Genomic DNA, 115343 nt, shown 5'->3' on the forward strand with positions numbered 1-115343 from the left:
TTCAAGCAAACGAATTTTTGCCACATTCTCGCTCATTGCAACCCTCCGAGGAAATCCGTAAAGGGGCTGGTGGCTTGTGCCTGAATACGCTTTTCACCTAAACCGGATTCGTACGCCAAACGTCCCGCCTCAATCGCCAGTCGAAACGCCTCTCCCATTTGAGCGGGCTGTTTCGCGACCGCTAACGCCGTATTCACTAGCACCGCATCCGCGCCTATTTCCATGGCTAATGCTGCATCAGACGGCGCCCCTATGCCGGCATCAATGATCACCGGCACCTGGCTTTGCTCAATAATAATATCTAAAAATGGCCGACTCACGAGCCCTCTATTTGAGCCTATTGGGGAACCTAATGGCATGACACATTGACACCCCACCTCTTCAAGTCGCTTACACAGCACCGGATCGGCGTGCACATAGGGCATCACCACAAAGCCCTTTTTTACCAGTGCTTCTGCCGCTAATAAGGTTTCCATTCCGTCCGGCATCAAGTAACGCGGATCAGGATGAATCTCTAATTTTACCCAATGTGTTTCCAGTGCTTCCCGTGCCAATTCTGCCGCAAAGACCGCTTCTTTCGCCGTTCTTGCTCCAGAGGTATTAGGCAGCAACTTGATACCTTGTTGCATCAAAGGCCTTACAATATTATCCGTGTGATGTTTCATATCCATGCGACGCAGTGACAAGGTGGCCATCTCACTTTTACTCGCCACCAGAGACAGCATCATGGCTTCAGAACTGGCGTATTTACCAGTGCCGGTAAACAGTCTCGAATGAAATTCATGACCTGCAATAAAAAACGACGACATATTAGCCTCCTGCGATCGATTCAAAAATAAACACCTGACTGCGCTCTGCCAGCTTAGTACTTTGCCACACACTTTTGGGCACCACTTGCTGATCAATCGCGATCGCAATACCAGCCCCTTCTTTGCCCAGGTGCGCGAGTAAGTCTTGCAAAGTGGTTCCTGTAAATTCATAAGGCGCATCGTTCAGAACAATCTTCATGACTTATTTCCCGCATTCTGCACGGTAAATCGCTTAGCGGCCTGCTCAAACAACCCCATCAATGCTCGAGTCGTTTGTTCTGGCTTATTGGCTTTTGTAATCGCCGTCACAACCGCCACGCTGCTTACGCCTGTTTGCGCTACCGCCGACAGTCGTTCCGCACTGATGCCGCCAATCGCTACCGTTGGAAAAACACCCTCAAGCAAAGCGGCGTAATGAGCCAGCCGAGTTAACCCCTGCGGCTGAGATGGCATATTTTTGGTTTGCGTAGGGAAAATATGACCCAGCGCGATGTAACTGGGTTGAATCGCTTGAGCACGGGCAATTTCATAATAGCCATGCGTACTGATGCCAAGCCGCAAGCCTGCGGCTTGGATTTGCTTCAAATCGGCGACATCTAAATCCTCCTGCCCAAGATGCACACCATAAGCACCCAGCTGGATGGCAAGTTGCCAGTAATCATTAATGAAGACTTGAGCGTCAAATTGCTGGCCTAAACGAATCGCTTGCTCGATTTTGTGAATCAAGTCTTTATCTTGCGGGTCCTTAATACGTAACTGCGCGATCTTGACACCCTGACTGAGAACGAGGGACAGCCACTCAACCGAATCCACCACCGGATAAAGCCCCATTTTTTGACAGTCCACAGCAGCAAAAGGCCCATTGATGGCAAGACTTTCCCCTTTCGCTGACACTACCGTCGGCAAATGTTCATTTTGCCGCGGCCAACCTGGTCGCCCTAAGGGACCCGCACCTTCCCCAATTTGTACACCGCACTTGAGTGCCCCCGTGACATAAGCTTTGGCCATCGTCAGCGCATCGACAAGGTCATAGCCATGAGCCAAAAAACTCGCCAATGCGGTCGATAAAGTACAGCCTGTGCCACGTGTATTGTGTACTTGCAATTTAGGCGTCGAAAAACCCAAGGCCATTTTTTGCGTCATCAACCAATCTGTCGCTTGATCACTGCTTGAATGTCCGCCTTTTAACAGCCAAGCGGCATGTAAACACTCATTCAACGGAACATTCTCTAGCAATTTACGGTGTATCGTTGCAATAGCTTGGTCTGACGACAACCCCGTTAAAGCAGTAAATTCCATAGCATTGGGGGTTATCACATCCACCCACGGCAGTATATTCTCCAATAATGCGGCACCGACCGTTTGCGGCTGTAAACGATTACCCGACGCGCTACTGGCGGCCATGACAGGATCAAAAACGACAGACACCAAAGGGTATTCAGCTCGTATCCGTTGCAACCACATCGAGCAAGCTTGCACTATTTCTAAAGAAGGCAATAGGCTCACCTTAATCGCATCGGGCGACACATCGTCCAGCAAGGTTTGCCATTGAGCATGAAACATCGCTAACGAAACAGGCTCAACCGATTGGACGATTTTTGAGTTCTGCGCGGTCATGCAGGTAACAATGGTTTGCACGTGACAACCCACATCTTGTCCCGTGCGTAAATCCGCTTGAAGGCCAGCGTGGGCGGACGAATCCGACCCGCCCACGCACCAAACAACAGGAGGTCTTTTGGTCATCATTCTTCCTCTCACTTAATGCACTTTTTCGTTTGCTTGATCTTTGGTTGAATCGTCAGTGATCAATGTGTCATTGCTCAACTTGTCAGTAGTCAAATAGACATCGCCGCCTAACTCTCGAAACTGTGCCGACATTTTCTGCATACCGCTTTGAGCGTCCATTTCTTCAACCGCGCTCATGTTGATTTTTTCAGCGTCTTCTAAGCCCTTAGCATAATCACGAACTTCTTGAGTGATTTTCATCGAACAGAATTTTGGGCCACACATAGAACAAAAATGCGCGACTTTGCCAGAGGCTTGAGGCAAGGTTTCATCGTGATAGGCGCGTGCTGTGTGCGGGTCGAGGGACAAATTGAACTGATCCTCCCAACGGAATTCAAAACGCGCTTTTGAAAGAGCATTGTCGCGAATCTGTGCGCCAGGGTGCCCTTTAGCCAAATCCGCTGCATGGGCGGCGATTTTGTAGGTAATCAAGCCTTCTTTTACATCGTCTTTGTTGGGTAAGCCTAGATGCTCTTTTGGCGTGACGTAGCACAACATGGCACAACCGTACCAACCAATCTGAGCAGCACCAATGCCAGACGTAATGTGATCATAGCCAGGTGCAATGTCCTGCGTTAAAGGCCCTAGGGTATAAAACGGTGCTTCGTGACACAGCTCGAGCTGCTCTGTCATGTTCTCTTTAATTAACTGCATCGGCACATGCCCTGGACCTTCAATCATGACTTGCACATCGTATTCCCAAGCCACCTTCGTCAGTTCACCCAAGGTACGAAGCTCTGACATTTGCGCTTCGTCATTGGCATCCATAATGGAACCAGGGCGCAACCCATCCCCCAAAGATAAAGCCACGTCGTACTCGGCACACAATTCGCAAATCTCACGAAATCGCTCGTATAAGAAGCTCTCGGTGTGGTGAGCCAAACACCATTTCGCCATGATGGAACCACCGCGTGACACAATGCCGGTCAGACGTTTTGCTGTCATAGGGACGTAACGTAATAAAACACCGGCATGGATGGTGAAGTAATCCACGCCCTGCTCTGCCTGCTCAATTAAGGTGTCGCGAAAGACATCCCAGTTTAGGTCTTCAGCCACACCGTCTACTTTTTCCAGTGCTTGATAAATCGGTACGGTACCAATCGGTACAGGGGAATTGCGCAAAATCCACTCACGCGTTTCGTGAATATTTTTTCCCGTCGACAAATCCATTACGGTGTCCGCGCCCCAGCGTGTTGACCAAACCAGTTTTTCCACTTCTTCTTCGATCGAAGACGTGACAGCAGAATTACCGATATTTGCGTTCACTTTTACCAAAAAGTTTCGCCCGATGATCATCGGCTCAGATTCTGGGTGGTTAATGTTATTCGGAATAATCGCACGGCCGCGAGCCACTTCGTCGCGAACAAATTCTGGCGTAATGCGGGTTTGTAAATTCGCGCCAAAACTTTGTCCTGGGTGTTGTCTAAGTAACAATTCACTTTTGATCGCATCCATGTTTTGATTTTCACGCAGGGCAATGTATTCCATTTCGGGCGTGATAATGCCCTGCTTCGCATAGTGCATTTGAGTCACGCACTTACCTTTGCGGGCTTTTCTAACCTTAGGCAGTTCTTGGAATCGCAGCGCGTCAAGAGCTGAGTCGGTTAAACGAGATTGCGCAAAATCGGATGAAACAGAAGCAAGCCACTCAGTATCTTGACGCTGCTCAATCCAAGGCGCACGCATGGGCGACAAGCCTTTATGAACGTCAATGGTCTCTTCTGGATCGGCGTATGGGCCGGAGCAATCGTAAACGTAAATCGCTTCGTTAGACTCAAAGGTGAGATTATGAGGATCCGACCCGATAGGCGTATCAGTGAGGTTGATTTTACGCATGGGCACTCGGATGGAATCATCAGAACCGGCAAGATAAATACGCTCCGACGCTGGAAAAGGCGAGCCTTGTAGCGATTCGATGAAGGACTTCGCCGCTAGGCGTGATTCTTCACGAGTTTGCTTAGTGATTTTTTGAGTGTTCGTGTTTGTTGTCGACATGAGCATTTCTCTTTTTTATCGTAAAAAGTGGGAGAATTGCTTGTCTGGGGTGCTGTTTTTAATCAACGCAAAAAACGATGAAAAAAAGCAATCAATGAATCTTGGCAAATAACGCTGAGAGAAGATGGGTAGCATGTTGCTAACATCGAATCACAAGCCGTTAAAAGACAAGAGTTCATTCGATGCAGAAAAGAAAAAATAGAGACTTTCTTGTTTCCTACGCGGGTGTTAACCCGATCAGGTTCTGCGGATCCCGCATTAAATAATGCGATCTCAGCCAAATGGCACTCCGACAAGTGGTTCTGAGTATACTCAGTCTTATTGGAATGTAAATACCCGCTTTTATAGTGAGTATTTAGTCTCCATTTGGTGTGTGCTGCTAGCCGGCTTGCATCTCTAACGCCATTTTATAGAGGGAGTTTTTCTTTTCGCCGGTAAGTTTTGCGGCCATCGCGGCGGCTTGCTTGACGGGCAAATCTTCTAACAAAATACTCAAAATACGCTTCGCTTCGATGTCTGCTTCATCACCGCTTTCTTCGGTAAAACTCAACATCACAACAAATTCACCCCGCATTTGATTGGCATCTTCGTCAAACATGCGAAGAATTTCTTGGGCGGTGCCAGACAAAAATGTCTCAAAAGTCTTAGTCACTTCTCGCGCCAACACCAGCTGAGCGTCGTCGCCGTAAACTTTTTGCACATCGGCAATAGAGTCATACACTCGATGGGTGGACTCGTAAAACACCACGGTTCCGGCTTGCTTTTTCCATGATTCAAAAAGATCACAACGGCCTTTCGATTTAGCCGGAACAAAGCCCGCAAAGAAAAACTGATCCGTTGGCAAACCGGATGCACACAAGGCAGCAATCACGGCACAAGCCCCTGGAATTGGCATAACTTTATGCCCTTTTGTACGCAATGCGTTCACGACATGATAACCTGGGTCTGAAATCAACGGCGTCCCCGCATCGGACACTAAGGCCACGTTTTTGCCCTCATCTAACAGGCTCGCCACATAGTCCGCTTTGTCTTTTTCATTGTGGTCATGGATCGAAAATAATGTTGCCTCGATACCAAAATGATTGAGTAAACGTCGAGTGTGGCGTGTGTCTTCTGCGGCGATGTAATCCACGTCCCGGAGGGTCTGCTCAGCTCTCTTGCTAAAATCACTAAGATTACCAATTGGCGTTGCAACTATGTACAACGCCCCTCTCACATCATCTGAACTATGTGGTACCATGTTGCCTCTTTTATTTGTCATTTATACACTTATGAGCCGAATTCATTACCGCATCATATCATTAACCCTTGGCGCTTTTCTGCTGAGCGCGTGTCATTCCGTGAATTTAAACATGGAAAAGCCACGAGTCGTAACTCAAGCGGAAAATAAAAATCCAGCACAAGATGAAAGAACAGATTTACCCAGTATTTATCATCCATTAAAAGCATCAAGTGCGTCACAGCGAGTTATCAACGCCTACAAAGATGCACAGGTTTTTTATGGACAAGCTGAATACCAACAAGCCTTAACAACATTAACCGCTAATGTGTTGCCTAAGACGTCTAGCGTTCAATTTGAGGCTTATTTATTGGCCGCCGCCTCGGCGTCTGAATTAAACTATCTTGCAGACGCGTTGCATTATGTGCAATCTGCAGAAAAACTAGCGGTAGCGAGACGCTCAGACAACCAAAATCGCTTAAAGCTCACACAAGCTTCTATTTTTGAACACGTTGATGACTGGTTAACTGTTATCAATTTGCGCATGGATTTGTCCTTCAGCCTGCCGCTCAGTGAAAAGCAAAAAAACGATGCTAAACTTTGGCTTGCTATACAAAGTCTCACCCAAAACGAACTTGAAGCGCTATTTCAACAGCAAAAACCCTTACTTAACGGCTGGCTTTCGATCAGTGAGATATTAAGAGACCCTTCTCTTTCCATTGAACAACAACTCACAATGTTTAGCCTGTGGCAAACGGGTAATCCCAATCACCCTGCGGCGATATCACCACCACATGACTTTCAAGTATTGTCCTCCGTTAAAGACATGGCCCCGCAGAAAATGGTTTTGCTTTTACCCATGAGCGGAAAATTAGAGCGCGCATCACAGGCTATTGTAGATGGCTTTTTTGCAGCTTATTACCGCCAGACTTCTGCAAGGCCTCAGGTTACGGTTATTAATACTGAAAACTACCCAAATATTATTGAAGCATTAGCCGCTGCCAATAATAGACAGCCAGACATCATTATTGGCCCATTACAGAAAAATAACGTGGCACAAATTAGCCGAGTAGTCTTGCCTTATCCTGTTATTGCACTTAATCAGCTGGATGTTAATCAGCACCCAAAAAACCTTTACCATTTCTCTTTAACCGCAGAAGATGAAATTCATGAGCTGATTAGTTTTGCGAAGCAGGAAGGTGCCAACAGCGCTGCTATTTTAAGCACCCAAGATACGTGGGCACTAAAACAAAGCGATGAGTTTCGTGTGGCTGCTGAAACAGAAAACGTCATCATTACGTCCAACCAATCCTACGCAAATACACCTAAGGGAAGACAAGACGCCATTCAGAAACTCTTGTTAGTCAATGAAAGCTATGGGCGCAAAAGCTTGGTTGAAACATGGACAGACACAAAGGTAGACAGCGTATCCCGGTCTCGTCGAGACTTAGACTATGTCTATTTTGTCGGTAAGTTAAACGATGCAAAGCAGATTAGACCCCTCTTGGACTTTTATTTCGCAGACACAATCCCCATGCTAGCAAGCAGCACTTTAAACGACAGTGCGCCTGACAATTCGATTAACCCTAGCGATATTGAACGCATTTTGTTTACTGAAGCCCCAGCACTCCTCCCGACAAATACGTCTCTTAATGAACTACCAAGCAATCAAAATTCTAATATATTGCGTCGTTTACAAGCATTGGGAGCCGACGCGTATTTGCTGGCAAATAAACACACCCTGTTTACTTTATTGCCAAGCACTAAAATATCGGCAAATACTGGCATTATCACCATGGACAAAACCGGTGTTTTTCATAAGAGGCCGGAAATCATGACATACCGAAAAGGAAATTTGGTGTATGCAAACAATCAGCTATTTTTTAAACAAAAAGAAGACACCCAAAAATAATGGCGAAAAAGCCGAGCAAGCCGCTGAACTATTCTTGCGAGAACAAGGCCTTCGTTTTGTTGAACGAAACTTCTTTTGCCGAATCGGTGAAATCGATCTGATTTTCGCAGATAAAGACACCTATGTATTTATTGAGGTACGCTATCGCGCAACCAACACCCACGGGAATGCAGCAGAAAGCCTTGGTAGATCAAAACTAAAAAAGGTTCGCAACAGTGCCGCATTATGGCTGCAAAAAAACAATCAAGTGAACAGTGCCTGTCGCTTTGACACGGTGTTGTTTGATAAAAAAATTGACCGACACCATTTAACATGGCTTAAAGCAGTATTTTAAACACTATGGATTTTCAAGAAGCAATTTATACCCAATTCGCCCAGAGCTTTGAGGCCCAGCAGCAAGCTCTCGAGAGCTTACCACCTTATATAGAGCATGCAGCCAAGGTGATTTTTTCAAGCCTAGCCTCCGGCGGAAAAATTATTTGCATCGGCAACAGCACCGGGTCACATTTATCGCAATATTTCAGCACCTTAATGCTGGACAGAATGGACAGAGAACGCCCAGGCTTACCCGCCATCAATCTCAGTGGTGATGGCTCTGCATTATTGGCTATTACTCATAATGACAGTTATCACGATGTTTTTTCAAAGCAAATTACCGCCTTAGGCAACCCTGGAGACATTTTGTTTGTCATTGCAAATCGTGGCAACACTTCGCCCATTATACAGGCCATACAAGCCGCCCATGAGCGTAAAATGAGCATAGTCGCCATGACCAGCCCAGAAGCCAAAAACGTATCTTCACTCACTTCACAAGACGATACTGAAATTAAAATAAATCTGTTAGGCACGGCTCGCGTTCATGAGTGTCAAATTTCAGTCATTCATATTTTAGTCGATTTAATTGAGCGCCAACTATTTGGTTACGATGAGTAGCAAGCTATCGTGCTAGCACGCCTAGGCATCGCTCAATAACGTAAAAAGTCGCCCACAAGGCGACTTTGAATGAGATAAACAGCGCTAAAAGCCGTCGCTCATTTTACTATTTTAAGCTGAAAACCTTTTTTTGGTTCGGGCGGTGTCGGAGTCGGCGCCTTTGTGAAAGCTTCTTCTGGGAAAACGAAGCCATCACCATTCTCTTTGGCATATAAAGCCAACGCCGCTTGAATAGGCACATATACCTGCATAGGTTTACCACTAAACCGAGCCTCAAATGACACCGCTTCTTTATCCATGATCAAATGGCGCACAGCAGACATACTAATATTCAATACGATTTGCCCGTCTTTGACGAACTCCGTAGGAATCACGACATCTTCGTACTCTGCATTCACCAAAAGATAAGGTGTCATATTATTATCGGCCACCCATGAGTAGGCCGCATTTAACAAATAAGATCGTTTGGGTAACATGTTGTCTCCTAGCGAACCAAAGAATAAGATAAAAAATCATGAAAAAAGGAGCACTAAGCTCCTCTTTTGACAGTAGATAAAACCAAGATCATCACCTTGACTTAATCTAGACGCATTTCCTGCTCTGCCTCAGACAAGCTTTCTTGGAAAGACTCGCGAGCAAAAACAAGATCCATATACTTGTATAACGCCCTAGCTTGCTCTTTTGGAATCTCTACACCAAGCGCAGGCAGACGCCATAAGATAGGCGCTAAACAACAGTCTACTATCGTAAACTCATCACTCATGAAGTAGGGCTTTTCTTCAAAGATTGGCGTAACGTTCAATAAACCTTCACGAAGTTCTTTTTGAGCCTGAGCCACAGCGTCTTTGTCTTTGCTTGAAAGAATCAAATCGACCAGTTTTGCCCAGTCACGCTGAATACGATACATAAACAATCGACTTTCAGCACGAGCAACGGGGTATACCGGCAATAATGGCGGATGCGGAAAACGCTCATCCAAATATTCCATCATCACATTTGGCTCATACAGAACCAAGTCGCGGTCGACTAAGGCAGGCAGCTCATTGTATGGATTAACGTCTGCCAGTTCATCTGGCTTGTTAAATGGGTCTACATCTATGATGTCTACTGTGACGGCTTTTTCAGCCAATACAATACGAACTCGATGGCTATAATGATCTTCTCCATCAGAGAAGAACGTCATTGAGGAGCGCTTTGCAATAACACCCATGTCTAACCCCTATTTTGAAAATATCAACATCCCCTTCAAAAGAGGGGATACAGTAGAATACGACAACGAAGTAAGTGAAGTGCGACCAACTTCGTCAGCAAAAAAAACGTTCACGAAACCTTTACTACGATTGCGCTTAACGTACCTTGAAAGATGCGATAAAAACCAATCGCCCAAAGACAATGAAATTCAGAGAGGGTTATTCTAACACCATTTAAGATATTTTTTCTTAGAAAAACCCATTCGTTGAAAAGATTACGATTGCTTTCTTTTGGACAAAAAAAACGCTTGACGAGAGCGCCAAGCGTTTTAAGCATTCTAAAGCGAAAATTAACGCTTAGAGAACTGAGGACGACGACGTGCTTTGCGTAGACCCACTTTCTTACGTTCAACTTCACGAGAGTCGCGTGTTACGAATCCTGCAGAACGTAGAGTACGACGTAGAGTCTCATCGTATTGCATCAATGCACGTGTGATACCATGACGGATCGCACCAGCTTGACCAGAGATACCACCACCTTTAACAGTGATGTAAACGTCAAATTTTTCAGTAGCGCCAACAAGTTCAAGAGGCTGACGAACAACCATTTGAGCCGTTTCGCGACCGAAGTACTGAGAAAGAGTACGGTTATTGATAACTAGGTTACCAGAACCCGCTTTAAGGAACACACGAGCGGTAGACGTTTTACGACGACCTGTACCGTAGTATTGAGTAGCTGACATAATGATCTTCCGTATTAAATGTTAAGGGCTTGAGGCTGTTGAGCAGCATGTGGATGCTCAGTACCAGCGTACACTTTCATTTTCTTGTGCATTGCACGGCCCAATGGACCTTTTGGCAACATACCTTTTACGGCGATTTCAAGAACACGCTGTGGAGCATGATCAATCAACTTCTCGAAATTCATAGAACGCAAGCCGCCTGGATAACCAGTATGGCGGTAGTATTGTTTAGCCGCTGCTTTATTACCAGTAACGTGAATTTTCTCAGCGTTAACAACAACGATGTAATCGCCTGTATCAACGTGTGGAGTGTATTCCGCTTTATGCTTACCACGTAGACGGCGAGCAATTTCAGTAGCCAAGCGGCCTAATGTTTTGCCTTCAGCATCAACCACGAACCAGTCGCGGCGAACTTCAGCAGGTTTAGCTGTAAAAGTTTTCATCAAAAAACCCTTTCAATACACGTGCTCAATGACACGCTATACCTATTATTATTGGTTGGCCAAATATACATATTTGATCAACGTACACTTACCTCTAAAAAGGCGAGCGAAGTATATACCACAGAGGCGTAAGAAGAAAGCCAAAAGAACCTTAAGGACGATGCTCCAAAGACAAATATTCTTCAGATTGCATCTCTAATAATCGGCTGACCGTACGGTCGTACTCGAAACTCAATCGGCTGCCGGTATAAATGTCTGGGATAGCCACTTCAGCTGAGAAAATCACCTTTACATGGCGATCATAAAACTCATCAACCAAGTTAATAAATCGCCTTGCTAAGTCGTCTCGTGAAGCGTCCATCTGAGGTAAGTTAGAAATAATTACCGTGTTATACAATCGTGCTATTTCTATATAGTCAACCTGACTCCGTGGGCCGTCGCAGAGGGCTTTGATGTCAAACCAAGCCATGCCCTCACAACTTCTCAATAACGGAATTTCCCGACCTTCTATTTCCGCCGAGCCCCCTTCTGAAATATGAGATGCATCAGAGATTAGGCTCGTAAATCGATCATGCAGCTCTTTATCCGCCGAATCGCTTAATGGGAAATGATACAATTTCGCCTGCTTCAAAGTGCGTAAACGGTAATCTATCCCCCCATCTATGTTCATCACCTTGGTGTGTTTTTTCACAAGCTCAATGGCAGGCAAAAAGCGCGCACGCTGCAAACCATTTTTATACAAACCATCTGGGGCAATATTAGAGGTCGCCACCAAGGTCGTACCATTTTCAAACAATACCTCTAACAAACCAGCTAATATCATTGCATCGGTTATATCCGTCACAAAAAACTCATCAAAGCAAAGCACGTGAGCTTTGTCTGCAATTTGTTTCCCGACAATTTCCAAGGGATTTTTGACATCATGAAGCTTTCGAAGCTCTTGATGGACCATTTGCATAAATCGATGAAAATGCAACCGCATTTTTCTGTCCGTCGGTAAACAGTCGAAAAACGTATCCATTAGATAGGTTTTCCCACGACCTACCCCACCCCAAAAATACAATCCTTGCTCAACAACGGGCGGCTTCTTTTTGAGAAAGCGCCCTAATAGACCACTTGATGGCTTTTCTGCCTGACGGGCAACAATACGGTCAAATAAATTTTGGAGCGCCTCGACAGCCTCTTCTTGCGCTGGGTCGTAGCTGAAGTCTTCTCTTGTTAGATCTTGCTTATAACGCGTTATTGGTGTCATCGCCGCTCTTTCGTTCGATTAATAAATTTAAGTGTATCCTAACAAATTGCAACGATAACAACACCTATCACGCTGTTATCGTTGGGTAGGTTTCGCTATAATGATTTATCTGTTTTTTGGAGAAAGTCATGAACTTAGAAGAATTCAACATCATTATCTTTATTACCGGCATCATTGCCGGCTGCATCGTTACACTCGCCTTTAAAAGCATTACCAATAAAAGCAACAAGCAAACCAACACAAACTCTAACACCATCACCATGAAGTCTTTACAACAAGAGTTGGACAATAAACAGGTGATGATTGACAATTTTTTCACTGACAGCAGTGAACATCTAAGCTCGATTGAAAAACGCATCGCAGACCTTAGAAGCAGCCTATCTGATAACGCCAGCCAATTAAGCCACGTTAAAATCAGCAAAAGCCTTATCGTAAGTAATGAGGAAGTATCAGAACTCCCCTCTATGATGGAACCACCAAGAGATTACGCGCTAAAAAATGCGCAAGAACCTGGCATGCTCAGTGATACGTTTGGCTTAGACGATAAAGACGCGGATCTTGAACCAAGACGTAACATGTAATTAAACATCACAACGTGATTAAAAGGGCCCATTATAAAAGCCCTTTTTTATTCCCTATAATTCCGAGTTGTAATGCCACACTCAACCGTTAAGCCGGATTGTCTACGTCGATAAATACCGCGTCTAAACCATGCTGTTCAGATAAAAATTTTGCTATAGATTTTACACCAAAACGCTCGGTAGCGTGGTGCCCCGCCGCAACAAAATGAATGCCTAACTCCCTTGCAATATGAATAGTCTGTTCAGACACTTCGCCGGTAATAAATACATCCGCCCCAGCGGATACAGCTTGCTCAATATAGCCCTGCGCACCGCCCGTACAAAGCGCCACTCGCTGGATATCGGCCTCGTTCACGCACTCAAATAACACTTCCCTATTTACAGCCGCTGTAACTAAACGGTAAAAATCCGCTTTAGCAATCGGCGCAAGCAAAGACCCAACAATACCAATACCCTCTTCAATTGGCACACCCGTCTGCAGCGCCTCTCGATCAACAAGCCCCAGCGCATCCCCCAGCCCCGCATTGTTGCCCAATGTAGGGTGCGCATCTAATGGCAGGTGATAACCATACAAGTTAATGTCATTTTTAATCAAAGCAGCAAGGCGACGATACTTCATCCCTACGACACGAGGGTCTTCGTTTTTCCAAAAATAGCCATGATGGACAACAATCGCATCCGCTCGGTACTCAATAGCAGCATCGATAAGCGCTTGACAGGCCGTCACCCCCGTAACAACTCGGTTAATGTCTTTTTTTCCTTCCACCTGTAAGCCATTGGGCGCATAATCTTTAAAACGATTTGGACTCAATGTCTTATCAAGCAATAACTCAAATTCACTGCGCAGCAAAACAACCCCTTAGTCTTTATGAATCAAAAAACAACCTTCACACCTATCATTATTTCCGTACTTTTTGGCACTTGCATCGGCCTTACAGCATTGCTTTTTCAAGAAAAGCATAGGTCTGAAAACCTTGGGTATTCCACTCCCGTTCGCATTGCAGCACCCAGCGTCGTGAATATTTACACCCAAGTTGCTCAGAGTGAAAACATCAACACAACAAGCTCAATAAAGCACAGCATTAATCTGGGTTCTGGTGTGATCGCCAGCGATGACGGATTCATTCTAACCAACCACCATGTCATTCAGAACGCCCAAAGCATAGTTGTTGCACTGTATGATGATCGCCGAGTCGAAGCAACACTGATTGGCTCAGACCCTTCAACCGACCTCGCGGTATTAAAAATCAATCTTTCTGACCTTCCGAAGATAAAAATGGGCAACAGCCGAAAAGTCTCCGTCGGTGATCGTATTCTCGCCATAGGCAACCCATTTGGCATTGGTCAAACGGTCACATCGGGCATCATCAGTGCAAAAGGCCGCAACAGCATTGGCCTAAACACTTATGAAAATTTCTTACAAACCGATGCTGCGATTAACCCTGGCAACTCGGGAGGCGCCCTCGTTAATCTCAAGGGAGAATTGATTGGCATCAGCTCCGCTATTTATTCAAGTTCCGGTGGCTCACAAGGCATTGGCTTTGCCACCCCCGTTGATGATGCATTGGACGTCATGGAGGATATTATTAAACATGGCGAAGTAGTGAGAGGCTATTTGGGCATGGACGCGCAAAAAATAACACCTTTGTTGGCCAATAACTTATCCCTGCCAACCAATCACGGACTCCTAGTCAGCGACATCACCAAGGAAAGCCCTGCTGAAAAAGCAGGCATAGAAGTAGGCGACATCATTCTAAAAATAGACAACTATCCCAGTGAGGATCCCTTTCAAATACGAAGACTGATTGCCTCACTCAAACCAGGCACCAATATATCTTTGGTTGGCATCCGCGGACAACAGTCTTACCAAACGAATATATTGCTAGAAAAGCAACCCACAATGCAACGCATTAATTATTGAACAAGAACCTCTATTTTATCTTTCAATTGCTGCAAGCTTTTTTCAAAATTAGCCCCGGCAATATCATTGGCAAAAAATGCTAAATAGGGACTCAACAAACCCGCGCTCAAATTACCTTCTATTGTCCAAGCAACAAGTGTACCGCTGTCAGTTGACTGCAATGCGATAAGGTTGTGGACAATATCGACTTTGGGCTTAGGCTGAACGTCAAAACGAATAACATTAGAAGACAACTCAACGACTGAAATGAAACCATGAACGTTAACCGCGTTATAAGACAAAACAGCAGAATCACCTTCTTTTAGTACACCTTCAAAAGGCAAAACGGTTCCGTTCTTAATGTACATCCATTCAGGTAAATAATCACCTCGCAACAAATTGTCAGATATCAGGTCACGAGGCGCTTCAATCATTATATTTCGCTCAACACGATAATCGGATGGCAATAAAAAGCCAACCGCCACTAACAAAAGAATGATAATGGCCAATATGCGGGTGACTTTCCTTAAGGTATACAATGCAGCAGGATGAGAATCCGTTTTCATTGTTAAGCGTCCTTAATAATGCGGTATTCTGCTGACATGGCATGAGCTTCTAAGGATTCTCCACGAGCCAAAGGTGACGCAATTTTTGCCAATTCACTTGCCCCTTCAGGAGAACAATAGATTAACGAGCTGCGCTTTTGAAAGTCATAAACCCCAAGTGGCGATGAAAACCTTGCCGTACCAGACGTTGGCAACACATGATTTGGTCCCGCACAGTAATCGCCTAATGCTTCAGGCGTATGGCGCCCCATAAAAATAGCCCCAGCATGCCGTATTTTTTCGACCCATTTTTCCGGCTCATCAATCGACAGCTCTAAATGCTCAGCTGCGACAATATTCGCAATATCCATGGCGTCATTTAGGTCTTTAACATGAATAAACGCACCACGACCTTCAAGAGAGGCCTTGATAATATCTTTTCGACTTTGAGTATCGATCAGACGCTCCATGGCGCTTTTAACTGCAGCAATAAAATCAAGATCAGGCGAAATCAAAATAGACTGCGCATCTTCATCGTGTTCAGCTTGAGAAAACAAATCCATGGCGATCCAATCCGGATCGGTCTTACCGTCGCAAACCACTAATATTTCAGAAGGACCTGCGATCATATCAATGCCGACCACACCGAAAACCATCTTCTTAGCGGTCGCCACATAAATATTGCCTGGCCCCACTATTTTGTCGACCTTTGGTATGGTTTCAGTACCGTAAGCTAACGCGGCAACCGCCTGCGCGCCACCAATAGTGAAAACACGATCAACACCCGCTATGTATGCTGCCGCCAAGACAATATCACTCACAAATCCATCGGGCGTTGGCACAACCATGATTATTTCACCAACCCCCGCCACTTTGGCCGGCATGACATTCATGAGTACCGATGAAGGATACGCGGCTTTACCACCGGGCACATAAACACCGACACGATCCAAAGGCGTAACCTTCTGGCCTAGCACGGTTCCATTCGTTTCTTGATACTGCCAAGAGGGCTGCTTTTGACGTTCATGATATTGATGAACGCGCTTTGCCGCCGCCTCTAAACTAACAACAAGCTCTTCACTTACTCGACCTTTAGCCAAGGCCAGTTCTTCGCGGGAAATTTCAAGTTCAGACGAATGCTCAACATGACGACGATCAAAACGATTAGTAAATTCAATAACCGCACGATCACCGTGCAAGCGAACTTGCTCAACGATATGCGACACAGTTTTTTGAACACCTGCATCGGAAACAGAGTCCCATGCAAGCAAAGCGTCTAGCTCATCACGAAAGCCGTCTGAACTAGATGAAAATTCCCGAATAGAAAGGTTCAATTATTTGTCCTCGTTATCTTCAACCGCTCGTCTTATCATGGTTAATATCGGTTCAATTTGAGCGTACTTTGTTTTATAAGCCGCTTTATTAACCACCAACCGAGTACTGATTGGCGCAATCAATTCGCGTGCCTCTAGGCCATTGGCTTTTAAAGTGTTGCCGGTATCAACAATATCAACAATCAAATCGGCCAACCCCATAATAGGAGCCAATTCCATCGCACCATAAAGCTTAATAACATCCGCCTGTATACCTTGTTCGGCAAAATACGCTTTTGCCGTTTTGGTAAACTTAGAAGCCACCTTAAGTCGACGACTTGGCAGGGCTTGGTTAACAACGCCCGCCGTCATTAAACGGCACTTAGCAATTTTTAGATCTAATAATTCATAAAGATTTTTGGTGGATGCTTCCATCAAAACATCTTTACCTGCCACACCAAAGTCGGCGACACCATGATCCACATAGGTAGGAACATCAGTCGCCCTTAAAATCACCAGTTTAATGTGTTCATGATTGGTATCAAAAATTAACTTGCGACTTTTACTAATGTCTTCAACAGGAACAATGTTCGCTTTTTCTAGCAGTGGTAAAGTTTCACCCAGAATGCGCCCTTTCGACAGCGCAATCGTTAATGTTTTGCTCATATTAATTTAAAACCCGTGAAATTTTCGCACCCAGTGAACCGAATTTTTCTTCGATACACTCATAACCACGATCTATGTGATAAATACGATCTATTTTTGTATCTCCTTCCGCGACCAAAGCAGACAATACCAAGCTAGCCGACGCGCGCAAATCAGTAGCCATAACAGGCGCACCTTTCAAACGCTCACAGCCACGCACAATCGCAGTATTTCCTGTTACTTCAATATCCGCGCCCATACGTAACATTTCGTCTACATGCATGAAGCGGTTTTCAAAAATATTCTCAATGACTCGACCAACGCCATTTGCCACGGAATTTAGAGCAACAAACTGCGCTTGCATGTCCGTAGGGAAAGCTGGGTACGGAGCGGTACTGATGTTCACCGCGTTGGGGCGACGACCTTCCATATCGACTTCAATCCAATCATCACCGCAGGTAACTTTTGCTCCAGCCTCTTCCAGCTTTGACAATACCGCCTCAAGCGATTTCACATTCGTATCGATCACTCGAACTTTACCGCCTGTAATGGCCGCTGCAACTAAAAAAGTCCCTGTTTCAATTCTGTCTGGCATTACTGGATAACTGGTCCCATGAAGTGCTTCAACACCATCAATGATAATAGTATCTGTGCCGTGACCGGTAATTTTCGCTCCCATAGCAATTAGGCATTCTGCTAAATCGACAACTTCAGGTTCACGAGCCGCATTTTCAAGTACCGTTTGCCCATCCGCCAGAGTGGCCGCCATGAGTAAATTTTCAGTCCCTGTCACGGTCACTTTATCAAAGAAAATTCGAGCTCCTTTCAAGCGACCATCCACTGTCGCAACAATATCGCCACCCTCTACATCAATGGTTGCGCCCATCGCCTCTAGGCCACGTAGATGCAAGTCAACGGGGCGACTGCCGATAGCACAACCGCCCGGTAGAGACACGATCGCTTTACCAAAATGACTGACCAGAGGCCCAAGCACAAGAATGGACGCGCGCATCGTTTTAACCAAGTCGTATGGGGCTTCACAATTGTTCAAGGTTGACACATCGAGCTGCACGCTCATTTTCTCATCGACAACCACACCACAACCCATCGAACCTAACAGCTCCAGCATGGTAGTAATATCGTGAAGATGAGGAAGGTTTTTAATGGTGATCAGTTCTTTGGTTAACAAGGTTGCGGCCAGAATGGGCAAGGCTGCATTTTTTGCACCAGAAGCACGAACCACACCGTTAAGCCGAGTACCACCGGTAATCAAAAGCTTATCCATATTTTTAATCTCTTATAGTCGCTATTACAGCTTGCTTATTTGGTCTGGCGTGTAGGTTTTCATGGTGACCGCGTGGATAACACCACTGGCAATGGCCTCTTGTAAATGCGAGTAAACCAACTGCTGTCTTTTAACGGTTGATAAGCCTTCAAATTCGCTAGACACCACCCTAATTTGAAAATTACAACCTTCGCCTTCAGCAAGGACTTCACAATTGGCAATCGAGGTTTCTAATAGTGCTTTCACTTCACCTGCGTTCACAGTCGCTCCAATAGATATAATGAACTTAATGTGCATTATTCTACATGAGTAAAGCCAACTACTTAACACTTCAAACGCTATCAGAGTCTAAAAAAACACTTGTTTCCGTAATTTTAATCACGGCACGGCGTTTCCACTCGCATAAAGCAAAAATCCGGCAGCAAGAGAATGGCGCCGGACTTTCAAAGATAACGAAACAGCACGTGAGGCCTCTAGGATTTCTTGGCGAGCGAATCCCTCCAAGCACTGATGGCCAACTCAATGTCGTTTTTATTCTGCTCCATCATCACGCCAAATTGCTTGCGAAAGGTAAGCCCAAAATTGATATTATTGATGACTACATTACTCAGCAACCAATGTCCTTCTTCTGCTTGCTCCATAAAAAATGAAATATTAAGCAGCCCACCGGCCGCCATCTCGAAATCGACATCCACTTTTGTTTCTTTACCTCGACCCTGCGGGCCCAATGGCAAGATATTAATACGATCAGCATCAAGCTCCAACAAGGAGGAACCATAGGTATTTAACAAAGTATCTTTGGTGACACTCGCAAAACGAATGCGCTGCTCAGGCGAAGCTCGACGATAATACTTACCCATGACTTTTTTGGCAAAATCATCAAAATCAACAACACCCTCTAATATATTACTCACTCTTTCTTCTAACAGAACAGGGTTTGTCGACAACATCACCTTATCCATTACAATATCGTTGCGAAAAGCATCCACCACCTTGATCACGGTGTCTCGGGCATCTTCGCCATCATCCGACCAGGCAAAGCTGACCCCGAACAATGCAAACACAAACACAACAGCATATATAATGTTTGACATACACTATTTCTCCGCATCGCTAGACTTGAATAAAAACTGGCTAATCAAGGTTTCCAAGACCAATGCTGACTGCGTATCATACAGCTCATCCCCATTACCCATCATATCTTCATCAGCCCCGATGGAGATCCCCAAATACTTTTCGCCCAGCAACCCGCTCGTTAAAATAGCGATCGAGCTGTCGGTTGGAATATTATCTGAGCCAGCGTCTATGTTCATTGTCACCAGCCCCATATAAAGCTCTTTATCCAGCACAATCGACTCAACACTGCCAATGGTTACGCCAGCGATGGTAACCTTAGCTCGATTGGTTAACCCTCCAATATCATCAAATCTGGCAACGATTTGGTAGGTGTCTTTTTTTCCAGCAAAGGCAAGACCACTTACCTGAACCGCCAGATATACAAAGGCTAAAAAACCCAAAACAATAAAAGCCCCAACAAACAGCTCAATACGTTTACTTCTCATTCTAAAAATCTCCAAACATAGCGGCAGTTAATACAAAATCCAGCGCCAAAATAGCCAATGAGCCCAAAACAACAGTACGAGTAGTGGCTTTACCAATACCCTCAGAAGTCGGCACACATTCATACCCTTGATAAACCGCGATCCACGTCACCACAATTGAGAAGCACACCGCTTTTATAAAACCATTTACAATGTCCGTATCTAAATAGACAGATTGCTGCATCAATGACCAAAACGCGCCATCATGTACCCCTAGCCAACTCACTGAAACAACTAGCCCACCAATAATACCCGTTGCAGAAAAAATTAAGCTCAGCAATGGTAAGCAAATGACACCGGCAATAAATCTAGGGGCAATAACACGGCGCAGAGGGTCCACTCCCATCATCTCAAAGCTAGACAACTGCTCTGTTGCTTTCATTAAGCCTATTTCAGCGGTTAACGAAGACCCCGCCCGACCTGCAAACAACAAAGCCGTCACCACCGGACCGAGCTCTCGCAATAAAGCCAAGGCCAATAACTGACCAACCGCTTCTTCAGAACCAAATTTCGCCAAAATGCTGTACCCTTGAAGAGCCAGTACCATGCCGATAAAAGCCCCTGATACCACAACAATCACCAACGACAAAACACCAACAGAATACAGCTGCTTAACCAACAAATTGATCGCTTCGTTGAGCCTAACTGGAGCGCGAAAAATACTCTGTGCCAGAAAAACCCCCGCACGACCCACTGCTTCAAGCCAGTCGAGAAACGCACTGCCTAACCATTGAATGAATCTCATTGTGCCGCCTTAAGACATTCAGCGTCTTCTGGGTAATGGAAAGGGACAGGGCCATCAGGATCGCCATTCAAAAACTGCTTCACTTCTGCGTTATCGGAAGCAAGAATCGCCTCTGGCGTTCCTTCGGCAATGACACGACCTCCAGCTAAAATACAAACGTGGTCAGCAATAGATAATGACTCTTGTACATCGTGCGACACCAGCACAGAAGTAATGTTTGATTGTGCATTAAGTTGACGAATTAATTTAACTAAAACGCCTTTAGAAATGGGGTCTTGACCCGTGAATGGCTCATCATAGAGCACCAGCTCAGGATCCAGGGCAATGGCTCTTGCCAAGGCAACACGACGCGCCATCCCCCCCGATAACTCAGAAGGCATCAGCTTTGATGCGCCACGTAAGCCCACACTGTGCAGTTTTCTCGCCACGATCTCAGCGATGGTTTTTTTATCTAAAGTGGTATGTTCTTCCATAGGAAAGGCGATATTTTCTGCCACAGACATATCACTGAACAAGGCCCCGCTTTGAAAAAGCATACCCATTTTTTTTCTAACCTTATAAAGCTCCGTTCTCGATAAGGTATGCACATCTTGGCCGTCAACAAAAACCGTACCCGAATCAGGCGCGAGTTGAGCCGCTATCAATCGTAACAGCGTGGTTTTACCGGTCCCGCTTGGCCCCATGACCGCAGTAATTTTACCCCGCGGAATAGTAAGTGAAACATCGTTATAGATGACACGACCTCCACGGTAAAAACTCAAATTCCGAACTTTTATGTAAGCATCTATCACTGACACACCTTTTATCCCTTAAAAATATTCGTTGATACTACCATTGCACTTGGGTAAAGAAAATCACGGCACGGGGATATCCATTTTGTTTATGAGATCAAACCTTGAATTTCAGCGTCAAACCTCTTTAAATAGTACCTCCTATTTTTATGAGTCTTATCAATACCATGCTGCTGTTTTCAATTGCCCTGATTGTTGGGCTAATTTTATTGGTTATGAGTTCCGACAAATTCATTGAACATTCCGCCCTTGTTGCTGAAAAACTCCATGTGAACCCCATGATCATTGGCATCACACTGGTAGCATTCGGCACCTCCGCCCCTGAAATGGTAGTCTCGGCCATCGCCGCCCTCGACGGTGCACCAGAAATTGCCGTAGGAAACGTATTAGGCTCTAACATTGCTAATATCGCGCTGGTTTTTGGTATTACCTTGCTATTTTCATCGATTCCCATTGCAAAAGGTCTCTCCACCAAAGAGGTACCACTCGTACTGGCCATTACCTTTCTGACCGGCGTTTTACTGTTTGATCAAGTGCTCAGTGTTTGGGATGGCATTATGCTTATTGCCGCATTCGTGATCATATTGACCATTCTTTTAAGGGGTAGCAAAGACTTAGAAAGCGAACTCAAAGAAGACTTACCCGAAAACGATGGCACAACGGTCAGTAAATCGCTTGCTATTGCCGTCGTTGGCTTAGTCGTTTTGATTGGAAGCTCCAAACTGTTAGTGTGGGGTGCCGTGGGTATAGCAACCGCTTTAGGGGTCAGTGAGCTGGTGATTGGCTTAACCATTGTTGCCGTTGGCACCAGCCTGCCTGAATTGGCGGCGTCCGTTAGCAGCGTAAGAAAAGGCCACCATGACATTGCCATTGGCAACATTTTGGGCTCTAATATTTTCAATTTAGCGACGGTCCTGCCGTTGCCGGCTATTATTGCCCCTGGTTTAATCAATCAAAGCGTAGTTATTCGAGACTTCCCATGGGTACTGGGTCTTACCGTGGCACTTGCCTTGGCTATTTATTGGTTTAAGAAAACCAAAGAAAATTGCATACCACGCTGGGTGGGGGTGCCGCTAATAGCATCCTATGCGGTTTATCTTTTCATTGTCAGCACAAGTGGCTCAGCGTAATGCCAATACACACAAAATTCTTTACCATTAAAGCGCTGCTTGTATCAGGTACAACGGCGCTCGTACTAAGCGCTGTTTTTTGGCTTGGCACATCGCCAAAACAGAACTTGGTGGCAACTGATTCACTCAGCACTTCTCCAGATTACTTCATCACACAAGTAAAAATCACCGCGTACAATACAAACGGAGAGCTAGTTGAAACACTGAATGCAAAACAGACTTTACATTACGTAGCTCAATCAAAAACTCTGTTAGAATCCCCCAATATTGAACGTTTTTCTGAAACAGGTTATTGGAATGCAAAAGCCGACAAAGGCATTATCGACGATGGCAGCAGTGATATTTTGCTCACTGAAAATGCCCAAGCGATTAAAAAATACCGACTATCAGAAAACATTCAGCTGGTGGCCGATAATGTGCACTATTTAGAGCAAGACCAATCACTCATCAGTTATGGCAATGCCATGCTGATATCAACTCAAGGTGAGACTTCTGCAGGCAAAATAACCACTTACATTCACTCAGAAGACGTCTTGATGACAGGATCTGTACGAGGAAAATATGAAACCATTCGTTAATATTAGTGCCTTAGTCGCCGTGGCACTGTTAGGCTCTCAAGCTTACGCACTGCCAGAAGACATGAGTCAACCGCTCGAAATTCAGGCCGATGAAGCTGCTTTTGATCAAACCTCTGGTGAAGCTATTTACAAAGGCAATGTCTTCGTAAAACAAGGTACGATTGAAATACAAGCCCAGTACCTAAAAGTATCAACAGATCCGCTGACACGGGCGTTCAATCGCCTAGAAGCGACAGGAAAACCCGCCAAGTTCAGCCAGCAAGTGGACTGGAGTGGTAACATGGTTATCAGTCAGGGGAATGAAATACGTTACTCAACCCATGACTCTACACTTGAAATTCTCGGCGAGAGTTATTTGAGCCGCATGCAAAACTCCATTACTGCGGACTACATTCTCTACATGATCGCAGACGGCACTTTCAGTGCCGAGAAAAAAACCACAGGCCGCGTCTTTATGACATTACAACCCCAAGCACCTGAGGCAAAAAAATAGATGGCACGCTTAGAAGCAAAAAATCTCGCCAAAAGTTATAAAAAACGCCAAGTCGTAAAAGACGTCTCTATAGCCGTTGAGTCTGGCGAAGCGGTAGGCTTACTTGGCCCTAATGGTGCCGGAAAAACCACCTGCTTTTATATGATTGTAGGCATGGTCGCCAATGACGCTGGCGGTATTTTCATTGATGGGCAAGACATCACCCATAACGCCATGCACACACGCGCCCAAAAAGGCATTGGCTACTTACCACAAGAAGCGTCTATTTTTCGCAAAATGTCAGTTGAAAATAACATCTTAGCCATTTTAGAAACCCGTAAAGAACTGAACAAAACGCAACAAAAAGATCGCCTAGAAAGCTTACTTGAGGAGTTTCACATTACCCACATTCGTCATAATTTGGGTATGGCCTTATCCGGTGGTGAAAGGCGTCGTGTTGAAATAGCAAGAGCCGTCGCTATGAACCCAAAGTTCATATTGTTAGACGAACCATTTGCAGGGGTTGACCCCATTTCAGTTGGTGATATTAAGCTCATTATTAAACATCTTCAACAAAGTGGCATTGGTGTGTTGATCACCGATCACAACGTTCGTGAGACACTGGACATTTGCGATAAAGCCTACATTGTGGGTAATGGCTACATTATTGCCTCGGGCGACGCTGAGACGGTGATCAATAACGAACAAGTAAAAAAGGTCTATTTAGGCGACGACTTCCGTCTGTAACCCCTTATCATTGCTGGAGAAAGGGAGTAGTATGCACAACTCGTTCCAATTCACTCAAACAAAAAGAGTTGCTCTATGAAGCAGTCTTTGCAATTAAAACTCGGTCAACAGCTGACCATGACGCCGCAACTGCAACAAGCCATCCGTTTGCTGCAGCTTTCCACGTTAGACCTTAAACAAGAAATACACGAATTCTTAGAGTCAAACCCATTGCTTGAACTGGATGACGACGAACATCATCATGATGCGCCCGCCAGTATCGAATCTAAAAGCGCAGCCGATACCCCCCTTGATGCACCAAGCGAAGAGCCTCGCATCGAATCAGAGTGGACCGAAAGCATTCCGGAAGAGTTGTCCATAGACAGCAGCTGGGATGACACCTACCAAGGATCGTCCGCCGCAATCAGTGACAACAACAGTTACGAAGGAGACGGTGATTTCGAAAGTCGCAACGCCCCTGCTGAGAGCATTCAAGATCACCTGATATGGCAATTAAACCTGACCCATATGTCAGATCGGGACATTGAAATCGCTTACGCTATCATCGAATGCGTTCAGCCGGATGGGTATCTTAGCATCACTCCTGAGGACATTTGGGAATCTTTGGGAGCTGAGCTTGATGATTTAGATATTGAAGAAGTCATCGCAGTACAGCATCGCTTGCAACGTTTCGACCCCGTAGGGGTTTGCTCTATTGATCTACGTGACTGTTTACTGGTGCAATTAGAGGCCTTTAATACGCACCCCTTATACAAAAGCACACATAACCTAATCGATCATTATCTGCCATTATTAGGCAATCGAGATTTTGCACAACTTAGCCGAAAAACCAAACTCAAAGACGAAGCACTTAAAGAGGTTATCAACCTCATTCAGCAACTAAATCCACGACCGGGTTCCGTGATTGACGCTGACGATACTGACTATGTCATTCCAGATGTGTCTGTTAAAAAACGCAATAATACCTGGCAAGTTGAACTTAACAACGACGCCTTACCGCCTGTAAAGATCAATGAAACTTATTCAGCGATGGCCAGCACAGCAGCCACACCAGAAGACGCGAGTTACATTAAAACTTCGCTTCAAGAAGCCAAGTGGTTTATGAAAAGCTTACAAAGCCGCAACGAAACCCTACTAAAAGTCGCCAGCTGCATTGTCAGTCGTCAAATTGATTTTTTTGAACTGGGCGAAGAAGCGATGAAGCCCATGGTTCTACACGATGTTGCCGAAGAAGTAGGCATGCACGAGTCGACCATTTCTCGAGTCACAACACAAAAATACATGCACACGCCCAAAGGTATCTTTGAGCTCAAGTACTTCTTCTCAAGCCACGTTAACACGGCTTCAGGCGGAGAGTGTTCATCCACCGCGATACGAGCTATGATCAAAAAATTAGTCGCTGATGAACCTGCAAAAAAACCGTTAAGCGACAACAAACTGGCCGCAATACTGGCCGGTCAAGGCATACAGGTTGCTAGACGAACTGTGGCAAAATACCGCGAGGCGATGAACATCCCTCCGTCCAACGAACGAAAACGACTGATCTAAACGGAAACCATTTTATCATGTCCTTGAAAGCCTTATTAAAAGCAGATCTTGTTTTAGCGCAACAAGATATTGTGAGCAAAAAACGTGTTCTTGAAACGCTTGCCGACATCGCCTCAAACCGACTTCACTGCAACAACGAAGCCATTTATGACGCGTTGCTTGGACGAGAAAAACTCGGAAGCACAGGGATCGGCAATGGCATTGCCATCCCACACTGTCGACTCGAATCAGCGAACCATACCGCCATTGTCATCATGTCACTGCAAACGGCAATCGATTTTGATTCGATTGATAGAAAACCCGTTGACCTTATTTTTGCGCTGATTGTGCCGCCCAATGAATGCGACCAGCACCTTGCGACCTTAGCACAAATTGCTGAATTAGCTCAGTCTCCCGAATCACTAAAAAAACTGCGTTTGGCTCAGTCAAACGAAGATCTATTTACTGTATTTAGCGCACTACTATAGGAAAAGAGCATGCAGGAAAAGTCCACTACTATTATTAACAAGCTTGGTTTACACGCTCGGGCGGCTGGCAAACTTGTAGAAACAACATCTCGCTTTTCTTGTGACATTACCATCGAGAAAGAAGGGCGAAATGTAGACGGTAAAAGCATCATGGCTATGATGATGCTAGCGGCAGGCAAAGGCACAGACATAATTATTAAGACGAACGGTGACGATGAAGAAGACGCCCTTAATGCTGTTATTGAATTGATTCACAATCGCTTTGGGGAAGACGAGTAGCACCACTATGTCAGAGCAAAGCACGCTTAATCACCTTCAGACCGTCACCGAATCGCTTGAATCCGGTGCCACGATGCAGATCCGTTATTTGCTTAACGGCGCTTTGCCTGCGCAAGATGTTGCTCGGTTATTAGAATCTTCCCCGCCCAAAGAGCGCAAACTGCTCTGGGAATTGATAGAAGCCAAAAACGAAGGCGAAGTACTGCAATATCTGAGTGAAGATATTGGTGTCCAGTTCATGAAGAACATGGACACAGAACGACTTATTGCCGTTTCTGAACACTTCGAAAGCGATGATCTCGCCGATTTACTTCAACATTTGCCAGAGACGATCGTAAAAGAAGTACTTGCTTCAATGACGACTCAGGACAGAGCCCGAGTAGAAGCGCTATTAAGCTACTCAGAAGATTCTGCCGGCGGCTTGATGAATACGGACACTATTACCATACGTCCGAACATCACTATTGACATAGTATTTCGCTATTTACGCAGGCACAACACACTACCAGATATGACCGACAGCCTGCTTGTTGTCAGCCGCTCAGATCGTTTACTCGGCATACTGCCACTGACCAAACTTCTGGTATCCGATGTCAACGCCACCGTGCGAGACATCATGGAAACCGAATACACCGTTATCCAAGCCGAAACCCCAGCCAATGAAGTGGCACAACTGTTTGAGAAAATGGATCTGGTTTCGGCCCCTGTCATCGACGGGGTAACAAAAAAATTACTAGGCCGAATCACGATTGATGACGTGGTTGATGTCATTCGAGATGAAGCGGAACACTCTATGCTAAGCATGGCGGGCCTAGATGATGATGAAGATACTTTCTCGCCCATCATGAAAACCACGCGGCGCCGAGCCGTTTGGCTTGGCATTAATTTGATTACGGCTTTTATTGCTTCCTATGTGATTGGCCTGTTTCAAGACACCTTAGATCAAGTGGTGGCTCTGGCCATACTCATGCCTATTGTGGCCAGCATGGGCGGTATTGCTGGGTCTCAAGTGCTGACTTTGGTGATACGCGGAATCGCCTTGAACCAAATTGGCTCAACCAACACTCGATGGCTCTTAAACAGAGAGCTCATCGTAGGGTTAATCAACGGCATATTATGGGCAACCGTCATTGCAGCACTCACCGCACTTTGGTTTGACAACATCAAAATTGCCTATATCATTGCGGGCGCGATCATAATAAATCTGCTATTTGCCGCCACCACTGGTACACTCCTGCCCATTTTATTAAAAAAACTGGGTATTGATCCTGCTCTTGCAGGCAGCGTAATTTTGACCACCGTGACCGATGTGGTGGGGTTTCTCTCCTTCCTTGGTCTCGCTACTATCTTTCTAATATAGGTTCCCATGACAAACTTTGATCAATTTGAACACGAAGAAGACATCCCAAAAAGTAAAACTCAGATCAAGCGTGAAATGGAGGCTTTGCAGGATCTAGGCAAAAAACTACTTGGGCTGAGCAAAAACCAACTTAAAAAAGTCGATATGTCAGACACATTAAGAGAAGCCTTTGTTGAAGCGGGTCGCATCAAACAAAATGAAGCCATGCGAAGACACCTTCAATACATCGGCAAAGTCATGCGCACAGAAGACCATGAAGCCATTGCACATCGCGTTGCACTGTTTGATAGCACGTCTGCCGCCTATAACAAACTGTTTCACCAGCTAGAAATTAAACGCGACGCCTTGATCGGTGAAAACGCCAAAGAAGAGCTGTCGCAGTACTTAGAAGAAAACCCTAATATCGAAGAAATTCAGTTATTAAGACAGCTTATTAGGCTCTCTCAGAAAGAAGCATCACAACAAGCCAACACGACAAATCGTAAAAAATTATTCCGATTCTTACGAGAAATAGAAGAAAAAAGACTGGGGCTAAAAGAATAACGTTTTAATTCGTTTTGCATCGTCAAACCGCCGTTTTGTAAGCTTTTACAAAACGGCGGTTTTTTATCTGTATCAAGGCTAAAATAAAAAGACCAAAACAACACCAAAACCCTGCTGCTTTTGCCGTGTTATTTTGACTTCTCGAGGGGGCGATAGCGGATCACTGTCATTGAAGGATCGCTAAATGAACCTTCGACTTTATATTGAACACTGGTCACCTTTGACAACTGCTCACCAATAAGTTTATCGGTAATATACAACAAACCTGCCAGCTGAGGGGTACCCCATAACAAACCGGCTAATGGCAAGGTGCCTGTTAATGGGAATGTGGCCGTAAGGGTCTCATCTAAGGTTTCATTGACAATATTAGCTTGACCTGACACAGACAACTCCGCCGTCGGGGAAACAATCGTAATAGGTGAACGTGTTTGGAGAATGCCCTGCTTTAGAAATAACGCGCCAGCAAATTCATCGTAAGTTAACCCCGGTTCATACACATCTGAAAAATCCAATAATAAACGACGGCTGAGCGCCCCAATATTAAAAATACCCAACGCTTTTAAAAACACAGGTAACTCATCCACTTTTCTAAAATTACCGTTCTCAGCAAAAAACTCAATGCTCCCAGAGGCAGTTGAACGGTCGAAAGAGAAAGGATGGCCTTTCCATCCTAACCCAACGTTAATACTGTATTCCTTCGACGATACGAATGCTTCCGATGAAAACTTACCGGTTAACTCCGCCAAATCTGCGCCATTCGCAACGAGCGTTAAATCAACATTGGAGTCGACACCCACGTCTTGCCAAATCATGCGACCAGTAAATCGCCCTGTTTTTAGTTGCGTTGAAAGAGGCTCCACTGTGATGACATTACCTTCACGAGTAATGGCCATTTGCCAATCCCCATAAGGATTTTCATTAAGGTAGAATTGATCTAACGATAGTGTCATGGTTGGAATTTGACTCGCCTTAATAGGCGCTTCTTTATTTGATGATAACTCGTCTGAAGGCAAAGTATTCCAACTTAAAAAACCAAAATGCAGATCCGGCACTCCCATTTTTTCCGACAGTGACACATTCATTTCATCCGCACTGAGCTGCAACACACTCTTACCCTCAGACCGGTAACTCACTTTAGCGTTATGCCACGTATTAATGTCATTAACAACAACACTATCAACGATCAGATCGATCTGACTCAACCAATCCGGCATGGCCAGCAAACGTGCGTTTGCATCAGAGCGATCAGACTGACGAGAAAAATCATTAAAAACAGACAACCAATCTTCTACATAGAGGCGATTTAGGTCTCCTTTAACCACTAAATTCCTCGGTATTTTCGCACTCAGGCTGGCTTCTTGCGCGCCCCCAAAAACCAACTCCCCCCCCACAAAGCGGGCATCTTGCAATAACACCCGTGCTTTGGAAAAAGCCGCATAATCCACATCAATAACCATGTCGCTTTCGTGCTTCATCACTTTTACGCGCAGTGGATTTGGTTCCGTTGCACCTTTACCAATGGGCTCTGGAAGGCGTATTTGGGTACCGAATAAATTACTGTCTACCACCAAATCGATTTGACCTTCCTGCGATTTATTAATGGCTAACTGACCTGAGTAGGACATTTCGCCAGACAGTTTTTCAATGGCCGCTGACGGTAATTTGTGCCATTTTGCGAGGTTTTTAACCGCCACATTACCCGTAAGATCACCCAAAACAGCGAGTCTACCCTCTGCTGTATATTCAGAGGTCAACACAAGATGTGACAAACCGCCAAGCGCCTCTATATCAAATTCCGAGTCGGTTACACCCACTTCAGAGCCATAACGAAACTGCCCGCGTTGAAGATGCACCATTAACTGAATATCATCAAGGCGTAACAGATTATCTTGAAAATTCAACATCAGCTGCGCCGTAGGCTGCCTTTCTTTCGAAAAAGGAATCGCGACACTAAATTCTCCTTTTACGTCGCCACCTAAGTGCCATTGCTCAAAAGGCTTCAATATAGAGTCTGCTAACGGGGTCAGTCTTAATGTGGTCAAAATCCTCTCTGCCTCCTCGTTAACAGACCCCTTTAGGTTTAGCCAGTCTGCCACGCCATCAATAACAGGGACCGTTAACATAAGGTTATTCAAAGGCAAATCAAGTAAACGCCCCGACTCAATAGCCACAGACACACCAGTGCCATCAAAATCGAATACACCGCTTACCTTGCTTGCTAAAGGCCAATTTTTGTCAAACTCGATATCAGCCTCGCTCACCGCCAACTTTACCCTGACATGGGGTTTACGCCCTTCTGACAACTCACCATTAAGCAGGATATCCGCCGCCGTCACCGTACCACGCCCTACAAAAGCATCGTCGATCCAACGGGTTAACTCACCGCTTAGGGCGTTTTTAGGAAGGTATTCTAATCGGTCCTCTACCGATAAGTTTTTACCATGAAGGTCAAGCGCTAACCAGTTTGGTTGATTGTCACGCACCTCCAACCGAAAACCACCAGATACGTCGGCGCCATGGCGTGCTATCAGTAAATCTCGACCATTGACTAAAAACGCATCATCGAGTTTCTGCCATGTAACGTAGCCCGCTAGGTCATCCGTTATCCAGGACGTGTCATAAACAGTATCGATTTTAAGCTCACTGCCTTTACCACGGAAATCCACGTAACCACCGTCATTAGACAAACTCAGCACCGCATTCACATCACTCGCCTGAGGAATCCCCTTATAAGACTGAATAGCCGCCGCATGTACATTGCTTAAAAATTCAAATGACACCTTATCCTTGACAGACCACCATCGAACTAGGGCATTTTTAGCGACCCCTTCAGGTGATAGCCCTTTTAGCAGCTGGGCAGCCGTCGTCTTTTGCGGAATAAAATACTGAGCAAAACGATGAGATAAAGCCACATCTGCTCGGTCAAAACGTAAGTTGGAGCGACCCGTAACAGAAGACCAATCAAACACGGCGTTCGAGGCAGGGTAGGTTAAGCCCTGATCATCTTTCATTTGAAGTGCTCGTATATCAATACGAACACTGGGATTATTGTACGTGTATTTAAAGCGAATAGACGAACGCAGCTCGAATGCTTTGCCGTCATCAAACACCATGTTGAGTTGGGTCGCCTCAGATCTAACTTCTATTTCTTTTCCTATTCGAGCATCCAGCCAAATACTCCCTCCTAACTCAACCGTCGAAAGTGCATTGTCCGTAAAAAGCGCTGACGGCAACTTCGTAGCAGGGGCACTAATGGCGGCTTTAATCCGATAGTCTCTCACCAGACTGCGTGTCTTATCAAGGCGAGCATTGACCACAAAAGGAGCGGCTGAATCATCAAGATAAAATGTCGCATTTAACAACGACTCAAACGATTTTTGAAATAAATACACATGAGGAATACGAATATCGTGACCGCCATATTGATCACTGGTAACGTGAAGATTGGCGTCAAGAATCGAAAAATTACGCTGAGCATAGAGGTAATCTAAAATACGCTCAATGGCCACAGTATTATTTGCATTGTTAGAAGAAACAGCCCCGCTAAGTCGCCATTCGCCATCTATTTCACGTAAATTCACCGCCGGTTTCACGAAACGAATATACGTAAAATGCGGACTCAAATTAAGCAATGACTTAACCGTATCCAAACGAATCCGCATCTCATCAATCTTAATCGCAGACTGACCATTTACATTCAACACAAACTCACTGACCGACACTGTCGGATCAATCCCTTCTAATTGGCCATCAATGCGCTGTAACGACACAGGATGACCAATGATTTGCTGAAGATTACGCTCAATCTGTGGGCGATAATAATCTAAATATGGCAATAACTTCCCAACACTCAGAGTGAATATCGCCAATAACACCGAGAAAGTGACAAGCAACCAAAAGATCAATATCATCGACTTGCGAAATAGCCAACCCATTTTATGACCTTTTATAACTAACGAAGAACAACATCATATTGATCCTGCGTGTAAACAGAATCCACTTGAAAGCGAATCGTCTTACCAATAAAGGCTTCCAGCTCGGCTACTGCTGCACTCTCTTCATCTAAAAAACGCTCTACCACCGTGCTGGCTGCAAGCACGGTATAGGTCTGAGAATCGTACGCCCTGTCTGCCCTAAGGATCTCACGAAAAACCTCATAACATACTGTTTCCGGTGTTTTCACCAAGCCGCTGCCACGGCAAGAACGACAAGGTTCACACAAGGTTTGACCCAAACTTTCACGCGTTCTTTTGCGTGTCATTTCAACCAAGCCCAGTTCAGAAACCCCAGTTATTTTGGTTTTGGCATGATCAACATCGAGTATTTTTTCCAGCATCCTAAGCACTTGTCGCTTATGTTCTTCAGCCACCATATCGATAAAATCGATAATAATAATGCCGCCCAAGTTTCTCAACCTAAGCTGACGCCCTATGGCTGTAGCGGCTTCAAGATTGGTTTTATAAATCGTCTCTTCAAGATTGCGACTACCGACAAACGCGCCGGTGTTCACATCAATTGTCGTCATGGACTCGGTTTGTTCAACCAGCAAGTAGCCGCCAGATTTAAGCTGAACCTTTCGATCTAACGCCTTATGAATTTCGTCTTCAACGCTGTATAAATCGAATATTGGGCGTTCACCGGGATAATATTCAATACGATCGCGTAATTCTGGGATAAAATCCTCCGCAAAAAAACGTAATTTAGCGTAATTTTCTTTTGAATCTATACGAATTTTCTCTGTAGACAAACCGACGAGATCACGCATTGTACGCAAATGCAGAGGAAGGTCTTCATAAATAATAGACGGCGCTTTCGCATTTTGCATACGACGCTTAACCGATTGCCACAAACGCGTTAAAAACTTAATATCGGCCAGTATTTCTTCTTCACCGGCTCTTTCCGCGGCGGTGCGAAGAATGTAACCGCTCGTTTCATCGGCATCAGTCAATGCTTCTGACACCAAGGACTTTAAACGTTCCCGCTCGGCTTCATCTTCTATACGCTGACTAACTCCCACGTGCGCCTGATCTGGCATGTACACCAGGTACCGTGACGGAATAGAAAGATGCGTCGTTAAACGCGCTCCTTTTGAACTTATTGGGTCTTTAGTCACCTGAACAACCAACGCTTGACCTTCGCGTAAGTAGTCGCCAATCTGATCGCTAGGATTGACCGCATCGCGCCCTACTACTTCAGATACATGAATAAAAGCCGCCCTTTCCAAACCGATATCAACAAAAGCGGCTTGCATACCGGGCAGCACTCGGACCACCTTGCCTTGATAAATATTGCCAACAATGCCTTTGCGGCTTGAACGCTCAATATATACTTCTTGCAACATGCCGTTTTCAACCAGTGCAACGCGAATCTCCATAGGCGTCACATTAATCAGTACATCTTCACTCATGCGACATATCCTCCAAAGGATGAATTCCAAATTGAGCCAGCAACTGAGCCGCCTCAAAAAGGGGTAAACCTACAACAGCCGAATAAGAGCCAGACATAGAGCGCACAAAAGCGGCCCCCAACCCTTGAATTGCATAGGAGCCCGCCTTATCTTGCGGCTCATTCGAATACCAATATTGTTCCATTTCAAGGTCTGAAATATCTCGAAAAAACACCTCACTGCTCACGCAAATAACAGCAAGATGATCTTGCGCTACCGTCGTTAAACACAATGAGGTAAGCACCTGATGAGAGCGACCAGACAGCCGCCTTAGCATAAATTTTGAGTCCTCAAGCGACTCAGGCTTACCCAAAATACAACCATCAATAACAACACTCGTATCGGATGCCATAAAAAGAGCTGAATCATCAACACAACCTTGCTGATGATACTTTTGTATCGACGCTACGGCTTTCTCAACCGCCATACGCTTTACGTAATCCATGGCCAGTTCTTGAGCAAAAGGGGTTTCATCAATGTCGGCCGGCAACACATCAAACTCTTTTACTAACACCCCCAACAGCTCTTTTCTTCTAGGCGATGCTGACGCCAAAATAAGCATAAAGGTTCCTCATAAAAGCAGCTTAACGTATCGCGTAAATTCGGCGCACACTGCGTAAAATAATAAATGACCAAGGCCACAGCATACCGGTTATTACCGCGGGCATAAAAATCATCAGAGTAGGCTCTGCATGCCCTAGATAGTGATCTATCCAGAAACTGAGTAATTGATTGATACTGACCAGCATCATGATAAAAAAACCTTGTTGCCAGCGATGATACATTCTCAAGCGCTTATAAAAAACAGCACAAGTATAAGCAATAATCACATACGTCAAAGAGTGCTGACCAATAATACCACCTTGCAAAAGGTCCACCATTAACCCCAAAAACCACGCCATACCGACCCCAACCCTAAAGGGTAGCGCAATAACCCAATAAAGAATCACGAGCAGCGCCCATTCTGGTCGGTACCAAACCAGCTCTTCTGGAAAAGGCATTGCCTCCAACATCAACGCCGTTAAAAGCGTCAAACCAAAGACTAATACCGCCTTCATGATCGACCCGCCTTTGGCTTATCAATTAACATGATGTGCCTACTTCTTCCCAATTGAGCCAAGGGCACCACGTCTACATCCGCGTAGGCTTTCCCCTGAACGTAAGTCACACTTCTGACCACACCAACCGGGTAACCACTCGGAAAGCGCTTATCCAGACCCGACGTCGTCAAAATGTCACCTTTCTTAATATCCACAGAACGAGGAACACTCATTAATTCTAATCGTTTAAGACTGCCGGTGCCTCTTAAAATCCCTCTAAAACCGGTACGAGCAAGCTGCACAGGCACAAAGTGGCTGGCATCAGCGATTAACAAAACACGGCTGCTGTAAGCCGACACTTCAACCACTTGACCCAAAACACCCGTCGCATCTAAAACCGGTTGCCCCACATACGCACCTGAGGAAAAACCTTTGTCTATCAGCAATTTATGACTGTAGGCGTTTTGATCAAAACCGATCACCTCAGCCATCACAATTTTCTCATCCACTCTTTGCGACGCCTCCAGCAGTTCACGTAGGCGGACGTTTTCAGCGTGTAGGGAGTCTAGGCGCTGCTGACGACTTCGCAACAAAAGAATCTCAGCTTGAAGCGATTGATTCTCCAATACCAAGCCCTCTCGGCTGGCAAGATGTTCGCCAGCCCAATTCAACATTTTTTTCGGTGTGTTCACCACCAACTGAATCGGCGTAACCAACAAGGTAAGATAAGGTCGCATAGGCGAAAATACAGAATAGCGAACATCGGCAACGATCATTGATAAGGACAAAATAACAAGCACAACAAAACGCGCACCGGATACCTTGCCATTAAAACGAAGCGAATTATTAATGATCCACTCCTAAATCTTACTCATTATCGGCGGTAAAAAGTTCAGACGTGTGTTTATCCATCATTTCCAACGCCATACCGCCGCCACGCGCTACACACGTAAGAGGGTCATCCGCGATAATAACCGGCAAGCCCGTTTCTTCACTGATTAAACGGTCTATTTCGCGCAACAAAGCGCCGCCGCCGGTCAACACCAACCCCGTTTCACCAATGTCAGCCGCCAATTCTGGAGGTGACTGCTCAAGCACTGCTTTGATCGCTTGAACGATTTGCGCCAAAGGCTCCTGTAATGCTTCTAGAATTTCCGTGCTGTGAAGTGTAAACAGACGTGGAATGCCTTCTGCAAGATTACGACCACGCACGTCAATTTGAAGTTCTTCACCGGTGTGATAAGCCATACCAATTTCGGTCTTGATTCGCTCTGCGGTTGCATCCCCAATCAAACTGCCATACTGGCGACGAACGTAAGTCGTAATGGCTTCATCAAAACGATCACCGCCTACACGAATGGATTCAGACGTCACGATACCATTTAAAGAAATGATGGCGATTTCAGTTGTACCACCACCAATATCAATCACCATAGAGCCTGATGCTTCGGCGACAGGGAGTCCTGCACCAATCGCGGCCGCCATAGGCTCTTCGATAATGTAGACTTCGCGTGCGCCGGCGCCCAAAGCTGACTCTTTAATCGCTCGACGCTCAACCTGTGTTGATTTACAAGGAACACACACCAACACTCTAGGGCTGGGCTTTAAAAAACTGTTCTCATGCACTTTTGAAATAAAGTACTGCAACATTTTTTCGGTTACATGAAAATCAGCAATAACACCGTCTTTCATTGGGCGAATAGCGGTAATATTACCCGGCGTTCTACCTAACATACGCTTTGCATCGGTACCGACTGACGCGACTGTTTTCTGGTTCCCATTATGACGAATCGCAACAACAGACGGCTCATCAAGCACGATCCCACGACCACGAACGTAAATGAGGGTGTTTGCTGTTCCTAAGTCGATTGATAAATCACTTGAAAACATTCCCCTGATTTTCTTAAACATGAATTCTTACACCCTGATAATACGATACGAACAGTGTCAAAATGTAACAATCGTGGGCAAATTGGGCAAGTTGAATCATCGTAAAACCGCAAAAAGTTCCCACCTATTTCATTGTTTATTCAAATATTTTTAATAAAGCTAAAATATGCTCTGTTTTTAACTCTGCTGACTTTATAGCCTCAGCGCTTAGAGATACAATGACCGACATTTACGATAAACAAAGGAATCAGGTGAAACATGTCCATTGACAAACAAGACGTGCAAAAAATAGCGCACTTGGCTCGCCTTGCACTAACTGAAGACGACGCCGAACAGTACCAACATTCGCTATCAAGCGTTTTATCATTGGTTGAACAAATGCAATCTGTCAATACGGATGGCGTAGAGCCACTGTCTAATCCATTGGAAATGACGCAACGTTTGCGCGACGATGTGGTAACCGAAGACAATCAGCGCGACGCCTTTTTGGCAAACGCCCCCCAGACCGAAGCCGGCCTTTTTCTGGTCCCACAAGTGATTGAATAACGAGAGCTGACCATGTTTGAACAAAGTATCAGCGCACTGGCGCAACACCTTCGCAACAAAGACATTTCCAGTATCGAGTTGACTCGCTTGTTCCTCGATCGTATCCAAGAAATTGACCCGCAACTCAATAGCTTTATCACCGTCAGTGATGAGCTAGCATTGCAACAAGCAAAAGCCGCCGACACTCAGATTGCCGCAGGCAATGGTGGCCCACTTACAGGCATCCCTATCGCTCACAAAGACCTGTTCTGCACCCAAGGAACATTAACGACTTGTGGCTCAAAAATGCTCTACAACTTTATTCCGCCTTATGAGTCAACGGTCACAAAACAACTCCAAGCCGCTGGTGCCGTCATGTTGGGTAAAACCAACATGGATGAATTCGCCATGGGCTCGTCAAATGAAAACAGCTTTTACGGTGCCGTTAAGAACCCTTGGGACTGTAATACAGTACCAGGCGGGTCTTCAGGTGGATCAGCCGCCGCCGTAGCGGCTGGCTTAGCCGTGGCCGCCACAGGTACGGACACTGGCGGCTCCATTCGTCAGCCCGCGTCTTTTTGTGGCATCACGGGGTTAAAGCCAACCTACGGGCGCGTATCACGCTTTGGCATGATTGCGTATGCTTCCAGCCTTGATCAAGGCGGCCCAATGGCAAAAAGTGCCGAAGATTGTGCACACCTAATGCAAGCCATGGCGGGATTCGATGAAAAAGATTCCACCTCAGCCGATATCCCTACTGACGATTACTTAGCAAACATTAACGCCCCTCTCACCGGTTTAACCATCGGCTTACCAAAAGAGTATTTTGGTGAAGGCCTTGACTCCGATGTCGCGGCAACCATCATGAGTGCCGTCAAAGAATTTGAAGCATTGGGCGCTACGGTTAAGGATATTTCGCTTCCTAACTTAGCGTTGAGCATTCCAGCATATTATGTGATTGCCCCTTCTGAAGCCTCCTCAAATCTATCGCGTTTCGATGGTGTACGTTTCGGCCATCGCTGTGACGCCCCAAGGGATTTGCTGGATATGTACACGCGTTCACGTGCTGAAGGGTTTGGTACAGAAGTACAAAAACGCATCATGGTCGGCACATACGCACTGTCAGAAGGCTACTACGACGCCTATTATTTAAAAGCGCAAAAAATTCGGCGCTTAATAAAAGAAGACTTTGTGAACGCACTGAATGAAGTGGATGTCATCATGGGTCCGGTTGCCCCGACCACCGCCTTTGAATTAGGCAGCAAAACCAGTGACCCTGTCGCCATGTACTTAGAAGACATTTACACCTTATCCGTCAACCTAGCTGGCGTCCCCGCGATGTCTGTGCCAGCCGGATTTGTGAATACAATGCCCGTTGGCCTACAAATCATGGGGAACTACTTCTGTGAAGCCAAGCTATTAAACATTGCCCATCAGTATCAGCAACGCACAGATTGGCACCTAAAAACGCCAACCATGGCAAAAGGAGTATCAGCATGAACTGGGAAGTTGTTATTGGCCTAGAGATTCATACTCAGCTCTCTACCAAATCCAAATTATTTTCGGGGGCGGCGGTCGGCTTTGGTGCCGAACCAAACACACAAACCACTCTGGTCGATTTAGGTATGCCTGGCGCATTACCGGTTTTCAACAAAGAAGCGTTACGTATGGCCATTATGTTTGGTCACGCCATCAATGCCGAGATTGGCATGACATCGGTTTTTGCACGCAAAAACTACTTTTATCCAGATTTACCAAAAGGCTATCAAACCAGTCAGATGGACCACCCCATCGTGGGCAAAGGCTTTCTTGACGTCACCTTGGAAGACGGCACCACATCACGTATCGGCATCACTCGTGCGCACCTAGAAGAGGATGCTGGCAAATCACTGCATGAAGATTTTCATGGCATGACAGGGATCGACTTAAACCGATCCAGTACACCCTTGTTAGAAATCGTCTCTGAACCAGACATTCGCTCTGCTAAAGAAGCCGTGGCGTACGTGAAAATGATTCACTCCATCGTTACCTATCTTGGTATTTGTGATGGCAACATGGCTGAGGGCTCAATGCGCTGCGATGTCAATATCTCATTACGGCCCAAAGGACAGATGGAATACGGCACACGTACCGAGATCAAAAATGTCAACTCGTTTCGTTTCATTGAAAAAGCCATTTACACTGAGATTGAACGCCAAGCGGACATTTTGGAAGACGGCGGACGCATCGTCCAAGAAACGCGACTGTACGACCCAGAAAAAAATGAAACACGCAGCATGCGCTCAAAAGAAGATGCCAACGATTATCGCTATTTTCCCTGCCCGGATTTGCTGCCGATTGTGTTAACACAAAAATACGTTGATGACATTAAAACCACGCTGCCCGAACTGCCTAGCCAAAAAGCCGTTCGTTTCCAAAACGAGCATAAATTGAGCGAATACGATGCTCACGTTTTGTCTTCGTCACGCGCCATGGCAGACTACTTTGAAACCGCTAACACGGTTGTCAATGAGGCAAAGTTAACTGCGAATTGGGTAATGGGTGAGCTCAGTAAATTACTCAACCAAGCACAGCGAGACATTGAGCAATCACCAGTTCAAGCCACCGCATTCGGCGGTCTTTTAGTACGCTTAAAAGACAACACGATTAACGGTAAAACCGCCAAAGACGTGCTTCAAGCTATGTGGGACGGCGAAGGGGAAGCAGACGCTATCATTGACGCAAAAGGCCTAAAGCAAGTCACCGACACGGGGGCAATTGAAACCATGATTCAAGCCATTTTAGACGCCAACGCAACGCAAGTTGAGCAATATCGAGCGTCTGAGGAAGACAAGCGCAAAAAAATGATTGGTTTCTTCGTTGGACAGGTTATGAAAGCCTCTCAGGGCAAAGCCAACCCAGGGGTAGTAAACCCTATATTGATTAAAATGCTCAAAGGCTAACCCTCTGCTTTAGCATTAAATTTACCGCATGTTGAATCGCATTTAACATGCGGTTTTTTTATTGGCTCGTCATTCACCATCTGTCTGCCGACCAGCAAAAATCCTGTCTCGACCTAAGCGTTTTGCCTCAGTCAAATGATGGTCTGCCGCTCTTATTAGAGCGTCAAGTGATTCCGCTACCTGACCACAGACCCCAATACTGAATGTCACGTCAAGTTTGGCTTGTGTAAACGTTTTAGAGCGCAGTTGATTCATAAAAATCTCTAATCGATCGAGCAGGTCTGACTCACTCAAATGAGCCACAACACAAAACACCTCTCCAGCAAAACGACACACCAACATTTCAGGAAAAGCATATCGAACCTCTTTACCAATCGCCTCAAGTATGCGATCGCCGACCACATAACCATAGACATCATTAATGCCCTTAAAGTGATCAATACTCAACATAGCCAAACTCACAGATGATGTGGCATTGCGCCACCACAGCTCACCTTCATCAAATAAGTATCGCCTGTTATACAGTTCAGTTAGCGGGTCTATATTGACCTGATCTCGAATGGTCTCAAGCATTTCCTGAGCCTCTAAACTGTGCACGACCCGACAATGAAACTCTTCATGATCAAACGGCTTTCTCAAAAAGTCATTGGCTCCCGCTTTGATAAATTTAGCCGATAACCCGTTGTCACCCTCCGCTGACAAACCAATGATCACTAGATCTTGAAAACGACTGTTGTTGCGCAACATCTTCACTAAATCATAACCATTCACCAAAGGCATATTGTAATCTGTAATGAGCATTCGAATGTTTGCATCCGTTTCCAACCTGGCCAGCGCCACCTGCCCATTTTCGGCCTCAATCACGTTAAAGTAATACTGCTCAAGCAAGATTTTGATATAGCGCCGACTGGCTGATGAATCCTCCGCTACCAGTACCTTAACACCCTGATTTTTATATAAACGCTCGACCACTTTAACCACATTGTTAAAGGAAAAACGACTTTCTTTAGTGATGTAATCCAACACCCCTTTGTTTAAAAGACTCAAACGCAACATAACATCAAAGCTCGCCGTTAATACGATACATGGAATGTTATGCAGCAACATCAAATCAACAATCTCGCCATTCGCGGCGTCCGGCAAGTTAAGATCGACGATAGCAGCAAAACACACCTCATCAGATTGCTTTAAGTGACGCTCGGCGTCTTCATAACACGCACTTAAAACGGGAACAAAAATGCCACTTTGTGAAAGCAAATGATGCAATATTTTTAGTACAATAGGACTGTCCTCAACCACCAACACTTTTTTTACTAATGACATCCATTACATCCCACACACAAAAATACACGTTTCTTATTTATTCAAACCGGCTTTTACTAAAACACTGCTTATGAATGTATTTTAGATTATCCTCTATGACCTTGCATTACGATACTCTAAAATACTCGCACACAGCATTCTTTAGTGTTGGCAACAAAACACTGCTTTTTCATTCATTTAAATAAGGCGATATCATGCAATGTCGATCTGGTTGCGGAGCATGCTGCACAGCACCCTCTATTAGCAGCGCCATTCCTGGCATGCCCAATGGCAAACCTGCCGGCGTAGCTTGCATACAATTATCAGATGATTTTAGATGTGCTATTTTTAACGATCCATCCAGACCCAAAGTATGCGCCGATTTTACGGCCGATCGATACGCCTGTGGAGACTCCAGAGAGGAAGCCACATTAATTTTATGGCAAATGGAAAATGACACCCACCCCCGTTTCATACACCAATAAGGAATACTTTTTCATGCTAGCGAAGCCGTTTTTTCCGATACTTGTTCTTAGCTTGTTGGTTAGTGCCTGCTCTACATCCAATCACACTACAGCGTTTATATTGTCACCCCCAAGCGAAGCGCAAGTGGAAGTGACCCTTAAAGAGCAGGTCGCTTTAACGCTCCATGCTTTCACGCCGGTAGCCGGTCAAGCGCTGCCCAATAACGCCGTACTGGACGCATACCAAGCACGTGGCTATGAGCCCCTCTGGATCGTAGATAGAAAAATCCTTCCATCTGTGTATAAATTAGTCGATATTCTGCAACAATCCTATACTCACGGGCTCAACCCTATTCACTATCATACTGACGTTATTAGAGAGTACTTAGAATTACCACAACCGAGCACTCAACAACTCGCCGAAATGGAAGTCATAGCAACCATCGCCTTGGCAAGCTACGCCCATGATGTGAGCAATGGCCGCTACGAACCACAACTGATTGACCCAAACTGGCAGCTCGATGCACCAAGCAACATCTGGAAAGAATTGCTCTACCTACAATCCGCCACTGACATGGTTAATTCGTTGCCCTTGTTGACCCCTCGCACCACGCAATATCAAGTGCTGCAGAAATGGCTGGTGTATTACCAAGAGCTCGCACTGAAAGAGAAAGACATACTGATTGATGCAGGAGTTCCCTTGTCTCAGGGCGACCAAGGCCCACGAGTCGCGCAGCTAAGAGCGCGCTTAGTTCAACTCGGTGACATTCGTTTTTCGACTCGACAAGTTAACGAAGAAGAGTTTGATGATCGCCTAAAAGAAGCGTTAATTCGCTTTCAACACCGTCACCATATTTCCCCTGACGGCGCGGCGGGCTCAAAAACCATTCAGATGCTCAATGTTCCCCTTAAAACTCGGGCAAAACAAATAACTTACAATTTAGAACGCTGGCGCTGGCTGCCCAGCGAATTAGAAACAAACCGCATATGGGTCGATCTGACTAGCTATACCGCTGACTTGCATTTAAACGGTGAGCTCACCTCTATGAAAGCCGTGATCGGCAAACCTGAACGTAAGACGCCAGTTTTTAAGGGTATGATGACCTATATGGTCACCAACCCAACATGGCGAGTACCTCATCGTATTGCCCGTGAAAACCTCTTACCCAAATTACAATCAGATCCAAATTACCTCGTCAAGCAGGGTTACAAGGTCTATTCAAGCTGGAGCACCGCGGCCAAAGAGCTCGATTCAACTAAAATTAACTGGAAAGCCATCAGCGAGGACAAGCTGGCCTTTCGCTTCGAACAAGAACCAGATGAAAGCAATGCCCTTGGACAGTACAAATTCATGTTCCCGAACAAAAATGAAATTTACCTACACGACACCCCAGCAAAACACTTATTTAAAGAAGACTATCGAGCGTACAGCTCAGGCTGTGTTCGCCTTGAAAATCCGGCGGAATTTGCCCGAGAAATCACCAAAGGTTCCAAGCAGTTTGACGAAATGACAGAGTCCTTGATCTCCGGCATGAATACAGTGATCACCCTGCCTACTTACCTGCCGGTGTATCTTGTGTACTTTACCGTGGTACCTAATGCGAACGGCATGCTGGAATTTCGTGATGATATCTACCAAAGGGACGACCTAATGGCCGAAGCCATGGACTACTCACCGTTTAAAGCTAAAGAGTCTATTTAAAGCCCTACAGCCATCGATTTAGCGACAAAAAAGGCGCCGTAAACATTGCTCGTTTATGGCGCCTTTTTTATTAATGTAACGCCAGTGACTTATTTAACCATGATACAAACCGTCACTTCTTCACGGTCGTGGTATAAGTGCTTTACCTGATAGCGATAGCTAACGCCCGCTTTTTTGAGCAAGGTTTCAATCGTCTCTAGGCATAGGCTAACTTCTTGATAACGCTTTTTCATGGGTAATTTCAGATTAAATACGGCACGACGCGTCCAGCCGCTTGCCAGCCATTTCGCCATCAATTCAGCCACTTTGATGGGACGTTCCACCATATCACACACCAACCAGTCGACCGTATAAGGAGGCTCATACTTAAACCCATCAGCTTTTTCGTGCTCAACTAACCCCGTAGACATTAATTCTTTTTGCATCGGCCCATTATCAATAGCAATAACATGAATGCCCTTTTTCACAAATTGGTACGTCCAACCACCGGGCGCAGCCCCTAAATCAACCGCCGTCATCCCCTCACTTAAATCTTCCTCTCGATGACGCTCAGGTACAAACTGCAAAAAAGCCTCTTCCAGTTTAAGCGTTGAACGACTCGGACCTGCTGCAGGAAAACGCAAACGACGAATCCCCATGGGAAACTCACTGCGACACGCCACATAGGACACACCTAAATACGCAGACTCACCATCCAGCATAAAAACATGATGGCGAACGCCCACCGCTTTATTACGCAACACACCCGATTTTTTCCAGCCTTCACGGAGCGGCTTTTCCAACTTTTTGATCAGACTTGATAACGACTTGGCTTCGTTGGTATCCGCTGTTTCAATCCATATTTCTTCCGCCAGCGGCAGCTCACGGGCGGCTTCTAACAAGGACTCAACTCGCCCCCCTTGCTCCAGCTCAATCACCTCATTCACCGCAATAATCTGGCGAGCAAAAATAAGACGGTTGAAATTAAGCTGCTGAATTAAAGTCTCACCCGCATCGGGCTGGTCAAAGTTATACACAACAAAACCAGAGTCAGGCACGACCTTGGCATAACCGTAAAAACCCTTATTACTCGCGACATCGGTGAGCTCTGCCGCGCAGTCTTTTTCAAAGCCCTGACGGCAATAAACCAAAACATTTTTCATTTATATTCCTTCTCAGTCAGCCTATTAACCGCTGAGTCATAGTTATTACTTTTTAGATGGCCATATTAAGACCGTTTCATCTAACTCAGACGCAATAAAATCGGCTAATTCAAGCGAGAAATGCTCACCAAACTGAGGAACACTGCGATAAAATTTGGCCTCACCTTGCCATACAAATTGCAAGGAGTAAGCGTGTAGGTAGCCTCGATCGGCAGCCTCGCCGCCATACCTAATATCCCCTAAAATTGGCGACCCCACACTCTTTAGCGCAACACGAATTTGGTGAGTTTTACCGGTAAGGGGTCGAATTAAAAAAAGCCTAAACCCTTGATGAAAAAACGAAAAAAACTGTGTTTTTGCCACATTAACCGCCTCTTTCGTCAGTTTCCATTGACCTCTTCGACTCGGCACCATTCCACCAGAAATCGAACCTTGTTTTTTCTTCGGCTTTTTAGTCGACAAAGCAAGATAACGCTTCTCCATTTCATGGCGCTCAAACAAGCTTCCAAACGTCGCTGCAGACGCAGCATGACAGGCAACAATCAATAAGCCTGACGTCATTTTATCCAACCGATGAACGGGATAAAACGTGTGATTCGGATACGCTTGCGCCAAAGATTGCATCACACCGGGTGTCTCAGATTCGGCGTGAAAGCTCATCCCCGCCGGTTTTTCAATAACCCAATAGTCAACACCAGTAAACAGTATCGATAGCAAATGAACCTCTCTACGAAAAATAAAGGAAAAATCGATTAGCCAACAAGTTTATCCACAGAGAAAGTGGACAACTCATATGTCAATACACTGGGGCAAATATAATCTAAACAAACGTTCAGGTGACCAAACATGACCGAGATTACGAGCACATCGCTGAGTAAAAATGCACGCGATAGGCGCTTTATTGACGAATCAAAACACATCAAAAAACACCTAAAGCTCAGCGATAAGCCGCACTATTCTACAGAGTAAACGCTGTTTTTCCTATTTTTTAGGCGTTATCACCGCGACATCAAACCTCATAAACACATTTTTATTAATCTAAAACCTGCGCCCCTTAAAGACAAACGCCTTGAATTTACGTATTCTATGCGCCCACAATATACACTTCATTGGCATGAATATTGATTAAACATAAGTTAATGTGAAAAAGTCATATAAAACCTAACTGATCGGTCAAATGTACAAGGCATTTATGGATTAACGCACAATATGTGTGCGATACGAAACCATATTGGTGCGCAAAAAAACAGACTATGAGGTTCACGCAAGACTAATAAGGTCAAGCCAAGCCAGAAAAACGTTACACTCAATACCGAGTGACACCATCCACTCAAAACACAGAAAAGGTGCTGGAACATTGAACAGACAACATTTGGTAGCACGCCTAGAGCTTGTAAACCTTACCAAACAATATCCAGGTTGCCTTGCTAATGACGCGATCAGTTTGGCATTGATGCCAGGTGAAATTCATGCGCTGTTAGGCGAAAATGGCGCAGGTAAAAGCACTTTAGTAAAAAGCATTTATGGTGTGGTTGAGCCGGATAAAGGCACCATTATCTGGAACGGAAAAGAAGTCAGTATTAACTCGCCCTCTGTTGCTCGAGACTTGGGCATCGGCATGGTGTTCCAGCATTTTTCTTTATTTGAGACCCTCACGGTAAGTCAAAACATTGAATTGTGTCTTAGTAAAACGCAATTAAATGCGATTGGCGACCTAGCACAAAGAATCACTCAACTCTCTGAAGAATATGGTTTAAATGTTAAGCCAAGCCGCTATGTTCACTCTTTGTCTATTGGCGAAAGGCAGCGTGTTGAAATAATGCGTTGCCTTGTCCAGTCGGTCAAATTGCTCATATTAGACGAACCCACGTCGGTGCTGACGCCGCAAGAGGTTTCTGGCTTGTTTGGTGTTTTAAGAACACTGTCTAGAGAAGGCTGCAGTATTTTATTTATTAGCCACAAATTGCATGAAGTCACCGAAATTTGCCATAAAGCGACGATTTTACGCGGAGGAAGTGTCGTTGGCACCTGCGTACCTAGTAAGGAAACGCCCGCATCTATTGCCAAAATGATGGTAGGAGATTTAGCAGAGCAAGACGCCGGTTATGTCAAACGAGAAGGCAAAGAAGACGTTTTTGCCGTTGACAATTTATCTCTGCCCTCAAAACAACCATTTGGAACCTCATTAAAAAACATTCACTTAACCTTAAAATCAGGTGAGATTTTGGGCATCGCTGGGGTTGCTGGTAACGGTCAAGATGAGCTTATGGCCATCATAAGCGGTGAAGACGATCGTCAAATTAAAAACACACTGTCTCTTGAAAAACAAGATATTGGTCACCTTCACGCAGGAGAAAGACGTCAGCTTGGCATGGCCTATGTACCTGAAGAACGCCTAGGGCGTGGTGCGGTTCCAGACATGAGCCTAACTGAAAATACCTTGTTAACGCACAGTGACGGTTTCATAAAAAATGGCCTAGTGGACTGGCAAAGTATCAAAGACTACACCTCAACATTAATCGAGAAATACAAAATAAAATGCCACGGTGAATTTTCAGAAGCAAAAAGTCTAAGCGGCGGCAACCTGCAAAAATTCATCATGGGACGCGAAATTGGACAAAACCCTAAGGTGTTAATTTGCGCTCACCCAACATGGGGAGTCGATGTGGGTGCGGCTCTCTCTATACACCAGGCACTGTTGGAACTGCGCGATCAAGGCGCCGCCATTTTGCTCATTTCAGAAGACATAGACGAACTTTTTCTTTTAGCCGATCGCATGTCTGCTCTTTGTGATGGTTATTTGTCTCTACTCGTAAAAACGGAGCACACCAACATAGATCAAATTGGCCAATGGATGGCAGGTACTTTTATTAATAACGCATCGGTTCCACACACATTGGAACAAGAGGCTAACCCATGATCCGCATTCAAACTCGTACCGAACCCAGCTCGTTAATGAAGGTGGTTTCTCCGCTTCTTGCCATTGTGCTCACGCTGATTTTTGGCAGCATTTTATTTACCGCCATTGGAAAATCGCCCACTCAAGCTTTACATGTGCTGCTCATTGCCCCTTTGGCAGACAGTTATAACATTGGTGAAATGTTTGTCAAAATGGGGCCTTTGCTGCTTTGTGCTGTCGGTCTTTCATTGTGTTACCAAGCCAATATGTGGAACATTGGCGCCGAAGGGCAATTATTGGCAGGCGCATTAGGCGGCTCAGCGATGGCGCTGTATTTTATTGAATCGGACTCCGCTTTTGCTCTGCCTATTACCTTAATCGCCGGAATGGTGTCCGGCATGCTGTGGGCGGCGGTGCCTACTTTTTTAAAGCTGCGCTTCAATTCAAACCTGATATTAACCACCATCATGTTTAACTATATCGCCTTATATCTGCTTATTTGGGCCGTACACGGACCATTACGAGACCCTGAAGGCTTTGGCTTCCCTGAATCGGCTTTGTTTGCTGACAACACCTTGTTACCTGTGTTGTTTGACAGCAGCCGCATTCATCTGGGTATTGTATTTGCCATCTTGTCCGGAATTGTTGGCTGGTTCATTTTAAGTAAGACACACCTAGGCTTTCAGATTCGTGTCTTTGGGGCCGATGAGCCAGCGGCCAGATACGCGGGGTTCAGTGGCAAAAAGCTCAGCTGGTTGGTGATGTTATTCGCGGGCGCCCTAGCAGGATTGGCCGGTGTCAGTGAAACGACAGGACCAATAGGACAGCTGGTACCGAATGTGTCACCTGGGTACGGTTATTCCGCCATCATAGTCGCCTACCTTGGCAGACTGCACCCCATTGGCGCCATTTTAGCCGCGGCGTTTATGGCGGTACTTTATATGGGTGGCGATTTGGCGCAAATTGAAATGGGGATTCCGGTGGCCGTTGTCAGCATGTTCCAAGGCGTTTTATTATTTTTCTTGTTAGCCTGCGATTTTTTTATCAATAATCGACTTATCCTAACCAATCAAGCGACAAACTAGGAGCCTATTTTGGACTCAGATCTCATCGTACAAATTTTGTTTGCCGCGATTAAAACCGGCACGCCTTTGCTATTTATTGCCTTAGGAGAAGTAATTTGTGAAAAATCGGGCGCACTGAACCTGGGTCAAGAAGGCATGATGCTAATGGGCGCTGTGGTCGGCTTTTTAGCCGCTTATGGCACAGGAAGCGCTGGTCTCGGTGTATTGGCCGCTATCTTAATGGGATGTTTGATGAGCTTAATTTTTGCGGTGCTCGTCTTACAATTAGGGGCAAATCAAGTCGCTACCGGCTTGGCTTTAACCATTTTTGGTACCGGATTAAGCGCCTTTATCGGTTCTGGCGTAGTAGGAGAAACCATTCAAGGTTTCCAACCTATTGCTATTCCATTGCTGTCTGATATTCCCTTTATTGGTCGAGTTTTATTCCAGCACGATATATTGGTGTATTTGTCGTTTGTGATGACGTTTGTATTGATGTTTGTCATCAACAAAACCCGCAGTGGTCTAATCTTAAAAGCCGTTGGCGAAAACCCTCACGCGGCTAATGCCATTGGCATAAAAGTATTGCGTGTTCGTTACTTAGCGATCATGTTTGGTGGCGGTATGGCAGGCATTTCTGGCGCTTATATGTCTCTGGTTTACACGCCCATGTGGGTCGAAAATATGACCGCTGGACGTGGGTGGATCGCATTGGCCCTGGTTGTGTTCGCTTCATGGCGAGTAGGAAGAATCATGCTAGGGGCCTATTTATTTGGCTTAGCCAGCATAATGCACCTTGTGTTACAGGGCTTAGGCTGGTCTATCTCTCCTAACCTTCTGGCAATGATGCCCTACGTGGCGACCGTGGTTGTCATGGTGATCATCAGCGCAGATCGATTTAAAGAAAAATTGCTGGCCCCTCGATCGTTGGGTAAACCCTTTGATCCGAGAAATATGGCTTAGCCGGTACGTGTTACGTTCTGATTTCGTTGTTAAAAATAGTTAAGACAATAACGCCTTCGGGCACAAAGGAGCTAAAAATGAAACTTAAAAGTTTACTCGTCGGCTTAGGTATGATTGCTGGTGCAAGCCTTGTTCACGCAGAAGATCCATTAAAAGTGGGGTTTGTGTATGTTGGGCCTGTGGGTGATTTGGGCTGGAGCTATGAGCATGACCGAGGTCGTTTGGGCCTGGAAGAATACTTTGGCGACAAAGTAGAAACCACATTTGTAGAAAACGTGCCTGAAGGTGCAGATGCCGAACGTGTTATTACCCAGCTAGCAAAAGCCGGAAACGACATGATTTTCACTACGTCTTTCGGATTTATGAACCCGACGGTCAAAGTAGCGAAACGTTTCCCCAACGTCACCTTTGAACATGCAACCGGTTATAAGCTGTCTAAAAACCTAGGCACTTATGTTTTGCGCACTTACGAAGGTCGTTATATTTCTGGCGTGACCGCTGGCATGATGACCAAAACCAACACCATCGGCTACATTGGCTCATTCCCTATCCCAGAAGTAATCCGCGATATTAATGCTGTGTATATGGGCGCAAAAAGTGTTAATCCTGACGTGAAAATCAAAATAGTTTGGGCGAACACTTGGTATGATCCAGGTAAAGAAACCGACGCTGCCAACGCACTAATGGACCAAGGTGTGGATGTATTGTTACAACACACAGACAGCCCTGCACCACTTATTGCTGCTGAAAAACGTGGTCTACGTGGTATAGGTCAAGCATCTGATCAGAGCAAATTCGCTCCAACCGCACATATTTTCTCAGTACGTGATGATTGGGCTCCTTACTACATCAAACAAGTACAAGCCAAAATGGACGGTACGTGGGAACCTAAAGACTTCTGGGGTGGCTTTCAAGACGACATGTTGTCACTGGCGTCTATCAACTCAAATCTGCCAGCCGATGTTCGCACCAAAATCGACATGACTCGCGACAGTATTAAATCCGGCGAATTCAAGCCTTTCACTGGTCCTATTACAGACAATAAAGGCAACGTCGTCGTGCCGGCTAACCATTCTCTAACCGATGTAGAGTTGGCTAAAGTAAACTGGTACGTAGAAGGCATTACTGACGAGATCCCTCGTTAATAGGCTTTTCTGTTACACCAGTACTAATCTGAAACACCTCAAAGCAAATAAGCAGGATACTGTTTGTTTGCTTTATTTTTACTTTTTGGCCTACAGTGTTAGTGACATAACATCGGCTGTTTATTGTTCACCTATCAAATAAGGCGCGGCTATGGATCCACACCATTCTCTTATTGCTCTGTCAGAAGCTATGCCAAAAACGGAACTTCACCTCCATATTGAAGGTACCTTTGAGCCAGAGCAGATGTTTGCCATCGCACAGCGCAATCAAGTACCACTTCAATACGAGTCAATGGACGCTCTCAAAGCCGCCTATCAATTTACCAACTTACAAGATTTTCTCGATCTGTATTATCAAGGTATGTCGGTATTGCTTCACGAAGTCGATTTTTATGACCTGACCATGGCGTACCTAACAAAAGTACACAGTGAAAATGTCGTTCATGTAGAAATTTTCTTTGATCCCCAAGCCCACTTATCTCGTGGCGTGCCATTCGATGTTCAGATCAAAGGCATTTACAACGCCCTACAAGATGCTAAGAAAAAATGGGGAATGTCCTCGAAGTTGATTATGTCTTTTTTACGCCATCTAAGCGAAGACAGCGCATTTGGGACACTTGAACAAGCAACCCCTTTCCTTAGCTGGATCGATGGTGTTGGATTAGACAGTTCCGAGCTTGGTCATCCGCCCGAAAAATTTTTACGCGTGTTTGAAGTCTGCAAGAACCTCGGCCTGAAAGTCACCGCTCACGCCGGAGAAGAAGGTCCTCCAGAATATGTTTGGCAAGCCATAGAGCAAATTGGTGTGGATCGTATAGACCACGGTAACCGGGCATTAGAAGACGAACTATTAATAAAAACTCTACAAGAGCGCCAACTCACTTTAACGGTGTGCCCGTTGTCGAACCTAAAACTGTGCGTTGTGCACGATATGAAAGACCACCCTATTACCCATATGCTTCAGCTGGGCTTAAACGCAACGGTAAATTCCGACGATCCGGCGTACTTTGGTGGTTACATGAACGATAACTATGCGTCACTTATTCGTCACACAGGAATCCAAAAAACAGAGCTTCAGCAATTGGCCGAAAATGGCATAAACGGCAGCTGGATGAGCAAACAGGAGAAAACTAAGCACTTAACAGCGCTCTTTGCGCTCTTTCTTTGACACCTTGATTTTTTCACTACGGGACTGTGTTAACATTTTGTTTTTTACACTATTGAGCCGATTTTATGACCATTGCCTCCCTACTCGATGACCGCTTTTACCACTTACTTAGCAATGAACGCTACGACTATATGCTGAAACTAATCAAACAAAAACGCGACATTTGGACGCTGGCTGATGCCGAAGGGTGCTTGATTATCGATCTTGGCAGTGACAAAGTACTGCCTATTTGGCCCACTGAAGCCTTCGCCAAAACATGGGGTGAAAAAGACTATCTAGGCTTTGAAGCACTTAACATCAGCGCAACAGACTGGACTGAAAAATGGCTACCAGGCATGCAGCAAGACGGTTATTCCGTTGGCGTCGCACCTAACCTAGCAGGCGAATGCATTGTATCTTCGGCCGAAGAGCACGCCGACGACGTGCAAAAATAAGTCGATTTCAATGTTTATTATGTATTTTTCACCCTAGTCTATATACATTATTTCACTCATTTACGTACAAGAGAAAGATCATGTCGAATAATAGTGGCGTTTTGATGCGCATTGTGTGTCCTTTAAGGCCGTATCTGTATTTTCTTGCATTGACGCTCATTTGTTTGACGGCAAGCCGTTTATTACTGATGATTTGGCAATACGATCGAATCAACAGCACGGGCGATTGGTTCACTTTGTTGGGTTTCGGCTTGCGTATTGACTTGGCGTCTATCGCCTTTCTTATTGGCATACCCGCCGTCATCAGCTTGTTGGTCTCGGGATTACCCTACATAAACCGTGTGTGGGATTTACTCACACGCTTCTGGTTGACCGGCACGTTTGTATTATTAATTTTTATGGAGGCCTCTACACCAGCGTTCATTGATGAATACAGCTTACGACCAAATCGATTGTTTGTTGAGTATTTGCTTTATCCAAAGGAAGTCTTTTCGATGTTGATTGAGGGACATAAGCTGACTCTCTTTGTGACGTCGCTTATTACCACGATCACTGTCATTTTGTCTTTTCAGTTTTTCCGCAAACGAAGCATTCTTGGCCAACCGCAACCCAAATGGTACGAACGCCCTGTTCTGATGGCATTGGTTTTTGTGCTGGCCTTTGTGGGCGCTCGGTCTAGCTTTCAGCATCGCGCCATTAACCCCAGCTATACCGCGTTTACCAATGACCCACTCATCAACAGTTTAACGCTCAACTCAACTTATTCTCTACTCTATGCGGTCAACCAGATGTCGGCAGAGATAAGCTCTTTTAAGCTCTACCCAAAAATGGCACAAGACGACGTTATTAACGAGATACATCAAGCAATGGGGCTGGGCAAAGAGCAATTTACGTCAGAAGAATTTCCGACCTTACACCAACAAGTCGCCACTCGTCAGTATGAACGCCCTAAAAATCTGGTCATCATTCTGGAAGAAAGCTTAGGCGCGCAGTTTGTTGGCAGCTTAGGCGGCCTACCCCTGACACCAGAATACGACAAATTAGTGCCAGAGGGCTGGGCATTTAATAACCTATACGCGACAGGTACACGCTCTGTCCGTGGTATAGAAGCTGTAATCACCGGGTTTGTTCCCACACCGGCTCGCAGCACAGTGAAATTACCTAATTCACAGACTGGTTTTTTCACCATCGCCAAGCTACTGGGCCAACAAGGCTACAGCACGAATTTCATTTATGGTGGCGGTGCACACTTTGATAATATGAAAACGTTTTTTTTAGGAAACGGTTTTGATTCTATTATCGAAGAAAAAAACTTTAACAACCCTGAATTTGTCGGTTCTTGGGGTGTCAGCGATGAAGATCTGTTCACTAAAGCCAATCAAGATTTTGTTGAGCGCTCCAAAAGTAACACCCCCTTTTTTAGCCTGGTGTTTAGCTCCTCAAATCACGACCCTTATGAGTTTCCAGATAACAAAATCGAGCTGTATAACAGCCCTAAAAATACTCGTGAAAACGCAGTAAAATATTCCGACCACGCCGTTGGCCATTTTTTTAGACTGGCAAAACAAGAAGCCTACTGGAAAGACACGATATTTTTAGTGGTGGCTGATCATGACGCTCGAACTAGACGCTCTGATCTAGTGCCAATCCCGAGCTTTCATATTCCCGGCTTGATCTTAGGGAATGGCATTGAAGCAAAACAAGACAATCGCATGACCAGCCAAATTGATCTCGCGCCCACCTTGATGTCCCTCATTGGTGTCGATGCTGAGCACCCCATGATTGGACAAGACATGACCGCCGTTGGTGACGACTACCGTGGTCGCGCCATCATGCAATTTGATCAGAACCAGGCGTATCTAACAGGCAACAAGGTGGTGATTTTAGAGCCTCAAAAGCCTCCTAAAACCTTCACCTATGACAATCAAACGCTTACGCAGAGCGACCAAGTAGAGCAAGCGATCATCGATCGTGCCATTGCACACCCGTTGCTAGGCACTTGGCTTTACAATGAAAAACGTTATGATTTAGCAAGACCAGAGACGTTGCTTAAAACAACCGTTGATAATGACCTACATTAACGCACTCGTTAAGTCACTTCTCCTTGCCAAGGCTTCAGTTGAATACAAGGACCAACATACAAGGTGTTACTTGCTGAAGGTGTTTGTGCATTTTTAGTCACAATAAGATGGCTGCTGTTTACGATCGCAAGCCAAGTGGTTTTATCCAGGGCCCAACCCTCTTGTGGATCACTGAGATGATTTGATTCAGCACCAATGTAAGTAAGAGCACCGGTTTCTTGATCTTTTGCCCATACATGCAGGTTTGTTTGATCTGCTCGTGGATGGCGTTCTGACCATTGAACAAACAGCAACGATGGAGCCACCTCGGTGCGCTGGTAAACCGTCATCACAAACTCAACCGTGTTCAACCTATCTTGCTGGTTGTTCTTGGTGTTGTTTGGGGCCATCACCGCCATATAACTGGGTGTCGCACGAATCAAAGATCTTTCCTGAGTATTGAAGTTGATCGCACCAATAAAAAAAGCAAACAGTAACGCCAAAGACACAAAACTGGCGCCCATACCAAACCAACGCCAGCCAAAAGGCAAGGTGGGTGGTTTTTTCCTCACATGATTGGCATTCTTGGCTGGAATCGATCGCTCAATACGCTTCCATACTTCGCCAGAAGGCACTTTTTCCGGCAAAGCATATTGCACTTTAGCGGCATTTTCAGCCCAACGGACAATAGCATTATCCAGTGCTGGCACTTGCAACCGCAAACTCTCCGTTCGCGCTCTTACCCTGGGTGTCATTACCGACATCACATATTGACTGGCTATATGCTCACAGATCACAGGGTTACGGTATCTTAGGATTCTAGACATTCTTTTAACTCCTTTAGCCCTCGGCGTACCCATGCCTTCATGGTACCTAAAGGGACCGACATTGCTTTTGCGAGGTCACTGTGGCTGTGGCCGTATAAGTACGATTTAAGAATGCAGTTTCTTGCCTGTTCTTTTAATGAATACAAACAGCGGTTCATTGCAATATGATCAGATAAATCATTTTCCTCGACTAATAAATCAAGTAAATCGCTGCTGTCTTCAGTGGAAATATGAGGGTGTTGCTGTATTTTACGCCAGCGATCTAAACTGCTATTTCGTGACATCACACACAGCCACGCCCAAGCACTGCCTTTTCCGCTGAATTTTGAAGCATTAAGCCATATTTTTAGAAATACCTCTTGAAGTACATCTTCCGCTTCTGCTTCCTCTTTTACGATGCGATAAATAAGCCCAAACAATTTGGCACTCGTCAGTTGATACAACATCGATAACGCGAGTGAATCTTGTTGCTGTATTCGATACATCAACGCTTTGACTTGACGATGCCACTCTTCATCACCCACTAACACAGCCTTCTCCTTGATCTTTTGATTTGTCATTCTACCTGAGTATTTGAGTGAAAATACGGTCTGTGTTTAAACAAAAAAAAGAGCCGTGGAGAGTCACTTCACCGCTCTTTATTAAAACAAAAAGAAAACTAAAAAAGCATGAAGATGCTTTTTTAATACAACATCGAAAGTATATTAATGAGCTTTTTCAGCGACATGCCATACGCCATTACCTAGACCATCTCCTAATCGGTCACCCTTTTTCTTATCGCCGAACCAAGTGTATAACGGCTGATTTTTATACGTCCATTGCATCGCGCCATCTTTACGCTCTGTCAATCCCAAACCTTTAATGAGCGTATCACCAGGTTGCGCAACGAAAGGAGGCCACTTTACAGCGCAACCGTCATAACAATTTGATTGACCGCCCGCATCTTTGTCAAAAGTATACAAGGTCATACCTGATTTATCGGTCATTTGATGTGCCATATGACCGTCTGCGAAAGCCACACTACTGAACATGGCAGAAGACAATAGCGCAACAACCGCCGATGACTTAATAGATAACTTCATGTTAATACTCCGTTTAAGTTTAAATAATTTACCTTTCACTTACTGAGACGAAGCCAAACTGTAAATTGGATGCACAACACGATAAAAATAATGTATTTTTCTGATCGGAAAACAAACAGCTATAAAATCACTCAAAAAAATTCTTAATAAACATAACATTACCTATATTTACAAATAGATCTGGTTTTTTTTTCATGCTAACTTCCTATTCGCAGATGCACTTTTCATGCGTTATTTACCTCTTCGTAATATCACACAAAGTAACAGCGGCTGTCTCCATGGACGAGACGCTGCATCTCAATTCTACCTATAACTATTAAGGCTCTTTGAGCTGATCACAACTGAGGACTTTCTATGCAAGCATTCATTGATTTCTTAAACGGAGTCATTTGGAGCCCTGCCCTAATTTATTTGTGTTTAGGTGCCGGTTTATTTTACTCAATACTTACCCGTTTTGCTCAAGTGCGACACTTCAAGGAAATGTGTTCGCTGCTTTTTACTCCAAACGAATCCGATAAAGGTATTTCATCTTTCCAAGCACTGGCTGTGTCTTTGTCAGGTCGCGTGGGTACCGGTAATATCGCAGGCGTTGCGGCGGCCATTGGCTTTGGTGGTCCTGGTGCTGTTTTCTGGATGTGGGTTGTGGCGTTTTTAGGCGCAAGCACCGCCTACGCAGAATCAACGCTTGGTCAACTTTACAAAGAAAACGACAACGGCCAATATCGCGGTGGCCCAGCGTATTACTTTGAACGCTGCCTAGGCTGGCGTTGGTTAGGCGTTTTATTCGCTTTGGCGTCTATTCTTGCCTGTGGTGTTTTTCTTCCAGGGATTCAAGCAAACTCGGTAGGTAACGCCGTTACGCAAATTTTCGGCGAAGGCGTCATCGTTTCAAGTTCGTTTGGTGATGTAGGGTCGACTAAGCTTGTGGCATTGGCGGTTATTCTGTTAACACTGGCCTTCATTATTTTTGGTGGCATCAAACGCATCGCCGGCTTTACTCAAATCGTCGTGCCCTTCATGGCACTTGGCTATATTGTGATGGCGTTGATTGTCGTATTCTTAAACCTTGATAAAGTGCCTGGCATTTTCGGCATGATCTTTTCTGATGCGTTCACCGCTAAAGCCGGTTTTGGTGCAGCGATTGGTTGGGGTGTGAAACGTGGCGTTTACTCAAACGAAGCCGGTCAAGGTACAGGCCCTCATGCGGCGGCCGCGGCCGAAGTTCAACACCCTGCACAGCAAGGTTTGGTTCAAGCTTTTTCTGTGTATGTAGATACCTTGTTTATTTGTACAGCAACCGCCTTAATGATCTTGATCACTCAACAATACAACGTACAAGGCACCTTGCCAGATGGTCAGTTCATCGTACAAAACGTTGATCCTTCAACTATTATAGCGTCACCTGCTTTTACTCAAATGGCCTTGGCCAGTGTATTTGGTAGCGTTGGCCCTATCTTTGTGGGCATCGCTTTGTTCTTCTTCGCCTTTACGACGATTTTGGCGTACTACTATATTGCCGAAACCAACGTGGCGTACCTGCGTCGCGCGTTAAAAATTAACGTGTCATTAACCCTCGTGAAATTTTTGATCATGTTCATGGTGGCTTACGGTACGGTAAACACCGCGGGGTACATTTGGAACTTGGGTGACGTAGGCGTGGGCTTAATGGCTTGGTTAAACATTGTCGGTATCATCGCTATTTTCTTTATGTCTCGTCCGACTATGAAGACACTACGCGATTACGAAGACCAAAAAGCCGCTGGCGTAACAGAATACACCTTTAACCCGAAAGCCCTTGGCATCAAAGGCGCGGAGTTCTGGGAAAAACGTTACGACGAACAGCAAGCTCAGAAAAACGCGAAGAAATAATCTTTTCTAAACGTTCAAAAAAATAGCCACTTCACGGTAACAGTGAAGTGGCTATTTTTATTTCTTGTAGCGACTTAAAGCAAGGTCACCGCTGCAAATAAAGCCGCGATCAGAGCATAAAATAACATCGGAATAATGGTGCGTTTGATGATAAAACCTTCTTGGTTTTTGATGCCCAAAATCGTCGAAACAGCGATGATGTTATTGATACACACCATATTACCCATCGCCGCGCCAGCAGACTGAAGCGCCAATACCAAGGTCACTGGCAAACCAACTTCCTCTGCAATACCCAACTGAATACCACCAAAAGTAATATTAGACACAGTGGCCGAACCTGAAAAGAAAGAACCCAAACCACCCAATAACGCCGCAGCATATCCCCAGTAATCGCCCAACAAGCTGGCAAAAGCCTGTGCCAATAACAACATCGACGCATTATCCCCGCCTTGCATCATTAGCTTGACCATCACTAAAGCACCAATCAACGACAACACAGGCAAGAGCAAACGCTGGCCGGTATCACGAAAAGATCGACTCACCAAAGAACGCGACATGCCAAACAGTGGAATACAAATCAGCGAGACAATTAAAAAAGGTATCATGGCTGGCACATATAAACTTTTATACTGCCAGCTCACATCGGTGCCCAAAATGTTGTTCAGACTCAAGACCAAAGCTTGACTCAATTCAAATTCAGTCGCTCCAAACTGAGCCGACCATAAAGGCGACATGCTGTTTAGTAGGTCTTTAATACCCCATTGAGGAAGGCGAGTGACGATAAGAATCAAAATCAGCAAGGCAAAAGGAAGAAATACCTTTGCCACTTCACGTATCTTCACCGGTGCATCTGGCGTACTTGAATTGATCTCGGTACGTAAACCCACGCCCTTTTTCGCCAAGAAAACATTAAACGCCAAGCCTACCGCCCCACCAATTAAAGAGGGAAACTCATAATTCCACTGAGCAAACAACACATAAGGCACAGTACAAGACAGCACACTCAAAACAATAAACACCGTATTTTGACGAATTTCACGCCAACTCAATAGAAAACGCAGTGCCACAAAAGGAATCACCAACGCGGCCAAGCTATTCAACAGTGCGGTTTGTTTTGAGATGTCCATTAACTGCAATTCAGACAAGGGCAACGCCGACAGACCGAACCAAATTGGCGTACCTACTGCACCAAATGACACCGGCACCGTGTTCATCGCCAGGGTGAAAATCGCAACAGGAATCGCCGGAAAACCCAACCCAACCAAGATAGGCGCCGCGATAGCAGCAGGCGTACCAAAGCCAGACGCCCCCTCGATCATAAAAGCAAACGCCCAACCAATGATCATCAACTGAGCGACGTTATTGCTACTGATGTTTTTAAGCCATTGGCTCAATACCGCCTCAGCACCAGAAAAAAACAAAATACGATTTAACAAAATCGCGCCGGCGACAATTGATATCGGCGTCAAAACCGATAGCACACCCGCGGCCACATTCGCGCCCAACAAGCGCACCTCTGCTTGAAACAAAAACAGCTGAATCAGCGCCACCATTATGGCAGTTAAAGGCAAAGCGATGTGTGACGGCACGGCGTTGCGTTTTGTCATCGCCCAAATCAGCAGTAAAATCGGTACACCAGAAACAAGAGTATGCATTTTGGTCCTTTAAAATGAGCAATCCATCAGTATCACGATAAGATAGGGTAATAATTATACCCATCTAGCCCCGTCCCCTTACTGATTCAAAGCACTTATTCGGCTTAATGAGTTATAATTTGCCCACATTTTTGTTTATAACATGCCCCCATAATCAACCTGAGCCACTTATGCCATTTTCAACGCTGGGATTATCTCCTGCTATTGTTCAAGCCGTCCAAGATCAAGGCTACAAACGCCCTACTCCAATCCAGAAACAAGCCATTCCAGTGATTTTATCTGGAAAAGACCTGATCGCCACGGCTCAAACAGGAACCGGCAAAACGGCGGCGTTTGTGTTGCCCATCTTAGAACGCTTCCAACACATTCAAACTCGACGTGGTAAGCGCATTAAAGCGCTCATACTGACGCCAACACGAGAGTTAGCCGTTCAAATAGAAGCCAGCGTTACGCAGTACAGTCGACACTTGAATGTGCGTTCTATGGTGGCGTATGGCGGCGTCGACAGCGAACCACAAAAACAAGGTTTGATCGACGGGATCGACATTTTGGTCGCCACGCCGGGGCGATTATTGGACCTTGCCCATCAGCGCGCCGTCCACTTTGATGAACTCGAAGTCCTCGTATTGGACGAAGCCGATCGCATGGTTGATATGGGCTTTGTCGACGATATTTATAACATTTTGGATCGTTTACCCGAGTCTCGCCAAAACTTACTGTTTTCCGCCACCATGACAGACAGCGTACGCGTCATCGCCGATGAATTTTCGGACATCAAGCAAGACAAGCCGGCGTTTGAAATTGCCATTTCGCCCAAAACTAAAGCTGCGGCTAACATCAAGCAGTGGCTCATCACCGTCGATAAAGACACCAAATCGGCTTTACTGAGTCACTTGATCAAAGAGCAAGAATGGGATCAGGCGCTGATCTTTATTGAAAAAAAACACGGGGCAGCCAAACTCGTCGATCAATTAGCGAAACGCGGCATTATTGCCGATTCCATTCATGGCGACCGCAGCCAAGCCATGCGTGAACAAATTTTGAACCAGTTTAAATCCGGTGAGCTCAAATACTTAGTGGCGACCGGCGTCGCTGCGCGAGGGATTGATATCGGCGCATTAAGCCGTGTGGTTAATTATGACTTGCCGTTTAAGCCAGAAGAATACATCCATCGTATTGGTCGAACGGGTCGCGCGGGCGCCAGTGGCGAAGCCATTTCGTTTGTTGCCATGGGAGATTTTAAAAACCTCTGTGCAATCGAAAGCCGCCTCAACCACCTTATTGAACGTAAAGAAATCGATGGCTTTCCTGTACGCAAAGTCGTGCCGGTTTCTATTTTAAATTACGTTCGCAAGAGCCAACGCTAAACCCTATAAAAGGTCTTACTTTATGTCTTTATTATTTGAAGAAATCGACAGCCAAGACTCGCCATTAGGCGAAATTTCTTTGCGTAAACGTCGCATTCCTACGTTTGGCGATCGTGATATTTACGAAGTCAAACTCGGTGAAGAATTTTTAATGTCGAGTATGTTTGTCGACGCTGAAGAAGCCCTATCCGATCTCGGTTTGGCCCAAGTCAAAGGGGATAATTTAAGCGTTGTCGTGGGTGGATTGGGATTAGGCTATACCGCTGTAGCCGCGTTAAAAGACCAACGCATCGCAGAATTATTGGTGGTTGATGCCTTAGAAACCGTCATCGGCTGGCATCAGAAAGAACTCGTGCCGCTGGGTAAAATACTCAATGCCGATTCGCGTAATCGCTACGTACTCGGCAGCTTTTTTGACCTTGCTACGACCCCAGAAACAGGCTTTGATCCAACATCCGACGGTAAAAAATTCGATGCGATTTTACTCGACATCGATCACTCCCCTACCGAGTTTCTGAACCCTTCCAACGCCGGTTTTTACACCACTGACAACCTCACGCTCATGGCAGAGCAGCTTAACCCCAACGGTGTATTTGCCATGTGGTCACAAAACCCACCGGAAAACCATTTCATTACTCTACTAGGCACGGTTTTTAACCAGGTCGACGCTCACTTAGTGTCTTTTTTCAATCCTTTTCAAGGGAAGGATTCCACTAACTCGGTGTATGTTTGCAGCAAATAAAACGCTCATTTTAAACTTACCATGCCTACGACATGAGTCGTTGACATGGTCTAATTTAAAAACGAACGCTATTGCCCAGCGGTTTCTTTTTCGCGATAGGCATAAGTGGCGTCAAAACGCGACTGTATCCAGTCGCCGCTCAAAATAGCCTCGTATTTCGCTGGTTTGTCTGTGGTGGCACAACTTGGCACGCATTCCACGTTGGTTTCGTAATCTGGTTCCACAAAAAATGGGAAAGAGTAACGATGCACATCCGACAAAGAGGCTTTCACACGATGCGCAGTCGATACGTATTCATCGTTGGTCCAGCGTTGCATTAAGTCGCCGATGTTCACCACAATGGCGTTTTCAATCGGTGTGGCATCGACCCATTCTTGCTGGCGGTTTTTGACTTGCAACCCGCCAATCTGATCTTGTAGCAACAAGGTGACACAGCCGTAATCCGTATGGGCGCCTGCGCCATTATCATGCTCGCTGACCGGGCGAGGTGGATAGTGGATCATGCGTAATACCGTCACATGGTTTTGAAAACACCGAGTAAAAAAATCGTCCGTTAACGACAAGGCTTGCGCCATGGCGGTTAACAGCTTTTGTGCCACGTCAAAGGCTTCAACATAATACTCTTGCAGAACCTCAACAGTTTTTGGGTCGCTGGGGTTTTGATTAGGTCCATACATGGTTGGGTATTTCGCCGCTAGCGGATGATCTGACGGGAAATCCAACGCCATGTCGAAGGTTTCTTTCCAATCCGCATGGCCTTTTTCGTCAAGCTGCTCCTCACCAATATTGCCATAGCCGCGATGATTGATACTGTGTTTGATGTCGATGGCGTTTTTGATGTCTTGTGGCTGCTTAAAAAAACGTTTCGCTTCACGCATCATGGCCGACATTAACTCAGCTGGAATGCCCGTGTTGACTAAATAAAAGAAGCCAATCTCACGGCATGCGGTATCTAACGCTTGAATCTCGTTGTGACGAATCGCGTCACTTTCATGGGTCAGTTTGGATAAATCGATTAGCGGGATAGACATTGACCTGTTCCTTACGCTCTGGAGGATAATTTAATTAATTGAGTATGCTTGGTATTAAAACGCTTTAAACCCTCTTCGCCAAAATCAACGACAATCATGGGCTTATCGCCTTGCTCTTGGCGAACAACAACACCTTGGCCAAATTTATCGTGGCGAACTTTATCGCCCGGTTTTAAACCGCTTTGCGCCTCGACGCGATGATGAAAAACCAGCGTCGGCGAAGAATCCACCGCACTTAAATAGCGCTGAAAAATCACACCTTTCTCAGAAGCAATGGCTGTGCCAGTGTCCTCGGCATACCAAGCATCACAGATTTGACTCACCGCATAAGGCTGAGCCTCAAACACAAAGCGCGATAACGACAAGCTTTTTAATGCAGCGCGAGGAATATCGCCCTGTTTCATACGTTTATGCTCGTCGGCAGTCGGTGTTTCCAGTATGACCAGCTTTTGCTTTGCCCGAGTAATGGCCACATAAAACAAACGACGCTCTGACGCTAGGTCACTGGCGGCTTGCTTGTCAATCGCACTTAACTCTTCGTCGTAATAAGGAAAGCGCCCTTCCTGCAAACCCGACAACAGCACCTGATCAAACTCCAGCCCCTTGGATTTATGAATCGTCATCAAGTGCACCCCATGGCTGTCGTCGGTGTGCCTTTCATTTAACGTAGCCAGTTGCTCTAGAATAGACTGAGCCTCACCACCCACACCGCGAACGTACGCCATAAAGGCATCGCAGGTGGCCATTTTTTCTTGAGCTTGAATGTCTTTGCTGCTGGTGCTTTCAAAGTAACGATAAATGCCCAGCTTCTCCAGAGTATGCGCTAAACCTTGTGCCGGATCACGGCGATACATACCTAAACTTCGCAACCAATCCGCCCGTTCGTGCAACTTTTTGGCGCGCCAGCCGTCCATCGAATCCGCCAGTGTTTCTATCATTTGCGGCAGCAAATGGGGCGACTGACGAGCTTGCTGAATCAAGGTTTTTCGTTGTGCCATAGAGCCGCCCAAGCTGGGCACCGTCAGTAAATATTCCACATCGTCCCGGTTAAAAAACACCGCAGGATTTTCTAAACCACCCGCAATCACAGCCAGATACGCCATCAACATGCGAATTTGACGATTTTCCAACAGCGGTGAATCGCCGTGTAATTGATACGGCACGCCTTTGTGCATTAAGGCCAACTGTACGGGCACCATGTCACTGTACAGTCTCACCAATACCGCACTGTCGCTTAACGCTCGGCCTTCGTCGACCCAAGATTTAAGCTCGCCCAATAAGGCTTTGCCAGTCTTGGGGGCACGGGCAAACGACACCCGTGTTCGCTCACCAGCACCGATCACCAAAGCATCAGGGTCATTTTCCGAGATCACACTCGACGCCATTAAACCCACTGCATGACCAAAACGAAAGCTGCTGCTTAATGGATACGTCACAACATTAACAAACTCTTGATCAAACTGGTTCGCCATAATTTCTGGGCTAGCGCCGCGCCATTCATAAATACATTGTTGCACATCGCCGACGATCATCCATTGACACGGCGCAGGATACAGCTGCTTTAGTAATTCATACTGGCAAGGGTTTATGTCTTGGAATTCATCAATTAATAAATATCGAAATTCTGGCACAAGCGCACGCACTCTCACTCGCTCTGGTTCAGGCAATTCAGAAATCAATTCATAGGGGTCACTGAGGAGATCTGCAAAAAAACGCACGGTGTTACGCTTACGTATGCGCTCTAACTCATTATACAGCGATGGGAAAAACTTACGCTCACCAGACCAACCTAAGGCCTCAAAGACACTATGAGCCGGCTGATCAGATGCTTTTACTTGGTCGATAAACAGCAAAGCATCTTCAAGCCAATCTTTCTCATCCAGCATGGCTATTTTTTCACCGTTGCGCACCAAGCGCTGTAAGGCATCGCGCAGCATTTTTACTAGGCTAAAATCGTCAGTCACCAGCTTGGCGGCTGGCAACCAATTTTGTTGCTCCAAACGTCGGCAAAATTGCATGCCAAAGGCGTGAAACGTCATCACGCTTGGCGAACGAAAATACCCCGCCGCTTTTAGACGCTGGCTTAAACGTTCAGTAAATTCGGCTTGCGCGCTTTTATTAAACATAAACACGCCAATATGAGTAGGTTCGATGCCTTGCGCCAACAAATATTCAATACGAGCGATCAAGGTCGTGGTTTTCCCCGCCCCAGCCACAGCAATGACTTTTGCTGGCGTGGTCAAATCATGGTCAACAACGCGCCGTTGCTCGTCGGTCAACAACGAGGCCTGACGGGAATCTGAGTGTGCAGCTATCAAAATAATCTAACCTTGTTCATCGTCAAAGCACTAGTCTTCAAATAAATGGCCCATTTCACGAAACGCAAGATGCTCTCGGCCTGCAATTTTTGCAATGGATTCGCCGCATACCACCAGCCGGCGTTGCACACGAGCAAATAAAATCCCCTTAGTGCGGGCGACCAGCGGGTAAGAGGACGTTTCTACGTCGTCATCCATCAGGTTCACGACCTCGCCAATCACTTCGCCCACTTCCACTTCGTCACCAATGGCTTTGTGATAGCAGACGATGCCAGCGCATGGGGCTTTGACCAGATCCATCGCGTCTAACGGGTAATACACCAATTCACTGTCGTTTATTACCGGCGGTTTACCGGTAATAACCCCTCGTAACACCAAGTAATCAAACAACGCTTGGGCATCTTGTTGGGCAAATTCATTAGAAATGTCATTTTCACCACGCAATTCTAAGGTAAGCGAACGAGTGCCCCAAGGCATCAAATGCGCATAATGGCCTTTTAAGTCACGCCACACACTGACATTGGTTTCGTCAAACGAGGCCGCGCCGGTTTCTAATTCTGATAAGCCTACTTTTGCCCCCAACAACGCCAACAGCGGCCTAAAATGCCCCTCAAACTCTTGCGCAACATAAGCGTGCATGCTCGCTTCGCCCGAGCAATGCAAATCAAGTACTTCGTCGGCATCCATCGACAAAGCTAGCAAGGTTTTCTTCATGCCTTGTAATTCCGTGGTTTCAGGCAACAAACTCAACTCTTCAAGAATCGCTTGACGAACCCGGAGTAGATTCGCTTCAACGTCTCCACTTATCTCGCTTTTAATGCGCTTTTCGACTTTTGCCCCTAACTGAGGCCAATGCCGATTAAAATTACCGCCGCCGTCGGAAAAGGCAAATCGCCCCGGAATGTAACCGTGAAAGTTTTGCGCCAAACCAATCGGGTTTGCCACAGGTACAATGATAATTTCACCCTGAATCACACCAGCAGCGTCGGCTTTTTTCAGTAGTCGCAGTAACGTATTAAGCACCAAAAAACCCGGCCACTCATCGGCGTGCAAACCAGCTTGCATATACACCTTGGGGCGCGCACCCGCGCCGCCAAAATAGTGCGCCTTGATGACTCTTTCGGTTCCCGGCGTCGCACTCGGCAAGACATGAGCATAAATTTGATAAGACATAACACCCCATGTTGTAAGATTCACCCCGTTTTAACCCGCAACATGGTACGCTAAAACGGTTTTTTAATAAAAACAATTGCCTTCGCTGTAAGAAATTTCCACGGAGTCACGTCTCATTATAAATGGTTGATCACATTAGGAGAAAAGAATGAAAAAATCGTTTGTCGCAGCCTCCCTTGCTGCCTCGTTAGCACTTAGCTGCGTCTCTGTAGTCGCGGCGCCAGACACCCAAACGTGGCAAGCAACGCTGCAGGAAGCGAAAGGCCAAACAGTGTATTTTAACGCATGGGGCGGCGCCGATAATATTAACGATTATATTCTGTGGGCCGCTGATCGCATTAAAGCGCAATACGATATCACACTTAAACAGGTCAAACTGACTGACACTTCAAATGCCGTTAACCGTGTATTGGCTGAAAAAGCGGCCGGAAAAAACACTCAGGGCTCGGTGGATTTAATCTGGCTGAACGGTGAAAACTTTCGTGCGATGAAAGACAACGACTTATTGTTTGGCCCTTTTAGTCACTCTTTACCAAACTATATGCATTATGTCGACGAACAAGCGCGCCAAAGTGTAACGCAAGATTTTGGCACACTGGTTGATGGCATGGAATCGCCTTGGGGTATGGCGCAAGTGATCTTTATTCATGATACCGCGACGCTAACCACCCCACCTAAATCCATGAACGCACTGTTACGTTACGCCACAGCGCACCCAGGACGCATCACCTATCCAGAACCACCGCAATTCCTAGGTTCAACCTTTTTGAAACAAGCCTTATATGAATTAACGGCGGATAATACGTTATTATCGCAACCCGTCAGCGCGGTCGACTTTAAGGCGGTCACGGCACCATTGTGGGCGTATTTAGATCAGCTCCACCCAGTCGCATGGCGCCGTGGTCAAGCCTTTCCGTCCAGTTCTGAGGAGATGATGCGCTTGTTAGACGATCAAGAAATTGACGTTGCCCTTAGTTTCGACATCTCCGCCGCGTCCGTTCAAATCGACAAGGGCAACTTGCCCGACTCGGTGCGTTCTTACGTATTCACGAAAGGTACGATTGGCAATACTCACTTTTTAGCGATCCCTTATAATAGCAGCGTAAAAGCCGGTGCTCAGGTAGTGGCCAATTTTATGCTATCGCCTGAAGCGCAAATTAAAAAACAAACACCTACTATCTGGGGCGATTTAAGTGTGCTGTCATACAGCAAATTATCTGACGATGATCAGGCTAAATTTGATGCCTTGCCTCGTGGCATTGCTACCTTGAACATGGAAGAATTGGGGCAAACCTTGCCGGAACCGCATAGCAGTTGGGTGAGTGCATTAGAAGCTCAATGGCGCAAACGTTACGCACAATAAGCAAGGTCTGACTCGTTGCTAACCAATCAGAAATAAGAAGCAAGATGCCACTAAAATACACATCATGGATCACTGGAGGCCTCTCTCTGCTCTTACTAGTCCCTATTTTAATGGGATTAGTCGGCACATTACTTCCCGCTTTTGGGTACTTCCCCCCCCTGGGTGAGTTTTATTTCACCCTGTCACCTTGGCGTGACTTGTTCGCCCAAGGGGAATTTTACGCCAGTGTCACTCTGAGCCTACTCACGGGGATTGGTGCGCCGATACTGGCACTCTGGTTGGCGTTATCTTTGTTGGCGTGGGGTTATCAACGGCCTTATTTTGCCAAAATTGAAGCCCTACTTTCCCCCATTTTAGCGATCCCACACGCTGCCATGGCCATCGGTTTGGTGTTTTTGCTCAGCCCATCTGGTTGGTTGATGCGTCTTGTCAGTCCTTGGCTAACCGGTTTTGACCGTCCACCAAACTGGATCAGCGTACAAGATCCGTTTGGTCTCTCGCTGATGTTCGCCCTAGTCATTAAAGAAATGCCTTATCTTTTGTTTGTGATGCTCGCTACGATGAACAGCATTAACGCCCGCGACAGTCTGTATGTGGGTCAAACATTAGGGTATAGCCGCTTTACGCTGTGGCGCAAAGTGTTGATTCCTCAACTTTACCCTCTTGTGCGCCTGCCTATTTTTATCGTGGTCGCTTTTAGCCTTACTGTGGTGGATTTAGCCTTGGTCATCGGACCTAATACACCATCGACGTTGGCTGTCACTTTATTACGCTGGTTCAATGACCCGGACCTTGATAGGCGACTCATGGCCAGTGCGGGGGCGATGTTCTTGATGCTCGTGATTGTACTGGTATTAGCAGGCTGGGAATTATCACATATTGTACTCACACGATGCACTCGAGCAGAACGTAGCAACGGAAAACGCCACGGAGTCACTGACTATCTACTTCGACTTGGCGTTATAATAGGACTACTCACCCTGCTTAATGCATTTATTGCTTTGGCCTTACTGCCTATTTGGTCACTCGCTAGACGCTGGCGTTTTCCTGACACACTGCCCAGCCAATGGACGTGGGACAACCTCGAACGCTCAACCCCCATGCTCATTGAACTCACGACCAACACCTTAACCATTGCGCTGTCAGCCACTGTATTGGCCTGCTTAATCAGCCTTATCATGCTGGAAACTAAACACCAAAAAAACCAAAATGCCACTAACCCAGCCAAAAACCACGTCTTTGACTGGCTCATTTACGTGCCCATTCTACTACCACAAATCGGCTTTCTCTTCGGGTTGCATGTACTGTTGATTTACTTAAATTTGAACGGTAACCTCTTTGCCATCATTGCGTTGCACCTTATGTACGTTCTTCCATATGTGTATTTAACCCTCAAAAGCCCATATTTAGCATACGAAGAGGGCTATTTAGAGCAAGCCAACCGACTCAATTACCAACCATGGCGCAACTATGCACGCGTCAAAATAGCCATGTTGAAGCCCGCGTTGTTTACCGCCTTTGCCATTGGTTTCTCTGTCAGTATCGCACAATACTTGCCCACACTCATCGCCGGCGAAGGTCGCTACAGCACACTTACCACAGAAGCCGTGGCACAAGCGGCATCGGGGGACCGAAAGCAAGTGGGCAGCATGGCCATGTTGCAAGCGTTTTTTCCCGTGATGGTATTTTGGCTAGCACAGTACATACCACCCCGCTGGACAACCTGGCGATTGGCGTTTAAACACCAAATTAAAAGGAACAAGCCGTGCTCAGTGTAAATTCGTTTTCCTTGTCATTAAACGATAAGGTGCTCATTAACCATTTGAGTTTCGACATCGATAATGGCCACGTATTGTCGATTATGGGGCCAAGTGGCATTGGCAAATCCAGCCTTTTACACTTTTTAAGCGGCACCTTACATCAAGGCGTAACCGCAACAGGTGAGGCGTTTTTAAACCAAGCTCCGATTCACGGTATACCAACCGCATCAAGAGGGGTCGGTTTATTGCAACAAATGCCGCTGCTGTTTCCACATATGAGTATTTTGGAAAACTTGCTGTTTGCTATTACCGACCAAATACCCACGAAAGAACGCCATAAAATGGCGCAACAGGCATTAGAGAAATTAGGCATTCCCGACAAAGCCAATGCCCTACCAAAAGACCTGTCTGGCGGCCAACAAGCCCGCGTCGCTCTGCTTCGCACCTTGCTATCAAAACCGGATTATTTACTGCTCGACGAACCTTTCAGCAAACTTGATCCCGCGCTTCGTCGCGATGTGCGCGCCTTTGTGTTGGATGAAATACGCCACGCTAATATCCCCGCGTTACTCGTCACCCACGATCCGGAAGACGCAAAAGCCATGAAAGGAGAGTGCATTGAATTAGACTATCCAATCGGGATATAACGCTCACTAAAGCCACAAACACACTGCTTGAAAGGCAATAAAGATGGGAGACGTTTGAGCAAACTGCATCATTAGGCCCCGCTTTACGACATGACCAAACTTGCTTTTAGATCAAGACGGCCCTTTAAAAAGTGATTTATGATGCCATCAATTATGAGGAAGTGTGAAAATACAGGCTGCATTCAAAATAGTATGTTAAGAGGTTTACCATGAGTAACGTGAGGCGCTGGTGGCAGCAATTACCACCGACTTATCATACCAACTGACACCCCAGTCTGTCGCTGCTGTACGCAATAGAGACAGAGATTTCTCATTTGCTTCTTGCCTGTCTAAGCGCCTTCATCCGTGCCCATTGCCGCTTGTTACAGGTCTTATAGATCCACAGACAGCCGACATCAAACACAAAATAAAACACACTAATCCCACTTGGCGGATTACTGCTGCTAATAAAGGATACCGTCGAAAACCAGATGTCGGGCCAGGCCCAACTTTGATAAAAAGTGCCTAGTAGCTCCAGATACACCACCATGAAATACATGATAAGAAAAAATAATTCATGGCCTGATTTCTTTCTCAATAAAAGCACGATGGTCATGGTACATATAAAACCCAATACATCGCGATCAAACAACAACCATCCGCTCGAATACACGATCATCGACCCATACAATACAATGACAAGGGACGATTTATTGCGCTGTACCCACGCCTCTTTGTAAAAGTACAACACCGCGGCATACACCAAACTGTGGCCGAGCGGCACATAAAACGGCACGTTCTCCAGCCGGTATTCGTACATGCCGAGCAACACAGCGAACACCCATTCGCCCAAATATGCGAATACAATGCCATACAACATGAGCTTTTTAACTCGGTAGCTGACACACCGATACACCCATAAAAAACACATGAACACCAAGGCATTAGTCAGCCATTGACCATATTCTAAGTCTTTCGCTAGGCTTGAACTGTCCAAAAATAGGCCGAGCCACAACACCATCACAACCGGCAAATACACCCACTTATGGCGCCATGACACCATCACAACGTCGCCCTCATTTCAAACACATCTTGTATGAGGCGGTCGTACTCCATGAGGACAGGGAACGAGTACAAGGCACTCACATCGGGTACTTTGATCGGGTTAGCCACAAGCTGCTGAATCAAATCGACGGCACTGGCGGCTTCTTTTTCCATATCGTCAAGATAGCTCTTATACAAGTACGCATCATCGAATAACTCAGGATACACTTGTCGATTCGGCAAGACCGGAACACAACCCAGCGCTACGGCTTCCAATACAGCAAGCCCTTGAAACTCATGCAATGCGGTAGACAGCACAACGTCAGCGGATGCCAAAAAAGCCAAATACTCCGCCCTACTTGGTGCAAAGCCAAATTGGATAATTCTGTGCGCGAACCGTGATTGGATTTGGGTGAATACTTTGGGGATGGATCGGAATTGTTCGCCAAGAATGGCGATCTCATAATCTACTTCACGCCGTTCTAACACGTCTAAGATCGCGAACAAACGGTCTGGCCCTTTATCGAATTCCCAGCGCGCTGACCAAATCAACTTTATCCGACCTGATGCTTGACTTACCGATCTCAAACAGCGCGCTTGCTGCAGAATGTCCAATGGCACTGGCACTACCCGTGCCCGATTTTCGGTCGTATTGAGCCAGTCTGGGGACGCGTAATCGGGCAGCTTTTTCAGCAAAGCACGCGCGCCAAAAAAGAAAGAATCTTGATTAAAACGGCTGTTAAACACACATTGATCAGCGGCCAGTGCGCTGTATAGTGTGACCATTTGCATTTCTACTAGGCCCTGTTGTTTGTCACTCACTGGGTACGCAAATTGGTTCTCATGAAAATACACCAGCCATGGAATGATTTGTAAATTGGAGCAGAATCCTTTCAGGCCAGCACAATCCGTCATAGAGGTCGCAATGACTAAATCATAGGATTGCTCTAACACTGCCTTAAATTGCGGATCAAACGCAAAGCTCATGGCATTGCCGCGAATTCGCCAAGCAAAATGACGGGCGGGTAGGGACAGATAAGACCACTCATGCTGATCCAACCCTGTCATTAGGCTCATTGCCCATGCTTTATGGCTGCTGGCTTCATAGGCGCTGATCAATAAAATTCGCATTTTGTTCTCTTAGTGCTGTTTTACTTAATGGGAAAAATGACGTTTGCTGCTGGCTCATTATGAACAGGTCGAATATCATGTAAGAAAATTACGCACTATTTAAGGAAAGTTATGATCATTCAACGCCACGATCAAGATATCACCACGCCAACCGGCTTGATGCGCTGTACCGTTTACCGCCCGCAGTCTGAAGGTCGTTTTCCTTGCATTATTTTCTATTCTGAAATTTTCCAACAAACGGCCCCCATTGCTCGCTCTGCCGCGATCATGGCGGGTCATGGATTTATCGTCATTGTGCCCGAAGTGTTCCATGAACTGAACCCTATCGGCACGGTTCTAGGTTACGACGACGCAGGAAAAGACAAAGGCAACGCTGACAAGTTTACCAAACCGCTTGAGTCTCACGACAGCGATACCGTCGCCATGATCCGCTTTTTTGAACAACAGACTTACAGCACGGGCCAATTCGGCAGCATGGGAGTGTGTTTGGGGGGGCATCTAGCTTATCGAGCGGCATTACATTCTCGTATCCAAGCGGCTTTCTGCTTGTATGCCACCGACATCCATTCAAACACGATTCCCTGTTTAGACGGTAACGATTCGTTTACCCGCACAAGTGACATTCAAGGAGAAGTTACCATGGTGTGGGGCAAACAAGATCCGCATGTGTCAAACGAAGGTCGGCAGAAAATCTACCAACAACTGATCGATACAGACCGCCTATTTACATGGCACGAAGTTAATGGCCAACACGCCTTTATGCGCGACGAAGGCGATCGTTACGACCCTGCCCTCGCCCTAGAATACTACCGCAAAGCGGTTGCTTTGTTTCAGCGGACACTGCGTAAAGTATGAACCTGTTGATTCAGTACAGGGCGCGCTGCGAGCCCATTGCTCGCATCACGACCTTATTGCTCGCCACGCCAAAGTGGCGTCATCGCACATTCGCCCAGCTCACCAGAGATCCACATATCGCCATCTTGAATCGTGACATTCAGCTGCATAGAGCGCGTGCAAATTTTCGCCAAGGCGTGAACGTGTGATTCGGTAAACTGCAAAACCCGCAAATTTTCAAAACGACTGTTTTTGCCCTTGTTTTGATCCCACCAAATATCAGACTTATCGTTGTAATTGACCACAACAACTTGTTGAGCGCGGCCACAGGCTTTACGCAAACGTTTCTCGTCGGGCTGGCCAAGTTCGACCCACAGCAATATCTCATCTGAATAATTTTTCTGCCAAAGGTCAGGTTCGTCTTCGGTACTGATGCCCTTAGAAAACCCAAGTTGCTCGCCCCCTTCTTTTTCATCCGCTAACAAGGCAAATGCGGCTAAACGCACCATCATGCGCTCTTCCGTTTCAGAAGGATGCAATGCTAGAGTCAATTCGTAACTTTGGTAATGGTTACGGTCCATATCAGAGACTTGAACCGATGCTTTGTACACTGTTGCTTTTGTCGCCATGAGGTCACTTACTACATTGGTTAACAGGTGGAAAATCGAATCGAATTGTACAGCAAAATCAGCAAACAAAATGCGCCTATTATCATTGTTTTTAGAGGCTACACATTAAAAAAAACAATCAATAGCAACACCAGCGCTATGGCTGAACGCATCAAAAAAATGTAGTTTTTACCTGTTGGCTCATTAAAAAGTAGTCTGGCGAACGCACCTAACGTCCGATATAACGCTCGTACTGCGCCACATTTCTCGTTACTACGGCATTGGCCGCAATAATGGCGTTGTCGCCGATTTCTATACCAGGAAGGATTTTTGCCCCACCGCCAATCCACACTTGGTTGCCAATTTTGATGGATTTGGCGGAGCATTCGCCTGACGCGCGCAAGTCTGCGTCTCTTGGGTGATCGACGGTATAAAGGTGCACCGCAGGGCCGATCAAGACATCGTCGCCAATGTGAATGGGGGCGCTATCAAGAAAAACACAGTGAAAGTTAATAAACACATTTTTACCAAGGTGAATTTGAGAGCCATAATCGCATTGAAAGCCTGGTTCAATAACAACACCGTCAAAGGCTGCAAACAAACGGGTGACATGGCGTAAATTGCCTTTACTTGGGTGCGCATTGAATTTTGCACAAGCAAGACGAGCCGCTTCACGGCGCAGGCGAAGGTCCAGATCAATGGCGTTAAAGGATTCACCGCGGGACATCTTTTCAAATTCAGTCATTATCAATGGCTCGTTATCGTATTGGCTTTGCTGGAAGCGTAAAGCATAAAACAGAAAGGCACAAAAAAACGCGGCCTAAGCCGCGTTTTTAAAAAACAATGCGTTGTTATGCTTACAGCATAGAAGCCAAAGTGACTTCCAATTTACGCTGATCCGCTGCGAAGTTACGAATGCCTTCAGACAATTTTTCTGTCGCCATCGCGTCTTCGTTCATTGCCCAACGGAATGCGGCTTCAGTGATGGCAGCAGGCGCTGGTTTCACGTCGGTTGTTGGGATCAATTTACGCTCAAGTTTGCCTTCGTCTTTCTTCAGTTCTTCCAGCAAGTTCGGGCTAATCGTCAAACGGTCACAACCAGCAAGTTGCTCGATTTCACCGATATTACGGAAGCTCGCGCCCATGACAACGGTGTTGTAACCGTGCTCTTTGTAGTAATTGTAGATTTCAGTGACAGAAACCACACCTGGATCGGTTTCTGCCGTGTAATCTTGACCAGTTGATTTTTTGTACCAATCAAGAATACGACCCACAAAAGGAGAGATCAGGTAAACGCCCGCTTCGGCACAAGCTTTTGCTTGAGCGAAAGAGAAAAGCAACGTCAGGTTGCAGTTGATGCCTTCTTTTTCTAGCTCTTCTGCGGCTTTAATGCCTTCCCACGTTGACGCGGCTTTGATCAAAACGCGTTCACGAGAAACACCAGCGGCTTCGTATAGCGCGATCAATTTGCGTGCTTTAGACAGTGTCGCCTCTTTGTCGAAAGACAAACGCGCGTCTACTTCAGTAGAAATACGGCCTGGAACGTATTTCAAAATTTCAGTGCCAACGATCACAGCAAGCATGTCACCAGCGTCTAAAATTTGCTGATCTTTGTCGTTGCTTTGTGTTTTCGCCCAAGCAACCGCTTGGTCAAGGAAAGGAGCGTATTCTGGAATTTGCGCGGCTTTTAGCATCAAAGATGGGTTGGTTGTCGCATCTTCTGGTAAAAAGTCTTTGATTGCCGTGATATCACCGGTGTCAGCCACAATGGTCGTGAACGCTTTTAGTTGAGATAACTTGTTGCTCATTGCTTTATCCTTTCTGTTGATGATGTTTGACCAATTCAATGGCCTCTAATAATACCTTTATCTCTGCGTCGGCTTTATGACCGTTTTCAGAAAGATAACGACGGAACTGTTTGCCGCCAGCTTCTCCTTGAAAAATACCCAAAATATGTCGAGTAAGGTGCAATAACCGCTCGCCTTCTTCTAACTTTCGTTCTACGTACGGAACAAATGCTTCTAAGGCTGCATAGCGATCGTGAACGAGGGCGTGACCGCCAAATAGTTGTTCATCGACGTGGCTAAGCAACCAAGGATTGTGATAAGCCTCGCGCCCAACCATCACGCCATCGACATGGGCTAATTGTTCTTCACATTCTGCTACTGTTTTTATGCCGCCGTTTAAAATGATTTCAAGGTGTGGGAAATCTTTCTTCAACTGATGAACGTAATGGTATTTCAATGGCGGCACTTCGCGGTTTTCTTTCGGGCTCAAGCCTTGCAGAATCGCATTGCGCGCGTGAACAATAAAAGTCGTGATGCCCGTAGTAGCCACATCGCCGACAAAATCCCGCACCACGCTGTATTCTTCTTGATCATCTAAGCCAATGCGATGCTTAATCGTCACAGGAATACTGCACGCATCTTGCATTGACTTCATTGCGTCTTTTACTTTTTCTGGATGGGCCATCAAACAGGCACCAATCAAGCTGTTTTGCACTCGATCGCTAGGGCAACCCGCGTTTAGATTAACCTCATCAAAGCCGGCTTGCTCCGCCATTTTTGCGCATTTACCCAACGCAACCGCGTCTGATCCACCTAATTGCAACGCAATAGGGTGCTCGCACTCGTCATATCGTAAGAATCTTTCAGGATGATTGCCTTGCAGCAACGCGCCCGTTGTTACCATTTCCGTGTACAACAAAGTCTGTTTCGTAAGCGTTCTGGCGAACACTCGATAATCCGATGTTGTCCAATCCATCATGGGGGCAATGGAGAAGCGCCTATCTAGCTTAACACGAGGATTTGAAAGGCCATTTTCTGTAGATTGTCGCGTTTCTTGAGACATTGGTAAGGTCTTTTCGCTGTCAAATGTTCGGTGTGAGAGAATAAATTGTCGTTATTTTAGCACAGAATTACGAAGGGTATTCCGTGGAGAAAACGGTTTAAAGACGAATACCCCAACAGCAACGAAATAATGCATTCGCTTCAATAAAATTATTATGTCATAAAATTACAACATTTCGAATAGTTTATCACATGATGAAAAGGCTAAAGCAGAAAACGTGAACGGCGGAACGCCTGGAAGGTAAACACGGTTAAGAAGAACAGACGGCTATAGGAACGCCGCCATAACATCTGACACAGCAGGCAACACCGTCGTGTTGTCTTTTTCCATCTCAAGACACAGCGCTCTAACAAACGGCGCTTGTTCAGGGTATGTGCTTAACCAGGCTAAAACAGCTAATTGCACATCGGATAAGCTTTGCGCTTGAGTGACGGGAGCCCCCAGCGCAATGAGTTTATCTTTGAAATCCACTTCATCGATTAAGTCAACGATCATCATAGTACTTTCTACCTATTTATTGACATTTTAACCAATACCGTTTTATCAATTAACGTTTAGCAATGGCTAACCCAAAGACAAATAATCGCTTTGTCACTCGTCTTACAGCCATTAGCTTATACCCAAACGGCGGTTTAGCGTATGACTTTTTCTTCGATTAATACATCAAAAATCGCCTGAGCTTGTTCGTCAATGGATTCGTTTTTGAGTACTTTCCCCCCACTGCCAACCGGTTTTGCCGTAGCGGCTTTCATTCGATCCGCGGCGGTTTTGGCTTTGACCACTTTTAGGCGCTTGGGTTTGGGTTTCGCCGGTGAAATGTGCCATTGGCTGGCGAGCTCGTCAATCGCAGCAGCACCATCCAGAGAGGTTACCGTCGCTCTTAGCCCTCGGGCAAAAGCGCTTTGTCTTGCCTCTTGAGCCGCCGCATCCACGCTGGCGATAAAAGGCAAAGCGACTGTAACAGCACGACGCTGGCCACGTGGTAAGGCCAGTAACACCTCAGCTTCAAATTCATCGACCCGCACAATATCAGCAATGCGAGGCACCAGTGGCCAGCCAAGCTGCTCCGCCAGCAAGTAGGGCAACATACCAGACGATTCACCGTTTTCGGCATGAACACCCGTTAATACAATCTGACGCGAATGGTTCTGGCGATTCGCTTTAAAAAACGTCACCAGGGCGGGCAGCGCGTCATCGCCTTTGTTTTGGGTCAAGACAGTGAGCCCGTCTAATCCCATGCCTGTATATTGGCGCAGCACAGGATCATCGGCGTCCCCAGCATGCACTAAAGTAAGACGACTGTCGGCCAACTTAAGTCCCAGCTCAACCGCTCGACCGTCTTGCTCTGCTCTTCGCGCACGACCTGACTGAGGGTGCCGGCCAATCGATACTAAGCAAACGATGTTTATATTAGGCCGCATTAATTATCTCCCCGCGCGATTGTTTTGTATTTTTTGCCGCTTGATGTAGCTCAACTAAGCGTGCTAGTGCAGTTAACACCGCGTCGCTGTCGGCAATCACGGCAAGATCCGCACGCTTAACCATGTCGCAGCCCACATCCGTATTGATCGCAATGACCTTGTCGCACTGACCAATGCCTTGCATATGTTGAATTGCCCCTGAAATGCCCACGGCCAAATACACTCGTGCTGTCACCCAGGTGCCAGACGCGCCAACTTGGCGAGACCGTGGCATAAAACCATCGTCTACGGCCACACGACTGGCACCCTCTGTGGCGCCCAATGCGGTGGCGGTAGCATGAAATTGTGCCCAGTTATGAATCCCGTTCCCTGCTGATACAATAAACTCCGCCTCGGCTAATGGTACCGCATTGGCGTCTACTGCAATCTGCCCTTGGTCTTTTAGGCGAGGAGTCTGATGCGCGATTGCACTCATGGTCAAGGGTAAAACCTGATGTTGTGTTTCATCTATGCCTTCGGCGCACTCCTCCAGTAAAGTCAAAATTCGTGGCGTCGTACGGACAATATCTACGCTAGCAGACGCCCCTCGACACACGGCTCGCTCAGCGTTAACCTGCCAAACATGAGCAGCCAAACGCTCGCCGAGGCGCGCCGACAAACGACACGCTAAGTCGGCTCCCCCGTGGACACTGTCAGGAAATAACCAATGCTCTGGGCGATATGAAGCATCTATTTGCTCTAAAGCAAGCAACCGCGCCTCAGGAGAGAACCCTTCATACACAGCACCTTCTAAATGAATAAGACGATCCACACCGGCCAACGCAAGCTGGCTGTCTTTGCACTCACCGAAGCACACCAACACAACCGCGCCCAAGCGTTTAACAATAAGCTGGTGGGCCAAACCTAAACAATCTTTGTCATGGCGAGTCAGACGCCCCCCCACCAAGTCCGCTACCACCATAATATAAAAGTCAGCATGTTCAACGCGATGCAAGGGCCGCTCAGCTACGCGCCCCTTTAGAAGCGAATTTTTCGCGGCACTATCGCCCGCAAAAAAATTGGCTCTGTCGATACGTTTGATCCCGTTCGGGCCAACAAAACCAACTTTATGAGGGGCTTTCCGCAACACCCCAGAAGGGCCGCGTACGTCGCCTTGCTTCGCTTCCATCAACGAAAGGTGTAAAGGATGAAGACGATTGCGAACAATCCACTCTGCTCTTGGGTCTCTTCGAATAATGTCACTCATCAATGTGCCTCCTCTATCAGTTGACCCGCTAGAATTTCGGCGATGTCTTTCACAATAGGACGAGGTTCAACCACGCCCTCCAACATCGCGGTGCACTGCTGACATCCTACCGCCACCATATCGGCACCCGTATTGATGACATCTTCCATGCGCATGTCGGCAACACGACGCTCGCCAGGAATATCGGTGATGGGCGCGCCACCGCCACCGCCGCAACAACGCGAACGATAACCCGAGCGCTCCATTTCCGCTAGTTCAATCCCTAAGCTGGCAAGCAGCTCACGAGGTGAATCGTATTCACCGTTGTAACGTCCCAAATAGCATGGATCGTGATAAGTGACTTTACGGCCTTGTAAGGCGCTAAGCTTAAATCGCCCTTCTTTCACCAAGCGATTCAAAAATGTGGTGTGATGCAAGATCTCTACCCCATCCAACGCCGTTGAACCAAAATCAGCGTATTCATTTTTTAAGCAATGAAAGGCGTGAGGATCGGTGGTGACGACAGTGGAAAAACGGTATTGCGATAAGGTCGCCAAGTTACGTTTGGCCAGACTTTGGAAGGTCGCATCGTCCCCTAAACGACGGGCGACATCACCGCTGTCTCGCTCTTCGTCGCCCAAAATGGCGACGTCCACATTTGCCGCTTTGAGCAGCTTAACGAAGGCACGAAGAATACGCTGACTGCGCATATCAAAAGCCCCATCCGATACCCAAAACAGCACGTCGGCTTGCTTGACATCGCTCATTAAAGGGAGGTTTTGATCCGAGGCCCAATGCGTTCGACTGCCTGGGGAATGCCCATTGGGGTTATCTGTCGCAATGATATTTTCCAATACTTGCGCGCCTTTATTGGGCGTTTCACCCTTCTCTAGGGTCAAGAATCGACGCATATCGACAATGGCGTCCACGTGCTCGATCATCATCGGACACTCTTCCACACAAGCACGGCAAGTTGTACAAGACCACAAGGTATCTGGGTGAATCAATCCGTCAGTGATGATCTGATCTGCTCCACCTCTCGCCTGGCCCACGGATTGCGTTCCACCTTTTCCATCTGGATAAGGGCTGCCAGTGTACGATGCGTCCGTACCACCTGCAAAGCCTACCACCATGTCTTGAATGAGTTTTTTCGGATTAAGCGGCTGACCCGCCGCAAACGCTGGGCACACTGCTTCACAGCGTCCACATTGAACGCAGGCATCGAAACCCAATAATTGGTTCCATTTAAAATCACTGGGTTTGGCGACACCATGAACCGCATTAACGTTACCGTTGTCGCTGAACAAAACCGGTTTTAACCCCGTTGAGCGACCACCACCAAAGCGCTCTGAACGACGATGAAAAGCCAGATGCAAAGCGCCAGCAAAGGCGTGTTTCATTGGGCCGCCCCATGTCAGGCCGAGCAGCATTTCACTTAAGCTGAGCAAAATAAAAACGGACAAGACCGCGGTTAACGCCCAGTTGCCTGCCCCAACTGGCAAAACGCCCGCCGCCGGTAACGTCAACACGAAAAAAGTGATTGAGAAGGTTAATAGGCTTTTGGGCAGGCGCATCCATGGGCCTTTTGAAAGACGCGATGGCGGATTTATTCGACGCTTAAAAACAAACAACGCCCCACAAAACATCAGCGCCAACGACGCCAACAACGCCCACACCAAAAGCTCACTTTTTACACCCAACACATGCACCAACAGCGTCAAGAGCATGGCCAGCACAAAGCCCCCTCCCGTCGCAACGTGCGTACGAGAAATGTATTTATCACGATCAACCACATGGTGTAGATCGTGTAAATAGCGCTTAGGCATGGCGAGTAAACCCGCCACCCAATCCACTTTATCGGCTTGACCTGTACGCCATAAATTCATCCGACGCACGGCCCCAATGGCAGCCAACATCAGCAGCACAACAATCAAGCTTGGCGGTAACCAATCCAGAATCATACTCAACCCCTTAGTGAATTAAAGGTCTTTGCACAGGCGCAAGGCGTCGTACATAGCGGCGTGAACATTACGCTGTGATACTCCGTCACCCAAACGCCACAAAATCATGCCGGCGTCTGCCTCCTTTAAAAGCACAGGCTGCGGCTGGATAGCGAACAAGGTTTCATTGTCGATTTGACCTTTATTTCGTGACGAGGGCTTTAACGCGTAATACAGATCTTCATTCGGTCGAATGCCGTTTTCGACGACAACCTGATCCACCACTCGCTCCTCTTTTTGTGCGGTGTATTCGTTCTCCAAGACCGCCACCAGCTTATCGCCTTCGCGGTAAACCTTGTCCAACAACATATCAGACGTCATGATCACGTCTTTCTCATACAAGGAACGGTAATACGTTGGGAATGTGGTGCCACCAATGCCAACGCCCGGCTTGATGTCGTCTGTCACCAACTCGACCATGGAGCCTTTGGACGCTAAATAATCCGCCGCCGACATACCAGAAAACTCACAAATAGTGTCGTATACCAACACGTTTTTACCTGGCTCGACTTTGCCACTCAAAATATCCCATGTGGACACAACCAAGCCTTCAGCGGCGCCCCAGTGTGGGTTTTGCTCTAAGAATGGACGCCCTCCCAAGGCCAAAATACACACGTCGGGATTGAGCGCTTTCACCATAGCCTCGTCGGCCGCGGTACTTAAACGCACTTCTACACCCAAACGTTCAATTTCCATGACCAACCAACGGGTGATACCAGCAATTTGATCACGCTGTGGCGCTTTGGATGCAAAAACCAATTGCCCACCTAACTCATCCCCTTTTTCGATTAAGGTCACCTTATGACCGCGTTCTGCCGCCACACGCGCCGCTTCCAATCCGCCAGGACCACCGCCCACCACAACCACGTGGCGAATAACGCCCGAGGTTTTTTCAATGATGTGTGGCAAGCCCATGTATTCCCGCGAGGTCGCTGCGTTTTGAATGCACAACACATCCAGACCTTGGTATTGACGGTCGATGCAATAATTTGCACCAACGCACTGACGAATCTGATCGACCTGATCCATTTTGATCTTGGCAATAAAATGCGGATCTGCGATGTGAGCGCGCGTCATGCCCACAAAATCCACATAACCCGCTTCAATGATGCGTTTGGCTTGATTCGGATCCTTAATGTTTTGCGCATGTATCACCGGCACATTAACAACGTCTTTAATGCCGGCCGCTAAATACAAAAAAGGCTCTGGCGGATACGTCATGTTAGGAATCACATTCGCAAGCGTGTTGTGAGTGTCACAACCAGAGCCTACAACGCCAAAATAGTCCACCATGCCAGTGGCATCATAATATTGGGCGATTTTCTTCATCTCTTCATGGCCCAGACCGTCAGGATGAAATTCGTCACCGGTAATGCGCATACCGACCACAAAATCGGGTCCAACTTCGGCACGAACCGCTTTTAGTACTTCCATACCAAACTTCATGCGACCCTCAAAAGTCCCCCCCCATTCGTCGGTGCGCTTATTGACCCGTGGCGACCAGAATTGGTCGATCATGTGTTGATGCACAGCAGACAGCTCAACACCATCTAACCCGCCTTCTTTAGCGCGCCGAGCGGCTTGAGCAAAGTCCCCAATCACCCGCCACATCTCTTCAACTTCAATGGTTTTACAGGTAGCACGATGCACAGGTTCACGAATACCCGATGGAGACATCAGGTTTGGCCAGTTTTCCCCATCCCATCGAGAACGTCGCCCCATATGAGAAATTTGAATCATGATTTTGCCACCGTGTTTATGCACAGCGTCAGCCAAATTTTGAAAATGCGGAATAATGCGGTCGGTGGACAAATTTACCGAGCTCCACCAGCTTTGTGGGCTGTCGATGGAGACCACACTAGAGCCGCCGCAAATACTTAAACCGCACCCTCCTTTGGCCTTTTCTTCATAATATTTGATGTAACGTTCGGTTGTCATGCCGCCGTCAGTGGCGTACACCTCCGCGTGAGCCGTACTGACAATTCGGTTGCGGATTGTCAATTTATTAATGTTTAAAGGCTCGAACAACGCATCATATTGGGACATAACAAAACCCCGTCAAAATAGGTGGAAATAAAGATTCAAAAAATTACATTAAAGTGGTGATACAGAGAAATAGCCAACATCACAGTCTTCTTCAGCACCACTTTGGGTTTGTGTCGCCTGAGTGCGAATGGTCAAGCCTCTACTGCTTAAAATCTGATCCAACGCGCCAGCAAACCAACCGGTGAACATGTAATCGACTTTGCGGTTAACTTTTTTTCCATGGATTTTTTCATAATGGTACACAAAAGCGGAGTTTTCTAAGCGGACTGTGGCGGTGCCTTGCTCGATGTCGAGCGCTTCGGTGATAAAAATGCCCCAGCCCCGCTGGGATAAACGTTTCAAATAATGATGCCAAATGTCTTCACCATAAATGCCGTGACACTGTGATTCTTGTTCACACCAAAAATACGCAGACTTATAGCCCGCTTTGTAAAGAATATCGGCATAACGCTCGGCCCCGATCTCGTCTTCAATACCCATATGATTGTTAACAAAAAAGTGACGTGGCACATACAGCATAGGCAAGGCATCGGTGGTCCAAACCCCGGTTTCGTCGTCTATTTGGATGGGCATTTCTGGCACGTGTGTTGTCATGTTCATTCTCCCCAAACTTCTTTCAATAGCGCGACCCAGTTCTCACCCATAATCTTCACCACTTGGCGCTCGCTAAAGCCGCCTTTAAGTAAAGAGTCGGTCAAATTGGGAAAGTCGCCCACGGTACGCATGCCCAATGGATTAATAATCTCGCCAAAGCGCGTTAGACGACGAGCGTAGCCCTTGTCATGCGTGAGGTATTCGAAAAAATCGTAACCGTGACCTTGAGTGAAATCGGTGCCGATGCCAATCGCGTCTTCCCCGACCAAGTTGTAGATGTAGCGAATCGCTTCCACATAATCTTCTACGGTGGCGTTAATACCGGCTTTAAGAAAAGGCGCAAACATGGTGACGCCGACAAACCCGCCGTTGTCAGCGATGAATTTCAGCTCTTCATCGGTGCGATTACGGGGATGCTCTTTTAAACCGGCAGGCAAACAATGAGAATAGGCAACGGGCTTTTTGGATTCTATAATGACTTCTTTCGCGGTATTTGGCCCAACGTGAGACAAATCACACAACATGCCGACACGGTTCATTTCTGCGACGATTTCACGACCATACCCAGACAATCCGCCATCGCGTTCATAACAACCTGTACCAACGAGGTTTTGCGTGTTGTAGCACATTTGCACAATACCAACTCCCAGATCTTTAAAGATCTGCACATAGCCAATTTGGTCCTCAAACGCATGGGCATTTTGAAACCCCATCATTACGCCGGTTTTACCTTCGGCTTTGGCCCGATGAATGTCTTTTGTGGTGTAAACCTTGGTCAGTAAATCACTGTTGGCGTCGATTAACTGATTCATTTCGACCACGTTACGGACCGTGCCTTCGAAGTTCTCCCAAAACGACACCGTACAGTTGGCGGCGGTTAGCTTGCCTTTTGCCATGTCTTCGAATAACTCGCGGTTCCATTTCGCACAAATTAGGCCATCAATAATAATAGACTTGTCGTGTAGCTCTGCTGCGTTCATTGTTTTTCCTTACCTAATGGCTAAAACATCAATGAACTGAGTGTAATTTTTCGGTACAGATGGGAGGTGGCTGGAAACGACTAGAGGGGAACTAAAAGCGACTTCTGTCAAAATGGGAAGAATTCCCATTTTTAGAGAGTGACAAACCAAAGGAAAAAACCAAAATAAATAGCCAGAAAAAAGCCATCAAGTGACCACCTCCCTTTCTTAAAAGAAAAGTGGCCTTTGGACGCTATTTCTTAACGATTAACTCTTCGAGCTTTAACCCAGTTGCTTTTTGAATGCTGCGCCATAAATAATAAAAAATCCCCATCATCATGATCATAGAAGGGATGGCAATCATCGGGTAACTGTAAAGTGTCATCTGGCCCAGTTCTTCGTTAAAAGCTTCGGTGCCTGAAGGGCTGGTGACGATCCATTTGGCTAACACGTAATTCATGGTGGCGGAGAACGCAAACGAACCAACGATAAAATAAGTGGCTGTCATCAGCCTTTTTTCAAACAACGCCGTACTGTTGTTTTCGGCTAGCTTTTGCTTGATAGTGTCTACATCCATGATGGCGGCATTAAAAAACAGCGCACGCACCAAAGGGTAGGGTGTAAAGGTCGATACCCAAACCGCAATACCGATAAGCGCCGGTATGGCCGCTTCTTTAATCGCCAGCCATTTATTGTCCAATTCGAACAAACCAATGCTGCCGGTTAGAAACACACTGACTAAGCCCAACAAGGCAATGAAGTTAAATTTCCGATATTTGATCAGTTCAAATAGCCCCCATCCAAGAGGAAACGCTAGGGCTAACAACAGCCCACCCGTTACACCCAGTTTATCTTCACCGCTCAATTTCATTAAAATAAAAGATGGTAAAATGACACTAACCATCAGATCGACCATCGGACGTGGCTTATGCGTTGCAGAGTTGTTCATAGTTTAAAAATTCTCACCTAAATTCAAAGACATCTGACGGCTATCATAAAGTAAAAAAACCAATGAGGCAGTTCTTACTGCCTCGACTTTACGCTTAAAAGACACATTACAGCAAAATAGTCGATAAGGACCCAAACGATCACCTGAGTTTTCCTTGAACAAATGACGTTTGTTTACTATATTAGTAGAATCTTAACTATAGAGTAATCAAACCATGCAATATTCCAGTAAATTTCAAGCAATGGCGGACGCTGCGCAAGCAAGAGTTGAAGGCATAGCTCCCAGCAGCGTAAAGGAGCGCCTTGCAAACGGCGCCATCGCCTTAGACATACGAGATTCCGATGAGCATGCGAAAGGCCACATTGAAGGCTCGTTAAACATAAGTCGCGGAAAACTTGAAATGATCATTGAAGATACAATCCCTAACCTTGAGACCGAAATCCTATGCTACTGCAATGCCAATAACCGAGGCGCTTTATCCGCGGCTTCGCTAAAAGGCATGGGATACGTAAACGCAAAATACATTGCCGGCGGCCTAAACAGCTACAAAAGCTTATAAAAATGTGTCTGAAAAACAAAAAAAGCCAGATGACAATTCATCTGGCTTTTTTATTTTCTTATTAACCTGCCATCAACGCCCTTTTTAAGATGGCATTTTTACCGTACGTAGGTATGGCAGAATGGTGTTCACTTCGCCAAATTTTTCCTTCGCTTGCTCATCATTCAAAGAGAGCGCAACAATAACATCTTGACCCACCACCCAGTTAGCTGGCATGGCAATTGGCACGCCGTAACTTGCTTGAAGCGCATCAAGAGCACGCAATACTTCGGCAAAGTTGCGACCCACTGACATGGGGTACGTCATAGACAATTGCAGTTTCTTATCTGGGCTGATAATGAAAACCACACGGACACTGGCTGAATTTGCGGCAGTACGACCATCAGGTAAGTACGCATCCGCTGGCAACATATCCAATGCTTTAGAGACGGTTAAATCCTCATCAGCAATAATGGGGAAACCTGCTTTCGCACCAGAAAAAGACTCGATGTCAGCTTTCCATTGTTTGTGTTCCTCGACACCATCAACAGACAAGCCAATCACTTTCGTGCCACGCTTTTCCCACTCAGCTGACAGTTGGGCAACCGCACCAAACTCCGTCGTACACACTGGGGTAAAATCTTTTGGGTGACTGAATAAAATGGCCCAGCTATCTCCAATCCAATCATGAAGCTTGAACGTTCCATGGTCTGTTTCTAGCTCTAAATTAGGGATCACATCATTGATACGTAAAGCCATTACACTTCTCCTTTATTGGTTTCTTAATATTCGAGTAAAGTTACTCGACTAACTTAATATTAGAGCTAACTAATCTTAGAGCTAACTAATCTTAGATTCAACACCCAGTTTACTATCATAGCCATTAAAGAAACTCATTAGACTCCAACTTACGATACAAAGACCGAATACTGATTCCAGCGATGTCAGCGACTTGCTCTTTATCATTATCATAATGCGCCATCAGATCTGATAAGTAACGCATTTCTGCCGTTTTTAAATCTACCCAAGGGGACTCACGTTTCAAACTGACCTGACTCGCTGTCACTGAGCTAGAATCATGTTGATCTCGGGGTTGTTGTTGATAAGAATCATTATCGATATCTAAACATTCATCAATCGTATTGACTTCAATAAGGTTGGTGTCAGTCAAAATAACGGCACGATGCAGTAAGTTGCTCAGTTCTCGAACATTGCCAGGGAAAGGGTACCTTTTAAGACGCTGCAAGGCCGAATCGGTCAAATGAAACTCTTTGCGTGCACTGATACGTTTTAGCAACGCGGCGATCAACAGTGGCAGGTCTTCTTTCCGTTCTCGCAACGAGGGAATATAAATAGGGAAAACATTGATTCGATAATAGAGATCTTGACGAAATTCGCCGTTTTTCACCATTTGCGCAAGATTTTTGTGCGTCGCACAAATCAAACGGAAATCACTGTGTTTAATAGCCGACGAACCCACTGGCCGAAACGAACCCGTCTCGATGAGACGCAACAGCTTTACCTGCATCGACAAAGGCACGTCACCAATCTCATCCAAAAACAAAGTACCGCCATTTGCCAACTCGACCAAACCTGTACGATTATTATGCGCACCGGTAAAAGAGCCTTTAACATGACCAAACAATTCGCTTTCAAACAAAGAATCGGTCAACCCCGCACATTCCAGCGTCACCAAAGCATGGTTGACCCTCGAGCTACCTTGATGAACGGCGGTTGCCACCAGCTCTTTACCGCTGCCGGATTCACCTAACAGTAAAACTGACGCCTCTTTTCGGCTGACACGTGTGACTTTTTCTAACATGTGATTGAATCGCTCACTGGCCCCAATTAAGGTATTGTTCCTGTTTTCAGGACTAGCAACTGAAACACGTTTTAACAGCTCAACAAAATACAACACCTCACCTACATCATTGTAAATGGGCTGCATTTCTACATCAACGTGCTCTTTACCCCTCGGCGTTTGATGAATATGAAGCACACGTTCTTTATGCCCACTTTGAATCACAGCGGATAAAGGACAGCTTTCACCCGCCTCATCACAGGGCACACTGTAACCATGAGACACCTGATAACATCGTGACTGTCCACCCAAAGGCACATCACCAAACTCGTCACGGTACTGCTGATTAATGGCCAATATACGATAATTCACAGACACTAAAATCGCAGGACAATGATACGCATTGAGCATGCTTTCAAGTAGCTTTAATGAGGCCTTATCTGAAGCGATAACATCCATTCGAAAATGCCATATTTGTCAGTGTTGAATTGCCAAACATGTCAAATGACACGGCATTAGTCAAACAAAATGTCGGCACATCAGGGTTATGCAGCCGTTCACATAAAGATGTACAGTCATTATCCAATATCTTCACGAAGCACCTTTACATTGGTTATAAAAAAACAACAATAGCTGATATAATTCAAAGGTTTAGCCTATAAAAGCAACATTATAAAAAAGTGTAATTTTCAAGCCTATTTTTGTAAAAATAGGTATATGAACTAATCTCTTTATAGGTTGTCAACCTAAATAATAACAGGGTTAATTCTCTTGACGCTCGCAGAAAACATACCCATTACTTACTGTAAAGTATCGAAATCTGTAGACGAAAAACGGATTAACATGGCCGTCCATCAACCCAAATAGAAGAAACATGATGAAAAAATCACCAGAAAACTCCTTGAAAAACGATGTGCTAGTTTATCGTTTTTTATTGTTGCAAATCCCCATATTGCTGATAAGTGGCCTGGTAGGAGCTAGCCTTTTTACCTTTGCATTGATCTGCTCAGTTATTTTGTTTGCCCTCACTCAGGTCGCTTACAGCTTGTTTAAAGGAACGACAGCATTTTCAGTATTGGCGGGTATTTTTGCCATGCTGACGTCCTCTATGTTGATCCAAAGTCAGCTTGGCATGATCGAAATGCACTTCCATATTTTTTCAGCCATGGTGGTCTTTTTGGTATATCAGAGCTGGAAACCTATCATTGCTGCTCTTTTGACCACCGCAATTTACCATGTCGCTTTCATGTACGTGCAAATGGCCGGCGTTCATATTGGCGACATGCCCATCATGATTTTTGCGGGCCCTCATACTATGTGGGTAATGGTCGTGCATTGTGTGTTTGCAACCTGTGAGGCCAGCTTGTTAATTTACATGGCCACCCTGATGAAGAAAGAGTCCACATCCAATGCCAATGTAGCCAATGCCATTGAAGAGATCTCCAGCAAAAAAGATTTGTCGATACGTTTGATCAATCCCGTATCCAATGCGGAAAAATCGCTGAACATGTTATTAGATAAACTGGCCAGCTTGTTTAATGATTATAAAAAGATTGCGGATGATCTAGTCACTAGCAGCAAACAAATCAATAAAATCAGTCAAGACGTTTCCAGTCGCGCAACCTCCAGTAATCAGCGCGCTCAGTCTGTGGCTACGTCGACAGAAAAAGTATCGGCGTCCATGCGTAACATCGCCAGCAACAGCGGGCAGTCTGCTGAACTCATCTCTGAATTAGAGCAAGGCATTTTAAGCGACAGCACTAAAACGCTGGAAATTATGGAAGATATGCAACTGCTGTCTAAAAACACAATAGCCGTTTCCAGCTCTCTTAACTCATTAACGTCTGATGTAGAATCGATTACCAAACTGCTTAATGCAATAAGAAGTATTTCTGAACAGACCAACTTATTAGCTTTAAATGCGGCCATAGAAGCAGCAAGAGCCGGCGAAACAGGACGAGGCTTTGCGGTTGTAGCAGACGAAGTGCGAACACTGGCACAACGGTCTAGTGAATCAACAGATGACATTGAAAAAGTATTGACGAACCTTAACAAGAGCGTCAGCAGTACAGTAACGTCCATGGAGTCCAGCAAAGAGAGAACCACCATCAGTGTTGGCCACACAGAAAAGATCTCTAAAGCGCTACTCGATCGCGCCGCATCGGTTAGCAGCGTGGCGTCCTCTAGTCGTAAAATTGCAGACGATTCATTTGCACAAGAAAGGGTAATTACTGACATCAATACCCAAACGAATGAAAACGCCGAATCCCTAAAACGATTGTCTGATCTTATGCTGGAACTTCAACAAACCAGCAAAGACATCACAGAAGTCACCAAGCTATACGAAAGCAAAGCCAACTTTTTCAAGACAAGGTAATTAAAAAGTACAGCCTTGTGTTTGGTGTGTTTTATAAGGAGCCTGTTGGCTCCTTATTTATGTCGCAAGACCTCATTAAAGTTGTACGCTAGTTATAACGAGCCAAAACCTATTATTCAGCCCAACTTGACTCATCTTCACCCCAGCTATCCTCGCCGTCTCCCCAACTATCGTCCCTAGGGTTACTTTCTTGTGTCGACGTTTTAGCAGGGACATTACCGTCGTACACTTCAAAAGCGCGGGTTTGCAGGTACACATCTCGGACAAAACTGTAACGATCGCCCACAATCATGCCCTCTGCGTTTAAAAAACGTGCTCTGGTTTGAATAACGTCTAACCCTAGTAACGCCAACTCTTCCTTGTTGTTTAAATCTAAATACTCGGTTTCATCAATGGCAATGTACTCAGCAACAAGTCCTGACCCGTCACGAACGGTAGAAGGCCCAAAAAAAGGCAACACCAAATACGGACCTGACGATAGGCCCCAATGCCCTAACGTTTGGCCAAAATCTTCATCATACTCTTTCAGTCCCAACTCCGACGCCACATCAAAAATACCAAACCAACCCGCGGTACTGTTGATCAAAAAACGAAACGTTGACGACGCCGTTTGATCCCACTTACCTTGCAGTAAATTATTGGTGATGTTGCCGATTTCACCCAAATTAGAAAAGAAATTACTCACGCCTTTCTGTACTGGCGTGGGTGTCACCGCTTTATAGCCTTTTGAGATGGGTTTTAATACCGCCCCATCCAAAGCGTCATTAAAAGTAAACATAGAGCGGTTAAACCCTTCCCATGGGTCTTCCTCAGTGGCCGCAAACGACATCGTAGAACAGGCTAAACCCAGACTCATCAACCAAACACTCATCATCTTACGCATGTTACTTTCCTTAAGTTACTTGCCCTAATTAACGGACTCGTTAAACCAATTTTTTCACATCGCTCCACTGTTTTGCCAAACGCTTATCAGAAATGGGTTCCAGCGTGCCGACTGACTGGGCAAACAAAGAAATACGATACTCTTCTAACATCCAACGGTATTTGATCAATTCTGGATCATACAGCGCTTTGTCATCATGGGCTTTTTTCTGTCGTATAAAGGTCTGCCATAAACTTTCTAACTGAGACACGGCGGCATTTTCTTTGTTCAAATGATTTTGAAAACGCTCTAAGCGCACTTCAATGCCTTTAAAGTATCGCGGTAATTGCCCCAACCAAAACAACGGCGTATTACCGATGAAGCCTGGGTAAATCAGCTGTTCCAGCTGGAATTTAATGTCCCCATATACTCTTGCCCAAGGCAATGGCATCGCTCCTTTCATTTTTTTCGCTACCGCTTGATAAGACGATAAGACACGATACAACTGAGTCGCCATGTCGTTGGCAACGGTCACCAGTTGAGGTTTATGGGTCGTTACGCAACGCTCAAACTCCGCTTTCGTGCGCGGTAAAGGCCGCCCATCCAAAAACACCTTGTCTAACACCGCGTTTAGTAAATCGTCCAGTAGGGTCTCTTTCTTCCCCAACGGCGCGAAAATCAACATAGACTCTTTAAGACGCGGCAAGTTTTTTTGTAAGTACCGTACCTCTTTATTTAAGGTCAATTGCAACAGGGTAATCACCCCTTTGCGATGCGTTTCCGTCGCCGTGTTCTGATCATCAAACATTTTCAACGACACACTGTCACCTTGTGACACCAACGCGGGAAACGCCGTGACGTTAATGCCAGCTTGTTTGATTTCTTGACGTTCGGGAATCCCCTGCTCGGGCCACGCGGTTAAGCCTTCTTGCTCATGTTGTTTGGTGCCAAATTTCGCAAAACTCTCATCCACCAAGTCACCGAACTGGCTTTGTAGCTGAGCGAGACTTTTACCCACGCCCAACACCTTGCCGCGTTCATCGACCACTTCTAAATTCAAGGTTAAATGGGAATCCAATTTATCGGCGTTCCACTCGTTAAGCGGAATGTCGATTAGGGTTTCGCGCTTAATCTGCAAGCTCAATTGCTCAAGTAAATCGCCCTTATCTCTCGATAAGTTCGGATAAACACGGTCGACAAATGGCGGTATTGGCACAAAGCGGCGGCGCAATACTTTTGGCAGACCTCGCAATAAAGCATCGCAACGCTCTTTGATAAAACCGGGCACGGCCCAACCTAAATCCTCAAGACTCAACTGTCTGAGCAACCCTACTGGCACTTTTAAAGTCGCCCCATCGGTGGCTTTACCTGGGTCAAATTTGTAGTCAATCGGTAACGCCACACCATGCAAGCCAAAGGAATCTGGAAACGCCTCGTCATCCACATTCACGTCTTGGTTGATCAAATCGTCCCGCGTCATCACTAAGGCATCGGGGGATTTCTTAACAAAATACTCTAAACTTTTTTGATTGCGAACCGCATCGGGTAAACGTGAATGATAAAACGCAAATACGGTTTCATCATCCACCAGAATATTGCGAGTACGCAATTTGGCTTCTTGTGTTTCTAACGCTTCCATCAGGGCTTTATTTTTGCGGAAAAACGCCTGCTTGGTTCGCAATTCCCCTTCTACCAACCCTGAGCGAATAAAAATCTCACGCGCTTCTGCGGGGTTGACCTGACCGTAATCCATACGACGCTTCGCCACGACCACCAGCCCGTATAAAGACACTTGCTCGTTGGCCATCACGCGGCCTTGGTTACGCTCGAAATGCGGATCAAAGTATTGGCGCTTCACAAAGGGTGCGGCGTATTCTTCGATCCATGCAGGGTCAATGCGCGCCGTCACCCGAGCGTACAACTTGGTGGTTTCCACCAGCTCGGCGGCCATAATCCACTGTGGTGGCTTTTTAAACAGCATCGATGCCGGAAAGATCGACAATTTACGAGAACGACAACCCAGCATGTCTTTGCTGTCTTCCATTTTGTTCGCCACTTGGGTAAATAAACCTGCCAACAAGGAACGGTGAATGGCTTCGTAGTGGCGTTCTTCATGCTGCACTTCTTTAAAACCCAGCTGCTTACAGGCGATCATAATTTGGCGATGAATATCTCGCCATTCGCGCATGCGCATAAAATTTAAAAACTGTTTTCGACAATACTGACGCAAATGATTTTGCGACAAGCTTTGGCGCTGCTCTTCGTAGCGCTCCCACAGATTTAGGAACACGGCAAAATCCGAGTCTTCGTCTTTATCGACGGCATGGGCTTGGTCAGATTGCGCTTTTTTGTCTTGAGGGCGCTCGCGTGGATCTGGAATCGACAAGGCACTGACAATAATCGCCACCTCTTTAAGCACACTGTGTTGCTCTGCCGCGATGAGAATACGACCTAATTTTGGGTCAATGGGCAACTTCGCCAACTGGCGACCAATCGGTGTCAGGCGCTCTTTGTTCAAAGCCCCAAGCTCCGTTAAGGCTTGATAACCGTCGTTGATCATGCGTTTTTCTGGCATTTCAACAAAAGGGAATTTTTCCACCGCACCCAATTTGAGATTGGCCATTTGCAAAATAACCGACGCCAAGTTAGTACGAAAAATTTCGGGGTCGGTAAATTCAGAGCGATTGTCAAAATCAGACTCATCGTATAAACGAATACAAATACCGTCGGCCACACGACCACATCGACCGGCACGCTGATTCGCACTGGCTTGGCTGATCTTTTCAATCGGTAATTGCTGCACTTTAGAGCGTACACTGTAACGACTAATACGCGCTAAGCCAGGGTCTATTACATACCGAATTCCGGGAACCGTTAACGAGGTTTCCGCCACGTTGGTCGACAATACAATGCGACGACCACCGTGAGACTTGAAAATACGTTGCTGCTCACTGGCACTCAAACGGGCATAAAGAGGCAGCACCTCCGTCGACCTGAGTTCAGCACGACGAAGTATCTCGGCGGTTTCGCGAATTTCGCGCTCACCCGGTAAAAACACCAACATATCACCGGCACCGCGATAACCAGACTGACGCTCTTCCGCGATGAGCCTTTCCACCGCATCCAACACGCCTTGCTCCATGCTTTGGTCTTCGTCGAGTTCTTCTGAATCGGACTTGCTCAACAAAGGCTGGTAACGCACTTCAACCGGATACGTTCGACCCGACACTTCAATAATAGGCGCCTTATCGAAATGCTGTGAAAACCGCTCCACATCGATGGTCGCCGAGGTGACGATGACTTTTAAATCAGGACGCGCTGCTAACACTTGCTTTAAATACCCCAACAAAAAATCAATGTTCAAACTGCGTTCGTGGGCTTCATCAATAATGATGGTGTCGTATTTATAAAGGAGTTTATCTTGTTGAATTTCAGCCAACAAAATACCGTCGGTCATCAGCTTGATCAGTGTTGTTTCGGTACTTTCGTCGCTGAAACGCACCTGAAAACCCACCTGCTCGCCCAATTTCACCTGCAACTCATCACTGATGCGATCCGCCACACTGCGTGCCGCCAAACGTCTTGGCTGAGTATGACCAATCACACCCGCAATACCACGACCCGCTTGCAGGCACATTTTTGGCAACTGGGTGGTTTTACCTGATCCCGTTTCACCGGCGATAATAATCACTTGGTTGTCTTGAATCGCCTTGATAATTTCGTCCGCGCGCGCAGCAACTGGCAAAGTTTCGTCGTACGTTACTCTTGGCAAACGGGACAAGCGCGTTTTATAAAGAGTTTCAGAGGTTTCGATCAACGCATTCAATTCAGACTGAGTGCGATCAAACGGCAAACCGTCTTTTTGGCGTTTCGTAAGCTGCTGTTGTTTACGTTCGATAAGATGACGATCACGGATCATCAGAGGAGGATTTTGCATACGACTAAAAAAGTATCCTGTGTTTGGATGCTGACCTGAAAAACATCTAGCTAGATCACCCATAGCGTAACGATATAATGCTTAATTATAACATGAACTCCCATCAAGGCGTTAGATCGAGAGTACCGGAGTACAGCGAGTTTATCTGATCATTAATGTATTTTTTTCGTTCCGTAACGAACCATGTCTTTGCCGTTTTCATACACATTGGTACTGACCCAACGCCCTAAAATCAACTGCCGTTTTTCATCCAAGACCGCAATGAATGGACGCCCATTACTGTTGTTCGTCGCCAACGCTACGCCCTCAACATTGGCCAAACCAAGCCCCCCATTTTCTACAGCACGAAGGAAGGCTTCAAGTTGATCCAAGGTTTCAATAACATCGTTATCGTTCATCATACGGTTTACTCTTTAAGGGATAAAAGGCGTGCAAGGATAACAGGAATCAGAGTCGAGGTGAAAAGATCAGCTTCGCTCGTCATGCCCGACAAATGCCTATTGTTAAAGACGATTCTGAAAAACCGCTTCCCCGCCTTCAAAGACACATAATTCGCCTTCTTGCATTTGGTTCCAAGTTTCATCTTGGGTTAATGGCTGCGTGGCGATGACGGTGACAACGTCTTTGTCTGTGGTGACTTCTTTAAAGTCGATGATGACGTCTTCATCAGATAAAGTGGCTTTTTTGAACGGGGCGCGTCGGGTGATCCAGTGGAGTTTCGTGGTGCAAAAGCAGTATAAACGAACGCCATCGGAGAGCATCATGTTAAAAACACCACGACTTTTAAGTTGCAACGCCAACTGCCATAAGCGCGTTGAAATGTCGCTTACGCTAGGTTCTTGGTCGCCAAACCGAGTTTGAAGTTGCTCGATAATCCAACAAAAAGCCCGTTCAGAGTCGGTATTTCCCAGAGGATGATAGCGTACGAGCGGTAAATCTGTCGCATTTTCCAATTGACCGTTGTGGGCATAGGTCCAGGTTTTATCCCATAAAAATCGGCTAAATGGGTGCGTATTGAGTAAATTAACAGCACCAACATTGGCTTGACGAATATGGCTGATCACAATGTCGCATTTAAGCGAAGCGTGACTCATGACTTCGGCCATGTCGGAATCGGCACTGGGGCGTGGATCGTGTATTGCCCAGACATCGCCATCGCGGTACATGGCCATACCCCAACCGTCTTTGTGTGGCCCAGTGCGTCCACCGCGAGCGCGCAAGCCGGAAAAACTGAAGCAAATGTCAGTTGGCACACTGGCACTCATACCCAATAATTCACACATTATCTTCGTCTCCCTGTGATGGGGTCTTTTTACGGCGGCGATATGCCCAGATGCCACCAGCAATAACAAGAATACCGCCGATATTAAGCCCAGCAAACCAGGCCCAGTCCGATGCGGTGAAGCCACTCATTGCATCGCTCTGTGAGGGGATGTCAGTTACGAATACCGCTTCGGGGCTCAGGGTATTCGTTGGGTCTTCTGCATTGATTAAGTTTTCACTGACCACTGAAATTAATGGAGACACCACCACTGGCGTCACCCCATTATCAAGCGTTGATATGCTGACTGGCCTAGTGGTCAGTGTGTCTATCACATCACTCACATTGCGCACCGTCGGTATGGCATCGCCCTGACGGCCAAATTCCCACGTGGGTGTCCAGTAGTCAAACCGTACTCCGGTTTGCGTCACGCCTTTGAGTTGTGCTCGAACGCGAGTCAATTCGTTGGCAGAAACAGGCACAACTGCCTCCCAATAACCTTGGCCAACCAGCGGCATCAAGTCGGTTTTTTGCGTACCATTAGAATAGGAAAACTCAAGCGTTATAGCGGAATTCACTACGTTTAATTTTAAATTCACAGGCTTGGCGGTGAACGCCACTAAATCACCACCTGGGTGTAAACCATTAAAATCAATCGCTGGATGCACCGTAAAAAACTGACTTATTTGGCGTGAAAATGTTTTGCCATCAACGAGACTGAGTAATTCGTAATTTCCAGGCACCCTAATGCCTTCTAGAGCATGCTGAAATTGCTCACCAGAAGGCGTCATACGATACGTGGTGATCAGCTCTTTTTGACTGCCGTTTAAACGATAGACACTTTGGTTAACATCAAGTAAGTCCAGTACTTTTTCATCATCGATGAGCTCTTCTTTTTGAAACAGCCCCACGACAGAGTAAATAGGCTCATGTAAAAACACAACCGATGACACGGTAGACGCCTGAACACTCAGATTCGTCATAATTCTGATGCTGCTTCGTTCCAGGTCCACATTATCGACTTGCCATAAACCGACGGATGGGCGACGAACGGTCAAAAGTGTATAGTGATTCGATGACGACACCGAGACGCTGTCGCTGTTTATCAAAGACAATACTGAACCATCAGGCTTGATCACGTGAGGCTGAACGCCTTCATCGTGAAACACCACCAAGGTTAATTCCTCAATCGCATCGTCCACTAAAAATCGATTTCCATCGAATGGCAACTCGTCTGTGGGAGTGGCTTGAGCGAAAATACGATCAAAGGTATCTAATAGATCTTCTGGAATCGCCACCTCGGTATGAGTGGCACCGGTTCGAAGTGAAAGGGACTCTAACAGGTTTTTATCGGTGTAACCTGTCATCGAAATAGTGTGCAAATGAATGTTTTTCGCCTCTAACTTGGCCGTCAATTCGTTTAATATTCGATCCCGCGACGCTTTATTCACCGATTCATCTAAACTAATATCAACCATCCCGTCGGTGACCAACACCCAATGGCGGGAAAAATTCGGGCGTAGATCTCCAGAGTCAGGCGTGTCTAAGAGCAAAGCAATGATGGCTTCTAAGTCCGTTTTTACATCTTGTGTCACGTAACTGTTTACGTAGCTTTCCAGCTTTGCTTTGCTGGCTTTATTGACGATCGACTCTTCGAGCAACACTCTGGGCTCTTCACCAAATAACCAGATACCCAGCGTAGCCTGCTCTTCAGGCGCCAGGCTTGAAATAAGGCGCAAGGCTTCTGAAGTAAGCTTATCAGGATCGCTGATAATCATGCTGCCCGATGCATCGACAATAACGCGAAACTGCGTATCGGCATGACTTAACGGCGTTCCAAAAGACAAACAAACCGACAACAATAGCGCTGCATTTACTCTTAACCACGTCATGCTGACAAACTCCTCAGATTACACTTGCTAAAATTAGTGCTTAGCTTATGGGTACAGTCGTTTTTTTCAGGTAACGTCATACGGCTTGGGCATACCATGAACCCATTTGATCACGTGTACTTCCCAATCTTCTTCCGCTACCTTGGTTTCATTGACCGCATAATCACGCACCGTTAACCCTTGGCGTAACATTTCTTTATTACTCCCCACCACCAAAGGGTGCCAATTAGGTAACTGTTTCGTTTCGTGAAGCACACGATAACTGCACGTATCTGGCAGCCAATCAAAATCCGTTAACTGATCTGGGGTTAATGTAATACAGCTTGCCACTTTTGCTTGTCGAGTGTCATATACCTTACATTGACAGGTGGTCAGATTGAGTTGCTGACAAGACAAGTTAGTGTAAAAAACCTCTTCGGTTTCATCATCCTGCAATTTTTGTAGGCAACATTTACCACAGCCATCACAGATGGACTCCCACTCTACTGGAGACATTTTTTCCAGTGGCGTGATTTGCCAAAAAGGCTCGTAACGCTTTGCTATCATAATCAGTAAATGGCTTCTGTTGGGGTTTTATAAAGGTCGAGTAAGTAATCGTCTTTCACTGGTGGCAGCTGCAAATAAAAACCTTTTTCACGAATTTCAGACGCCACTTTTTCAGGTTTAGCACGAGCAAGCGTGCTTTCCTTAGTCAATAACATGGTCATGGCACTGATGCCTTTACCAAAACGTGTCATTAATTCTTCCGGGATTTTTTTCAAGCCCTGACTTTTTTCTACATACAAGTACATGCCGTCGTGCTTGGAAGAGCGAAATACTTCTACAATTAAATGTTGTTTCATAATGTTCTCTGGCGTCACCGCGCCATTTAGGGCTTTTTGAATTTTTCCAAAACTGGGTTTACGATGGCTTCACGTCGCCACCCCGTCATGGCCGGATTGTTCCAGTCTATATCAGACCCATCAAACAAATGACGTACCAAAGGGTCCAACAGTTTACGTTTCATCATAGCTTCCGGCGCAATATGTATACGCTCCGCTTGCTGACGCACGAAGGCTTTAATTGCCTTTGTCAAATCACCCGTTCGGGGGGGCAAAGGCATTTCCAACGGCAATTGATATTCATCGGCGGATAGCTCATTGACCAGAGCCACGTTTTGCAAAATAACGTCACCATACAAACGATGTTGACGACCCGTTAACTCTTCCGCTTCAGACACGGCTTTATGATGCGTTGGTAAGGTATCCGCCAATGACCATAAAGTGCGATCTTTAAGGATTTGCCCTTTAGGCACATCCTCTTTACGTGCTTGCTCGTCGCGCCAAATAAACAACAAACGCAATAACGTCAGACCCAAAGGAGACAAACGCCATGCGGTTTTTATTCCGTCCCAGTTTTGTTTAGGATCCGAGTTCATTTGATACTGCCATTTAAGGGAATCACAGTCTTCCATCACCCATTCAAGCATGCCTTTTTCTTGTAAACGGGCAAGTTGCATTGGATACACGTTTGCAAGATAAACCACATCCAAGGCCGCGTAACGCTTTTGCGCCGCCGTCAGAGGTCGCTGGGTCCAATCGGAACGCGTTTCATCTTTGGCGACTTCAATTTGTAAATATTCATGAATTAACTTTACATAACTTAGCGACCATTTCGCACTCGCGTAGGCTTCACCAATCTGCGTGTCGTAAAACGGCGTAGGCAATACACCCAGTAATCGGTCAAATACATCCAGATCTTCGGAGCACGCGTGAAACACCTTCATAACATTAGGGTTAACCATGAGATCACGCAACGGATCCCACGCATCGATCGTTAAAGGATCAATCAGCACGGCTTGATCGCCTTCGCTAATTTGAATCAGCCCTGTAATCGGGAAATACGTTGCCCGGCGAATGAATTCCGTATCCACCGCAATTACGGGTAATTGCGCCCAGTACTCACACCAACTCTCCAGCGACTCATTGTCTGCCACACAAATAATAGTCAGAGCATCATCTTGATCATTCATTTTAGAGTTTCTTCCGTCCCTCAAGCGCCAGCGCCAGAGTGTTACCATCAACGTATTCCAGCTCGCCGCCCATGGGAACACCATGAGCAATACGGCTGACGTTAATGTTCAGTGTTTTTAATATCTCCGCGATATAATGACAAGTCGCCTCGCCCTCTATCGTAGAGTTTGTGGCGATAATCGCCTCTTCGACGTCATTGTGTTGAACAAGGGCTTCCAAACGATCAAGCCCCAATTCTTCCGGACCAACGCCATCAATCGGTGACAAATGCCCCAATAAAACAAAATACCTTCCAGTAAAGGTACCCGCCGACTCGATAGCCACCACATCCGCGGGTGTTTCAACAATACATAATCGCTTAGGATCACGCTCAGGATCTTGGCACAACTGGCATTCAGCTTCTTCCGTTAGCGTACGACAACTTGAACAGCGCCCAACTTTGTCAAGTGCTTCGCGCAATCCATTTGCTAACCTGTCTGCCCCTTGATGATCGCGTTCAAGTAAATACAAGGCCATTTTTTGAGCTGACCTGGGGCCAACACCCGGTAAACAACGCAATGAATCAATCAATTCTTTAATTAAGGGACTGAACAAAATCCTCTCCTAAAATGGCATTTTAAAACCAGGTGGCAAGGACATGCCCGCCGTTGCTGCGGCCATTTTTTCTTTTTGGCTGACTTCAATATTACGCACCGCATCGTTGACAGCGGCCGCAATAAGGTCTTCCAGCATTTCTTTGTCTTCACCCACCAAAGAATCGTCAATAGAAACGCGTTTTACGTCGTGACGGCCTGTCATGAGGATCTTCACCAATCCGGCACCGGATTGACCTTCAACCTCCATGCTGGCGACTTCTTCTTGCGCTTTTTGCATGTTTTCCTGCATTTGTTGCGCTTGACGCATCATGTTACCCATACCACCTTTGAACATACCTTCGCCCTCCAAATTAAGCTTTAACTTTAACCGTATCATAAACCAATTGAGCGCCCATCGTCGCCGATAAAGCTTGCACAACTGGATGTGATTGTAAATATTGTATGGCCTCCTGCAAGGCCTCTGCTCGCTTACTTATCGCAAATTCTTCTGCGGTCACGCCGCTGGTGTCTTCCACTGTGTCTATGATCAAGGGAACCGGCATGGCAAAAAAATCACTCAATGCGCCCTGTATTTGTTCATAACGCACTTGATTCAACATGTGTCCGTATTCTAAAGGAACCTGCAAGCGGATACCTTGATCACTGGCGTCGACTAAACTGGAGTTCATCAGGATGTTTTGCACCAAGCCGGTTAAATTTAACCGAGGTGCTACCAGCCACCAGATCTTCATCGTCAATTCACTGAAATGCGCCAATACAGGCAAGTCCATACCCAAAGCAGGTTGTGCGATCGCATCCGGCACCTTCGATAACCGTGTTTGTGTCGACATGCTTTCATTAGCTTCGTTAATTTCATGGCTCGCTATCGGCTCGACAACGCCAGAGACTAACGCATCGACCAAGTCGGCCGCAGGGTTAAAAGGGTCAATGATGTCCGCGATCGCCTGCTCTTCTGTTTCTTGCTCATCTTCATCTTCATCTTGTTCTTGCTGAACAAACGTCGGCGGAACGACAGAAGACTTTTGTGCTGTTGGCTCTGGTTTTGATTTTTGTACTTGCTGTTCCGGTTCTGTTTCCTGTATTGGCGTTATCTGGGCTTGAGCCGATGGCTTTTCAACCGTCTCAATACGAACTTCTGGCTCGTTATCGGCTGGCGCCTCTTCCCATGGTGGGCGCTCCGCTTGGGATAACCGGTTACTAGGGGAATTCATAACGCTAATCGACGCTGTGTTTTCGATATTGACTTCAACTGCACTTGCTTCAAGCGTGTTTGGCTCAACATTTTCTAGTTGAGTCGCACTTGGCTCGGCGGTCTCTAGTTCAGCATTTTCTGGCTCAGAACGCTCTACTACAAGAGCTGCACGCTCAACGGGGGCTGTTTTTTTTTCCGCTAATATCGGTTCCGACACTACCGGTTCCGACACTACCGGTTCCGACACTACCGGCGCCTCTTCATAGCTCACTCTCATTGGTGGAGTAGGACGAAACGCAATCAGTCTCAACATCAGCATTTCAAAGCCGGCGCGTGCAGAATGCGCTAAAGGCAAATCTCGACGACCAATCAATAAACTTTGATACATCAGTTGAATTTCTTCCGAGCTGACACTGGCCGCCATCGCTTGAATACGAGACAAATCACCCAGCTGATCCACCAGCGCCCCTGGCACTTGTTGTTCAATGGCGATGCGATGTAAAACATCTAATAAACTGCCGCAAATGGCGGTAAAATCCGGTTGGTAATCCGCCAAAAGCTCAATACGAGACAGCACGTCAGCGGCCTTTTTAGCCGCCACACTTTCTAATAAATCCAACACTTGCGACTGATTTACTAGCCCAAGCATGGCGGTCACATCAGATTCTGAAATTGCACCATTGCCAAACGCAATGGCTTGATCTGTCAAACTCAAGGCATCTCGCATACTGCCATTGGCCGCTTGGCCAATTTGCCACAAGGCGGCTTGGTCAAAGCCCACTTGCTCGGTATTCAGCACGGTTTGCAGATAGTCCACCACGCGCTGTGGTGACATATTTTTAAGGTTAAACTGCAAACAACGAGATAACACAGTGACCGGTAATTTTTGGGGGTCGGTCGTAGCCAATAAGAATTTAACGTGGGCTGGCGGCTCTTCTAATGTCTTAAGTAAGGCATTAAAAGAGTGTGTTGATAGCATATGCACTTCGTCTATTAAATAAACTTTGAAGCGCCCTCGAGTCGGTGCATATTGAACGTTTTCGAGCAATTCTCGGGTATCTTCTACCTTGGTACGTGAGGCGGCATCCACTTCAATCAAATCAACAAAGCGACCTTCTACGATTTCACGACAGCTGTCGCACGTCCCGCAGGGTTCTGGAGAAATACCGTTTGTTTCGCAGTTTAAGCATTTTGCAAAAATACGCGCAATGGTGGTTTTGCCCACGCCACGGGTTCCGGTAAACAAATAGGCATGATGCAAGCGTTGCTGACGTAACGCATTCACTAATGCTTGAAGTACATGGTCTTGGCCTGCCATTTCAAGAAAAGTTTGCGGGCGCCATTTACGTGCTAAAACTTGATAACTCATTATGGGTACTGGCTGATAAAAAGCGATTTTTTATTGTACGGCAGTACGAGGCATTTCGAAACCACTGTGATACCACAAGTGACGGAGGAATCGAGTGAAATAACCAAAAACATCGCCATTAAGATCAATAGCTTAAATTTAGTACTGTTTTCGTCTGACCAAGTTTAGCGAGCACCAGACGAAAACACATCAAAGCACTCAGGGGCTAGTTTACTTGAGCTTCACGCACCTTACGTTGGCGCTCTTTTTCGAGCGTTTTCTCATTGCGATGCTTTTCAACAGCGTCCACTACATCGGCGCCAATATGTTCTTCTCCGCGAGCGTGGGCAAGCTGAACTTGGCGTTCGCGCTCAATAAAACGCTGACGCTGGGCATCAGAATATTTATTCACACAATGCACGCAACTCACGCCTTGAATATAGTGTTCACTTTGTTTTTCTTCTTCGGTGATCGGCATACGACATGCGTGGCATTGATCGTATTCGCCTTTTTGTAGATCGTGATTGACCGACACACGATTATCGAAAACAAAGCACTCACCTTCCCACATCGTGTCTTCTTTCGGCACTTCCTCTAGGTACTTAAGGATCCCGCCTTCCAGGTGATACACTTCTTCATAGCCTTGTTCTAGCATGTACGCCGTGGATTTTTCACAGCGAATACCACCGGTACAAAACATCGCCACTTTCTTGTGTTTTGCTGGGTCCATGTTGTCTTTTACATAGCCTGGAAATTCACGAAACGTCTCTGTTTTGGGGTTCACGGCATTTTTAAACGTACCAATCTGTACTTCGTAATCGTTGCGCGTATCGACCAAAATGACATCAGGGTCAGAAATCAATGCGTTCCAATCACTGGGTTTAACATAGGTTCCGACCACGCGCTTGGGGTCAATGCCTTCAATACCCATGGTGACGATTTCTTTCTTCAATTTCACTTTTGTACGGTAAAACGGCATAGCTTCGTCGAAAGATTCTTTGTAGCCGATGCTTTCTAAACCTGGTTGCTGGTCTAACCACGCTAAAACCGCATCAATCCCTTCGCGAGAGCCCGCGACGGTGCCATTAATGCCTTCACTCGCCAACAACAAGGTGCCACGCACAGCGTTGTCTTCTAAGGTTTTTTGCAATGGCTCGCGGAGCGATTCGAAATGCGGCAGCGCAACAAATTTATACAGGGCACATACAACAACGGTAGACATACTTTCTCCTATGCGATCTGGAACGTAAAACCAGAGCAATTAATTAAGGCGCATATTATAGAGTCTTATTGTTATATTTTCGAGTCGCTGCCCTCATTATCTCTCACTCAACTCAGCACAAATGCCGTATTTCATTGATCTGGATCAAGTGCGCCACCTATCGTGCCGTTCACTCGAAACCAACCCGCAATGCTATGGCGAGTTCGCTTTGCTACCACCACTTCGTGATAAAAACACTCACTCAAAAAAACCGCTAAACGGCCTTTGTTGGGTGAAAATCGTCCTATTTCTTTAGTCGGCTCGCGCTCGTCATAAATCACCAATTCGCCGCCATCGCCTGCCTGCCAGCCTTCATTTAAATACAGCACTGTCGACAATATGCGATTACTTTGACCTTTGAATGCATCGATGTGTTTTTCATAAAACGCCCCTTTTTCATAACGGGCAAAATGCGCCTCGTAATCAAATAACCCCAGAAACAAACGACGATTCAATGCCACACGTAAGGCCTCCATCGTTCGCAAAAAATCCTTTCGAATCGGCTTATCCGGATCAATCCATTGAATATAATCCCGTCGCGCATCCAGTACGATTTGGTGATCTTGCTTGCGACCCACACCCGCTTGAAGCATGTAAGCATTATGTATATTTTCCACTTCATCCATTAAGGCCTGGGTAAAATCCGTTGAAAAGAAATCATCCTGAATACTCCACCCTTTAGTTTGCAAATCGTTCAGCAAATTATAAAAAGGGGTTTCTCGGCTAAAAACAGGAATAGAGTTTTCAATGTACGGATTTCCCGCAAAGGGCGCTTCAATAGACATGGATAGATTAATCACTGTTAAAAGGGCAAAATTACCGTGGCCGCTATCATACTGTAGGCACTTCTCCATCACATAAAGATTTCTGCGACGACATACCATGAAGCAAACTTATCAATTACGAGACTATCAAGTGCAAGCCGTTAATGCCGCGTTGTCGCATTTTCGCCACAGTGACGATCCTGCGGTGATAGTGCTACCAACAGGCGCTGGCAAAAGCCTGGTTATAGCAGAATTGAGTCGACTCGCGCGAGGTCGCGTGGTGTGCTTAGCGCACGTTAAAGAACTCGTCGAGCAGAATCACGCCAAATTTCTGGCTACCGGGTCAAGCGCTGGCCTCTATTCTGCAGGGTTAAACCAGAAAAACGCCACGGCAAAAGTCACGTTTGCCAGCATTCAATCAATGGCCAGCAATCTGGTCGACTTTAACGACCCTGTCAGCCTGATTATTATTGATGAATGCCATCGCGTCGCCCTAGAACAGAACGGCCAGTACCAAAAAACCATTCAGCATTTTCAATCTTTGAACCCTACGATCAAAATTCTTGGCCTTACTGCAACGCCTTATCGACTAGGTCATGGCTGGATTTATCAACACCATTATCATGGTTACGCGCGACCTAATACCGAGTCTTTTTTCAAGCGGTGTATTTTTGAACTGCCTCTACAGCACATGGTTAAAAAAGGCTACTTAACGCCGCCGATTCACTTCGACGCCGCGATCGCTCAGTATGATTTTAGTTTGTTAACCGAAAGCCTTGATGGCGAACAAAATACCGACGACATTGCCCTCAACGAGCTGATACACAAACACCCAAGAGTCACCCAAGCGGTCACCGAGCAAATTGTACAACTCAGCCAAGACCGACAAGGTGTTATGATCTTTGCCTCGACCATTGACCACGCCAGGGAAATTGTTGGCTATTTACCCAGTGAAAACACCGCCCTTATTACAGGCCAAACCAAGCTCAAAGAACGCGATGCGTTAATCAAGGCGTTTAAAGCTAAGCAACTGAAATTTCTCGTTAATGTGTCCGTATTGACAACCGGGTTTGACGCACCCCATGTGGATGTCATTGCCATTTTAAGACCTACTCAATCCATCAGTTTATTTCAACAAATCGTGGGCCGTGGCTTACGACTTAACCCTGGCAAAAAAGACTGCCTTGTTTTGGATTACACCAACAATGGTTATGATATTTTCCAACCAGAAATTGGTGAAAAACGCCCCACTCCTGACTCTGTTGCAGTACAAATTCACTGCCCAGAATGCGATTTCGCCAACACATTTTGGGGGCGAAAAGACGCCGATGGCAACCTACTGGAACATTTCGGGCGCCGCTGCCACGGACTGATTGACACCCTAGACGAACAAAAAGGCGAAGTGCAGTGCTCCTATCGCTTTCGTTTTAAACGCTGCCCACACTGCAACGAAGAAAATGACATAGCGGCACGGCAGTGCCAGCATTGTTTCGAAAAGCTCATCGATCCAGACGATCTACTAAGAAGCGCCCTTAACTTGAAAAACAACAAGGTACTGCGCTGTTCCGGCATCACACCAGAAATAGACACCCACACCCAGAGTTTAAAAATCACCTATCACGATGAAGATGGCATCACTTTGGTGGAAACCTTTCGTTTTCAATATAAGAAATCACGCCGTGTCTTTAACGAACAATTTGGCAGAAGAATCGCCAGCGGCAGCCAAGCCATTGAATTTGAAACATTGGAAGAGTTAGTGCGATTTATTGACTACTTGCCCACACCAGACTTTGTCATTGCCAAGAAAGTGAAACAACATTGGCAAGTCACAGAGCGACTTTTTGACTACCAAGGGCCGTACCGGAAAGCAAACACTCTTAACTGACCGTTCGTTTAACAGAACCTTGGCTTAGTCGAAGGCTATTAACGGAAGACGAATATGCTTTTGCTAGGACTCATTGGCGCCAAGCAGCCTTTAATATTAAGATGATTTATGGTGTTTAAGGGCGTTTCGATATGACATTTCAAAAGGTAAATTCATTCGATTTAAATGCGCGACCGCGGCTTCGCCTAAAAGATTATTTGGCATGCCGGTTAGCAATACAAACCAATAGTTTGCCAGCATATTTTCAGCAAAAATACTCGCTGTCTTTTCGTCAACACCCACCTGCTTAAAGCGTTTTACAATACCATCGGAAATAACCGCCATTTGTTTGGTATGAAAGCCACCTGTGGCCAAACTATCCAACAAAACCTGGCGTGTAAATTCAGCGTACTCATCATAAAAATCAAACAATACTTGCGCCATTTGCAAAAGATAGTCAATTGGCGAAGCGCTGACTTTTTGAGCCACAACAGCCACCCTTAAAGCCGCGTCCATTTCATCGAAAAAAATATCTTTTACCAAGGACAATTTATCAGGAAAATGCACAAACAAGGTACCTACCGCAATGCCCGCTTGATCACTTAAATGACGCGTACTGGTTGCCTCTATGCCTTGTGACAAAAAAGCGTGCTTAGCGATGGTTTTAATTTTTGTGCGAGTATTGGTTTTTTGCTGTTGACGAAGACTCACCCTAATAACCCTCTAAATCGGTGTTTTAAGAGTCTAGCCTGTCTGCTTTTTGAAAACGAGATAATTTTAACGCACGGAGTTGACTTTCGGCATACTGGATTTAGTCAGAGAATCCGACAAATCTGCCATAAATGACTGAATACGCTCAGCATTTACACCAAAGTCACCACGTCCAACCCGCGAGCAAGAACGCATATCTACCCGAATAAGACCAGGCTCTACCTGCGTAAGCCGAATAACCACATCATCCCGAAAACCAAAAATAGGTGTTCGAGCGGTCGCCTCAATAATACCAGCGCTTGAATACGTCGCGAGTACTTCCCACCCACGCTCATTAACTTGAGACAAAATAGTGGCATACAAATCGGCTTTGTCCTGTGTCAAAAACAACGGTGTCACGTCAGGATAATATTTTTGTTGAACCGCCGCCCAATCAGAGTGATACCTTAAATCGTTTTCTTTTGATTTTCGGATGAAATTGACATTGATAAAAGCAGGAGGAACCTCGGTATCTGTGGTGATATCACTGATGTGCGGCAACCCCGCTCTTTGTAGATAAAACCCAATCCACATAGCGCTGTATGCAAAAGAAACGATCAAAACTAAGCTATAAAAGCGATTGCAAGCTGGGTTTTTTTCTTTGCGGCAGGCGCCTAAAGACAAGGCCGCCAACACAGACAAAATAAGAGAAGCGATTACGCTTTTGCGCAGCAATGAAAAACCCGTAATTGGTTCAAACACACCCACTCGAACGCCGGCTATTGATATAAATGCAACACACCCTACCAACATGAGAAGAACGTACAAAATCGGTGAGATATAACGGCTCATAAACAGCTCATAACAAAAAAATAATACCTAACACCATATCGCGACTGAATGACAACGAACAGGAGGATGTGAGCGGTTTTGACGCGTTCCTCTGTATTTGCATATTTTTTATAGAATGTCCCCGAAAATGCCTAAAAAAATTAACAAAATGATACATTTAGATCCTAGCTTTTTTATTCTTTAAACTGGTTTTACGTTACTAGACTTACAACTCTATTCATCGATAATGTGCGGCTATTATTGCATGAAGCATCGAGACAACAATGAAGGTCATGCCGCCGACAGAAAGAACCTAATCAAAAAACATAGACTAGATGAAAATACACCATGAAACACACTCAAAAACCGCACTGTGTCGATTTATTACGTGAGCAATCTAAGCTAAATTCAACGCGTCCTTTTGTCGCTAGAGGCGCCAATGTCAAGCGTTGCCCGCACTGTCTTATGGCCGACATTGCCTGTTTTTGCCATCACAAAACGCAACAACTCAGCCCGATTAACTTTATTCTTCTGTTTCACCGTGACGAAATACACAAACCCACTAACAGCGGCCGACTGATTGCAGACCTATTTCCGCAAAACACCAAAGCCTTTCTTTGGAGCCGCACAGCCCCCCCGGCTGAACTACTCGACACCTTGGCTTCTCAAAAAGGCCACTGCACCCTTCTCTATCCCAGTACAGAAACAGCACGATCACAACACAGACAGCAACGACAAAACCTGCCAGAAACATCAAATGAAAGCCACGCACACACCTTTATTATTTTGGACGGCACATGGAAACAAGCCAGTAAAATGTTTCACCAAAGCGACTGGTTAAAACACATTCCCCATTATGAACTCAGCAGTGAAGCACAGCGATCTTTTTTAGTCAGGCACGCCCAGCATGATATGCAATTCGCTACGGCGGAAGTAACCGCCTTACTGCTTGATGCACTGGGTCACACAAGCCATAGTAAAGCATTATTGACCTTGTATCAGACGTTTAACCAGCACTGTCTTATGAGCCGAAAACGTGGCAACCGTCGCACCGTATAACGACTTATCGCCGTTTATACACTTTTACCACACTCGGCTCATGAGGGTCTCATCAATAAATTCACCGACCCATTAGAGTGAAATTGAGCCGCTTGCTTTTTTTTCTTTCCGACCAAAACTGGACCATTATCTAGAAATAAAAAGGCTTTCCATGTGCGCTTAAATACTCCCCAGGTCAATTCAAACACCAGTTCGTTTTGACAGCAAAAATACACCCTAGTATCTTCTCCCCAAGATGAAAAGTGCAGTAGCAAAGCTTCCGGTAACAGCAACTGATCACTGTCCCACACCCCTTCCCATTGAATTTTCCCATCTACGACTTGTGCATCACGACGTTTTAACCAATCGCGTTCTGAAAAATGATCGGGGTGAATTTGCTCCTCACTTATGTAATCTCGCCAAATTTGTGCAGCGCCTTGCTCACTCAACAAACGGATAGCGTGAAGATCCTCAAGTTCAACTTTTGGGTCATTGCGTTTAAAAATCCAACTCTTTGAAAACTGCTCTAATGATTGGTACAAGGCTCATTCCTTATGTAAACAATAAAATGGAAAAAGGATGAGAAAAACTCATCAATTGAGTGAAAAAGGATCGTTTGTTCAATCGGTCAAATATACCTAATATCGGTGTTGTTGTAATAAAACAACACTTAAAACCACTCACTTTAGGAGAATAACATGGACTCTCAACAACAATACGAAGCGCTTTTGGCTAAATGGGGATACGTAGACACCACATTGGAAGACCACGCTCGCAAACAAAAACGCACACGTCGTGTTAAAGCGGTTGTTGCTTTCTTTCTGGGTACAGTAAAAAACCTTAAAAAAGCCAGTGCACGCCCACAAATATTAGGCCAAACGGCGAACTAACGCACTATTCACGGATTATAAAAGTACTTTTTACGAGACAAGCCCACCGAACGGCGATGCAATGTATCGTAAATACTCTTTAAGGGGAGAAAAATAATAACCCCCTCCCTTCCTTGTTCGTCTAAAAATTCGTTATTATCAAGATCCATTCACGACGATATTTTCTTATGGCGTATTCTTACAAAGCAATAATTTTTGATTGTGACGGTGTGATTGTTGACACTGAAAACATTTCTAACCACATTTTAAGGTCCATGTTGAGCGAACAGGGTCTTGTGATTGACGACGAAACTTTGCATTCAAAATTCACAGGGTTTACCAACAAACAAAACCTCATTAATGCAGAGAAACTTCTCGGCAAACCTTTACCTTCCAATTTTGCTGACATTTACCGTCAAAAATTTCACGCGATTATTGATGAAGAGCTTGAGCCTATTAAAGGCGTTCGAGCCCTACTTGAAAAAATCAACGTACCCATCGCAATGGCAACCAATGCACGTCGGCAAGAAATGAACTTTAAACTCGACAAAATACAATTATTAGAACGCTTTGCCCTTCGCTTTTGTGTCGAGGACGTGGAAAACGGCAAACCAGCACCCGATATGTATTTAAAAGCCGCAGCGGCCTTACACATTGACCCCAAAGATTGCCTCGTCATAGAAGACTCTGTAGCGGGCATCACGGCGGGGCATGCAGCTGGTATGACAGTTTTGGCGTTTTGTGAAACACTGAACAAAAATATCCAGCTGGCCGCCGGCGCAACACAATGCTTTGACACAATGGAAGAACTTGAAGGATTGCTAGGTTTATAGCGCTCCTTTTCGTTTATAACCAAGCCCTGTACCGCTGATATTAGCCATGGCTCATTCCTTCATCAATGGCTCGTTCTTTAAAGAGCGAGCTAAGCCGCTTAACTAAGACCTAAACCGACATTAATTCTAATTGTTTTAGCAAGCTTCTCGGTAAGTTTTTAATGGTAAGCGTACCGGTGTCAGCGTCAAACATTACAGATTCACCAAGCAAATCACTATCAAAGCTTAATGTCAAAGCACGAGAACTCCCCGATAAGCGTGTCAGTTTTTTCAGCGCGGCTTTTTCGACGAAAATCTCTTTCTCCATGTTAAAACTGTCTGAGCCCGCGATGTCTAAAAACTTATTCGCCTGCTCAGTAGAAAATCGAGACTCAACCTGAGAGGCAATGTCTTTTATAGCAAGTGGCTCGCGGTCTTGCGCTTTTGCCTGACAGTGCTCTGCCACCACTTTTTTAAACTCATTAGCTTGCCTAGTCGGAAGCCCTTCTGATACACAAAAAGCCGACGTTAAATCGACGAGTTTTTTCGTCTCCTTGGCAGCGACTTTAGGCTCGTCACAGCCAATAAACTGGGTAAAATATTCACTTTCAAACTTTGGTGCTCGACCAAAACGAAACGCGATATAACGCCCATCATCACCGGACTGCCACGCCGTTAAATTGATGCGCAATGACATGTGTAACTTTTCCGTCTCAATTTGATCGATTTGCGACAGACTTAAATCGCTACCAAGACCAATCCCTTTTTTTCGCTTCAACATAACAATGTATAAAAAATGCGTATCATTAAGTTCATAATGGTTAAACCACAGCAAACCACCTTCTACCGCTTCTACCGGCTCTACATATTTTAGATATTCCGCTGCACACTGTTTGGTAAATTCCGCAAAATTTACAAAGCCATCATTTTTAAAGTGCTTAAATAATAGGCTTGGTAATTGCGCTCCCTCCTCGCTGCCTTGAGGGTTAACAAAACGGCCTGTATTCATACCCGAACGATTAAACAAGTTCGTCACCTGAGCCGACAAAGCCTCCGCCTGACCATCGACAGGGTTTTCATTTGGTCGCGCGATCAATATGGCTTTACGTTCACCCTCGTGTTTTTGAATCTCATGTACAATTAAGTTGCTAATAGACACCAGCTACCTCTTACGTTTAATATGGAAAATTACGGTTATTTTTTAACCCATTCATTCACGACAGGATCTTGCCAAACAACCACACTATGATAAAACCAAAAACCAGCAAAAGAGACACAAGAAACGAGCTTGAATCTCTGGTAGATCAATTTATCAAGAAAAACGGAACCATCCAGCAAGTGAATATGGGGGAGTCCGGTTTAGTTGATGGCAAGTATAACACGAGCCACATAGGCTTTAATGAACCAAAACAAGATCGTACGCCTTTAAATCACGTCGTTGCGGCTATTCAACAGCGCAAACAAAATAGGATGGCACCTCAAACTACGGTTAAAAAGCGAGCAAAGAAAAAAGTCATTTATGACGATTTTGGAGAGCCTCTTCGCTGGGTATGGGAGGAATGAGAAGAGTTAAAGCGTTTTTCTTTTAACGATTTAAGATTCTCTGCCGATACAGTAATAATGGCCATTTAGTCACCATATATTAAGGAGCAATCATGTCAATTCGATACCTACACGCCATGATAAGAACAGATAAGCCAGATGAGAGCCACGCTTTTTATACAAAAGGTTTAGGCCTGATTCAAACGAGACGCATCGACAGCGAGAAGGGCCAATTTTCACTGATTTATTACGCCACAGAACAAGGCGCGCCAGAAGTTGAATTAACTCATAACTGGAGTGATCGCACTTACACTAGTGGAGACCAGTTTGGTCACTTAGCCTTTGAAGTAGACGATATCTACCAAGTATGCGAAACACTGCAATCCCTGGGAGTGACCATTTTACGACCACCACGCGATGGACATATGGCCTTTATTAAGGACCCAAATGGTGTATCAATAGAGCTTCTACAGAAAGAGGAATCGCTTGAAATCGCCGAACCATGGGCGTCTATGCAAAGCTCGGGGACCTGGTAGTTACATTAATTTACAAAAGTGTGGCATAATTAAACAAAGATACAAAAAGCCGATAGCTATATTTACGTTTATTTCTTAAGCTAAATTATCGATAGTCATAAAAAAGGTCTCATATTATGAAGACATCCATAAAAATCATCAGTTTAGTTGCGATGTTAATCGCGTCTAGTCAGTTGCATGCTGCAGAGAGCTTATACGCTGCAAACATACAGTCTCGACTTTCAGACACTGATAAAGATGGTGTTATCGATGCACGAGACCTTTGCCCTGACACCCCAGTCAACTCCGCTATCGATAATTATGGCTGCCCTAGTCAGACGACAAAGCTGTTGACAATAGAACTGAACATTCTTTTTGATTCAGGTAAAGCCGATATCAATCCTCGATTTTATAGTGAGCTTAAAGAGTTGGCTACTTTTCTTAGAAACAACCCATCCAGCACAGTGGTGATTGAAGGCCATACTGACAGTGATGGTTCAGCAGACCTTAACCGTGAACTCTCGCAAAAACGTGCCACAGCCATTGCCGATGTTCTAGTGGACAGTTTTAGAATCCTACCAAACCGCGTTAAAGGGGTTGGCTATGGGGAAACACGTCCTATTGCCGATAACACTACCGACGCTGGACGCAAGCAAAACCGTCGCGTGGTTGCGGAAGTATTCGCCAAACAGCAGCTGTCTAACGAGCGCTGGACCATCTACAGTGTTGACCAAAACTCAAGCACGGCCTTAAACAATCGATAATAAAACCCATTTAATGTTACGACAAACGGTTTTTATTCCTTCTATGTGAACTTAACGTTCACCCAGCTTATAAGAGCCGGACAGACGAAATGAACCGCTCATTGAC

General features: G+C 45.9%; 114 protein-coding genes and 1 riboswitch (1 of these 115 cut by a window edge). Of the genes, 43 read left to right on the forward strand and 71 right to left on the reverse strand.

The genetic code is table 11. The annotated features are described in order from the left end of the window. The 6 genes from thiH to rsmI all read right to left on the reverse strand — a co-directional run. Positions 1-36, reverse strand: the beginning of a protein-coding gene (gene thiH / locus FXV75_RS08910) for a 2-iminoacetate synthase ThiH (RefSeq protein ID WP_148832646.1). Its footprint begins 1128 nt before the window's first position; the window shows 36 of its 1164 coding nt (coding positions 1-36); the start codon lies at positions 34-36; the stop codon falls past the left edge of the window. Next, the gene (locus FXV75_RS08915; RefSeq protein ID WP_148832648.1) at positions 33-809 is read right to left on the reverse strand and encodes a thiazole synthase; all 777 of its coding nucleotides are present in this window, start codon (positions 807-809) and stop codon (positions 33-35) included. The genes thiH and FXV75_RS08915 overlap by 4 nt, the downstream gene beginning before the upstream one ends. A 1-nt stretch (position 810) precedes the next feature. Beyond that, complete coding sequence (thiS, locus tag FXV75_RS08920; protein WP_148832650.1) at positions 811-1008, reverse strand: sulfur carrier protein ThiS; 198 nt, start codon at positions 1006-1008, stop codon at positions 811-813. After that, positions 1005-2552, reverse strand: coding sequence for a thiamine phosphate synthase (thiE, locus tag FXV75_RS08925; RefSeq protein WP_148835306.1), 1548 nt, complete (start codon positions 2550-2552; stop codon positions 1005-1007). The genes thiS and thiE overlap by 4 nt, the downstream gene beginning before the upstream one ends. A 15-nt stretch (positions 2553-2567) precedes the next feature. Further along, the gene (gene thiC, locus FXV75_RS08930; RefSeq protein WP_148832652.1) at positions 2568-4589 is read right to left on the reverse strand and encodes a phosphomethylpyrimidine synthase ThiC; all 2022 of its coding nucleotides are present in this window, start codon (positions 4587-4589) and stop codon (positions 2568-2570) included. 197 nt (positions 4590-4786) lie between these two features. Beyond that, positions 4787-4891, reverse strand: a riboswitch (TPP riboswitch). A 77-nt stretch (positions 4892-4968) separates the two neighbouring features. After that, the gene (gene rsmI, locus FXV75_RS08935) at positions 4969-5850 is read right to left on the reverse strand and encodes a 16S rRNA (cytidine(1402)-2'-O)-methyltransferase (protein WP_148832655.1); all 882 of its coding nucleotides are present in this window, start codon (positions 5848-5850) and stop codon (positions 4969-4971) included. Positions 5851-5941: 91 nt separating this feature from the next. Between rsmI and FXV75_RS08940 the strand changes: the two genes are divergently transcribed. Genes FXV75_RS08940 through FXV75_RS08950 form a run of 3 tightly spaced genes read left to right on the forward strand, consistent with a single transcriptional unit; the run spans position 5942 to position 8653 of the window. Further along, on the forward strand, positions 5942-7720 hold the full coding sequence (locus FXV75_RS08940) for a penicillin-binding protein activator (protein ID WP_262368509.1): 1779 nt from the start codon (positions 5942-5944) through the stop codon (positions 7718-7720). Beyond that, positions 7671-8054, forward strand: a complete 384-nt coding sequence (locus tag FXV75_RS08945) for a YraN family protein (RefSeq protein WP_148832657.1) — start codon at positions 7671-7673, stop codon at positions 8052-8054. The genes FXV75_RS08940 and FXV75_RS08945 overlap by 50 nt, the downstream gene beginning before the upstream one ends. Positions 8055-8059: 5 nt before the next feature. Beyond that, positions 8060-8653, forward strand: a complete 594-nt coding sequence (locus FXV75_RS08950; RefSeq protein WP_148832659.1) for an SIS domain-containing protein — start codon at positions 8060-8062, stop codon at positions 8651-8653. A gap of 98 nt (positions 8654-8751) precedes the next feature. On the opposite strand, the gene FXV75_RS08955 is transcribed toward FXV75_RS08950, so the two are convergent. The 5 genes from FXV75_RS08955 to zapE form a co-directional block, all read right to left on the reverse strand. Beyond that, the gene (locus FXV75_RS08955) at positions 8752-9129 is read right to left on the reverse strand and encodes a ClpXP protease specificity-enhancing factor (protein WP_148832661.1); all 378 of its coding nucleotides are present in this window, start codon (positions 9127-9129) and stop codon (positions 8752-8754) included. A gap of 101 nt (positions 9130-9230) precedes the next feature. Next, complete coding sequence (locus FXV75_RS08960) at positions 9231-9863, reverse strand: glutathione S-transferase N-terminal domain-containing protein (protein ID WP_148832662.1); 633 nt, start codon at positions 9861-9863, stop codon at positions 9231-9233. A 330-nt stretch (positions 9864-10193) separates the two neighbouring features. After that, positions 10194-10586 (reverse strand): 30S ribosomal protein S9, encoded by a 393-nt coding sequence (rpsI, locus tag FXV75_RS08965; protein WP_072839866.1) that lies wholly within the window; start codon positions 10584-10586, stop codon positions 10194-10196. A 14-nt stretch (positions 10587-10600) separates the two neighbouring features. Next, entirely contained in the window at positions 10601-11029 is a 429-nt protein-coding gene (rplM, locus tag FXV75_RS08970) for a 50S ribosomal protein L13 (RefSeq protein WP_148832664.1), read from the reverse strand. Between the two features lie 151 nt (positions 11030-11180). Beyond that, a complete protein-coding gene (gene zapE, locus FXV75_RS08975) occupies positions 11181-12281 on the reverse strand; it encodes a cell division protein ZapE (RefSeq protein WP_148832666.1) in 1101 nt (366 codons plus the stop codon). 128 nt (positions 12282-12409) lie between these two features. On the opposite strand from zapE, the gene FXV75_RS08980 reads away from it, so the two are divergent. Then, on the forward strand, positions 12410-12862 hold the full coding sequence (locus FXV75_RS08980) for a ZapG family protein (protein ID WP_148832668.1): 453 nt from the start codon (positions 12410-12412) through the stop codon (positions 12860-12862). 88 nt (positions 12863-12950) lie between these two features. Here FXV75_RS08980 and FXV75_RS08985 read toward each other — a convergent pair whose 3' ends face one another. Beyond that, on the reverse strand, positions 12951-13712 hold the full coding sequence (locus FXV75_RS08985) for a Nif3-like dinuclear metal center hexameric protein (RefSeq protein WP_148832670.1): 762 nt from the start codon (positions 13710-13712) through the stop codon (positions 12951-12953). Positions 13713-13730: 18 nt separating this feature from the next. Here FXV75_RS08985 and FXV75_RS08990 point away from each other — a divergent pair, with 18 nt between their 5' ends. Continuing rightward, positions 13731-14783, forward strand: a complete 1053-nt coding sequence (locus FXV75_RS08990; protein ID WP_148832672.1) for a S1C family serine protease — start codon at positions 13731-13733, stop codon at positions 14781-14783. On the opposite strand, the gene FXV75_RS08995 is transcribed toward FXV75_RS08990, so the two are convergent. The 9 genes from FXV75_RS08995 to FXV75_RS09035 form a co-directional block, all read right to left on the reverse strand. After that, a complete protein-coding gene (locus FXV75_RS08995; RefSeq protein WP_148832674.1) occupies positions 14777-15328 on the reverse strand; it encodes a polyketide cyclase in 552 nt (183 codons plus the stop codon). The genes FXV75_RS08990 and FXV75_RS08995 overlap by 7 nt on opposite strands. A 2-nt stretch (positions 15329-15330) precedes the next feature. Further along, the gene (gene hisD / locus FXV75_RS09000) at positions 15331-16641 is read right to left on the reverse strand and encodes a histidinol dehydrogenase (RefSeq protein ID WP_148832677.1); all 1311 of its coding nucleotides are present in this window, start codon (positions 16639-16641) and stop codon (positions 15331-15333) included. After that, entirely contained in the window at positions 16642-17286 is a 645-nt protein-coding gene (gene hisG / locus FXV75_RS09005; RefSeq protein WP_148832679.1) for an ATP phosphoribosyltransferase, read from the reverse strand. 1 nt (position 17287) lies between these two features. After that, complete coding sequence (gene murA, locus FXV75_RS09010) at positions 17288-18550, reverse strand: UDP-N-acetylglucosamine 1-carboxyvinyltransferase (protein ID WP_148832681.1); 1263 nt, start codon at positions 18548-18550, stop codon at positions 17288-17290. A 24-nt stretch (positions 18551-18574) separates the two neighbouring features. Next, positions 18575-18811, reverse strand: a complete 237-nt coding sequence (locus tag FXV75_RS09015; RefSeq protein ID WP_148832683.1) for a BolA family protein — start codon at positions 18809-18811, stop codon at positions 18575-18577. A gap of 212 nt (positions 18812-19023) precedes the next feature. Continuing rightward, on the reverse strand, positions 19024-19644 hold the full coding sequence (locus FXV75_RS09020; RefSeq protein WP_148832684.1) for a phospholipid-binding protein MlaC: 621 nt from the start codon (positions 19642-19644) through the stop codon (positions 19024-19026). Between the two features lie 3 nt (positions 19645-19647). Next, positions 19648-20112, reverse strand: a complete 465-nt coding sequence (gene mlaD / locus FXV75_RS09025; protein ID WP_148832686.1) for an outer membrane lipid asymmetry maintenance protein MlaD — start codon at positions 20110-20112, stop codon at positions 19648-19650. Between the two features lies 1 nt (position 20113). Then, a complete protein-coding gene (mlaE, locus tag FXV75_RS09030; RefSeq protein WP_148832688.1) occupies positions 20114-20896 on the reverse strand; it encodes a lipid asymmetry maintenance ABC transporter permease subunit MlaE in 783 nt (260 codons plus the stop codon). Beyond that, positions 20893-21693: an ABC transporter ATP-binding protein gene (locus FXV75_RS09035; protein ID WP_410428245.1), complete on the reverse strand. Its 801-nt coding sequence runs from the start codon at positions 21691-21693 to the stop codon at positions 20893-20895. The genes mlaE and FXV75_RS09035 overlap by 4 nt, the downstream gene beginning before the upstream one ends. 143 nt (positions 21694-21836) lie before the next feature. Here FXV75_RS09035 and FXV75_RS09040 point away from each other — a divergent pair, with 143 nt between their 5' ends. The 9 genes from FXV75_RS09040 (at position 21837) to yjgA (ending at position 28811) form a co-directional block, all read left to right on the forward strand. After that, on the forward strand, positions 21837-22817 hold the full coding sequence (locus FXV75_RS09040) for a calcium/sodium antiporter (protein WP_262368514.1): 981 nt from the start codon (positions 21837-21839) through the stop codon (positions 22815-22817). Next, positions 22817-23395 carry an LPS export ABC transporter periplasmic protein LptC gene (gene lptC / locus FXV75_RS09045; RefSeq protein ID WP_148832690.1) on the forward strand — a complete coding sequence of 193 codons (579 nt, stop codon included), beginning with the start codon at positions 22817-22819 and terminating at the stop codon, positions 23393-23395. Before FXV75_RS09040 ends, lptC begins: the two co-directional genes overlap by 1 nt. Continuing rightward, positions 23379-23888 (forward strand): lipopolysaccharide transport periplasmic protein LptA, encoded by a 510-nt coding sequence (gene lptA, locus FXV75_RS09050; protein WP_148832691.1) that lies wholly within the window; start codon positions 23379-23381, stop codon positions 23886-23888. Before lptC ends, lptA begins: the two co-directional genes overlap by 17 nt. Further along, on the forward strand, positions 23889-24614 hold the full coding sequence (lptB, locus tag FXV75_RS09055) for an LPS export ABC transporter ATP-binding protein (protein ID WP_148832693.1): 726 nt from the start codon (positions 23889-23891) through the stop codon (positions 24612-24614). It abuts the gene before it with no gap. Between the two features lie 75 nt (positions 24615-24689). Continuing rightward, entirely contained in the window at positions 24690-26162 is a 1473-nt protein-coding gene (locus tag FXV75_RS09060; protein ID WP_148832695.1) for an RNA polymerase factor sigma-54, read from the forward strand. Between the two features lie 17 nt (positions 26163-26179). After that, positions 26180-26629 (forward strand): PTS sugar transporter subunit IIA, encoded by a 450-nt coding sequence (locus tag FXV75_RS09065; RefSeq protein WP_148832697.1) that lies wholly within the window; start codon positions 26180-26182, stop codon positions 26627-26629. A gap of 9 nt (positions 26630-26638) precedes the next feature. After that, positions 26639-26908, forward strand: a complete 270-nt coding sequence (locus tag FXV75_RS09070) for an HPr family phosphocarrier protein (protein WP_148832699.1) — start codon at positions 26639-26641, stop codon at positions 26906-26908. Between the two features lie 7 nt (positions 26909-26915). Then, positions 26916-28268, forward strand: coding sequence for a magnesium transporter (mgtE, locus tag FXV75_RS09075; protein ID WP_148832701.1), 1353 nt, complete (start codon positions 26916-26918; stop codon positions 28266-28268). Between the two features lie 6 nt (positions 28269-28274). Continuing rightward, positions 28275-28811, forward strand: a complete 537-nt coding sequence (yjgA, locus tag FXV75_RS09080) for a ribosome biogenesis factor YjgA (RefSeq protein ID WP_148832704.1) — start codon at positions 28275-28277, stop codon at positions 28809-28811. Positions 28812-28939: 128 nt separating this feature from the next. On the opposite strand, the gene FXV75_RS09085 is transcribed toward yjgA, so the two are convergent. The 6 genes from FXV75_RS09085 to FXV75_RS09110 all read right to left on the reverse strand — a co-directional run bounded on the left by FXV75_RS09085 (position 28940) and on the right by FXV75_RS09110 (position 37208). Next, on the reverse strand, positions 28940-32746 hold the full coding sequence (locus FXV75_RS09085) for a YhdP family protein (RefSeq protein ID WP_148832706.1): 3807 nt from the start codon (positions 32744-32746) through the stop codon (positions 28940-28942). 17 nt (positions 32747-32763) lie between these two features. Continuing rightward, a complete protein-coding gene (gene rng, locus FXV75_RS09090) occupies positions 32764-34218 on the reverse strand; it encodes a ribonuclease G (protein WP_148832708.1) in 1455 nt (484 codons plus the stop codon). Beyond that, positions 34211-34819: a Maf family protein gene (locus tag FXV75_RS09095; RefSeq protein ID WP_148832710.1), complete on the reverse strand. Its 609-nt coding sequence runs from the start codon at positions 34817-34819 to the stop codon at positions 34211-34213. The genes rng and FXV75_RS09095 overlap by 8 nt, the downstream gene beginning before the upstream one ends. Positions 34820-34841: 22 nt before the next feature. Continuing rightward, positions 34842-35315, reverse strand: coding sequence for a rod shape-determining protein MreD (gene mreD / locus FXV75_RS09100; RefSeq protein WP_148832711.1), 474 nt, complete (start codon positions 35313-35315; stop codon positions 34842-34844). Further along, entirely contained in the window at positions 35312-36097 is a 786-nt protein-coding gene (gene mreC, locus FXV75_RS09105; RefSeq protein ID WP_262368515.1) for a rod shape-determining protein MreC, read from the reverse strand. The genes mreD and mreC overlap by 4 nt, the downstream gene beginning before the upstream one ends. Before the next feature lie 67 nt (positions 36098-36164). After that, complete coding sequence (locus FXV75_RS09110; protein WP_148832716.1) at positions 36165-37208, reverse strand: rod shape-determining protein; 1044 nt, start codon at positions 37206-37208, stop codon at positions 36165-36167. Positions 37209-37445: 237 nt separating this feature from the next. Between FXV75_RS09110 and gatC the strand changes: the two genes are divergently transcribed. Genes gatC through gatB form a run of 3 tightly spaced genes read left to right on the forward strand, consistent with a single transcriptional unit; the run spans position 37446 to position 40654 of the window. Continuing rightward, positions 37446-37733 (forward strand): Asp-tRNA(Asn)/Glu-tRNA(Gln) amidotransferase subunit GatC, encoded by a 288-nt coding sequence (gene gatC / locus FXV75_RS09115; protein ID WP_148832717.1) that lies wholly within the window; start codon positions 37446-37448, stop codon positions 37731-37733. 12 nt (positions 37734-37745) lie between these two features. Beyond that, the gene (gene gatA, locus FXV75_RS09120) at positions 37746-39212 is read left to right on the forward strand and encodes an Asp-tRNA(Asn)/Glu-tRNA(Gln) amidotransferase subunit GatA (RefSeq protein ID WP_148832719.1); all 1467 of its coding nucleotides are present in this window, start codon (positions 37746-37748) and stop codon (positions 39210-39212) included. Further along, a complete protein-coding gene (gene gatB / locus FXV75_RS09125) occupies positions 39209-40654 on the forward strand; it encodes an Asp-tRNA(Asn)/Glu-tRNA(Gln) amidotransferase subunit GatB (RefSeq protein WP_148832721.1) in 1446 nt (481 codons plus the stop codon). Before gatA ends, gatB begins: the two co-directional genes overlap by 4 nt. A gap of 69 nt (positions 40655-40723) precedes the next feature. On the opposite strand, the gene FXV75_RS09130 is transcribed toward gatB, so the two are convergent. Continuing rightward, positions 40724-41977 (reverse strand): response regulator, encoded by a 1254-nt coding sequence (locus FXV75_RS09130; protein ID WP_148832723.1) that lies wholly within the window; start codon positions 41975-41977, stop codon positions 40724-40726. Between the two features lie 169 nt (positions 41978-42146). Further along, on the reverse strand, positions 42147-42272 hold the full coding sequence (locus FXV75_RS16550; RefSeq protein ID WP_262368620.1) for a hypothetical protein: 126 nt from the start codon (positions 42270-42272) through the stop codon (positions 42147-42149). Here FXV75_RS16550 and FXV75_RS09135 point away from each other — a divergent pair. Both FXV75_RS09135 and FXV75_RS09140 read left to right on the forward strand, forming a co-directional pair. Beyond that, positions 42229-42441, forward strand: a complete 213-nt coding sequence (locus FXV75_RS09135) for a hypothetical protein (protein ID WP_262368606.1) — start codon at positions 42229-42231, stop codon at positions 42439-42441. The genes FXV75_RS16550 and FXV75_RS09135 overlap by 44 nt on opposite strands. A gap of 13 nt (positions 42442-42454) precedes the next feature. Then, positions 42455-44122: a murein L,D-transpeptidase gene (locus tag FXV75_RS09140; RefSeq protein WP_148832727.1), complete on the forward strand. Its 1668-nt coding sequence runs from the start codon at positions 42455-42457 to the stop codon at positions 44120-44122. Between the two features lie 89 nt (positions 44123-44211). Here FXV75_RS09140 and rlmM read toward each other — a convergent pair whose 3' ends face one another. Continuing rightward, positions 44212-45264 (reverse strand): 23S rRNA (cytidine(2498)-2'-O)-methyltransferase RlmM, encoded by a 1053-nt coding sequence (gene rlmM / locus FXV75_RS09145; RefSeq protein ID WP_148832729.1) that lies wholly within the window; start codon positions 45262-45264, stop codon positions 44212-44214. 45 nt (positions 45265-45309) lie between these two features. Then, entirely contained in the window at positions 45310-45981 is a 672-nt protein-coding gene (locus FXV75_RS09150) for a pseudouridine synthase (RefSeq protein ID WP_148832731.1), read from the reverse strand. A gap of 129 nt (positions 45982-46110) precedes the next feature. On the opposite strand from FXV75_RS09150, the gene FXV75_RS16555 reads away from it, so the two are divergent. The 8 genes from FXV75_RS16555 (at position 46111) to FXV75_RS09185 (ending at position 55018) form a co-directional block, all read left to right on the forward strand. Next, positions 46111-46233, forward strand: a complete 123-nt coding sequence (locus tag FXV75_RS16555; protein WP_262368516.1) for a hypothetical protein — start codon at positions 46111-46113, stop codon at positions 46231-46233. A gap of 388 nt (positions 46234-46621) precedes the next feature. After that, a complete protein-coding gene (locus FXV75_RS09155; protein ID WP_148832733.1) occupies positions 46622-48184 on the forward strand; it encodes an ABC transporter ATP-binding protein in 1563 nt (520 codons plus the stop codon). Beyond that, positions 48181-49248 (forward strand): ABC transporter permease, encoded by a 1068-nt coding sequence (locus FXV75_RS09160; RefSeq protein ID WP_148832735.1) that lies wholly within the window; start codon positions 48181-48183, stop codon positions 49246-49248. The genes FXV75_RS09155 and FXV75_RS09160 overlap by 4 nt, the downstream gene beginning before the upstream one ends. A 9-nt stretch (positions 49249-49257) precedes the next feature. Beyond that, complete coding sequence (locus tag FXV75_RS09165) at positions 49258-50190, forward strand: ABC transporter permease (RefSeq protein WP_148832737.1); 933 nt, start codon at positions 49258-49260, stop codon at positions 50188-50190. Positions 50191-50267: 77 nt separating this feature from the next. Then, positions 50268-51335 carry a BMP family ABC transporter substrate-binding protein gene (locus FXV75_RS09170; protein WP_148832739.1) on the forward strand — a complete coding sequence of 356 codons (1068 nt, stop codon included), beginning with the start codon at positions 50268-50270 and terminating at the stop codon, positions 51333-51335. Between the two features lie 151 nt (positions 51336-51486). After that, entirely contained in the window at positions 51487-52503 is a 1017-nt protein-coding gene (locus FXV75_RS09175) for an adenosine deaminase (RefSeq protein WP_148832741.1), read from the forward strand. A gap of 65 nt (positions 52504-52568) precedes the next feature. Then, positions 52569-52937 (forward strand): DUF2750 domain-containing protein, encoded by a 369-nt coding sequence (locus FXV75_RS09180; RefSeq protein WP_148832743.1) that lies wholly within the window; start codon positions 52569-52571, stop codon positions 52935-52937. Positions 52938-53017: 80 nt separating this feature from the next. Beyond that, positions 53018-55018 carry an LTA synthase family protein gene (locus tag FXV75_RS09185; protein WP_148832745.1) on the forward strand — a complete coding sequence of 667 codons (2001 nt, stop codon included), beginning with the start codon at positions 53018-53020 and terminating at the stop codon, positions 55016-55018. Between the two features lie 8 nt (positions 55019-55026). Here FXV75_RS09185 and FXV75_RS09190 read toward each other — a convergent pair whose 3' ends face one another. The 3 genes from FXV75_RS09190 to FXV75_RS09200 form a co-directional block, all read right to left on the reverse strand. Next, the gene (locus tag FXV75_RS09190) at positions 55027-55824 is read right to left on the reverse strand and encodes a hypothetical protein (RefSeq protein WP_148832747.1); all 798 of its coding nucleotides are present in this window, start codon (positions 55822-55824) and stop codon (positions 55027-55029) included. Continuing rightward, positions 55809-56354, reverse strand: a complete 546-nt coding sequence (locus FXV75_RS09195; RefSeq protein WP_187424872.1) for an RNA polymerase sigma factor — start codon at positions 56352-56354, stop codon at positions 55809-55811. Before FXV75_RS09195 ends, FXV75_RS09190 begins: the two co-directional genes overlap by 16 nt. A gap of 174 nt (positions 56355-56528) precedes the next feature. After that, on the reverse strand, positions 56529-56906 hold the full coding sequence (locus FXV75_RS09200; RefSeq protein ID WP_222863116.1) for a hypothetical protein: 378 nt from the start codon (positions 56904-56906) through the stop codon (positions 56529-56531). Between the two features lie 354 nt (positions 56907-57260). Here FXV75_RS09200 and FXV75_RS09205 point away from each other — a divergent pair, with 354 nt between their 5' ends. After that, positions 57261-58775: an alanine/glycine:cation symporter family protein gene (locus FXV75_RS09205; protein WP_148832751.1), complete on the forward strand. Its 1515-nt coding sequence runs from the start codon at positions 57261-57263 to the stop codon at positions 58773-58775. 74 nt (positions 58776-58849) lie between these two features. On the opposite strand, the gene FXV75_RS09210 is transcribed toward FXV75_RS09205, so the two are convergent. Then, positions 58850-60430: an L-lactate permease gene (locus FXV75_RS09210; RefSeq protein WP_148832753.1), complete on the reverse strand. Its 1581-nt coding sequence runs from the start codon at positions 60428-60430 to the stop codon at positions 58850-58852. Positions 60431-60600: 170 nt separating this feature from the next. On the opposite strand from FXV75_RS09210, the gene FXV75_RS09215 reads away from it, so the two are divergent. Together FXV75_RS09215 and FXV75_RS09220 are read left to right on the forward strand one after the other, a co-directional pair. After that, complete coding sequence (locus tag FXV75_RS09215; protein ID WP_148832754.1) at positions 60601-61797, forward strand: DEAD/DEAH box helicase; 1197 nt, start codon at positions 60601-60603, stop codon at positions 61795-61797. A 22-nt stretch (positions 61798-61819) separates the two neighbouring features. Further along, entirely contained in the window at positions 61820-62539 is a 720-nt protein-coding gene (locus FXV75_RS09220; protein WP_148832756.1) for a spermidine synthase, read from the forward strand. Between the two features lie 68 nt (positions 62540-62607). On the opposite strand, the gene FXV75_RS09225 is transcribed toward FXV75_RS09220, so the two are convergent. The 3 genes from FXV75_RS09225 to FXV75_RS09235 are packed head-to-tail and all read right to left on the reverse strand — an operon-like array spanning position 62608 to position 67061. Continuing rightward, positions 62608-63570, reverse strand: coding sequence for an isopenicillin N synthase family dioxygenase (locus FXV75_RS09225; protein ID WP_148832758.1), 963 nt, complete (start codon positions 63568-63570; stop codon positions 62608-62610). An 11-nt stretch (positions 63571-63581) separates the two neighbouring features. Then, positions 63582-65888 (reverse strand): ATP-dependent helicase, encoded by a 2307-nt coding sequence (locus FXV75_RS09230; protein WP_262368517.1) that lies wholly within the window; start codon positions 65886-65888, stop codon positions 63582-63584. 30 nt (positions 65889-65918) lie between these two features. Then, complete coding sequence (locus FXV75_RS09235; RefSeq protein ID WP_148832759.1) at positions 65919-67061, reverse strand: succinylglutamate desuccinylase/aspartoacylase family protein; 1143 nt, start codon at positions 67059-67061, stop codon at positions 65919-65921. A 148-nt stretch (positions 67062-67209) separates the two neighbouring features. On the opposite strand from FXV75_RS09235, the gene FXV75_RS09240 reads away from it, so the two are divergent. Genes FXV75_RS09240 through FXV75_RS09250 form a run of 3 tightly spaced genes read left to right on the forward strand, consistent with a single transcriptional unit; the run spans position 67210 to position 70831 of the window. After that, a complete protein-coding gene (locus FXV75_RS09240; RefSeq protein ID WP_148832762.1) occupies positions 67210-68424 on the forward strand; it encodes an ABC transporter substrate-binding protein in 1215 nt (404 codons plus the stop codon). A gap of 44 nt (positions 68425-68468) precedes the next feature. Continuing rightward, a complete protein-coding gene (locus FXV75_RS09245) occupies positions 68469-70202 on the forward strand; it encodes an ABC transporter permease (protein ID WP_148832764.1) in 1734 nt (577 codons plus the stop codon). Then, entirely contained in the window at positions 70190-70831 is a 642-nt protein-coding gene (locus tag FXV75_RS09250) for an ATP-binding cassette domain-containing protein (protein ID WP_148832766.1), read from the forward strand. The genes FXV75_RS09245 and FXV75_RS09250 overlap by 13 nt, the downstream gene beginning before the upstream one ends. 310 nt (positions 70832-71141) lie before the next feature. Here the strand turns inward: FXV75_RS09250 and FXV75_RS09255 are convergent, their stop codons facing one another. Both FXV75_RS09255 and FXV75_RS09260 read right to left on the reverse strand, forming a co-directional pair. Then, positions 71142-71873: a hypothetical protein gene (locus FXV75_RS09255; protein ID WP_148835319.1), complete on the reverse strand. Its 732-nt coding sequence runs from the start codon at positions 71871-71873 to the stop codon at positions 71142-71144. Continuing rightward, entirely contained in the window at positions 71873-72985 is a 1113-nt protein-coding gene (locus FXV75_RS09260) for a DUF3524 domain-containing protein (protein WP_148832767.1), read from the reverse strand. Before FXV75_RS09260 ends, FXV75_RS09255 begins: the two co-directional genes overlap by 1 nt. Positions 72986-73096: 111 nt before the next feature. Here FXV75_RS09260 and FXV75_RS09265 point away from each other — a divergent pair, with 111 nt between their 5' ends. Further along, on the forward strand, positions 73097-73840 hold the full coding sequence (locus tag FXV75_RS09265) for a dienelactone hydrolase family protein (RefSeq protein WP_148832769.1): 744 nt from the start codon (positions 73097-73099) through the stop codon (positions 73838-73840). Positions 73841-73893: 53 nt separating this feature from the next. Here the strand turns inward: FXV75_RS09265 and FXV75_RS09270 are convergent, their stop codons facing one another. From FXV75_RS09270 to FXV75_RS09325, 12 genes are all read right to left on the reverse strand, one after another. Continuing rightward, the gene (locus FXV75_RS09270) at positions 73894-74448 is read right to left on the reverse strand and encodes a YaeQ family protein (RefSeq protein ID WP_148832771.1); all 555 of its coding nucleotides are present in this window, start codon (positions 74446-74448) and stop codon (positions 73894-73896) included. 208 nt (positions 74449-74656) lie between these two features. Continuing rightward, on the reverse strand, positions 74657-75172 hold the full coding sequence (locus FXV75_RS09275; RefSeq protein WP_148832773.1) for a sugar O-acetyltransferase: 516 nt from the start codon (positions 75170-75172) through the stop codon (positions 74657-74659). 112 nt (positions 75173-75284) lie between these two features. Beyond that, a complete protein-coding gene (gene tal / locus FXV75_RS09280) occupies positions 75285-76235 on the reverse strand; it encodes a transaldolase (protein WP_148832775.1) in 951 nt (316 codons plus the stop codon). A gap of 4 nt (positions 76236-76239) precedes the next feature. After that, positions 76240-77277, reverse strand: coding sequence for a tRNA dihydrouridine(20/20a) synthase DusA (gene dusA, locus FXV75_RS09285; RefSeq protein ID WP_148832776.1), 1038 nt, complete (start codon positions 77275-77277; stop codon positions 76240-76242). A gap of 267 nt (positions 77278-77544) precedes the next feature. Further along, a complete protein-coding gene (locus FXV75_RS09290) occupies positions 77545-77775 on the reverse strand; it encodes a hypothetical protein (RefSeq protein WP_148832778.1) in 231 nt (76 codons plus the stop codon). A gap of 134 nt (positions 77776-77909) precedes the next feature. Beyond that, positions 77910-78698 (reverse strand): electron transfer flavoprotein subunit beta, encoded by a 789-nt coding sequence (locus tag FXV75_RS09295; RefSeq protein WP_148832780.1) that lies wholly within the window; start codon positions 78696-78698, stop codon positions 77910-77912. Continuing rightward, positions 78688-79944, reverse strand: a complete 1257-nt coding sequence (locus tag FXV75_RS09300; protein ID WP_148832782.1) for an electron transfer flavoprotein subunit alpha/FixB family protein — start codon at positions 79942-79944, stop codon at positions 78688-78690. Before FXV75_RS09300 ends, FXV75_RS09295 begins: the two co-directional genes overlap by 11 nt. Then, positions 79944-81884: a (Fe-S)-binding protein gene (locus tag FXV75_RS09305; protein WP_316247110.1), complete on the reverse strand. Its 1941-nt coding sequence runs from the start codon at positions 81882-81884 to the stop codon at positions 79944-79946. The genes FXV75_RS09300 and FXV75_RS09305 overlap by 1 nt, the downstream gene beginning before the upstream one ends. An 18-nt stretch (positions 81885-81902) precedes the next feature. After that, complete coding sequence (dgcA, locus tag FXV75_RS09310; RefSeq protein WP_148832784.1) at positions 81903-83969, reverse strand: dimethylglycine demethylation protein DgcA; 2067 nt, start codon at positions 83967-83969, stop codon at positions 81903-81905. A gap of 48 nt (positions 83970-84017) precedes the next feature. After that, positions 84018-84563, reverse strand: coding sequence for a DUF5943 domain-containing protein (locus FXV75_RS09315; RefSeq protein WP_148832786.1), 546 nt, complete (start codon positions 84561-84563; stop codon positions 84018-84020). A 2-nt stretch (positions 84564-84565) separates the two neighbouring features. Beyond that, the gene (locus FXV75_RS09320) at positions 84566-85543 is read right to left on the reverse strand and encodes a dipeptidase (protein WP_148832788.1); all 978 of its coding nucleotides are present in this window, start codon (positions 85541-85543) and stop codon (positions 84566-84568) included. A gap of 232 nt (positions 85544-85775) precedes the next feature. Further along, positions 85776-86471, reverse strand: a complete 696-nt coding sequence (locus FXV75_RS09325) for a VC0807 family protein (protein WP_148832790.1) — start codon at positions 86469-86471, stop codon at positions 85776-85778. A gap of 214 nt (positions 86472-86685) precedes the next feature. On the opposite strand from FXV75_RS09325, the gene FXV75_RS09330 reads away from it, so the two are divergent. Beyond that, positions 86686-87030 (forward strand): rhodanese-like domain-containing protein, encoded by a 345-nt coding sequence (locus tag FXV75_RS09330; protein ID WP_148832792.1) that lies wholly within the window; start codon positions 86686-86688, stop codon positions 87028-87030. A gap of 84 nt (positions 87031-87114) precedes the next feature. Here FXV75_RS09330 and FXV75_RS09335 read toward each other — a convergent pair whose 3' ends face one another. Both FXV75_RS09335 and FXV75_RS09340 read right to left on the reverse strand, forming a co-directional pair. Then, on the reverse strand, positions 87115-87768 hold the full coding sequence (locus tag FXV75_RS09335) for a peroxiredoxin (protein WP_148832794.1): 654 nt from the start codon (positions 87766-87768) through the stop codon (positions 87115-87117). A gap of 124 nt (positions 87769-87892) precedes the next feature. Continuing rightward, entirely contained in the window at positions 87893-89269 is a 1377-nt protein-coding gene (locus FXV75_RS09340) for a sigma-54 interaction domain-containing protein (protein WP_148832796.1), read from the reverse strand. A gap of 415 nt (positions 89270-89684) precedes the next feature. Between FXV75_RS09340 and FXV75_RS09345 the strand changes: the two genes are divergently transcribed. Beyond that, positions 89685-91187 carry a methyl-accepting chemotaxis protein gene (locus tag FXV75_RS09345; RefSeq protein WP_148832798.1) on the forward strand — a complete coding sequence of 501 codons (1503 nt, stop codon included), beginning with the start codon at positions 89685-89687 and terminating at the stop codon, positions 91185-91187. A 112-nt stretch (positions 91188-91299) separates the two neighbouring features. On the opposite strand, the gene FXV75_RS09350 is transcribed toward FXV75_RS09345, so the two are convergent. The 13 genes from FXV75_RS09350 to FXV75_RS09410 all read right to left on the reverse strand — a co-directional run bounded on the left by FXV75_RS09350 (position 91300) and on the right by FXV75_RS09410 (position 106333). Beyond that, positions 91300-92070 (reverse strand): VacJ family lipoprotein, encoded by a 771-nt coding sequence (locus FXV75_RS09350; protein WP_148832800.1) that lies wholly within the window; start codon positions 92068-92070, stop codon positions 91300-91302. A gap of 40 nt (positions 92071-92110) precedes the next feature. After that, a complete protein-coding gene (gene hrpA / locus FXV75_RS09355; protein WP_148832801.1) occupies positions 92111-95986 on the reverse strand; it encodes an ATP-dependent RNA helicase HrpA in 3876 nt (1291 codons plus the stop codon). 152 nt (positions 95987-96138) lie between these two features. After that, positions 96139-96387, reverse strand: coding sequence for a hypothetical protein (locus FXV75_RS09360; RefSeq protein WP_148832803.1), 249 nt, complete (start codon positions 96385-96387; stop codon positions 96139-96141). A 102-nt stretch (positions 96388-96489) separates the two neighbouring features. Continuing rightward, complete coding sequence (locus FXV75_RS09365; RefSeq protein ID WP_148832806.1) at positions 96490-97269, reverse strand: class II glutamine amidotransferase; 780 nt, start codon at positions 97267-97269, stop codon at positions 96490-96492. Beyond that, on the reverse strand, positions 97262-99139 hold the full coding sequence (locus FXV75_RS09370; protein WP_148832807.1) for a vWA domain-containing protein: 1878 nt from the start codon (positions 99137-99139) through the stop codon (positions 97262-97264). Before FXV75_RS09370 ends, FXV75_RS09365 begins: the two co-directional genes overlap by 8 nt. Before the next feature lie 66 nt (positions 99140-99205). Beyond that, positions 99206-99685: a YcgN family cysteine cluster protein gene (locus FXV75_RS09375; RefSeq protein ID WP_148832809.1), complete on the reverse strand. Its 480-nt coding sequence runs from the start codon at positions 99683-99685 to the stop codon at positions 99206-99208. A gap of 2 nt (positions 99686-99687) precedes the next feature. Next, complete coding sequence (locus FXV75_RS09380; protein WP_148832812.1) at positions 99688-99981, reverse strand: YcgL domain-containing protein; 294 nt, start codon at positions 99979-99981, stop codon at positions 99688-99690. A 26-nt stretch (positions 99982-100007) separates the two neighbouring features. Next, positions 100008-101150, reverse strand: coding sequence for a ribonuclease D (gene rnd, locus FXV75_RS09385; RefSeq protein ID WP_148832813.1), 1143 nt, complete (start codon positions 101148-101150; stop codon positions 100008-100010). Between the two features lies 1 nt (position 101151). Continuing rightward, positions 101152-101745: a recombination mediator RecR gene (gene recR, locus FXV75_RS09390; RefSeq protein ID WP_148832815.1), complete on the reverse strand. Its 594-nt coding sequence runs from the start codon at positions 101743-101745 to the stop codon at positions 101152-101154. Positions 101746-101754: 9 nt separating this feature from the next. After that, positions 101755-102081, reverse strand: a complete 327-nt coding sequence (locus FXV75_RS09395) for a YbaB/EbfC family nucleoid-associated protein (RefSeq protein WP_148832817.1) — start codon at positions 102079-102081, stop codon at positions 101755-101757. A gap of 16 nt (positions 102082-102097) precedes the next feature. After that, on the reverse strand, positions 102098-104308 hold the full coding sequence (dnaX, locus tag FXV75_RS09400; protein ID WP_148832819.1) for a DNA polymerase III subunit gamma/tau: 2211 nt from the start codon (positions 104306-104308) through the stop codon (positions 102098-102100). 205 nt (positions 104309-104513) lie between these two features. Next, positions 104514-105509 (reverse strand): rhodanese-related sulfurtransferase, encoded by a 996-nt coding sequence (locus FXV75_RS09405; RefSeq protein ID WP_148832820.1) that lies wholly within the window; start codon positions 105507-105509, stop codon positions 104514-104516. Positions 105510-105640: 131 nt separating this feature from the next. Continuing rightward, complete coding sequence (locus FXV75_RS09410) at positions 105641-106333, reverse strand: 2OG-Fe(II) oxygenase (protein WP_148832822.1); 693 nt, start codon at positions 106331-106333, stop codon at positions 105641-105643. 97 nt (positions 106334-106430) lie between these two features. Between FXV75_RS09410 and FXV75_RS09415 the strand changes: the two genes are divergently transcribed. Beyond that, on the forward strand, positions 106431-108197 hold the full coding sequence (locus FXV75_RS09415; RefSeq protein ID WP_148832824.1) for a DEAD/DEAH box helicase: 1767 nt from the start codon (positions 106431-106433) through the stop codon (positions 108195-108197). Positions 108198-108293: 96 nt separating this feature from the next. On the opposite strand, the gene FXV75_RS09420 is transcribed toward FXV75_RS09415, so the two are convergent. Both FXV75_RS09420 and FXV75_RS09425 read right to left on the reverse strand, forming a co-directional pair. After that, positions 108294-108887: a TetR/AcrR family transcriptional regulator gene (locus FXV75_RS09420; RefSeq protein ID WP_148832827.1), complete on the reverse strand. Its 594-nt coding sequence runs from the start codon at positions 108885-108887 to the stop codon at positions 108294-108296. 66 nt (positions 108888-108953) lie between these two features. Then, on the reverse strand, positions 108954-109718 hold the full coding sequence (locus FXV75_RS09425) for a DUF1499 domain-containing protein (RefSeq protein ID WP_148832828.1): 765 nt from the start codon (positions 109716-109718) through the stop codon (positions 108954-108956). A 327-nt stretch (positions 109719-110045) separates the two neighbouring features. Here FXV75_RS09425 and FXV75_RS09430 point away from each other — a divergent pair, with 327 nt between their 5' ends. Then, positions 110046-110756 carry a tRNA-uridine aminocarboxypropyltransferase gene (locus tag FXV75_RS09430; protein ID WP_148832830.1) on the forward strand — a complete coding sequence of 237 codons (711 nt, stop codon included), beginning with the start codon at positions 110046-110048 and terminating at the stop codon, positions 110754-110756. Positions 110757-110794: 38 nt separating this feature from the next. Here the strand turns inward: FXV75_RS09430 and FXV75_RS09435 are convergent, their stop codons facing one another. Continuing rightward, positions 110795-111277 carry a DUF2947 family protein gene (locus FXV75_RS09435; RefSeq protein ID WP_148832833.1) on the reverse strand — a complete coding sequence of 161 codons (483 nt, stop codon included), beginning with the start codon at positions 111275-111277 and terminating at the stop codon, positions 110795-110797. Between the two features lie 156 nt (positions 111278-111433). Here FXV75_RS09435 and FXV75_RS09440 point away from each other — a divergent pair, with 156 nt between their 5' ends. Together FXV75_RS09440 and FXV75_RS09445 are read left to right on the forward strand one after the other, a co-directional pair. Then, positions 111434-111625, forward strand: a complete 192-nt coding sequence (locus tag FXV75_RS09440; RefSeq protein ID WP_148832836.1) for a hypothetical protein — start codon at positions 111434-111436, stop codon at positions 111623-111625. A 167-nt stretch (positions 111626-111792) separates the two neighbouring features. Beyond that, positions 111793-112437 (forward strand): HAD family hydrolase, encoded by a 645-nt coding sequence (locus tag FXV75_RS09445; RefSeq protein WP_148832838.1) that lies wholly within the window; start codon positions 111793-111795, stop codon positions 112435-112437. A 109-nt stretch (positions 112438-112546) separates the two neighbouring features. Here the strand turns inward: FXV75_RS09445 and FXV75_RS09450 are convergent, their stop codons facing one another. Further along, complete coding sequence (locus FXV75_RS09450) at positions 112547-113575, reverse strand: nucleoid-associated protein (RefSeq protein ID WP_148832840.1); 1029 nt, start codon at positions 113573-113575, stop codon at positions 112547-112549. A gap of 86 nt (positions 113576-113661) precedes the next feature. Here FXV75_RS09450 and FXV75_RS09455 point away from each other — a divergent pair, with 86 nt between their 5' ends. The 3 genes from FXV75_RS09455 to FXV75_RS09465 all read left to right on the forward strand — a co-directional run bounded on the left by FXV75_RS09455 (position 113662) and on the right by FXV75_RS09465 (position 115237). After that, positions 113662-113979: a hypothetical protein gene (locus tag FXV75_RS09455; RefSeq protein WP_148832842.1), complete on the forward strand. Its 318-nt coding sequence runs from the start codon at positions 113662-113664 to the stop codon at positions 113977-113979. A gap of 92 nt (positions 113980-114071) precedes the next feature. Then, entirely contained in the window at positions 114072-114494 is a 423-nt protein-coding gene (locus FXV75_RS09460) for a VOC family protein (RefSeq protein WP_148832845.1), read from the forward strand. A 116-nt stretch (positions 114495-114610) separates the two neighbouring features. Beyond that, positions 114611-115237 (forward strand): OmpA family protein, encoded by a 627-nt coding sequence (locus FXV75_RS09465; protein WP_148832847.1) that lies wholly within the window; start codon positions 114611-114613, stop codon positions 115235-115237. Positions 115238-115343 lie beyond the last annotated feature (106 nt).

The sequence above is a fragment of the Marinomonas sp. IMCC 4694 genome (assembly GCF_008122525.1).
In the GTDB taxonomy this organism is placed as follows: Bacteria; Pseudomonadota; Gammaproteobacteria; order Pseudomonadales; family Marinomonadaceae; genus Marinomonas.

What these genes read in the sequence shown, in the direction of transcription:
- FXV75_RS08915 (WP_148832648.1), bottom strand. Translation starts at nt 809, where the DNA reads ATGTCGTCGTTTTTTATTGCAGGTCATGAATTTCATTCGAGACTGTTT.
- thiS (WP_148832650.1), bottom strand. Translation starts at nt 1,008, where the DNA reads ATGAAGATTGTTCTGAACGATGCGCCTTATGAATTTACAGGAACCACT.
- thiE (WP_148835306.1), bottom strand. Translation starts at nt 2,552, where the DNA reads ATGACCAAAAGACCTCCTGTTGTTTGGTGCGTGGGCGGGTCGGATTCG.
- thiC (WP_148832652.1), bottom strand. Translation starts at nt 4,589, where the DNA reads ATGTCGACAACAAACACGAACACTCAAAAAATCACTAAGCAAACTCGT.
- rsmI (WP_148832655.1), bottom strand. Translation starts at nt 5,850, where the DNA reads ATGACAAATAAAAGAGGCAACATGGTACCACATAGTTCAGATGATGTG.
- FXV75_RS08940 (WP_262368509.1), top strand. Translation starts at nt 5,942, where the DNA reads ATGGAAAAGCCACGAGTCGTAACTCAAGCGGAAAATAAAAATCCAGCA.
- FXV75_RS08945 (WP_148832657.1), top strand. Translation starts at nt 7,671, where the DNA reads ATGCAAACAATCAGCTATTTTTTAAACAAAAAGAAGACACCCAAAAAT.
- FXV75_RS08950 (WP_148832659.1), top strand. Translation starts at nt 8,060, where the DNA reads ATGGATTTTCAAGAAGCAATTTATACCCAATTCGCCCAGAGCTTTGAG.
- FXV75_RS08955 (WP_148832661.1), bottom strand. Translation starts at nt 9,129, where the DNA reads ATGTTACCCAAACGATCTTATTTGTTAAATGCGGCCTACTCATGGGTG.
- FXV75_RS08960 (WP_148832662.1), bottom strand. Translation starts at nt 9,863, where the DNA reads ATGGGTGTTATTGCAAAGCGCTCCTCAATGACGTTCTTCTCTGATGGA.
- rpsI (WP_072839866.1), bottom strand. Translation starts at nt 10,586, where the DNA reads ATGTCAGCTACTCAATACTACGGTACAGGTCGTCGTAAAACGTCTACC.
- rplM (WP_148832664.1), bottom strand. Translation starts at nt 11,029, where the DNA reads ATGAAAACTTTTACAGCTAAACCTGCTGAAGTTCGCCGCGACTGGTTC.
- zapE (WP_148832666.1), bottom strand. Translation starts at nt 12,281, where the DNA reads ATGACACCAATAACGCGTTATAAGCAAGATCTAACAAGAGAAGACTTC.
- FXV75_RS08980 (WP_148832668.1), top strand. Translation starts at nt 12,410, where the DNA reads ATGAACTTAGAAGAATTCAACATCATTATCTTTATTACCGGCATCATT.
- FXV75_RS08990 (WP_148832672.1), top strand. Translation starts at nt 13,731, where the DNA reads ATGAATCAAAAAACAACCTTCACACCTATCATTATTTCCGTACTTTTT.
- FXV75_RS08995 (WP_148832674.1), bottom strand. Translation starts at nt 15,328, where the DNA reads ATGAAAACGGATTCTCATCCTGCTGCATTGTATACCTTAAGGAAAGTC.
- hisG (WP_148832679.1), bottom strand. Translation starts at nt 17,286, where the DNA reads ATGAGCAAAACATTAACGATTGCGCTGTCGAAAGGGCGCATTCTGGGT.
- murA (WP_148832681.1), bottom strand. Translation starts at nt 18,550, where the DNA reads ATGGATAAGCTTTTGATTACCGGTGGTACTCGGCTTAACGGTGTGGTT.
- FXV75_RS09020 (WP_148832684.1), bottom strand. Translation starts at nt 19,644, where the DNA reads ATGTCAAACATTATATATGCTGTTGTGTTTGTGTTTGCATTGTTCGGG.
- mlaD (WP_148832686.1), bottom strand. Translation starts at nt 20,112, where the DNA reads ATGAGAAGTAAACGTATTGAGCTGTTTGTTGGGGCTTTTATTGTTTTG.
- mlaE (WP_148832688.1), bottom strand. Translation starts at nt 20,896, where the DNA reads ATGAGATTCATTCAATGGTTAGGCAGTGCGTTTCTCGACTGGCTTGAA.
- FXV75_RS09040 (WP_262368514.1), top strand. Translation starts at nt 21,837, where the DNA reads ATGAGTCTTATCAATACCATGCTGCTGTTTTCAATTGCCCTGATTGTT.
- lptC (WP_148832690.1), top strand. Translation starts at nt 22,817, where the DNA reads ATGCCAATACACACAAAATTCTTTACCATTAAAGCGCTGCTTGTATCA.
- lptA (WP_148832691.1), top strand. Translation starts at nt 23,379, where the DNA reads ATGAAACCATTCGTTAATATTAGTGCCTTAGTCGCCGTGGCACTGTTA.
- lptB (WP_148832693.1), top strand. Translation starts at nt 23,889, where the DNA reads ATGGCACGCTTAGAAGCAAAAAATCTCGCCAAAAGTTATAAAAAACGC.
- FXV75_RS09060 (WP_148832695.1), top strand. Translation starts at nt 24,690, where the DNA reads ATGAAGCAGTCTTTGCAATTAAAACTCGGTCAACAGCTGACCATGACG.
- FXV75_RS09065 (WP_148832697.1), top strand. Translation starts at nt 26,180, where the DNA reads ATGTCCTTGAAAGCCTTATTAAAAGCAGATCTTGTTTTAGCGCAACAA.
- FXV75_RS09070 (WP_148832699.1), top strand. Translation starts at nt 26,639, where the DNA reads ATGCAGGAAAAGTCCACTACTATTATTAACAAGCTTGGTTTACACGCT.
- mgtE (WP_148832701.1), top strand. Translation starts at nt 26,916, where the DNA reads ATGTCAGAGCAAAGCACGCTTAATCACCTTCAGACCGTCACCGAATCG.
- yjgA (WP_148832704.1), top strand. Translation starts at nt 28,275, where the DNA reads ATGACAAACTTTGATCAATTTGAACACGAAGAAGACATCCCAAAAAGT.
- FXV75_RS09085 (WP_148832706.1), bottom strand. Translation starts at nt 32,746, where the DNA reads ATGGGTTGGCTATTTCGCAAGTCGATGATATTGATCTTTTGGTTGCTT.
- rng (WP_148832708.1), bottom strand. Translation starts at nt 34,218, where the DNA reads ATGAGTGAAGATGTACTGATTAATGTGACGCCTATGGAGATTCGCGTT.
- FXV75_RS09095 (WP_148832710.1), bottom strand. Translation starts at nt 34,819, where the DNA reads ATGCTTATTTTGGCGTCAGCATCGCCTAGAAGAAAAGAGCTGTTGGGG.
- mreD (WP_148832711.1), bottom strand. Translation starts at nt 35,315, where the DNA reads ATGAAGGCGGTATTAGTCTTTGGTTTGACGCTTTTAACGGCGTTGATG.
- FXV75_RS09110 (WP_148832716.1), bottom strand. Translation starts at nt 37,208, where the DNA reads ATGTTTAAGAAAATCAGGGGAATGTTTTCAAGTGATTTATCAATCGAC.
- gatC (WP_148832717.1), top strand. Translation starts at nt 37,446, where the DNA reads ATGTCCATTGACAAACAAGACGTGCAAAAAATAGCGCACTTGGCTCGC.
- gatA (WP_148832719.1), top strand. Translation starts at nt 37,746, where the DNA reads ATGTTTGAACAAAGTATCAGCGCACTGGCGCAACACCTTCGCAACAAA.
- gatB (WP_148832721.1), top strand. Translation starts at nt 39,209, where the DNA reads ATGAACTGGGAAGTTGTTATTGGCCTAGAGATTCATACTCAGCTCTCT.
- FXV75_RS09130 (WP_148832723.1), bottom strand. Translation starts at nt 41,977, where the DNA reads ATGTCATTAGTAAAAAAAGTGTTGGTGGTTGAGGACAGTCCTATTGTA.
- FXV75_RS16550 (WP_262368620.1), bottom strand. Translation starts at nt 42,272, where the DNA reads ATGCAAGCTACGCCGGCAGGTTTGCCATTGGGCATGCCAGGAATGGCG.
- FXV75_RS09140 (WP_148832727.1), top strand. Translation starts at nt 42,455, where the DNA reads ATGCTAGCGAAGCCGTTTTTTCCGATACTTGTTCTTAGCTTGTTGGTT.
- rlmM (WP_148832729.1), bottom strand. Translation starts at nt 45,264, where the DNA reads ATGAAAAATGTTTTGGTTTATTGCCGTCAGGGCTTTGAAAAAGACTGC.
- FXV75_RS16555 (WP_262368516.1), top strand. Translation starts at nt 46,111, where the DNA reads ATGACCGAGATTACGAGCACATCGCTGAGTAAAAATGCACGCGATAGG.
- FXV75_RS09160 (WP_148832735.1), top strand. Translation starts at nt 48,181, where the DNA reads ATGATCCGCATTCAAACTCGTACCGAACCCAGCTCGTTAATGAAGGTG.
- FXV75_RS09170 (WP_148832739.1), top strand. Translation starts at nt 50,268, where the DNA reads ATGAAACTTAAAAGTTTACTCGTCGGCTTAGGTATGATTGCTGGTGCA.
- FXV75_RS09175 (WP_148832741.1), top strand. Translation starts at nt 51,487, where the DNA reads ATGGATCCACACCATTCTCTTATTGCTCTGTCAGAAGCTATGCCAAAA.
- FXV75_RS09180 (WP_148832743.1), top strand. Translation starts at nt 52,569, where the DNA reads ATGACCATTGCCTCCCTACTCGATGACCGCTTTTACCACTTACTTAGC.
- FXV75_RS09185 (WP_148832745.1), top strand. Translation starts at nt 53,018, where the DNA reads ATGTCGAATAATAGTGGCGTTTTGATGCGCATTGTGTGTCCTTTAAGG.
- FXV75_RS09190 (WP_148832747.1), bottom strand. Translation starts at nt 55,824, where the DNA reads ATGTCTAGAATCCTAAGATACCGTAACCCTGTGATCTGTGAGCATATA.
- FXV75_RS09200 (WP_222863116.1), bottom strand. Translation starts at nt 56,906, where the DNA reads ATGAAGTTATCTATTAAGTCATCGGCGGTTGTTGCGCTATTGTCTTCT.
- FXV75_RS09205 (WP_148832751.1), top strand. Translation starts at nt 57,261, where the DNA reads ATGCAAGCATTCATTGATTTCTTAAACGGAGTCATTTGGAGCCCTGCC.
- FXV75_RS09210 (WP_148832753.1), bottom strand. Translation starts at nt 60,430, where the DNA reads ATGCATACTCTTGTTTCTGGTGTACCGATTTTACTGCTGATTTGGGCG.
- FXV75_RS09215 (WP_148832754.1), top strand. Translation starts at nt 60,601, where the DNA reads ATGCCATTTTCAACGCTGGGATTATCTCCTGCTATTGTTCAAGCCGTC.
- FXV75_RS09220 (WP_148832756.1), top strand. Translation starts at nt 61,820, where the DNA reads ATGTCTTTATTATTTGAAGAAATCGACAGCCAAGACTCGCCATTAGGC.
- FXV75_RS09225 (WP_148832758.1), bottom strand. Translation starts at nt 63,570, where the DNA reads ATGTCTATCCCGCTAATCGATTTATCCAAACTGACCCATGAAAGTGAC.
- FXV75_RS09235 (WP_148832759.1), bottom strand. Translation starts at nt 67,061, where the DNA reads ATGTCTTATCAAATTTATGCTCATGTCTTGCCGAGTGCGACGCCGGGA.
- FXV75_RS09240 (WP_148832762.1), top strand. Translation starts at nt 67,210, where the DNA reads ATGAAAAAATCGTTTGTCGCAGCCTCCCTTGCTGCCTCGTTAGCACTT.
- FXV75_RS09245 (WP_148832764.1), top strand. Translation starts at nt 68,469, where the DNA reads ATGCCACTAAAATACACATCATGGATCACTGGAGGCCTCTCTCTGCTC.
- FXV75_RS09255 (WP_148835319.1), bottom strand. Translation starts at nt 71,873, where the DNA reads ATGGTGTCATGGCGCCATAAGTGGGTGTATTTGCCGGTTGTGATGGTG.
- FXV75_RS09260 (WP_148832767.1), bottom strand. Translation starts at nt 72,985, where the DNA reads ATGCGAATTTTATTGATCAGCGCCTATGAAGCCAGCAGCCATAAAGCA.
- FXV75_RS09265 (WP_148832769.1), top strand. Translation starts at nt 73,097, where the DNA reads ATGATCATTCAACGCCACGATCAAGATATCACCACGCCAACCGGCTTG.
- FXV75_RS09270 (WP_148832771.1), bottom strand. Translation starts at nt 74,448, where the DNA reads ATGGCGACAAAAGCAACAGTGTACAAAGCATCGGTTCAAGTCTCTGAT.
- FXV75_RS09275 (WP_148832773.1), bottom strand. Translation starts at nt 75,172, where the DNA reads ATGACTGAATTTGAAAAGATGTCCCGCGGTGAATCCTTTAACGCCATT.
- tal (WP_148832775.1), bottom strand. Translation starts at nt 76,235, where the DNA reads ATGAGCAACAAGTTATCTCAACTAAAAGCGTTCACGACCATTGTGGCT.
- dusA (WP_148832776.1), bottom strand. Translation starts at nt 77,277, where the DNA reads ATGTCTCAAGAAACGCGACAATCTACAGAAAATGGCCTTTCAAATCCT.
- FXV75_RS09290 (WP_148832778.1), bottom strand. Translation starts at nt 77,775, where the DNA reads ATGATGATCGTTGACTTAATCGATGAAGTGGATTTCAAAGATAAACTC.
- FXV75_RS09295 (WP_148832780.1), bottom strand. Translation starts at nt 78,698, where the DNA reads ATGCGGCCTAATATAAACATCGTTTGCTTAGTATCGATTGGCCGGCAC.
- FXV75_RS09300 (WP_148832782.1), bottom strand. Translation starts at nt 79,944, where the DNA reads ATGAGTGACATTATTCGAAGAGACCCAAGAGCAGAGTGGATTGTTCGC.
- FXV75_RS09305 (WP_316247110.1), bottom strand. Translation starts at nt 81,884, where the DNA reads ATGATTCTGGATTGGTTACCGCCAAGCTTGATTGTTGTGCTGCTGATG.
- dgcA (WP_148832784.1), bottom strand. Translation starts at nt 83,969, where the DNA reads ATGTCCCAATATGATGCGTTGTTCGAGCCTTTAAACATTAATAAATTG.
- FXV75_RS09315 (WP_148832786.1), bottom strand. Translation starts at nt 84,563, where the DNA reads ATGACAACACACGTGCCAGAAATGCCCATCCAAATAGACGACGAAACC.
- FXV75_RS09320 (WP_148832788.1), bottom strand. Translation starts at nt 85,543, where the DNA reads ATGAACGCAGCAGAGCTACACGACAAGTCTATTATTATTGATGGCCTA.
- FXV75_RS09325 (WP_148832790.1), bottom strand. Translation starts at nt 86,471, where the DNA reads ATGAACAACTCTGCAACGCATAAGCCACGTCCGATGGTCGATCTGATG.
- FXV75_RS09330 (WP_148832792.1), top strand. Translation starts at nt 86,686, where the DNA reads ATGCAATATTCCAGTAAATTTCAAGCAATGGCGGACGCTGCGCAAGCA.
- FXV75_RS09335 (WP_148832794.1), bottom strand. Translation starts at nt 87,768, where the DNA reads ATGGCTTTACGTATCAATGATGTGATCCCTAATTTAGAGCTAGAAACA.
- FXV75_RS09340 (WP_148832796.1), bottom strand. Translation starts at nt 89,269, where the DNA reads ATGGATGTTATCGCTTCAGATAAGGCCTCATTAAAGCTACTTGAAAGC.
- FXV75_RS09345 (WP_148832798.1), top strand. Translation starts at nt 89,685, where the DNA reads ATGATGAAAAAATCACCAGAAAACTCCTTGAAAAACGATGTGCTAGTT.
- FXV75_RS09350 (WP_148832800.1), bottom strand. Translation starts at nt 92,070, where the DNA reads ATGCGTAAGATGATGAGTGTTTGGTTGATGAGTCTGGGTTTAGCCTGT.
- hrpA (WP_148832801.1), bottom strand. Translation starts at nt 95,986, where the DNA reads ATGCAAAATCCTCCTCTGATGATCCGTGATCGTCATCTTATCGAACGT.
- FXV75_RS09360 (WP_148832803.1), bottom strand. Translation starts at nt 96,387, where the DNA reads ATGATGAACGATAACGATGTTATTGAAACCTTGGATCAACTTGAAGCC.
- FXV75_RS09365 (WP_148832806.1), bottom strand. Translation starts at nt 97,269, where the DNA reads ATGTGTGAATTATTGGGTATGAGTGCCAGTGTGCCAACTGACATTTGC.
- FXV75_RS09370 (WP_148832807.1), bottom strand. Translation starts at nt 99,139, where the DNA reads ATGACGTGGTTAAGAGTAAATGCAGCGCTATTGTTGTCGGTTTGTTTG.
- FXV75_RS09375 (WP_148832809.1), bottom strand. Translation starts at nt 99,685, where the DNA reads ATGATAGCAAAGCGTTACGAGCCTTTTTGGCAAATCACGCCACTGGAA.
- FXV75_RS09380 (WP_148832812.1), bottom strand. Translation starts at nt 99,981, where the DNA reads ATGAAACAACATTTAATTGTAGAAGTATTTCGCTCTTCCAAGCACGAC.
- rnd (WP_148832813.1), bottom strand. Translation starts at nt 101,150, where the DNA reads ATGAATGATCAAGATGATGCTCTGACTATTATTTGTGTGGCAGACAAT.
- FXV75_RS09395 (WP_148832817.1), bottom strand. Translation starts at nt 102,081, where the DNA reads ATGTTCAAAGGTGGTATGGGTAACATGATGCGTCAAGCGCAACAAATG.
- dnaX (WP_148832819.1), bottom strand. Translation starts at nt 104,308, where the DNA reads ATGAGTTATCAAGTTTTAGCACGTAAATGGCGCCCGCAAACTTTTCTT.
- FXV75_RS09405 (WP_148832820.1), bottom strand. Translation starts at nt 105,509, where the DNA reads ATGTCTACCGTTGTTGTATGTGCCCTGTATAAATTTGTTGCGCTGCCG.
- FXV75_RS09410 (WP_148832822.1), bottom strand. Translation starts at nt 106,333, where the DNA reads ATGTCTATTGAAGCGCCCTTTGCGGGAAATCCGTACATTGAAAACTCT.
- FXV75_RS09415 (WP_148832824.1), top strand. Translation starts at nt 106,431, where the DNA reads ATGAAGCAAACTTATCAATTACGAGACTATCAAGTGCAAGCCGTTAAT.
- FXV75_RS09425 (WP_148832828.1), bottom strand. Translation starts at nt 109,718, where the DNA reads ATGAGCCGTTATATCTCACCGATTTTGTACGTTCTTCTCATGTTGGTA.
- FXV75_RS09430 (WP_148832830.1), top strand. Translation starts at nt 110,046, where the DNA reads ATGAAACACACTCAAAAACCGCACTGTGTCGATTTATTACGTGAGCAA.
- FXV75_RS09440 (WP_148832836.1), top strand. Translation starts at nt 111,434, where the DNA reads ATGGACTCTCAACAACAATACGAAGCGCTTTTGGCTAAATGGGGATAC.
- FXV75_RS09445 (WP_148832838.1), top strand. Translation starts at nt 111,793, where the DNA reads ATGGCGTATTCTTACAAAGCAATAATTTTTGATTGTGACGGTGTGATT.
- FXV75_RS09455 (WP_148832842.1), top strand. Translation starts at nt 113,662, where the DNA reads ATGATAAAACCAAAAACCAGCAAAAGAGACACAAGAAACGAGCTTGAA.
- FXV75_RS09460 (WP_148832845.1), top strand. Translation starts at nt 114,072, where the DNA reads ATGTCAATTCGATACCTACACGCCATGATAAGAACAGATAAGCCAGAT.
- FXV75_RS09465 (WP_148832847.1), top strand. Translation starts at nt 114,611, where the DNA reads ATGAAGACATCCATAAAAATCATCAGTTTAGTTGCGATGTTAATCGCG.